We start from the raw sequence: 115,343 nt of genomic DNA on the forward strand, positions 1-115,343 counted from the left end.
TAGACCGTGTGATTGAATATTATAACTGTCAACGGTATCAATGGGGATTAAAGAAAATGACCCCGGTACAATACCGGGATCATTTATTAGCAGCATAGGCACTTTTTATTAAAGTGTCCGAAATATGGGGCCTAGTTCACTTTTGGGACACCCTCTTTTTACATGAATCTTCTTCTTATTTAGCGGCTGTCCGCTTAACCTTAGGTAGAATTTTTTGAAGCGGAACTTTCTTTTCTCTAGCCCACGTAGCAGGTTCTTCAGGGTTGTATTGCTCAAGGAATGAAATAACTTCTTTTGTAATGGGCGTCGGGGTAGATGCTCCCGCTGTAACAGCTACTGTTTCTGCTCCATTAAGCCAGCTGATATCCAGTTCGGATACATCAGCAATTCTGTACGCTGTAGTACCAGCGATTTCCTCAGAAACCTGTGCAAGTCTGTTCGAGTTATTGCTCTTCGGGTCTCCAACCACAATCAGCACATCGGCTTTTCCAGCCTGTTCAGCAACAGCCTCTTGCCGTACCTGAGTAGCCATGCAAATTTCTTTATGAACTTCAGCGTGTGGAAACTTTTTGTTTACTTCTTCCATAATGTCAACAACGTCCCATTGGCTCATCGTAGTTTGATTCGTGACAATTAACTTATCAGCTTCGATTTGCAGTGCTTCTACATCTGCTGCTGTCTCAACTAAGTGGACAACATTAGGAGCAACACCCACAGCCCCTTCTGGTTCGGGATGTCCCTTTTTACCGATATAGATAACCTGGTAACCCTGTCGTTCTTTCTCCAAAATTAAATCATGGGTTTTAGTAACGTCAGGACAGGTTGCATCCAATGTGACCAGTCCCTTTTTACTGGCAAGTTCGCGGACCTCCGGGGAAATCCCGTGTGCAGTAAAAATGACTGTTCCTCCATTGACCTTATCAAGAATCTCTTTTCTGTTTTCACCGTCAAGAGTAATTATACCTTCTTCTTCAAACGCATCTGTAACATGCTTATTGTGGACAATCATTCCCAGAATATAAATTGGTCTCGGCAAGCTTTTGTCCAATGCCGCATTTCTGGCAATGACCATTGCATCAACAACACCATAGCAATAGCCGCGTGGGGATATTTTAATTACATTCATATTTTAATCCTCCTGCATGTACCTGAGTATCTATAATTTCATTATATAAGACTTATAAACAGAATACAAAAATAGTTGCTGGAAGCAAGAAGATCATCCATATTAAATGAAAAGCTTTGGAACAGATTTACCCTGCTCTGCACTTTTCTTTGTCCCTTTTTTAATTGGCTGCTGCTCAGGAGAAACTGTTGCTTTACTCGGTTGTACTTTCTTTTTTTCACCTTTTGGCTCGGCAGTTTGTATTTCTTTGAGCTTTGAGCTGCTGTCCGAACTGACTTCACTGTCTGGCGTATCTTGTACCCCCTTGTATAGCTTCCACATTGCTGGAAGGTTCCGTACCAACGGTGCATACTGCTGAAACTGCTGTACCATTGGCCCCATTGACTGTACTGAGTTAAGAACCTGCTGTGTATTAGCGAGAAACCCGTTAATTCCTTCAGGCTTAGCAAGAGTTTTTAAAAAAGACCCTCCGCTGCCACTGGCCGCAGCATTTCCAACGGCTGGAAGGGCTGCTGCATTTGCGATGTTACTACCACCACTGCGTCCAAATAGCCTTGAGAGCAGCCCTCCGCCTCCTTTAGGTACCTGTGGTGCCTGAGGGCCTCTCATCATTCCCGGCCTAAATGAACCCTGTCCAGGCGGCATAAAGCCCGGTCCTATTCCGCGGCCAAATGGCTGACCTCCACGTGGCATGTTAGGGCCTAATCCTCTTTGAAAAGGTATTCTCGGTCCTGGTCCCATAAACATCCTCCTTTCTAAAATCTTCTCTAATTAGAATATGCAGTGATAAAGAAATGGTTTTGATAAACAGTGGCCTAATAACGTGGAGGATGTTGTGAAAAGGGTACTTTTGGATAATATAAAAAGAACGGCGACAGATTGGCGATTTTTATGAATGTTTATTATAATAGCAGGATGGATAAAAGCTCGCCATCTTTCAAAGTAAACGAGCAGAAGGAGCGGTAATATGGAACAAACAAAATTTGAACGCTATGAGTTTAAGCCTTTTATTATAAAAGCAGTAAAAGACCTGGGCTTTTATGAGCCTACAGAAATACAGGAAAGGCTTATACCATCACTCCTGAAAGGGGACAGCGCTATTGGGCAGTCCCAGACAGGAACAGGGAAGACGCATGCCTATGTCCTGCCAATTTTACAAAAGATAGATCCCTCCCGTTCCGAGGTTCAGGCAGTTATTACAGCCCCAACACGTGAACTTGCTAATCAGATCTATCATGAAATCTTAAAAGTAGCCGAGCACAGTGAAGAGGAGATTACTGCCCGTTGCTTTATTGGCGGTACGGATAAACAAAGGGCAATAGATAAATTGAAAAAACAGCCGCATATCGTGGTTGGAACTCCAGGCAGGATAAATGACCTCGTTTCAGCACAAGCGCTTTTTGTCCATTCTGCCAGTATTCTAGTCATTGATGAAGCGGACTTAATGCTTGATATGGGTTTTATTGCGGATGTTGACCAATTTGCAGCAAAAATGCCGGCAAAGCTGCAAATGCTTGTATTTTCAGCAACCATCCCTGAAAAGCTTAAACCATTCTTGAATAAATATATGGAAAACCCAAAGTTCGTTCAGGTAGCTCCCGAACAGGCTACAGCAGCAAAAATCGAACATTGGATGCTTCCATCGCGGCATCGCAATAAGATCAACCTGACTGAAACAGCTCTTTTAGCCTTTAATCCTTATCTGGCAATTATTTTTACGAATACAAAGAAAAAGGCAGATGAAGTTGCGGATGGGTTAATTGAGAAGGGCTTGAAGGTGGGGAGGCTGCACGGAGATTTAAGTCCGCGTGAGCGAAAAAGAATCATGAAGCAGGTAAAAGACCTTGAATTCCAGTATATTGTTGCGACAGACCTTGCCGCTCGCGGAATTGATATTCAGGGGATCAGCCATATCATTAACTATGAACTACCGACAGACCTGGATTTTTATATTCACCGCGTTGGCCGGACGGCAAGAGCAGGCAATTCGGGTATTGCTTTAACGATCTTTGAACCTTCAGATGAAGATGCGTTAAATCGCCTTGAAAAAATGGGCATCGATTTCAAACATGTGGATTTATCCAAGGGAGATTGGGTTGACCTTGAGCATCGAAACAAACGCCAAAAACGAATCAAGCAAGCTGATGCTACTGACAAGAAAGCAAAAACCATGGTCCGTAAGCCAGCCAAAGTGAAACCGGGCTATAAAAAGAAAATGCAGTCAGAAGTAGATAAAATTAAAAAACGCCAAAAACGTATACAAAGAAAAAATAAATAAAATACAGGGAGAGTATTAAATGCTTAAGATTGGTTCACATGTATCTATGAGCGGAAAACATATGCTTCTTGCTGCAAGTACAGAAGCAGTATCTTATGGGGCTAATACATTCATGATCTATACGGGTGCACCACAGAATACCCGAAGAAAGAAAATAGAGGATCTAAATATTGATGAGGGACAAAAGCATATGGAGTTGAACGGTATAGACAATATTATTGTTCATGCACCATACATCATTAATATTGCAAATACCACAAATCCTGATACATTTGACCTCGCTGTCCGGTTTTTGCGATCTGAAATCGACCGGACAGAGGCATTAGGCGCCAAACAAATTGTCCTTCACCCAGGTGCTCATGTAGGAGCAGGCACGGAAGTTGGAATTGCCAGAATCATTGAGGGGTTAAATGAGGTTTTAACCAGTAGTGATCAGGTGCAAATTGCTCTAGAAACCATGGCAGGTAAAGGTTCTGAATGCGGTAAATCCTTCGAAGAACTGGCGATGATTATGGACGGTGTCACTTATAGTGATAAGCTTTCAGTATGCTTTGATACATGCCATACTCATGATGCAGGCTACGATATTGTCGAAGATTTTGATGGGGTACTAGAAGAATTTGATAAAATTATCGGTATTGACCGATTAAAGGTTCTTCATATAAATGATAGCAAAAATGCCCGCGGAATGAGAAAAGACCGCCACGAGAACATCGGTTTTGGGCATATTGGGTTTAAGGCCTTAAGCTATATTGTTCATCACCCTCAATTAAAGGATGTTCCAAAAATCCTTGAAACTCCGTTTGTAGGAGAAGATAAAAATAGTAAGAAACCTCCATACAAGCATGAGATCAATATGCTAAAAAACAAAGAATTCAATGAAAATTTACTTGATAATATTATGGAAGGGTAACTTACCCAAAATGAGAAAAAAAGCTGTGGCTGCTACAGCTTTCTTTTTTTTGCTCGTTATGAAATTATAAACTCCATTTATCAGAAATGTACCTTGCTTGCCTATGGCTCCATCGCAAGCTGTTTCCAAAAAAGTCTCTGTTTGCTCCGAAGAGCTAGAAAAGCTTTTAGTGAAGCAACCCATACTCCCCCCACGGCTTGAGCCGTATTTTTTTGCAGAACATGACAATAATTACTGAAGTTCGAATTCGGACTCGCTTTGGTCGATTCTTGCTCGAGCTGTCCGAATCAGCCTTGTATTACTAGCCCTGGCAGTGCGGAAACTAAACAGTTGGCATCACATAAGGTTTCTGGGCTGTTCAAGGCTTCTGAACTTTTCTTCTTCATTGTTTGGTGAATTGGATGAAGAGTTTATTTACTTCCTTGGCTGTCTCTGGTCCAGCAGCCCGAGCGATTTCCTTAATTAGTGCTGCACGTTCGGCGTCCTTAAATATGTTTACTTTCTTCCCTCTTAAGTATTCTGCTATTTTTCCAGCCTGTTTTCTATTTATAGAAATCTTGAATTGGTCGGCATACTTTAATAGTTCATCTGCAGTGATGGTACTTACTTTATGGTTTATAATGTTTTCAAATATCTTCAATGCTCATCACTCCCTAATATGTCCTCCGTAGTAAGTTATGAGCAGCCTTAGGATTATGTGTCAACTATCCCTATATTCAATGAATTTTTTAACAAGTAGTAAAACCAAAACAGCGTCTGCTTTGTGATTTACAATTAAGTTAAGATGGGTTATACTACTTGATGTTAAATCGGAATGATTCTTAATTTAAAAGGTGATTACATGAATATAAATGAATCAGTAGTTCAAATCAGCAGCCTTTCTTACCGTTACGATAAGGAAAACGTTCTTGAAGATATTAATCTAACTATCCCCCGCGGCGCTTTTCTTGGTCTTGTAGGGCCGAATGGATCCGGAAAATCGACGTTATTAAAACTTGTGTTAGGTTTGCTTCAGCCTCAAAAAGGTGACATTAAGCTTTTTGGAATTGAGGCTGAAAACTTCAAGGAAAAACATAAAATTGGGTTTGTATCCCAAAAGGCCAATTCTTTCAATACTGGTTTTCCGGCTACTGTTTTTGAAGTAGTTGCCAGCGGACTTACAAAAAAGCTGGGAATGTTTCGCTTTTTACAAAAACAGGAACAGATTAAGGTGCGAAAGGCCGTTCAATCTGTAGGAATGGAAGCTTTCCTTGAGCGCAACATTGGTGATTTATCAGGGGGGCAGCAGCAAAGGATCTTTATTGCAAGAGCTCTTGTCAGTGATCCAGCGTTATTAATACTTGACGAGCCTACTGTAGGAGTAGATGCAAAGAATGTTTACTCTTTTTATGAGATGCTTGAGAACCTTAATAAGGAACAGGGAATTACTCTTGTTCTTGTAACTCATGATATCGGTACGATTACAGATAAAGTATCGCATGTAGCATGCCTCAACAAGCATTTGCATTTTCACGGTGAAACAAGCGAATTTGAGAAACTGAACCTAGCAGAGATGTCAGATATATATGGTCATGATGTCCATGTTCTTAACCATGACCACCATCACCATCATAATCATACTGGAGGGAATTAGAATGATCTCGGCTATTTTCCAGTATGAGTTTTTACAGAATGCCTTTTTGGCAGGGATGATTATCGGGGTTATAGCACCTCTTTTAGGAGTATTTATAGTTGTCCGCAGGCTTTCGCTGATTGCAGATGCACTGAGCCATGTTACGCTAGCCGGGATTGCTGCGAGTTTGTTGCTGTCTAAAAACTCTGCCTTGTTTGTAGGAGTCAACCCAATTTATATGGGAATGGCGTTTTCTGTTGCAGGTTCACTGTTCATTGAAAAATTACGTACAGTTTACAAACATTACCAGGAACTGGCAATCCCGATTATCCTGTCCGGGGGTATTGGTCTTGGGGTTATTTTTATTTCTTTGGCTGATGGATTTAATACTGATTTATTCAGTTATCTGTTTGGAAGCGTCAGTGCTGTTACCCGTTTAGACTTATGGACGATCCTTCTGATAAGTATCGGAGTAATTATTGTAATCATCCTATTGTACAAAGAGTTGTTCCTGTTATCGTTCGATGAGGAATACGCAAAAGCAACTGGTATTGCAGTGAAGAGCCTGCACTTTGTCTTTATTATCATGGTTGCACTTGTTATTGCTGCATCGATGCGGATTGTTGGAATTCTGCTTGTATCTTCATTAATGACTCTTCCAGTTGCAGCAAGTATTCGAATTTCGCGAGGATTTAAGCAAACCATTTTTCTTTCTATGCTATTTGGGGAAATTTCTGTACTTGGCGGCTTAACACTTTCTTATTATTTGAATCTTGCTCCAGGGGGTACAATTGTCATGCTGGCAGTTTTGATTTTAATTGTGACAATGGTAAGCAAAAAGCTTTCAAGCCAATTTGGTGGGGTGAGAGTATGAATGTAAATGAAGCTTTGGAGTTATTAAAAGAAAAGGGATATAAGCATACAGGAAAAAGGGAGGAAATGCTCCAGCTCTTTTCTGTGAGCAATAAATATTTAACGGCTAAGGATGTATTGGAGAGAATGAAAGAAGATTATCCTGGTCTTAGTTTTGATACGATATACAGGAATTTATCCTTGTTCGTTGAAACAGGTATCTTCGAAATGACAGAGCTGTATGGGGAAAAGCACTTTCGGTTTACCTGTTCACATAAGCAGCATCATCACCATTTTATCTGCCTTGATTGCGGGAAAACGAAAGAGATTGAGACCTGTCCGATGAACATTCTCAGTGAAGATTTAAAAGCGTATGACATCTCTGGACATAAGTTTGAGATATATGGACGCTGCCCAGAGTGTCTAGTCTAAAAAAACGGCCATATGGCCGTTTTTTACGTTTGGAAAGTATAAAAGGTGCTAGCCTAGTTGTTGATCATCGTAGGCAGTTGTCTGCCAAATACTAAAACTCCAGCGGTACCGTATTTCAACTACTTAAACACGGGACGATCTTCATGCTGGACATAAGTCCAGAAATCTCTAACGGGTGCTTCTGCTTCCGTTATCATAATTTTTAAGCCAGTTTTCAACCCATTTATGAGCTTCATCCCAGTTTCTTACCCGAATTACCCCATCAGGAATTGGTTCTTGATTATACGGAGTATCGAATAAAAGAACAGGGATATTGCATTCTTGGTGAAGAATAACAGCATTGTCATGCTTGTCTTCAAAAAAGATATCGACATTGTACTTTTTTGCGGCTGCTACTTTATTATGAGCACCTATCAGTTCAATATGATCAAATCCAAGAGCATGCTCTATGAACCATTCTTTTGTTACATCATAAAGGTGGGATCCCCTGGCACTAATGAAAAATAATTCATGCTCTTCCTCCCACTGCTCTAATGTTTTTTTTGCACCTTCAGCTAACGGTGATTGAGAATATATAAGCGGTTCCTGACTTATGAACCACTTAGCGAATTCCTTTTCTGTTACTGGTACGAGAGGCATTAAATCATATTGCTTAATATCCTCAAGGGTGATGTTTAAGTCAAACGCTTTATTTAAAAAAGGGATTAAAGAGGTGGGACAGGTTACCGTGCCATCAATATCGATTCCAAATCGTTTCTTCATCTTAAAAAACTCCTTTTACCAATATAACTTCTTCTATCTTACCAGAAGAAAAATACAGCCAAAAGCCCAAAAACAATCGGCTTGGTTAATATTTCTTTTAAAGCCTGGAAGTATGTTAAAGATTGTCATAGTTAACGGATCAATTTTAGCAAACAATAATAAATGCTCCACTAAGAAAGCGAGGGGATTATTATGGCAGACCAAGGACGTAATCAGGATGCTAGCCCGTACCTTTCAGAAGAAAACGAAACAGGTACAGGATCCTTTGAGACTGGAACAAACACCAACTTACTCAATGGAACAGGTGCCGTTGGAACAAGTGCAGGAACAAACATTACCGGTACAGGTTTTAATACAACCAGCCCAATTTATGATGATACAGGCTTAGAAGGAACAACTGCAGCTAATGGAGGAGACTTTGATGGCGAGCGGTCATTCAGAGAGGAGACAGCAGGAGAATTAGCTGTCCCATTACCAGCCTCCAGAAGAGAAGAAATGAATCAAGACACTGAAGATCAGACACAGGGAGGGACAGGGATAGGATATGCGGCTTTAGCAGCTTCTATTTTATCGTTGTTTTTCTTACCAGTACTGCTTGGTGCAGTCGGAATTGTGTTAGGTTTTGTTGCAAGAAGGAGAGGCGCTGGGGCGATTGGAAGTTGGGCGATTGGCTTAGGTGCTGTTACAATAATAGTTGGCATTTTTGTCCTGCCGTTTTTTTAAAAGTTATTGGAGCCAGAAAAGGCCCGGCATATCCGCCGGGCCTTTCTGTATTTTAAAGTTTTGCAGCTTCTTTTTGTTTTTCAAAGTATTCTTCGGCAATTTTATCAATTTCAATTTTCAGCTCTTCTACCATGGTAGCCTCTGGAACCTTCCGAACAGTCTTTCCTTTACGGAAAAGGAGGCCCTCTCCTCTGGCACCGGCAATCCCAATGTCTGCTTCTCTTGCTTCTCCAGGTCCATTTACAGCACATCCCAGCACTGCTACCTTAATAGGTGCCTTAATTGTTGAAATATACTCTTCGACTTCATTGGCGATGCTAATGAGGTCGATTTCAATTCGGCCGCAAGTAGGACATGAAATAAGTGTTGCTGCATTGGCTGCTAACCCAAATGACTTAAGAAGCTCCCTGGCAACCTTAACTTCCTCGACCGGATCTGCGCTTAACGAAATTCGAACTGTGTTCCCGATCCCTTTGCTCAGGATAGCTCCAAGACCTGCTGCGCTTTTCACTGTACCGGAAAAAAGAGTACCTGACTCAGTGATGCCCAAATGAAGAGGGTAGTCAAATGCTTTAGCAGCTTTTTCATATGCTTCTATTGCAAGGTTAACATCCGATGCTTTCATAGATACGATAATGTCATGGAAATCCAGATCCTCCAAGATTTTAATATGATGGAGAGCACTTTCAACCATTCCGTCAGCAGTTGGAAAGCCATATTTCTCAATTAATCGTCTTTCAAGAGAACCAGCATTAACTCCGATACGAATTGGAATTCCCTTTTCCTTAGCTGCTTTAACAACAGCTTCAACTTTTTCGCGTCTTCCAATGTTGCCTGGATTTATCCGGATTTTGTCAGCTCCGCCTTCAATCGCCTTAAGAGCGAGCTTATAATCAAAATGAATATCAACAACAAGAGGGATATTAATTCTCTTTTTAATCTCAGAAATAGCATTAGCGGCTCTTTCATCTGGGCATGCAACTCGGACAACTTGGCAGCCTGCTTCTTCTAGCCGAAGAATTTCCGCAACAGTAGCTTCAACATCATGCGTTTTGGTTGTAGTCATACTTTGAATAACCACTTCATTATTTCCGCCAATTGTTAAGTTACCCACACGAATTGGGCGGGTTTTAGTACGATGTATGATTTCACTCAACAGTGATTCGCTCCTTTTAAAAAAAGAATTCATTAATAGTATGGTTTACATGAATTCATTGTATCAATGATTGGCTGACATTGACAAGAAAGATTGATTGCCAATAAATAACCTATTCACTAGTGGAGTATTCGGGAAACTTATAAACGGATCCTATTTGTATGTCTTCAGGGTTTATCCCACTGTTTAATTTTTTGAAATCAAGAACAGCGGTTGAGATGGAGACTGGCATTTGACCGTCAAGCTGCCGTTCTAATACAGACAATACAGTATCTCCTGCTTTAGCCTTATATGTAAAATAGCCTTGCGATGGTTCGTCTGATATTTTAGCTGAGATTTTTTCGCCGCTGGCAGAAGGGAGGGTTCCCTGGCTTAAATCTATATAGATTACATAAGCAATTAATAAAAATAGAAGTGTGAAGGCAAACTTTTTCATAAACATCCTCCTCAAAACGGGGTTGTCCATACAATATGAAAATGTTCGGCTTTCTAGAACCTTAAAGGAAAAAAAACAGTAAACAAACTGACTTTCTTTGAGTTTGCCTACTGTTTAATTTAAAATTCTATTCTTTTTTTGAAGCTGGAACTTCTTTAATTGCTAAATATAATACACTTAGGCTAACGAGCCAGTAAAGCCAAAATCCACCTGGAACTGAAGTTTGCAGAAAAGCCATAATGGCAAAAAAGAGCGTGGGTAGTGTGATGCTGTATACAGCCATTCTCCAAAGGTGCCTGTATTGGAGTTTGCGGCTAGAAACGTTTTTAAATAATACACCTAGAAGTGCTAATACTGATACTTCAATAAACCTAACAGCACTTGAAAATAAAAAGATGACTAAAATTAAAATTGGAATGAGGATAAAGAGAGCAGAATCTGCATTGTTGAGCAAATTTACAGCATCCTCTTTAGTCAAATCAGCACCTTCTATCATTGTGTACGGATAAGACGTCAATTCTCCTCCTGCGATAAAAACAAACTCATTTGATAAAAGGGCTAAACCGTTATTAGTGGTTAAGTCATTAAGTTCTAAGCTGCCGGTGGAATCAAAATATAAAGTAAATCCATTAATAGTGGACTCAACGGGAGCAGAACTTTCTGAATCTAAGGCTCCGTCTTTTATAGTAAAGTCAGGAAATTCCTCAGCTAAGGATTGTTGTGCTGCATTTACACCTTCAATGATGGCTGTGCTTAAATAAAAACTGGTTGGTACTATAGATAGAAATGATAACAGGAAAACATAAAGAATACTTTTGCCAATTCCCTGAAATCGGAATAAAGCAATATCTTTGGGGGAATATAAACTCTTATAAAACTGTTTAAAAATATTCATAAACTTGCACCTCCTAGCAGTGAATCACCTGTTCATTTTATCGTTAAGGCCTGGGATAAACAAGAGATATAAACATCATAAGGAATACTTTGTAACAATTCTGTAACATAAGGGTCGGTTTGTTAAGGAATTGTAAATTTAAGCTTAATTTTCTTTACTTTTTAATCATACTTCGCTAATAATTGTAAAGGGTTTGTAGACAATTGTCGAATATACTTTATAGGGGTTGAAGTAGTTGGAAATAAACGTGCAGGAAATGATCTTTCAATTTTTAGGCGGTCTGGGTATTTTCTTATTTGGAATTAAATACATGGGGGACGGCCTGCAGAAATCAGCTGGGGATAAGCTAAGAGATATTCTCGATCGATTTACTACCAATCCCATCATGGGAATCATTGCAGGTATTCTGGTTACAGTTCTTATCCAGAGCAGTTCAGGAACAACAGTAATTACCGTGGGTCTTGTGAGTGCCGGGTTCATGACGCTTCGGCAAGCTATTGGTGTTATCATGGGTGCGAATATTGGTACCACAGTTACCGCTTTTATTATCGGATTCGATATTGGAGCATACGCTCTTCCGATCATCGCTGCAGGTTCAATTCTATTGTTTTTCTTTAAAAATAAAAAAGTACATAATTTTGGCCAAATCGTATTTGGGTTTGGAGCATTATTCTACGGCTTAGAACTAATGAGCGGCGGAATGAAGCCGTTGCGCAGTCTTGAAGCATTTACTGACTTAACGTTAAGCATGAGTAATAGTCCTATTCTTGGAGTGGTAATCGGGACTGTTTTCACTGTAATTGTACAAAGTTCAAGTGCGACGATAGGTATTTTACAGGGTCTTTTTGCAGAAGACTTAATTACATTGAAAGCGGCATTGCCTGTGTTGTTCGGGGATAACATTGGTACGACTATTACAGCTATTTTAGCCTCCATTGGTGCTTCTGTAGCGGCACGCCGCGCAGCAGCAACACACGTTTTATTTAATTTAATTGGTACAACCATTTTCTTGATATTATTAAGGCCTTTTAACGCCCTTATCACATATATTCAAGGAGCGATGAATTTAAATCCCGAAATGACGATTGCTTTCGCCCATGGGATTTTTAACACAAGCAATACGTTGATTCAGCTTCCGTTTATTGCTTTGCTGGCAATTATAGTAACTAAACTGATACCTGGGGAAGATTCTCTCTTTGAATATAAAGCGAAACACTTGGATCCTGTTTTTATCGAACAGTCGCCAAGCATTGCTCTTGGACAGGCCAAAGAAGAAGTGCTGAGAATGGGACAATTTGCACTAAAAGGGCTTGAAGAAACAAACCAGTTCTTAAAGACCAAAAACATTAAGCATTCTGAAAATGCTTACCAGATTGAATCTGCAATTAACAATCTTGACCGTAAAATCACAGACTATCTTGTTAGCCTTTCGACCAGTTCATTATCCGAACATGAATCAGAAGAACACTCGGTGTTAATGGATACAGTTCGAGATATTGAACGAATAGGGGATCATTTTGAAAATATTGTTGAATTAGTCGAATATCAGCAGGCTAACAAAGTAAAAATGACTAACACAGCGATGGATGATTTGGATACAATGATCACTTTAACTCTGACAACAGTAAGTGAAGCACTGCAAGCGCTCGATCAAAAAGACAAAGACATAGCTTTAGGAGTTGTTAAAAAAGAAGAAGAAATAGATAAAATGGAACGCAGTCTTCGCAAACAGCATATTCTCCGTATAAATGAAGGTGCTTGTACTGGACAGGCTGGTATCGTATTTGTTGATATCGTCAGCAATCTTGAACGGATTGGCGACCATGCAGTAAATATTGCTGAAGCAGTTATTGGGGAATAGTATTACAGCAGGGGAAATATCCCCTGCTATTTTTATTTGGCTGGATAGAGCATCCTTGCAGGCCAAATCGTATATAGCAGAGCATGCTAACCCGGCTTCCAGTATCTTTCGAGGCTGTTAAGGTCTTGCCCGTTTGTTTAAAGATTAGAAAGTATATAATTTTGAAAATTGACTACTGTCTTGCACCATCGCATAGCCCTTCGAGTCGCATATGGATCACAAAAGGGAACACTCCCGGGAAAGTCCTGCTCCCATGGGTAAGCCGCGTCGCAAGGCTGCAAAGAAGCCATTTCAGGTAGATGCAGAGCTGGTGAAGTCAAAGAACGACTTCACCTTCTGGCCCTCCAACGCTTGTTGAAGCTAAACAGTCGGCTTCACATTAAGGCTTGTCGGGTCTGTTCAAGGCGCTTGCGCTTTTCTTATGTACCTGTTACTCTTTGTTGAAAAACCTGCTTAACTGCAATATTTTTAAAAAAAGGAATGGTTTTCATGGAAGTTATTTATTGGGGATTGATTATTGGTTGTTTTATTGTAGCGTTTGTAGGTCTAATTTATCCTATTATCCCTAGCGTTCTTTTTTTACTCGGAGGATTTGGTTTGTATGGGCTGCTGTTCTCCTTTGAGCCTTTTAATTGGCTTTTTTGGCTTGTACAGGGACTGTTTGTAGTGCTTTTATTTGGTGCAGATTATATCGCGAATCTAATTGGGGTAAAAAAATATGGAGGAACAAAGGCAGGAGTCTGGGGAAGCACAATCGGATTACTTGTGGGTCCTTTTATTATTCCAGTTTTCGGGATATTAATAGGGCCGTTTGTAGGTGCTATTTTAGCTGAGCTGGCTGTAAACAGAAAGAGTTTATCAGAGGCAGTTAAAGTTGGATTGGGTTCGGTTGTTGGGTTTATTAGCAGTGCTATTACAAAAGGCTTCATTCAAATAATCATGCTTATTTACTTTGTTATTTTAATAAACTAAAAAGGACGCTGGTAAAGCGTCCTTTTTTCGTCCTGCTCAGCGTTAGTTAATTCCGCAAATTTCATATGAACAATTCTGACAGTCTACCTCCTGTTTAAGATAACTTAAGTCTTTAACAGTAAACTTAAGTTGGTCATAGCTAATGATGTTTTGTTCCCGCAATTCCTTTAGCATCCTTTGAATGACCTCACGAGTTCCATAAGTAAGGTTTGCAAGTTCCTGATGCGTTAGAGGCAGGTCAATCAATATTCCGTCTTCTGTCATGACTCCGTAATTATTACAAAGCCTAATTAAAATAGAATAAAGGCCGCCCTTCTTACCGTTCATTATTAAATCCTGGCATTTCATCTGGGCTTTTAAATAACGGGTGCTAAGCCATTTTGCAAGAGCTCTTAAGGCAATTGGATTGGTTAAAATGTAGTCTTCAAACTGTTCTTTTTTGATCATGAGCAATTCGCAATCCGTCAAAGCTTTGGCACTGTAGTAATAGCGGGGCGCGTGTTTGAAAATATCATATTCGACCAGCATATCTTCTTCTTTTAAAATCTTGAAAATAAACTCCTTTCCTTTCATATGGATTCGCCCGATCGAAAGGCTCCCTTTTAGCAGCAAGTACACATGTTCAACCTTGTCATATTCCTGAAATAAAATAGTCTCTGGCTTAACTTTTTGTATGCTTTCTTCAATAAAATTTTGTAGAAGTAAACTGTACAAAGAAATATTCTTTTCCATAGGACCGACTCCTTATCAAGTCTTCACCTTGATTTAAAAGAATAGTAGTAACCATGTCAATAGTGGTTTGGATAAAATTGTAAAGTGGAAACACGCAAATATGACATATATCGTTGACAACGTTACGATTGTGAAATATTTGACAGTTTTTCGAATCTTAGGCAGCCTTCTTTCTCTTAAAACATGATGTATGAAAAATAACTGGATCGGGTATTGTAATGATGTTAACAAAGCATTTTATTTGAAACGATTACCGTTCTTTGGTAATCTTAACCTGAAAGCTTTTGAACGGCCTTTATGTCTGAATAATTTGACTAGAGGAGTTCAGGCGATTAAATCATCTACATAGGAGGAATTAATTATGGCATTTGAATTACCACAATTACCATACGGCTATGATGCATTAGAGCCTAACATCGACAAAGAAACGATGAATATCCACCACACAAAACACCACAACACTTATGTGACAAACTTAAACAACGCATTAGAAGGCAATCAGGAACTTCTTTCTAAAACAGTTGAAGAGGTCATTGCGAACCTGGATGCAGTTCCAGAAGCAGCGCGTACAGCTGTAAGAAACAACGGCGGCGGCCATGCTAATCACTCTCTATTCTGGCAAATCCTTTCACCAAACGGTGGCGGAGAGCCAACAGGGGAGCTAGCAGATGCTATTGCTAAAAAATTCGGAAGCTATGAGGGCTTCAAAGAAGAGTTTGCTAAAGCAGCAACAACTCGTTTCGGTTCAGGCTGGGCATGGCTTTCAGTGAACAATGGTGAACTTGAGGTATCAAGCACTCCTAACCAGGACTCACCAATTATGGAAGGCAAAACTCCGCTTCTTGGCTTAGACGTTTGGGAGCATGCTTATTACTTGAATTATCAAAACAGAAGACCAGAATACATCAATTCTTTCTGGAATGTTGTAAACTGGGATGAAGTTAACAACCGTTACAATTCAGCAAAATAATATTCATGAAAATAGGTGTTGACGAGGAAAATTGTCTTCGCAATTTGCTATAAAGGCAACACTTGATCGAACATAAAAAAAGCCGTTGATTCGTATGGATCACGGCTTTTTTTGTTGTGAGTTGGTTAACTGGAGGGTGCCCTATCAATGTCCAGCGGGAAAAGCAACAGCTAAAGATCCCGCAGGAAGCGGGTTTCTATCGAGGAAGCTGAAGTGTTGCCCGCGGAAAGCGATTGCCTGAAGCGGAGATCAACGCTGCTATAGCGTCGCAGCTTAAGGAATTGGGATTGATTCGTAAAAATATGCAGTAAAGTTACGTTATTAAGACACCTAAGAAATGAGGTAGCATTTCATATTTCATTGATTACACTTAAAATACTGATATTTGATATTTTAATTACGCCGCTACTAATCACGTTACGTATTTTTTCTCAAAACCGAAGCCATTAACGCTGCGCCTGCCTTTTTCTTTTTAATAAACATCATGTTTCGGCTTGAGCTTGTTTGCTTCGATTTAGATTTGGACTAAATTAGAAAAGTTGAATAAGTCCTTACTATTTGTAAGAAACTACCCCTGAGGTTAAAAGGGGAGTTTTTTTATGTTGAAACTGCAAAAATTGATTGGTGATGTTGAACTTACAAAGGATTTGAGTTTACTGCTTTTTATAGGGGGGCTATACTCCTTAAGCGTGGCACTTTCAAATACTTTCGTAAACATCTATTTATGGAAACAATCAGGTGATTATACGCATTTGGGGTTATATAATCTCTCGATTGTTGTCATGCAGCCCATTACCTTTATCCTTGCCGGAAGATGGGCGAAAAAAATTGACCGGGTGATCGTTTTAAGAATTGGTGTGAGCTTTTTAGCGTTATTTTACATGGCAGTACTTTTTTTCGGTACAAATGCTTCAAAGTACCTGCTGTTGTTAGGAGGGGTGCTTGGGGTAGGGTATGGATTTTATTGGCTTGCTTTTAACGTCCTTACCTTCGAGATTACGGAGCCGGAAACTAGGGATTTTTTTAATGGCTTTCTAGGAATTCTTAGCTCGGTTGGCGGAATGATCGGTCCAATGGCAGCTGGCTTTATTATTTCTAGAATGCAAAACTTCACCGGTTATACGATTGTGTTTGGTATTTCGCTAGCACTATTTTCTGCAGCTGTTTTCCTGAGCTTTTTCTTAAAGAGAAGACCTGCTAAGGGAAGGTACATGTTTACCCGTATACTTGCAGAAAGAAAGAACAATGAAAATTGGCGTTTGATCACTAACGCTCACTTCTTTCAAGGATTACGTGAAGGTACGTTTATTTTTATCATTTCCGTGTTTGTCTTCATTTCAACAGGAAGTGAAATGGCTCTAGGGACGTTTGGCCTGATTAATTCCGGAATTGCATTTGTTGGATATTATTTTGTGTCCAGAATGATCAAAAAAGAACAAAGAAAAAAGTCTATCCTAATTGGAGGCCTTCTCCTTTATGCCGCAATCTTTTTGATTGTTTTTGAAATAACCTACTTTAAGATGCTTATATATGCAGCTGTAATCGCTGTAGCCTACCCACTTTTACTTGTGCCTTATGTTTCACTGACTTATGATATAATCGGCCGGGGCTGGAAAGCAGCGGAGATGAGAATTGAGTATATTGTTGTGAGGGAGATCTATCTAAATGTTGGCCGAATAATCTCTATTTTATCTTTTCTAGCTACGATCCATTTTTTTAAGGAAGAGACAAGTATTCCTGTTCTGTTACTAGTACTAGGAGCAGGGCATACAATCATTTACCTGTTTGTCCGGAGAATTCATCTTCAGGGCCATGACAAAGAGGTACGTACATAATTTATCCCTGAGCTGTATGAAAACTAGAGTGCACAATAAACTGGGATTCTGTTCCCGGTTTATTTGGCTTATCCGAAGGAAAAAAATGCCATATAACAATTTGAGACTATAATAGAAAAAATAGAATAAATACTATAAAATAGGAAATAGTGTTTCGAATCAATAATGCTTTAAAGAGGAAGTGTGGGGAAGTTTGACTAAAAAGAAAAAAAAGAAAACGCATGTGCCTTTCCGGCTAAATATGCTGTTCTTTATTGTATTTTTGTTATTTTCAGCCCTTATTTTAAGATTGGGGATTGTACAAATTGTTTATGGAGATGATTTTAAGCGGGAGATTGAACGAACCGAAGATATAACAGTAAACAATCCTGTCCCCCGAGGAAAGATGTTTGACCGTAACGGGAAAGTTATTGTCGACAATATTCCTGAAAAAGCCATAACGTATACGAAATATCAAGGAACTAGTCAGCAGGATATGATTGAGGTTGCTACGCTTCTTGCAAAATATATTGATAAAGATGACGAAGAAGTCAGAGAAAGAGATATGAAGGATTATTGGATCCTAACTGATGAGGAACGAGCCAAAGAAAAAATCACCGAAGCGGAATGGGATCAGTATAGAGAGAAGGAACTGACTGATAAAGAAATTTATAATCTTCAGCTTAAACGGATCACCGAAGAAGATCTTTTAGAGGTGGAAGAAGATAAAGAAATCTTGGCCATATTCCGTGAGTTTAATAAAGGGTATGCACTTACTCCACAGATTGTGAAAAAAGGTGTAACTGATAAAGAATTTGCTTTCGTGAGTGAAAATCTTGAGCAGCTGCCTGGAGTGGATACCACTACAGACTGGAAAAGAGACTATGTTTTTAAAAATACACTTAGAACGATTATAGGCAACATTTCAGAAGAGGGCCTCCCAAGCGAGCAGCTGGATTATTACCTATCTAGAGGCTACAGCCGAAATGACCGGGTGGGCAGCAGTTATATTGAACAGCAATACGAAGATGTACTGCATGGCAAAAAGGCTAAAATAAAAAACATTACTGATAAAGCCGGGAACGTCCTTGATACAGAAGTGATTTCTGAAGGTGAACGTGGCAAGGACCTTGTTCTAACCATTGACATGGACCTCCAGCTTGCAGTGGAAAAAATCATTGAAGAAGAAATGTTGGCTGCAAAGAAAGATCCGCGAACAGCTCTTTTAGACCGAGCCTTTGTAGTACTAATGGATCCTTATACAGGTGAAATCCTTACAATGGCAGGTAAACAAATTGGAAAAGACGAAGACGGAAAACAGGTAATGAATGACTATTCTCGCGGAACGTTTACATCGTCATATAATGTTGGTTCTGCGATAAAAGGAGCCACCGTGCTAGCAGGCTTTAACACTGGAGCCATCACGCCTGGGACGAGAATACACGATACTCCTGTAGTAATTGCAAACTCTAACCCAAAGGGCTCTTGGAAACAGGGGCTTGGTACGCTTAATGACATCGATGCCTTGAAGGTGTCTTCAAACGTTTATATGTTCCATACAGCAATCCGGATGGCCAATGGCATATACCGGCCTGGCCAACCTTTGCCATTCGATTCATCAGCGTTTGATACGATGAGGAATTATTTTGGCCAGTTCGGCCTTGGAGTCAGAACAGGCATTGACTTACCGAATGAAATGGTTGGGTTCAAGGGGATGGACCGAAGCATACCAGGACTCTTAATGGACCTTTCGATTGGCCAGTATGATACGTATACGCCAATGCAGCTTGTCCAGTATGTTTCAGCCATCGCTAACGGAGGTTATCGGATCCAGCCCAGGATGGTTAAGGAAATCCGAGAGCCTGTCATGAAAAATGATGAAATTGGACCAGTGATTCAGGAAATTGAACCAAATGTTCTTAATAAAATTGATGCAGAACCAGGGTGGCTTGAGCGTGTTCAGGAAGGTTTCCGCCGGGTAATGCAGGAGCCAAATGGCACAGCCGCAGGGAAATTCCGTGGCAAACCATATAGTCCTGCCGGGAAAACAGGAACAGCCCAAGCTCAGTATGACGGACCTGTTAAATTCACAGGTGAAAAGCCTGGTGTTATGAACCTGAGTCTTGTTGGCTATGCACCGCATGACAACCCGGAAATTGCAATGGCTGTAATGGTTCCATGGGCGTACTATAATGAGGGCCCTAGCATAAATAACAATATCGGCAGCCGAGTTTTTGATACGTATTTCGAGTTGAAGAAAAAGCGTAACGAGGAACAAGCCGATCCTCAAGGACCTGAGCATGAAGTTGAAAACATTGATGAGGCTCAGGAAGGTCAAGAAGACCGGATAACCGAGGAAGCATTGAGTTCTGAATAATATATGAAGAAAACCGTTCCTTTAATAGGGAGCGGTTTTTTTTCGGGGAAACGGGTAACAAATTAAAAAGCGTATAAAAGATATAGAAGATATACAAGATATAGAAGATTGTAAGGATGAATGGGATTTTGTGGATCAATATAGCAAATTTCTCAATAACCAGAGTTTTACATGCTAATAAACCAAATTTACAAAACCTTTACATTCTATTAAAACAGGCTTAACAGTTATCCTTTAATCTTAAGCATGTAGGAGAAAACAACAGACACTATAGGGGGAATTCAGTAATGAAAAGATTCAAAAATCTTAGCCTATTAATGCTCGTTGCAGCAACTATGGTATTCACTTCCGCATGCGGCGGCAATGAAGGTGGCGGCAATGGCAGTGAATTAGAAGGCAGTGTAGTTATTGATGGTTCCGGAACTGTTTACCCGTTCATGGCAAAAATGGCTGAAAACTATATGACTAACGCTGAAGAAAACGTATCGGTGGAAGTCAGCCGAGCAGGGACATCCGCAGGATTCAAAAAGTTTCTATCTGAGGATGGAACGGACTTCAACAATGCTTCCCGTCATATTAAAGATGAAGAAAAAGCTACAGCAGAAGAGCTAGGTATTGAAATCCAAGAAATGAAAGTTGCCCTTGACGGACTAACATTTGTTATAAATAAAGAAAATGATTGGGCTGCTGAACTGACGCAACAAGAAATTATTGACATCTTCCTAGCAAGCGAGGGAAAGCAGAAATGGTCTGATGTTCGCGCAGATTTTCCTGATGAAGAAATACAAACCTATGGTCCAAACGAAAACCATGGTACCTATGAATTTATGTTTGAAAGTATCCTTGACGAACAGGATTTAATAGAAGGAATCAGTTTACAGCAGGAGTATTCAACTCTAGTCGATATGGTATCTAAAGATAAAAATGCAATTGCATTCTTTGGTTATGGGTACTATGCAAGCAACACTGATAAGTTAAAGGCAGTAAATGTGGACTTTGGCAATGGACCTATAGAGCCAGCATTGGACACTATAGCTGAAGACGGAGAGTATGCTCCATTTACCCGCCCGGTATTTACCTATTTGAACAAGGAACATGCAAAAGAAAAGCCTCAGGTTTTGGACTATGCGGTCTATACAATGGAAAACGCTCAGGAAGTAGCAACTGATACAGGGTTTGCTCCTTTGTCTGATGAAGATGTCCAAGCTGTTGTTGATCAATTAAATGAGCTAAAAGAAAACTAAAAGGCATAAGGCAGCATAATAATGTTGAAGGATGAGAAGTCTAATCTTCTCATCTTCTTATATGTTTTGGAAACTCTCTAGTGGTTTTTCTTCTTGGATGGAACAGGATGGAAGGGGTCTTAAAATTGCAAAATACCAAAACGAATTTGAACATAAGAGATTTGATAGAAGAAAAAAAGAAATCCAAAAGTGTCGGCAACCTTACAGAAAAATTCATTCCAGGTTTCCTGTTTACAATTGCAGTTATCTCTATCTTGACGACAATAGGCATCATGCTGACTTTATTAACTGAAACAATTATGTTTTTCAAAGAAGTTCCAATCCTTGATTTCTTTACAGGTACTAACCTAAAACCCCTTGGGGCCGAAGCGACCTTCGGAATATTACCGTTACTTACTGGCACCATTATTTCGACGATTATCGCAATGTTTGTAGCAATTCCGATTGGTTTAATGACAGCTATTTTCTTAAGTGAATATGCCTCGGAAAAATTGAGGAAAACGTTAAAACCTTTACTCGAAATATTGGCAGGTATTCCAACTATCGTTTACGGTTTTTTTGCCTTTACGTTTGTAACGCCTTTATTAAGAAACTTTATACCAGGATTGGAACCTACCAATATTCTCAGTCCGGGATTGGTCATGGGAATTATGATCATTCCAATGGTTGCATCACTATCAGAAGACGCTATGAGTTCAGTGCCAAATTCCATGCGAGAGGGAGCCATGGCACTTGGGGCAACAAAGCTAGAAGTAACTTGGAAAGTAGTAGTTCCTGCGGCTATTTCCGGAATTCTTGCTTCTTTTGTTCTTGGTATTTCTCGTGCTATCGGGGAAACAATGATTGTTACTATTGCAAGCGGCAGCTCGAAAAACTTCACGTTTGATATTACTCAATCCATGCAGACAATGACAGCCTACATTGTCGAAGTTACTGGGGGAGAGGCTCCTGCAGGCTCTACTTTATACTATAGCTTATACGCAGTAGCGATGACATTATTTGTATTTACCTTAGTGATGAACCTGATTGCGCAGTATATTTCTCGCAAAGTCCGGGAGGAATATTAATTATGAAATACGTGGATGTAACACAAGTCCAAAAGAATATGGGAAAACGCTTATTTACCAATACGTTAGCTAAAGCATTATTTCTTATGGCTACTCTTTTTGGACTATTAGTTTTAGTTATTCTGATCTACCGTGTGGTTTCACAGAGCATGGGATGGGTAGATTTAAACTTTATCACCAATAAGCTATCTACGGACCCTGAGAGAGCTGGAATTATGGGAGCGATAATGGGTACTTTATGGCTGATGGTGGTTGTGGCTCCAGTAACCATGTTCCTGGGAGTGGGAACTGCGATCTATCTTGAGGAATATGCAAAGAAAGGTCGTATTCAGTCACTGATACAAACGAATATTGCCAACTTGGCCGGTGTTCCGTCAGTGGTTTTTGGTATTTTGGGATTGACAGTTTTTGTGAGAACGATGGATTTGGGATCCGTTGTTTTAGCTGGCGGTTTAACTATGTCACTTCTTGTCCTCCCCGTGGTGGTGGTGGCAAGCCAAGAGGCCATTCGTGCTGTACCCCGATTTTTGAGAGAAGCTTCTTATGGGATGGGAGCTACTAAGTGGCAGACTACTAAGAATGTTGTGCTTCCAACTGCGATTCCTGGGATTTTAACTGGGGTTATTTTAGCCCTGTCCCGAGCGATAGGTGAGACGGCACCGTTAATTGTGATTGGTATTCCAGCATTGCTCATTCCTCTTCCAGACGGGGTGTTAGATAAGTTTACAATACTACCGGTACAAATTTATTATTGGACTATTGATTCTTCACTTGTTGCGGAATATGCTAATTTGGCAGCTGCTACAATTGTAATCCTTTTATTAGTCTTGTTTGTGATGAACTCAATTGCTATCGTCATTAGGAATAAGTTTCAAAAAAGATTTTAACACTGGGAGGACATGCAGCTATGGAAGTTTTTACTGAGAAGAAAAATGTTAAAGGTATTCAGTCTGATGGAGAAAGTAAGAAAGATGCGTCAAAAAAATCAATTGTTTATGATACAAAGGATCTTAATCTCTGGTATGGAGAGGACCAAGCATTAAAAAACATTAACCTTTCTGTATATGAAAATGAAGTTACCGCAATCATAGGTCCCTCGGGATGTGGTAAATCAACGTATATAAAGACGTTAAATCGAATGGTCGAGATGGTTCCAATTGTTCGTATTTCTGGAGAAATCCTATATAGAGAGAAAAATATTCTTAATAAATCATACAAAGTGGAAGATTTAAGAACTCGAGTTGGGATGGTGTTTCAAAAGCCTAATCCTTTTCCTAAATCTATATACGAAAATATTGCTTATGGGCCTAAGATTCATGGGATTAGAAGTAAGAAAGTCCTCGATGAAATTGTCGAGGAAAGTCTCAAAGGAGCGGCAATTTGGGATGAAGTGAAAGACCGTTTAAATGAAAATGCATACGGCCTTTCAGGAGGGCAGCAGCAGCGTCTTTGCATTGCTCGTTGTTTGGCAATCGAGCCAGATGTTATTTTAATGGATGAGCCTACATCTGCGCTTGATCCAATCTCGACATCCAAGATTGAATCGTTAATTCAGGAATTAAAGAAAAACTATAGTATTATCATAGTTACACATAACATGCAGCAGGCTGCGCGTATATCTGATAAAACAGCGTTTTTCTTAAATGGTGAAGTAATTGAGTACGAGAATACGAATAAAATCTTTTCAAATCCCTCTGACAAACGTACAGAGGATTATATTACAGGAAGATTTGGTTAATCACTTACTCCTAAGTAGGTAAATAAACAGTCTCTTTGCAAGGTAAATTAATTTTATCCGATAATAGGAGTTGAAACCATGAACACAAGATCTGTTTTTGATGAAAACTTAAAACAATTAAAAGAAAATCTTCTAGATATGGCTGAACAAGCTGAGAAAGCGATTAAGGCGTCCCTGGAGGCTCTAATCGCTCAAGATCTTGATAAAGCTCAAAGCATTATACTGAGAGATAAACTAATCAATGAGCAAGAAGAAAAAATTATTGATCATGCTACAATGCTTATTGCAACAGAAGCACCGGTGGCAACTGATTTACGAAAAATTATTGTTGCACTGCGCGTTTCGTCTGAAATTGAGAGAATTGGTGATCTTGCTGTCAACATTGCAAAATCCACGCTTCATATTGGAAATGAAAAACATATTAAGGAAATTATAGAGATTCCTCAAATGATGGATATGGCACTTGAAATGATGAGGGATGCCATAACGTCCTTTTATACAGAAGATGCTGGATTAGCAAGAAAATGTGCTGAAAAAGATGATCAAGTAGATGAAACATACGGCCGGTTAATAAAAGAATTAATGGGATATATTCCTGAAAACCCTGCTGCGACCAACCAGATTACACAATTAGCGTTTGTTTGCCGCTATATTGAACGTGTGGCTGACCATACAACTAACATAGCAGAAAATGTAATCTTTCTCGTAACGGGTAAAAGATACGATTTAAACGCTTAATATTTTGAACCGCAGAAAAAGTGAAGGCTCCCCTCAAAACTTAGAATCTCTATATTCCGAAACAAGGAAAAAGCTAAAAGAGCAGGCCAAAGGCCTGCTCTTTTAGCTTTTTGTAAGTACTTTTGCAAGTTGTTCAAAGGACATTTGATCTGTTAATTCAAATGTGCCAAGCTGAATTTTTGTATGAAAGCCAGTGTCAATTAAATACCTCTCAAATTCTCCCTGGTCATCAATAATATTATATTGATGAAGGATTCCTGCTATTTCAGATGGGGACATTCCGCTTTCTATAGTGATATTAATAACCGATACAGCTGGCTGCACTTGTTTTTCCTGCTGGGCTGTTTCGACACTTTTCTCTTCTGGCTGCGTATCTGGTTTGTCTTTAGTTTCCTGTACGGCTAATTCTTCAGGTTCAGCTTTTTCAATAAGAGTTTTATGTTCCGATTCAGTTAGGACTGTATAGCCTTCTTCCGATAACATTTTTTCTGCATAGCCGACATCAATTGTTTTAGGGATAATGCCAGTAAAATAGTAGATACCGCTAACAGCACAAGCTGAGAACAGTATGCCCAGCGCAAATGCCCTGATTGTCCGCCTATTCATTATACGATCCCTCTTTTACTGAATTCTTGAATGATCGAATCTACTTCTTCCACAGTTAAACTTGACTGTAAGGCAATTTGGTCGACCGATTTCCCTTGTTGCACAAGAGACCAAACCTGGTTTTTTATTATCTCATGGATATCATTTTTTGGATAATCTCTCGGCAGGGAGTCATTTGTAATGAGCAGCTCTTCTTCTAACACCCTTAGTTTCTTTTTAATCTGATAAAGTTCTTGAACTTGTTGAATGGTTAGCTGATCCAGCTCTTCTCTAATATCCTGATTGGTATCTCTTAAAAAAAATGAGACTAAAAGCAATATAATTGCAATGGCAAATAAACTGGCCACAACATATTCCATCGTATACACCCCGGCACTTTCCTATTTTTAAGCTCTTTACAGAGAATATTTTAACATAATTAAACCGACAATTTTCGATTTTATTTTTAAGATTCATCTTTTACAAGGAAGTTAGTAAAAAAGAAGTGCCTGCTAGATGTCGAGATATAGTGAAAATGGGCTATTTTTAAACCTCTTTAAAAAAGTTTGTCCATCTATGTGCCTCCGCATCTATACAGGCAATTTCCGACAAATTGCGTTCATTGTGAAGGGGGGAGATCGGTGCTAACATTAGTATGAAGGAAATGGTCTATCCATAAAAGAAGCACATATGCTAATAGGTTAATAGCAGTACAGCAGCCAAGTTAAGAAAATACAGGGGTGAACATGATGATAAATGCATTTCGTGAAGAAAATAATATTATTGATACCTTCCGGGTGAGGGCTTCTCTAATAAAAACAATTGGAATTTGGGAAAATGGGAGATTGAATTGGCTGCGTGAAAGTGGTGAGCAGCTGTTAACCGAGCAAGGATTATTTATTAAAATTTCACAGCCATTTATCCATTCAAAGCTTCTTTTAACTAAGATTGCTATTAGCAATCATTTAAGTTACACACGGAAAATTAAGTTAATCATTATGCACCAGCATCCTAAAGTGAGGAAAGAACATTTATCATTTATTTCTCCAGCAGAAGATGTTATCCTGCACCTTGCCAGTGACCGGGCTTATTTGGTAAATGGGTATGGCGGGGAAGGGATACAGCAGCGGACAATTCAGCCAAATTGGAAAGTTAGATCTGAACAAATTTGGAGTTCGGCAGAGAAAGGAATTCTCCTTTATCAGCCAATGGTAAAAGGAGCAGCGACAAGCATATATACTGCAGATCATACTCTTGCAGGGAGGACAACCTCCCATAGCAGCCACTGGATTATTGAAAGCAGTAAAGAAGAAGAATTAATTCATCTTAATCAAGTACTTTTGGAAAAACAGACTAGCATTTCAATTTGAAAAGTGGTATTATAGAAAAGTCGTATGAACGAATGAGCATTTTGAGTTTGGAGGGAAACAACATGCGTGTTAATATTACGCTAGCTTGCACAGAGTGTGGAGAACGTAACTATATTTCTAAAAAAAATAAACGTAATAACCCTGATCGTCTTGAGCTGAAAAAGTATTGCCCAAGAGACAAACGTGCTACTGCGCACCGTGAAACGAAATAAGCAGCGGGAATTTTCCTGCTGTTTTTTTTATTGTTTAAGAAACTATAAAAGGTTTCAAGTTAAGGATAATCTTGTGCATTGTCTGCATCAGCTCCAGCGACTAGTGTAGCCTACATACCTCCTACATAACTAACCATCGAATCGCCTCTACTCATTGATTGGGCTTCACCCCAAACGTTGCTTCCGGGCGGCTTGGGCTTTTGTTTATCATCCAGCTCCAGCGCCCAGCGACTAGTGTACTTCGCCCACCTCCTTAAGATAAGTCAACATCGAATCGCGTTCGCCTCTTCGTGTTTTCCTTTATCTCCGTCGATGTGCTCCAGTCCATACGTCGCTTAACGGGCGCCTGCGCTTTTGTTTTAAATTACATGTTCAACTTTAATTGGAGTAATGATACAGTTAAAATATGTTATCAATTCTCACTGGAGGAAAGTCTATGAATAAAAAACAGCTGATTCGCCAGGAAATGAAACAGCAGCTAGCTCAGTTAGCCCGTCCCGAGTATGAAGATAAATCCTATCAGATAGCGACCTCTCTTTATCAGGACGTTCTCTGGAAAAAAGCAAAAACGATCGGGATTACCATATCTCGTCCTCCAGAAGTTGATACTATGCAGATAATCAGAAAAGGCTGGGAAGAAGGGAAACGAGTGGTGGTCCCAAAATGCTTTCCAAAAGACAAAAAAATGACATTTAGAACATTATCAAGGTTTTCTGAGCTAGAGTCGGTATACTATGGTCTATTTGAACCAATAGAGACACAAACCGAAGAAGTTGTTCCCGAACAAATAGACTTAATTGTTGTGCCTGGCCTTGCTTTTACAATGGAAGGATTCCGCCTTGGTTTCGGAGGAGGCTATTATGACAGATACTTAAGTCATTTTAAGGGGGATACCATAGCTTTAGCTTTTTTGGAACAAATCAGACCAGACCTCCCAATTGAACCTCATGATATTCCAGTTGCAAAAATAATTTCCGAATGGGGTAATACCACTTGGGATTAAGTGAAACTCTTTTATTAATTTTTATTTTGTTCTCTGCAACGCTAGGATTTTTCGTGAAATTTTTGAATTTTTCTGGAATGGTGGCATCTATTGCAGTCGGGACTGGGGTTGCATTGGGCTTTGGAATAAAGGGCCTTATTTTGCTTGGAATATTTTTTGTTTCATCAAGCCTTTTAAGCAAATTTAAACAAAAGAAGAAGGCCTACTTAAAGGAAATTCATGCTAAAGGATCAGAGCGTGATTGGACTCAGGTTGTCGCTAATGGTGGGGCGGCTGCAGGTGTAGGCTTCTTAGCTTTCTTTTACCCAGATCAAGTTTGGGTGCCTGTCATTGCTGTCCTTATTTCAAGTGTTAATGCCGATACATGGGCTTCTGAAATTGGCACGATGGTTGGAAAAGCTCCAATTTCGGTTCGGAATTTTAAAAAAGTTGAAGCAGGTACGTCTGGAGCAGTAACAGTGGAGGGCACTTTGGCTGCTGCTGCCGGTTCTTTAGCAGTTACCGTGGCAGCTGGTGTTCTTTTTGTTTTAGCTCCTACACATCTTCTGATCATATTTTTCTTGGGGTTCACGGGGTGTTTCATTGATACGTGGCTTGGAGCATTTGTTCAAGGTTCCTTCAAATGCAGAGTCTGCTCTCTAAACACCGAGCGTGCCATTCACTGCAGCCAGCCAACTCGTTTAATAAGCGGGAGGAAATGGATAAACAATGACATGGTTAATTTTTTGTCAAGTGTGATTCCTGCAGCAATAGCGCATTTTATCTTTCTGAATGTTTTGTAACAAATCGTCCATAAAGATGGCGTTTACATGGGTGGAAATCATATTTCTTATTTTGTGGATAATTGTACAATGTTAATTGAGAGCCTTTTTTGCAGCTGCTTTTAATACTTAATAAATCATTCATTAAACCGCCCGCTTTATGAATGTAGTTTAACCTTTGTTTAGCATGGATCTATTGATTTGCTTGAAACATGAACAGAATGAACATCAATAAATTGGGGAATCTGTTAAAGACAGAAACTTTGGGGAGGAAAATATGATGAAAAGCCGGGTTAATAGAGTCATTCTAATTGGCACTGGTGCTGTCGGATCAAGCTATGCCTTTGCGATGCTAAACCAGGGTGTTGCTGAAGAACTGGTTCTCATTGATCTAAACAAAGAGAAATCAGAAGGTGACGCGATGGATTTGAATCATGGAATGCCCTTTGCTCCATCACCAACAAAAATTTGGTTTGGCGACTATTCTGACTGTGAGCATGCAGACCTTGTTGTTCTTTGTGCGGGGGCAAATCAGAAGCCTGGTGAAACAAGGCTAGACCTTGTAGAAAAAAACACAAAAATTTTTAAGGCGATCGTTGAGGATGTTATGGCTAGTGGCTTCGATGGTATCTTTCTTGTTGCAACGAACCCTGTTGATATATTGACATACGCTGTGTGGAAATTCTCCGGCCTTCCTAAAGAACGGGTGATAGGGTCAGGAACCATACTGGATACAGCTAGATTCAGATTTCTGCTCGGGGATTACTTTAATGTAGATACACGAAATGTTCATGCCTATATTATTGGGGAGCACGGGGATACTGAATTGCCTGTTTGGAGTCATGCTGACATTGGCGGGAAACTTATTTCTAAAATGATTAAAGAGAAGGAACAATACAGCCAGAAAGATTTAGATAATATATTTTTAAACGTACGGGATGCAGCTTATCATATAATTGAGCGAAAAGGTGCGACTTATTACGGGATTGCCATGGGACTCGTTCGGCTAACAAAAGCGATTCTGCAGAATCAAAATTCAATTTTAACGGTTTCGACTTATTTATCCGGTGAGTATGGGCATAGGGACCTATTTATTGGGGTTCCGGCCATTGTAAACCGTTATGGGATTCGGGAGATTATCGAACTGGAATTAAGTGAAGATGAGCAGTCAAGGTTTTCTCATTCTGTTGATGTTTTAAAGGACATAATGACTCCGGTTTTCAATCAGAAAAGTTAGTTATAACAAATGAAGCCAGGCCTAGGGGACTTGGCTTTTTAGCACATGGGATTTAAAATCCCGAGCCTGCATATTGTCCGCGAAAAGTGGCTGCATTGAATTATCAACCTTAAGCATTAATAAAAGCCTTACAATAAAATAAAAGGTTAGAAAAGGAAAAATAATATACGGATAAAGTCTCAGTCTGAATAGAAACATAAGATTGTAGGAGGGATGCAGATGTTAAGAAGAATGACTTCCTACTTTCTAGTAGGCGCTGCAGGTTATTACGCTTATCAAAACCGCTACAGATTAATGAATGGAGTGCTTGGGAATACATGGGTGCGCCAGAGGTTTGTTGGTTCCTTAATGGGAATTCCAGGATTAAGGAATAAAATGATGCAGTCTGTGTTCTCCGGACCTCAGGATATTCGATAAAAAGACCTTTCAGGGTCTTTTTATTTTTGCTCAACTAGAGGGCAGGTTTTATTTTGGGGAGGACAGACCCAGCGAACACATTATTATCGAACAAAACACTATTTCGTTTATAATGGATTTGACAGGAAAGAATACCGAACATACACACTATAAAATGACCTGCCTACTGATATGCGTTACGGGGTTGTTTGAATAGCCCATATACAGAAAGAAGGGAATCGGTTGAGTTTTACAGAGGATTATACATTTTGGCGGTTGGCTGATTTTTTTATAAAAACTAAACAGTATCGAATTTTGCAAGTATCAAAAGACCAGAAGGAATTATGGCTTGAAAAAACAGAAGATAAATCTGCCCAAATCATTAGGCTTTTTCAATATAACTTAGATTGGAGCAATTGGCTGCAAAGAGACATTGAGCTGACAGCTGCTAATGGGGATAGAATCAGAAAGAAGCTGCTTAAAAGGCAGTTGAAGGTTATGAACATATATGTGACGCCTTTTCCCCCTGTTGACGATTATGAACCAATAATTGCTAAACCTTATCAGGGTCCTAAGGGGAAAGTTGAGGTTTCTTCCCTCATAATAGCTCAAAGTAACATTGTTGCTGAGCACGAAAAAATTGCCCGCTTATTTAACGAAACTGTTTCTTTTACTATACAAGATGAATATACGAGTGAAGATGTGGACAGGATGAAAAATTCTGCCTTGACCTATGCCTTGAATAAAGCAAAAGAGGAAAAATCGATTTTTGAGTTTGGTAAACCCTTTTTAACATATGTATTTATTTTTATCCAGATTGCTATGTTCCTATGGCTTGAAATGAACGGTGGAAGCACTAATACATCGACACTAATTAAGTATGGTGCCAAATTTAATCCACTAATTCTGGAAGGAGAATGGTGGCGATTTTTTACTCCGATCGTTCTTCATATCGGATTACTGCATCTCTTGATGAATACAATAGCCTTATTTTACCTTGGGCCATTGGTTGAAAGGCTGTATGGAAGCGGTCGTTTTTTACTGATCTATTTGTTCGCTGGGTTTTCGGGTTCACTTGCAAGCTTTATATTCAGCCCTCACCTGTCAGCAGGAGCCAGCGGAGCCATTTTCGGATGTTTTGGTGCATTGTTATATTTCGGGGTTATCCATCCGAGGCTCTTTTTCAGGACAATGGGTATGAACATATTGATTGTAATAGGCATTAACCTGGTGTTTGGCTTTACTATACCGGGGATTGATAATGCGGGACACATTGGAGGTCTGGCAGGAGGATTTGCTGCTGCTGGGGTTGTCCATTTTCCTAGGAAAAGGAGATTGCTAATCCAGCTATTATTTACGCTGGGGGTAGCAGCTATAGTAAGTTGGTCTCTATCCTATGGATATGGAGACACTACCAAAATGGTCGATAGGCAGTCGATTTTAGTTTTGGCTCAGCAGCACATCCAAGAGGAGCGGTACGATGATGCTTACCGTCTGCTTACTAGTTACTTGGAAGAAGAGAATGAATCTGAAGAAGTTCTGTTTCTCCTCTCCTTTACAGAGATAAAGCTTGGCAATCTGGACGAGGCCCGGAGTCATCTTCATAAAGTTATTGAGCTGGATCCGGAGTTTCATGAAGCACAATACAATTTAGCGCTTGTTTATTTGGAACAAAGTAATCCTGACCAAGCACTTATATATAGCAAAAATGCTATTCAATTAGAGCCCGATAATAAAGAATATCAGGATCTGCTAAACAGAATTAACGGTTTTTTGGGAGAAGCTGACGGAGCATAATCGATTCTCCATCTTTTGTTTCTGTGAAAATCAGCAGTTCAGGCTTCTTCTTTGAAATCATAATTAGCGGAATGGTACTGTAATCAGGAGCGATTACCGTGCCATCCGTCTTTTTAATTCCCTGGAAATAATTTTTATACAAGCCCTCCCATAGATTGCCAATTATGATATCGGAATTTTTGCGGTTATAGCCAGGAATGGGTTTTTGTTCATATTGAGGCAGTTCAGTCAATAACAATGGTACATAGTTATTCCTATCAACTCCATGTACTTTAAGTGCCTTTAGCAGATTTTGCTCGTTTCGGGATTTAAAAACTCTGTCTAATACAGTTTTCCATTCCAATTCCACCTTTGTGTGAGCCGTTCGGAAGGAGGCAAGCGGGCTGAACGAAGAATCTATTATATACAATCGGTCGGATGACATTTTTTGTGAACTGAAGATGTCTTCCTCTTTATTATGGATTTCTGAATAATGAAAAGAGATCGCATCATACACTCCACTCTCTTTGCTTTTTATTATCTGTTCTTGGCTTATCTCTTTTGTTTCTTGTTTCCACGGTCCTAACTTTCCCGCTAAACGTCCATTTTTAAACAAAAATCCAATATCCTGACGAAGGTAGGCCTCCTGTTCTAGATTGGAAGAGATCTTCCAGTTCACTGAATGTGAATTGTCTTCTGTATGATCAAGCAAAGTGAGTTCAGTGATTGCTTTGGTGTATGAGATGCTTGGATGAATAGGGAAAAAGATAATACTTTCTTTACTTTCAAGATTGAATTCTTTCATTAAAATTGGTGAAATGGAAATTCCGAGTGCTATCACAAAAACTAACATGTACTTTCTCATAAAAACCCTCTTTTTAAAATAATTTAAATCAACAGGCTGTCCTTTATTGATAGTTATGCCAGGTAGTCTGAGTAAATGCCGCTAAAAAGTATGTTTTTACCAATGAATGGCTATGATGTGGATAGTCGAAATTCGAGACGGAATAAAGCAGCTTTAAGAGGTGTAAAATGGAACAGCCTAAAAATCTAGTAAAATCATCATTAAAAGATAATATAAGTTATTTACGGACAGAGCTTGGAGTCGAGAAAAGCTTTGATGTAATTCAGCTCGACGCAGAACATGCGGGCAGAGAAATGGCTTTTTATTTTGTTGATGGCTTTGTAAAAGATGATATTCTTCTGCATCTCATGAAGATTTTCATCAAGCTGAAGGAAGAGGATATTCACTCTGATACATTAAAAAAACTTGTCAAATCATTTATTCCTTATGTCGAGGTGGAAACAACCAATGACCTTGATAAAGTTGTAGATGCAGTGCTGGCCGGACCTACTGCCCTTGTTGTCGATGGGGTAGATGAGGTTATTCTGATTGATGCGAGAACATATCCAGCTCGGGGACCAGAGGAGCCTGATACAGAGAGAGTAGTCAGAGGCTCCAGGGATGGATTTGTCGAGACTCTTGTATTCAATACTGCACTGACGAGAAGAAGGATTCGAGACCGGACATTTCGGATCGAGTATATGCAAGTTGGCCGACGTTCGAAAACCGATATAGCGGTTTGTTATATTGAGGATATCGCTGACCCAGCTATGGTACAAGAAATGAAGGATTCACTCGCAAAGATTGATACCGACGGCATTCCGATGGCTGAAAAAACGATTGAAGAATTTATTGGCGGCCAGCATTGGAACCCATTTCCAGTTGTCCGTTATACGGAGCGTCCCGATACAGCAGCCACACACCTTTATGAAGGACATATTTGTATAATTGTAGATGGCTCCCCGAGCGTTCTGATCACTCCCACCACATTTTGGCATCATCTTCAGCATGCGGAAGAGTACCGAAATAAACCTGTGGTGGGTGCATACTTAAGATTTGTTCGCTATATTGCTGTTTGGGCATCGATTTTCCTGCTGCCGTTATGGTACCTGTTTGCGGTTGAACCAAATCTCTTGCCCGAACAGTTTGCATATATCGGCCCGAACGAAGATGGTAAAGTACCGCTATTGCTGCAATTTCTTATCGTTGAGATAGGAATTGATATGTTAAGGATGGCGGCGATCCATACGCCTACAGCTTTAGCAACAGCACTTGGGCTTATTGCTGCATTAATGATTGGACAGGTTGCAGTGGAAGTAGGGCTCTTAACAAATGAAGTTATTTTATATTTGGCAATGGCTGCCATAGGTACCTTTGCAACTCCAAGCTATGAGCTAAGCTTAGCCAACCGTATTGTAAGGATCCTTTTGCTTGTTGCAACAGCCTTATTTAATGTTTATGGATTTGTAATCGGCATTGTTGTAATGATCATCCTGCTTTCAAGAATGAAGTCATTTGGAGTTCCATATATGTGGCCTTTTATACCGTTCAGCCCAAGAGGGTTTGCTGATGTTTTAATACGTGCCCCTATCCCTTTGAAAAATAAGCGCCCTAAAGTACTTAATCCACAGGATCCTGATAGATAAGTAATCTTTAGAAAAAGCGGAAGGATAGCTTCATGTTTACTTGAGGAGAATCGCCTTGTACACTATACTAAGTGAAGGCAACATAGCTTGCTTTTATTTACTAGTAGTGAGGGAAGGTTAATTTGAAAAGCATATATGATATACAGAAACTTTTAATAAAATATGGAACGATTGTTTATATCGGTGACAGAGTTTCTGACTTAGAGATGATGGAGTCAGAAATAAAGGATCTTCACGAGGCTAGATTAATTGAGACAATAGAATTCCAAACAGCCTTAATGGTACTGCGACGTGAAATTCGAATCGAAAAAGAGAAGAGACAAAGAAACAGACGGGAAAGGTGAAATGAAGTATGACGGAAAAATGGTTGGTTGGTGTCGACCTTGGGGGGACAACGACAAAGCTGGCTTTTATCAATTTATATGGGGAAATTATCGAAAAATGGGAAATAACAACCGATACTTCTAAAGAAGGAAAAAACATCGTAACGAACATTGCTAAATCGATTGATGAACAACTCGAATTTCTTGGACACCCGAAAGGTGGAGTACTCGGAGTAGGTATGGGGGCTCCAGGGCCAGTTAATCTTGAAACAGGTATTATTTATGGAGCGGTAAATCTTGGCTGGAAAGAAGAATACCCACTCCAAAATATAATGGAGGCTGAGACATCTCTCCCAGTAATTATTGATAATGATGCGAACTGTGCAGCCCTTGGCGAAATGTGGAAGGGTGCAGGGAACGAAGCAAAGGATCTCGTCTGTGTAACTCTAGGAACCGGAGTTGGCGGCGGCATTATTACAAATGGAAGTATAGTACATGGTAAAAGCGGTGCAGCTGGAGAAATCGGGCATATTACTTCTGTGCCAAATGGAGGATTTAAATGCAATTGCGGCAAAACAGGCTGTTTGGAAACGGTGGCTTCTGCCACTGGGATTGTCCGCATAGCGGCACAGGCCATCCAGTCCAGTAACCGTGAAACAGAGCTCGCTGCAATATTTAAACGAAACAACAAGGTGTCAGCAAAAGATATCTTTGACTTGGCTCGAAAACATGATCAGGATGCATTGCGTGTTATAGAAGAAGTTGCCTTCCATCTTGGACTGGCCCTCGCTAATTTAGCCAATACACTAAATCCGAATAGCATTATTATTGGTGGTGGTGTATCTAAAGCGGGAAACCTTTTGCTGGACCGTGTACGGATGAACTTTTTAAAATTCGCTTTTCCAAGAGTAGCGAAATCGACTGAACTAGGTCTAGCTACTCTTGGAAACGATGCAGGTGTAATTGGTGCTGCATGGCTTGTGAAAAATAAACTCAGCCTTTAATGGGTGGAGTAGACAGGAAGTCTCAGCTAGCTAAGGGGGGTTCCTGTCTTTTTTTGGCTGCTTTAATTATATTGCTGAATCTATTTGAATTTAACAATAATAACGCTTTTTAAATAGACTTACTTTTCTGAATATGGGTAAACTTGAAACTTTTATATGGGTCAATCGTCTAATACATAGGATCATTAAAACGGATATATTTACCAGTGTTTATGGGGAGAATTTGAATTTGAAATAATCACAAGATTACTCTAAAAACTTTTTACATTATTTTCAGGTAAAATCCCCGTTACGTAAATTAGGGAGGGAACATGATGGATAAGTCTGGCTGGTCAAAAATACCACTGATTGCCTTTGCAACAGTTTTGCTATGGCTTAAAACATATATTGTCTATAAAACTAGTTTTGATATAAAAATTGAAAATTGGAAACAGGAGCTTATTCTGTTTATTAATCCGCTCAGCTTTTTAATGCTCATTTTTGGAATCAGCCTTTTTATGAAAAAGAAAAACCAAACTAGGCTTATACTGATCAGCAGTTTTATCATATCAGCTGTTCTTTATGCAAATGTTGTTTTCTACCGGTTCTTTAATGATTTTCTGACAGTCCCAGTTCTTTTTCAAACGAGCAATATGAGTGATTTAGGCAGCAGTGTTAATGAACTTGTTAATCTTGTGGATTTATTTTACTTTGCAGATTTTATCGCTTTAGCAGCCATCATTAAATTTATGCCACAGCATATAGGATACCGACAATATTCCAAAGTAAACCGGCGGACATATTTCTTGATAGCCCTGGCACTTGCTTTCTTTAACCTTGGGCTGGTAGAGACTGAACGCCCACAGTTACTAACACGTACTTTTGACAGAGAAATGCTTGTTAAAAATATTGGCACATATAACTATCACATTTATGATATATTTCTACAATCCAAATCATCGGCCCAGCGCGCATTGGCAGACGGAAGTGAGCTGGCTGATATAGATAACTATATACGTGCTAATCATCAGCAGCCTAATCCAGACTTGTTCGGCATAGCAAAGAATAAGAACGTAATTCTTATATCGTTAGAATCAACGCAAAGCTTCGTAATAAATGAAACAGTAAATGGGCAGGAGATTACCCCTTTTTTAAACGACTTTATCAAAGAAAGCTACTATTTTAATAACTTTTACCATCAAACGGGGCAAGGGAAAACTTCGGATTCTGAATTTGTTGTAGAAAACTCTCTTTACCCTTTAAGCAGGGGAGCCGTCTTTTTTACACACTCTGGAAATGAATACAATGCCACACCGGATATACTAAATAAAATTGGTTATTTTACAGCTTCACTCCATGCAAACAACAAAAGTTTCTGGAACCGTGATATCATGTATAAATCATTAGGGTATGAGCGATTTTATTCTATGCCTGATTATAAGATTAGCGAAGAAAACTCGATTGGCTGGGGGATGAAAGATATTGACTTTTTTGACCAGTCAGTTCAGCACTTAAAAGAAATGCCTGAGCCTTTCTATGCGAAATTCATTACCCTAACTAACCACTTTCCATTTGAACTTGGAGAAGAAGACAGTCTTATAGAACCGTATACTTCTGATAATAAAACAGTCAATAATTACTTCCCAACTGTGCGGTACACAGACGAAGCGATAAAGCTTTTTATTGAAAAATTAAAAGATGAGGGTCTCTATGAAGATTCAATTATTATCATTTATGGTGACCATTATGGTATTTCTGAAAATCATAATAAGGCAATGGGAGAGTTCCTTGGTACTGAGGTTACCCCGTTCGTAAGCACTCAACTTCAGCGGGTACCGTTAATTATTCATATACCGGGGCAACAGGGCAAAGTGATCCCCACGGTATCTGGACAAATTGACTTAAAACCAACAATACTTCATTTACTTGGGGTTGATACTAAGGAAGATTTTGAGTTTGGTGCTGACCTTCTGGCCGATGATCGATTGGAATTTACAGTTCTGCGTGACGGAAGTTTCATAACCAAAGATTATCTATATACGAGAGACACCTGTTACGAAAAAGCGACCGGAGAACCAGCAGATGTTTCCGCTTGTGATCCTTATATGGAAAAGGCAAAAACCGAGCTTGAGTACTCTGATAAAATTATTTATGGAGATTTGCTTCGGTTTTATGAGCAAGATGAGCTTCAGGAAATAAATGAAGAATGATAAATGAAGCTTGTGTATTCTTTTAGTAGGTTGGTTAAGGGAAAAAAAAGAACATTATTATTGGCGATGTAATTTAACCTATGAATTACATCGCTTTTTTGTACTTTTAGTGGTTTAATGGCTCGAAATTGCATGTGAATTAATGCCTAATTCTTAGGTGTCATAAATTATATCTAAATGCTAATAGGTGACTAAAAGGTTTACAAGGTAATTATTTTTTAAAACTTTAGAGAAGTTATAACTTTCAACCTAGTTTTGAAAAATAATATGACAGAACAGAGCAGCGTTGACCTCGCTTCAGGCAATCGCTTTCCGCGGGCAACAAGAAACTGCTTCCTGCAGGGTCTTCAGCTGTTGCTTTCCTGCAGGATATTGATAAGGCATCCTCGAGTTAACCCGCACGAAAAAAATGCGAAGGCATTTTTGAGGAGTCGACTGCCCTTCGCTTCAATCATGATTCCTATTCATTTATAGGTGCAACACTAGCGTAGTGTATTTCCAGAGCGGCAGTTATGTAGCAGTATACGGCCTTTGTTCCATCGTATTTTTAACATAAGGTTATCTTTTCCGAAATTTATCATAATGATAATGATGAAGTGAGAGGAGGAGGGAAATGAGAGTAAAAATACGCCGAGGCGACTCATTTGAGTTATACAGCCAGTTATTTACGGTGTCAGCCGAGCTAATAGCTGACGCTAATGAAAAATTAAATTCTTCAGATCTTAAGGAAAGCCAGGAGGTTGTAATACCTGGATATGAATCAGAAACTTATAAAGTAAGACAGACGGATACTTTGTGGAAATTAGCAAAGTATAAAAGTCTCCCAGTTGACGCTTTAATTTTATTAAATCAGGAAAAGGCGGAGTCGGGTCTTAATGCCGGTGAAAGCATTAATCTGCCTCGAAGGATTAACTCCTTTACAATTAACGGAAAACAAAAGTATAAATCAGATGTACTAACCCGGCATATAAGCAGGCTGCAGGAGATTTTTCCGTTTATAAAAGTTCGCCAAATCGGTGAAAGTGTACTTGGAAAACCGATTCAGGAAATCAAGGTGGGAAAGGGAAAGCTGAAGGTTCATATTAATGCTTCTTTCCATGCCAATGAATGGATTACAACTGCTATTCTTATGAGACTTCTAAACCATTACTTATTATTACTTGCAAATGGCCAAAGTATAATGGGGATTCCCGCATCCCAGCTTTATAGTAAGGCTGAACTAACGATTGTACCAATGGTTAATCCAGATGGTGTCGACCTCGTTTTAAGCGGACCTCCTGACAATCTGTCACAAGAATTGATTGAACTAAATGGAGGAAAGACAGATTTTACAGATTGGAAAGCTAATATAAGGGGAATAGACTTAAATAATCAATTTCCAGCAAATTGGGAAATTGAAAAAGAGAGAAAGATTCCGAAAAAACCAGCTTCCCGTGACTATCCAGGTAATAGACCTTTAAGTGAGCCTGAGGCAATAGCGATGGCTGAACTGGCTAATAGCACCCACATTGACAGGCTGCTGTGCTTTCACACGCAGGGAGAAGAGTTTTACTGGGGGTATGAGGGCAAAGAACCTAGTGAGGCTGAACAACTAGCCCAGGAATTTACTGAGCTGAGCGGATATGAATCGATCCGCTATATTGATAGTCATGCTGGCTATAAGGATTGGTTTATCCAGCAATTTGAAAAGCCAGGGTTTACTATTGAACTTGGGAACGGAGTTAACCCGCTGCCCATATCCCAGTTCGACTCTATCTATAAAAAGGTAAAAGGCATCTTTTTTTCGTCATTATATCTTTAAGCGCACTTTTTTAATCTGGATTCTTGTTTTCTTTCCGGTCACGATTTAAAATGAATTATCAATATAATTGACAGTCCGATTTAACAGAGCGAGTAATTCCTGCTTGCTCTTCTTTTATGGGTGTTTTTCAGATGCTGAAGAAATAATGGGAATGTTGAAACGTTTGGAGGGTCCTTTTCGTACATAAGTATAAGGGCGATTTACAAGTGGCTGATTTTCTTTAAATATTGACTTTGCGTATATGGCATCTGAGGATTGTTTAAAGGAGCAAGGGGAGGGAAACATGGTGTGCATTTTAAAAAAATAGGCAAAAGACAAATAAAAATATTTCTAATTATGTTTCTCATCCTTGCTTCAGCTGCGCTTGTACTAGGATGCTCCAAAGAAACGCTTCCTTCCTTACATAGTAAAAAACAGTTTCACTCCGCCCCTAGGGAGAATCCAGGTCTGTTTCTAGCAAAAACCATTGCACCCTTCAATAGCTTTAAGGGGGATTTTTACCAGGCAAGTGGATGGGTGGATAACGAAACCCTTCTGTTTATAACGAATCAAAGTCAATCTTCATATATATACTCCCATCATATTATTACCGGTGAAAGTATGCTTATATTTGAAAGTGAGACTCCTATCGTTGCTGCAGAAATTAGTCCTTCCAAAAGTCACTTGCTTGTTCACTCTGCCCCTTCAACCTATCTAGGAAAGCTGACAGTAACTGACATTAAGGGAAATGAAAGCTTTTCTACTACGATGGATTCCTATGAACTATCATATACATGGAATCCATATAAAGAAGAGGAAATATTAATTTCAGCCTTTGGTGAGGATTGGCAATTTAGAAGTTACATTCTTAATCATAAAAAGGAAACAGTCAGTGAGGTATTCGTTCCCGAACCCTTTCCAAAATGGCAGTCAAAAGATGAATTGGTTTATTTAGACTGGGGGGAAAATGATCCGACACTTTTTGCACCGCTCGTCCTCCAATCGGTAAGCGAGCAGCAAGGAGCGCAGATTAAGAGTGACATATTTGGGTTTGACCGTTTTAAAGATATCCTTTTAACAATTACTATCAAAGATGATAAGCAAGAGGAAGCACAGTATACACTTTTTAATCAGGATCTAAACCAAGTCTCCTCTTTTAAGGCTCCCCATTTATCAAGGTTTTCTGGCTGGCTTATCCCTTATTATGACTATATACCGGTAAACAGCCGTTTTATTTATTTAGAGCCCAAACACAGTGCAGATGCCGATGTATATAATGATGGTTTCACTTTGGTTTCATTCGATATAAGTGCTGGAGAGAAGGAAGAAGTAATGAGCGGGCTTGAAAACGAACCATTAAATTGTTCGCCTGATGGAAGTTTATGCCTTTATGGATTTCAGTTTGAACGGCTGTTAGATTTGCAGCAAAAAGAGTGGTATAACTTAATTGAATAAGTCACAACTGGAAGGAGAACAGATATGGCAATAGCAGACGTAACCGTTATTCCAATCGGAACGGGCACCCCGAGTGTAAGTGCATATGTTGCAGAGATCCAAAAGGTTTTAAAAAAGTATGAGGAAGATGGTCAAGTTCGTTTTCAGCTAACACCGATGAGCACTATAGTAGAGGGGGAGCTTGCAATTTTATTTGAAGTGATCCAAGCTATGCATGAAGTACCTTTTGACCACGGAATTAAAAGAGTTGCTACTAATATCCGGATTGATGACCGGAGAGACATTTCAAGGCAGATGGAGGAAAAGGTATCTAGAGTAAAGAATCTGCTTGAATAAAACATTCTAATGTTTAAACCAAAATAAAAAGGATTCGGAATAAAACATGCCGAATCCTTTTTATTGTCAAACTGGACTGCTATAAATGTAAGATAGCCACTTTTTCCAATAGAAATGGTTTTAGTGAGCTGCTGGGTATCCGCTGTGCAGAATAGTCATAACAGTAAACCAGCCAAATACTAAAAGTGTTCCGCCTCCAAAAACGAGTCCAAGAACATTTTTATTTTTAAGCGCTGAGAAAGTGCCGAAGCCGGCGAGGATCGTTACTAAAGCAAAAATAATAACCAGTCCCATTATAAAGCCCCCTTTTGTTATTATCAGCAGGCATAGCCTGTTAGTTAATCAAGCTCAGGTATGAAAACCCGCTATGTAAATAAAATGTGAAGATCCTATATTATTTTATAGGTTTTTTTCGCATTTGTCGAGATCTAAAAACTTGCACTTTACATTATAGGCTGCATTGATACGAGAAATCAATTCATCATCGTAGCGCCCGGCAAAATAAATTAAAGAGCCAGCCTGTAATAAAGTGAACACTAGGTGCTCTTCCAGTTGAAATTGAGCCATTTTCAACGCTTGTCTATCGTTTCCTGTAAGTTCAAAGGCAACGATCATTACCTTAAATAATAGAAACAAACCATTGATGTCCAGGCCATAGTCAGAGAAATTATCCCCTGGCTTACCTCCACTGCATAGTAATAAATCATGCTGTTCCTCAAAAAAACCAACTTCCTGCAAGAAGTCTTGGGCCTGCTGTGCTTTCTCAAAATCAGCATAAATATAGATTGAACCATGTTTATATGAGTAAGGGTTTTCTGTTTCGAAAATTTGTTTGAAGTCTGTAATCTCTTCGATTAGAGATTTTGCTTCAATTCCGTATACCGTTTGCACTATTACCTCCTAAAAAGCGGATTTCTTAATTATGTATTGATAATAGTGTAAAATAAAAACGGAAGCATGACAAATAGTATCAGGAGGTGTCGATTGTGGAATGGTATCAATTACCTTTAGGGCCGCTTCAGACAAATTGTTATATTGTTTCAAAGTCAGATGGAAAGTGTTTAATATTTGACCCAGGTGGTGAAGCTGAAAAGGCCATTCAGTACATAACAGAAAAAAACTTAAAGCCTGCTGCTGTCATATTGACCCATGCTCATTTCGACCACATAGGGGCAGTTGACGACCTGCGGGAACATTACACTATTCCTGTCTATGTTCACGAGAAAGAAGCAAAGTGGCTGTTGGACCCTGCACTAAATGGATCACAGTTTTTTAGAGTCGGTGAATTGATAAGAATTAAACCAGCCGATCACATTTTGGCTATAGAAGAAAGACTGGCTGTTGGCGGAATGGAAATGGAAATATACGAAACACCGGGCCATTCCCCTGGGAGTTTATCCTTTTACTTTCCTGAATCTGGATTTGTTGTCGCAGGAGACGCGCTGTTTCAGGGAAGCATAGGACGGACTGATCTGCCAGGTGGAGACCATGCTCTGCTGCTTCAAAGCATCCACGACAAGCTGTTAAGCCTGCCAGAAGAAACGGTTGTCCTGCCTGGACACGGTCCTGTAACTTCTATTCAACATGAGATGGATGCAAATCCTTTTTTGAACGGATTTTAAATGAATGGTCCGCTCCCTCTATTATAGAGGGAGCGATGTTTAAACCTAAGAGCAGAAAGTTAACAAAAGGGTAAGGAGTCCGTATGAAGAAGCTGATTCAGGAAAAAATCAAGAATTCTCCTAATAGTGTGATTACCTACGCAGACTATATGGAGGCAGCCTTATATGATTCTCAAAAGGGTTATTATATGAGAGACCTTGAAAAAATAGGTCGGAAAGGCGATTTTATTACGAGCAGCAATATATCTGACGTGTTCGGAAAGGCCTTTTCAAAGTGGTTTTTAAACATAGTAATAAGTGAAGGTATTCCTGCGGTCTTTTGTGAAATTGGGGCAGGGAACGGTAGATTTGCTAAAGCTTTTTTAGATGAGTGGAATAAGCAGCAGGAGATTCAGCTGACGTATTATCTGGTTGAAGCCAGTCCCTATCACAGGGAGCTGCAAAAGAAGCTCTTAGCTGGCTATAGCGGCTGTGTATGGTATTCGATGCTGAAAGACCTGCAGGAGTTGAAGGGTATGGTCTTTTCTAATGAACTTTTTGATGCTTTACCTGTACATGTCATTGAACAGGTTGATTCGGAATTAAAGGAAGTTATGGTTACAGATAACAACGGGGAACTAGCAGAAGAAATGGTCCCTTTACAGAATGATAAAATACTTCGCTTTATTGAGGAACATAAGATCAGCCTAGAAAAGGGACAGCGTATAGAGATTCCTTTAGCAATGCAGCAAATGATTAAGGACATATCAGATTGCCTTAAGGAAGGTCTAGTTTTAACAGTGGATTATGGATATTCAAAAGAAGAGTGGAAAGAACCTGCGCGGAAAGCAGGCAGTCTGCGGGGGTATTATAGACATAAGATGATTGAAAATGTACTAGATTATCCTGGAGAAATGGATATTACCTCTCATGTGCATTTCGATGTTATCGCAACTGAAGGGGAAAAGTATCAACTGGATTTTCTTACGAGATTAAGGCAGAATGAGTTTTTGGTGAAGATTGGTGTACTGGATGAACTGGCTGAAAATTATGATCCGAATCCATTTTCTGACGTTAGTAAAAGAAATCGGGCTATTAGAGACTTGGTAATGCCGGGAGGAATAAGCTCAGCCTTTCATGTGATCATTCAAAAGAAAAATTTAAAAGTTCCTCTAGAAAACCTATGGGTGAAAATATAAAAAAGCGATGGGGTTCCATCGCTTTTTTTAGATTGGCGTAGTTTTAGTGTCCGCCTGCACCAGGCACCATCATAAAAGTCGTCCAGTAAGTAAATCCTGCAAAGAAAACCGTTAAGTATGCACCAAAAACATAAATATACATTCTTTCGGACAACTTTAAGTAGCTTAGCAGCAAGAAAAATCCTGTCTGACCAAAGAAAAGTAAGGACGTGGTAAACATATCACCTACGAAAAACATAACGGCAAAGATACCTGTCCAGAAGCCTAAAACTCTGTACATTCGTTCCAAAGCTATCCCTCCTTTTACCCTGCAAATCCATCATTACATATTATAAGGTAAAGGACATTAGGTTGTAAACTATCATTGTAATTATTGGGCAATAACTGCCTGATAGGAACAAGAGTCACAGCCTGCAAGCAAGTTTTGTTTTTCAATTAGTTCAATGGAATCAAACACAGCCTCGAACATGCCTTTTAAAAATTCATAGTGCATGCTGCAAACAGCCTCGGAGTGATCGATAGCCACTTCTTTAAAGGGGCAGTTAAAGATTTGAAAATATATTTTTGTTTTGTCGTCACTAACTTCAAATTCGGGGTAAAACCCAGCCATCGTTGAAGCACTCTTAATAATATTGAGCTTCTGATCAAATGTAAATGCTCCATCAGTGTGATGGTGTCTTGAAATCTGTTGCTCAATCAGCTCACTGCCCAGACGTTTGCCAGTCAAATAGAGGGCCTTTTTCCCTTGTTCTCCTAGCTCGAGCATGGTTAAAATAGCAATTTTAGAGAGCAGCTGATAGTCCCTGAACGGGAAGTTCAGCTGAATTACATCTTCTGATAATCGATATAGCCTACTGGGTCTGCCTCCTTTGCCTGTTTTCTTAGTTTCTGAAACAAGCATGTTCACATCTTCCAGCTTAGATAGATGCAGTCTTGCAACGTTTGGGTGAATTTCAAAGTTGTCAGCAATCTCTTGAACCGTAACATCCTTATGCCTTTTTGTGATGTATTGATAAATATGATAACGAGTCGGGTCAGACAAAACACTTGTAACCTTTAATGTTTGTTCCACCTTACTTCACCTCAGAGAGCTTTAATTTTCCTTTATTATAATATAGCTGTAGTTATCTGGGAATGAGGTTAACACTGTATCCACTATTGTTTATAAAATGTTCACAACTAAATGGCGAAATCATGAACAAAAACCCTATTAGCATTCACTAGCTATAACCAAAAAAGCCTCGTTCGGCCCTATCTTATGATAGTCGGGGCTGAACGAGGCGCTTCCGCTTTTCTGTTTGTCTAGCTGCAGCGCCAAGCCCCTCGAGTCATAAGCTGTGCCCTTAATGAAGGCAAAAAGCGCCTTCATTCAGGCCCCATCTTATGCTGGTCGGGGCTGAACGAGGCACTTCCGCTTTTCTGACTGGGCTAGCTGGATTCGAACCAGCGAATCACGGAGTCAAAGTCCGATGCCTTACCGCTTGGCTATAGCCCATCGTTGCTGCTACATCAATTAGTATGAGACAGCTGCCATAAAATATACACAATTTTTTAAAAAAATGACAGGGATTAAACAGGATAGAAAAGAAAGATATAGCATAATTAAAAAGGTGGTGTTTTAAAATTGTACAGTCAATTGAACATTTAGCAGATTCCATCATTAGAGGTGCTTTAAGGATCGGGGCTACGGACATACATATTATCCCCCGTGAAAAGGACACTATAGTAAAGTTTCGGCTTGGAAACAAATTAGTGCCAAGATTTACTCTTTCCAAAGAGGAATGCGAAAGGCTTATTTCTCACTTCAAGTTTACCGCCTCTATGGATATTGGTGAAAAAAGGCGTCCACAGAGCGGTGCCTATTCCTTCAGCCACAAAGGTCATTCCATAGGCCTTCGCTTCTCCACTCTACCCTCAAGCAAAAATGAAAGTATGGTTATTCGAATTCTTCCGCAAGAAAACCAGATTCCCTACTACCAAATCTCCATTTTCCCTGAACTTACAAGGAAATTAATAGCTCTCTTGAAGCATGCTCATGGGCTTATAATCCTTACCGGACCAACTGGGAGTGGGAAAACAACAACACTTTACTCGCTTTTAGCCTTAACTGCTGAAATGGTCACCCGTAATGTTATTACACTTGAGGATCCAATTGAAAAGCAAAGTGATACTGTTCTGCAGGTGCAAGTGAATGAAAAAGCCGGGGTTTCTTATGCTTCTGGTCTTAAAGCGATTTTGCGCCATGATCCGGATATTATAATGGTGGGTGAAATCAGGGATAAAGAAACGGCTGAGATTGCGGTTAGAGCAGCTCTAACCGGGCATCTTGTATTGACAACCATGCACACCAGAGATGCAAAGGGAGCGATTTACCGACTAAATGAATTTGGAGTGAATTGGCTTGAAATTGAGCAAACATTAATCGCAGTGACTGCCCAGAGGCTAGTTGAGTTAACCTGTCCTTATTGCAAAGGAGAGTGTTCTCCATATTGCTATTCATCTACTCGTGGCAAGAGAGGAAGCGTTTTTGAAATTCTGACTGGAGGTGCCCTTACATCTGCGATGAGAGAGGCTAGGGGAGAGAAAGAGTTTTATCCATATAAAACAATTAGGGACATGATTATCAAAGGGATTGCTCTAGGCTATATAAAAGAGGGAGAATATGAAAGGTGGGTATACCAGGATGAGAACTAGGTGGGCTTTAAAGGAACAAGCCCGGTTCTTAAAAAGGCTAGGAGAGCTCTTAGCAAGAGGGTACCCGTTATCTGACGCAATTGAATCCATTGCCCTTTATTTGGATTTAGATAAAAAGCAGGAAATTATCGGATGTCTTTCAGAGTTAAAAGAAGGTCATCCGCTGCATCGCGTGCTGGCAAATCTTCATTTTGACCGTGAGCTCATTAATTATGTTTATTTTGCTGAACAGCATGGAGGCTTGTCGCAGGCCTTCATTGCTGGCAGTAATATGATGCTGAAACGAGATGAAGATATTAGAAGAATCATTAAATTGGTTTCCTACCCCGGCTTGCTCGCAGTTATAACGAGTATTTTGTTTTTCTTTGTTGATCGTGTGCTGCTTCCTAAGTTTTCTTCTTTATTTATTAGCATGCAGTTAGAGCAAAATACGTTTTCGAAGATCCTCTATCTAATTGGAGATATATTTCCGGTTATTTTCATCGCTACTTTAGTTAGCTGCCCTCTCTTTTTATCCTACTATTTTTTTATTTTTAGACGTAGTTCACCGCTTGTCCAAAGAGCAAAGCTAGTTAAGATACCGGTTGCAGGGAAACTGCTTAGGTTATTGTACACCCATTCCTTTTCCATCCAGCTTAGCTACCTTTTTGCAGGTGGAATATCGGTGCTTGATGCATTGAATCTTTTTGAGAAGAATGAACGAGAACCTTTTTCAAAGCAATTAGGAAAAGAAATTAAACGGAAACTATTAACCGGGCAAGATTTTGAGACCATTGTTGAAGGCTTTTCATTTTTTGAAGAAGAATTGGCTAAAATTATTAAACATGGCCAGGAAAACGGAAAAATCGGACAAGAGCTTGATTTTTACAGCAAATATTGTCTCTCTCAGCTCGAAGACCGGACAGAACGGCTTTTAAGAACGCTGCAGCCTCTTCTATATAGTTTTATTGGCATATTGGTCGTCATGCTTTATTTAGCCATTTTATTGCCTATGTTTCGTCTCATGGAAGGTTTTTAATATTGCAAATAAGAAGGAGATTTTGTATGAAGAAAAATCAAAAGGGTTTTACCTTAATCGAAATGATGATTGTTTTGTTAGTTATTTCTGTCCTCCTGATTGTTACAGTTCCAAATATCGCCAAACATAGTTCGAACATAAATGATAAGGGCTGCAAGGCTTATGTGAAAATGGTCCAGGCTCAAGTTCAAGCCTATGAGATTGACAAAAAGGCAATTCCAACTATTACACAACTTGAAACCGAGGGCTATTTAAATGGAGGAGATACTCCCTGTCCTGACGGAACAGTAATTACGATCGGGTTAGACGGTGTTGTATATGCGGGACCGGTTCAATAGCTGCGAAAAGGGGTTTACTCTGACAGAAACTCTCGTAGTTCTTTCAGTTTTCCTAGTTATTTCTTCTATCACACTGCTTTTAGTCAAACCTCAGTCCAACATTATCGACAAACAGTCTTTTTTTACCCAATTCAAGGCTGATCTATTCTTAGCCCAGCAATACGCAATTTCCCACCAGCAGAATGTCTACGTAAATATCAGCCCGATAACACATTCCTACTATATAAGATCCCAATCAGGAGGACCAATTATTGTTGATCGTAAATATTCAAGGGCAATAACCATTGAACCGAGGTCCTTGCCTTTATATTTTCAGTTTACCCCTTCTGGAAATATAACTAAATTTGGCAGCCTATATATTGCCATTGGTGGTGATTCCTACTTAATGACATTTCAGATTGGAAAGGGGCGTTTTTATATTGTTAAGGAGTAATGGGTTTTTTCTTGCCGAACTGCTCCTGTCATTAACAGCCTTCTTTCTAGCTGTAAGCTTCCTGCTTCCACTTGTCCTGCATGTTAAAACACAATCGTTAACAGTAAGACAGGAGGCTGCGGCTGTCCATTTATTGTATGAGCAGTTACAAGCAGCTCGTTTAGATAATTCTTTAGAAGGCAGGTGGGAAACAACTAGGGAAGGGATCCAGTATACGGTTTTGGTATCGTCAATCGACGGAGGAATTGCCCAGGAGGTGTGCGTTCAATTTGATGGATTCAATAACAAGCAAATCCAAAAATGCAGGAAAGTTGAATGAAAAAGGCTTTACTATACTGGAGATGCTGTTTTCCTTCACTCTTTTTCTACTGATCGTCGGTTTTTTACCGCTTGGCTTAAGAACTGTAGTGGAATTCAACCAGTTTGAAAAAAGAATGCAGCGGCTCGAATGGGAGGTGTTTATCAGCCAAGTAAAAAAAGAGATGAGGATGGCTGAACAAATAACTGTTCAAAATGATCGGATCTTTGTTTATCGAAACAATGAAAAAATCCTTTATGAAAAATATGGTTCTAGTTTACGCCGAAGGGTAGATCTTAAGGGACACGAAATCCTTATTCAAAATATTAAGTCGGTCGGTTTTAGCTACCAAGCGGGACAACTGGCAATAACCATCATAGATTTGTTTGGACAAGAATATATAACCCAGTTCACTCCACTCATTAGAGGGAATGTTTCATGAAACGAGAAAAAGGTTTTACCTTTCCGCTGTCAGCCTGCTTTTTACTTTTGTTCAGTTCATTTTTCCTGATCCACGTGGAAATTTATTTAAACGAAAAGAAATTCTATAATGAAACAGAAGAAATTTTAAGGCAGGAATTCTATATGCTCTGTGCGGTTCAAGACATAGAGAAAATGCTGTTACTGGAAACTACGATTCCTGCGTCCGGTGTGCTGCATTATGAAAGTGGCAGTGTTTATTATGTTCAAACAAAGTTGTCAGACACTGTCGATCAGTTTATTTTTACCATGCCGGTGAATGCAACCGAACAAATAACAGGAACTGGAATCTATGACAAGACATTGAAAAAGATGGTAAAATGGACTGAAAAGAACTGACAGGGGAATATAAGATGAAGCCAATCTATTTAATCGGTTTTATGGGTGCAGGTAAAACGACAGTTGGTCTGCAGCTAAGTGACAAGAATGGAATAGCCTTTTTTGATACAGACACTGAAGTCGTCAAAGGAGAAGAGACAAGCATTAACCACCTCTTCTCTGAAAGAGGCGAGGAATATTTTCGTCAATGTGAGACAAAGGTCCTTAAGGGTTTACCGGTAACTGATGCTGTTATTTCTACAGGGGGCGGGATAATACTTGCTGCCGAGAATAAGAAGTATATGAAGCAAACAGGAACGGTTGTGTACTTAAAGACAACCTTGGAAGAGACTCTGATAAGGCTGGAAGGCGATACTTCAAGGCCGTTACTATCAGGAGCCAAACAAGAAGAGGCGGCTGCCTTGTTTTTGCGGAGACAGCCTATATACACAGAGGCATCGGATATGATTGTTAATACAACAGGAAGAACCATTAACGATATCGTAAGTGAAATAGAAGCTGGTTTGAAACTTTGATGGATGGACATACTTGTTAACGAAAGAAGGCAGGTGTGTTTATGAAAACGAATGATTATGTAAAATATATAACCCAGACTGTGGTCAAGTATATCGATCAGCCAAAAGATGAAAGAAAACAGACTAAGCTCGCGAAAAAGGAAACAAAGCCCCCTTTTCTGTTTCGCTGGTTTGGAGTTGTTCCTTACGCTATCATGGCAATTTTTAAAAAAACAAAATAAAGCAGGCAGCCCGCCTGCTTTATTCATTATACAGCTTCTGATGTCAAATAAAACACTCCGCCATTTACCACGGAAATATTAATCTTTGGCTCATATTGTTCTTGAAGGGCTCTTCTTTCTACCTCATAATTCTCATTTTCATTGTCTTCTTCATAAAAGTGATTTAGAAGGTCGAGATCCTTCTTCCAGCGCTCTTTTGCAGCATCTGCCCACGAATGATCCTCACTTTTAAGCTCTGTCTTTAAATATGCTTCCACTCTGGAAATCCCGCTAACAGGCATAATCAATGGTGATAGGGTAAAGGTGTGATCGGGTATTTTGGGTGTCAGCTGAATATTTACCAATTTTTCGTGAAAACCTTCAATAAGCTGACCACTTATAAGCTGTATGCCGATCGATTTGAAAATATCCTTTTTTCGGTCACATTGATAAGAAATCTTTAAGTTCATACAAAGCCATGGCATCAGCGCAGCTTGTGTGCCAGCTGGAGGCTTATGCTCTTCGTACAGTCTGATATGTCCAGCGAGGTTTTTCGCTGAACCAAAGATCTGATGAAGCCTTGGTGAGCCAAAATGAATCGTTTCTCCTATAATATCATCAGGTGCCAGTTGATTGTTGGTTATCAATGTAAGCTTCATAGGGTTTGGAACCCCGCCTGTTTTCTCGAGGTAATGCCAATAAAAGGGTCTATTCATCAATTCCTTGTCCATTTCGATGGTCAGTTGGACGGTTAAATAGCCAGGGTGATTCTCTATAATCTCACAGCCGTTTGACTCGAAATACCTTTCCAAAAATTTATGAATTTTCTGTTGCTGCACGTGCTAGTCCCTCCTTCATTTCCTCGGCAAATTGAATCATGCTAGTCAAGTTCTCCATCTTGATTTTCATTTCCCCTTCTGTTGCCGATTGTCCAAAGATATCAACAAGATGATCTTCGATACTTCCAAACTCCAATCTCGTTAATATATCATCCAGATCACCAATTACCTTTTCGAATAACTGGATTTTTTCATATAATAGTTTTAGTATGTGTTCTTCAACTGTGTTTTTCGTCGCAAAGTTATAGATTCTCACATCATTTTCCTGACCAAGACGGTGGATTCTCCCGATTCGCTGTTCGAGCTTCATTGGATTCCAGGGTAAATCAAAATTTATAATATTGCTGCAGAACTGCAAGTTAATTCCTTCTCCGCCTGCTTCGGTTGCGATCAGCACTTGAGCGTGCTTCTGGAAGAGCTCTCTCATCCAATCCTTTTTCCCCCGTTTAAATCCGCCGCGAAACGGAACCGAAGTAATTCCATGCTGCTTCAGGAACCATTGTAAATAAAGCTGCGTTGCCCTGTATTCTGTGAAAATAATGACCTTGTCATCGATCTGGCGGATCAATTCAAGGGCTTTTTCCGCTTTGGAGTTCTTAGTTACAGACTCTACTTTTTTGATTAAAAACTGAATGGTGTCCTCGTATTCTTTTGTGGGAACTTCTTGCCTTTTAAGCATGTTTCTAAGTGTGTAGTAGACTGCTTCCCGGCTGCTGCAAGCCTCCCTGTGCAAAGTCATCAGGGAAAATTGGCTAGACATGAGGCCGTCCGCCTGGTTTCTTAATAATGTGATTGAATCATACAGAGCTTGCTCTTCGGGAGAAAACTCAATGGCGATTGTCTCAACATGACGGTTGGTCCATTCTATTCCTGTATCAGCACGCCTGTTTCGAACCATAACTTTATTTACTAGCTCTTTTAAATGGACATCTTCATTTACTGATCGTTTGTTTCTGCTGCTATATTTATCATTAAACGTTGTTTCGTTTCCAAGATGTCCAGGCTTGAGGAGCGTTACCAGATTGAAAATTTCCTCTATCCGGTTCTGGATGGGGGTTGCTGTCAGTAACAGACAAAATTTCTTTTTAAGATTTTGGACAAACTCATAATTTTTTGTTTTATTATTTTTCAACTTGTGAGCCTCATCAATAATAATGAGGTCATAGTCCAGCTTATTGATAATATCTTTATGGGGACTTCTCTTAGCAGTATCAATCGAAGATACAACTACATCATACTGCTCCCACATATAGCTTTTTTTCTGGGCTATAGCTGGAATGAAAAACTTTGTTGTTAACTCTGAGGCCCACTGTGAAACAAGGGAAGCTGGAACGAGTACCAGGACTTTTTTAACTAGCCCCCTAATCATGTATTCTTTTAAAATCAAACCAGCTTCAATTGTTTTCCCAAGGCCAACCTCATCAGCAAGAATCGCTTTGCCGTTCATATTTTCGATGACCTGCTTTGCGACTTCAAGCTGATGAGGCAAAGGAGTGAGATGAGGAAGATGACCTGGCGCAATCAACCCCTCAAACTCGGGTATGACCGTCTGTTGTTCTACCTCAACGGCCAGCTTGAATAAATCCCAGTTTCCCCAAGGTCCGTCGGCTCTCATTCTTTCTAAAAATGCATCCTGCCAGGAAGAATCAAAGTTTATTTGCAGTGACATTTTATACACCCCATTCAAAAGCATAAATATATTGCCCAATCAGGCCCCTTAGTGGTAGGATAAAAATAGCTTTAATGTTTAGAATATTAGCATTTAAAAAGTTTTTTATTAAAATTTGATTAGCTTAGTCAATATGGTTTAGCATGCCCAATCTGGAAAAAATTATAGATGCGGATGACAGCAAGGGGAGAGACCACATAAGTGGCGCCGAAGGAGCAAGCAATTCAAATTGTGAATCTCTCAGGCAAAAGTACTCTTGTTTGACGCAGCTCTGGAGAGTGTTGCCGGCACGCCGGTAACCACCAAAGGGGAAAGCCTAGTACAGGTAAACTTTCAGGTGAAAAGGACAGAGACCTTCTCTTTTTTGAGGGGGTGTTCTGTCCTTTTTTGTGCAAAAAAACTATAAACAACTAAGAAGCTCTTATAAGGGGGATTAGTATGTCTGATTTAAAACGCACTCCGCTCTATGAGTCATATAAAAAGCACGGAGCGAAAACGATCGATTTTGGCGGATGGGACCTGCCTGTCCAATTCTCAAGCATCAAGGAGGAACATGAAGCAGTAAGGACTAGATCTGGCTTGTTTGATGTTTCTCACATGGGAGAAATCGAAGTAAAAGGCCCTGGCAGCTTCTCTTTTTTACAAAAAGTAATGACTAATGATCTATCAAAGCTAAAAATCGGAGGAGCCCAATATACCGCTATGTGTTACGAAGATGGCGGAACAGTTGATGACCTCCTCGTTTATAAATTGGCAGAAAATGAATATCTCCTCGTTGTTAATGCAGCAAATATTGAAAAGGACTACAACTGGATTATTGAAAATGTGGAGGGTCAAACAGAAATTCGCAACATCTCCGAAGAAACAGCTCAGTTGGCCATTCAAGGCCCATTAGCAGAAAAAATCCTTCAGAAGCTTGCCACGGAGGCAGATCTAAGTGAAATCGGCTTTTTTAAGTTTAGCCCATCGGTTGATCTCAATGGAAAAAAAGCCTTAGTATCTAGAACTGGATATACAGGCGAAGATGGATTTGAAATATATTGCTGTTCAGAAGATGCAGCTGGCCTTTGGGACGATATCCTTGCGGCAGGCAAGGATGAAGCCATTCTCCCTTGTGGACTGGGTGCCAGAGACACACTCCGTTTCGAAGCTTGCCTCGCTCTTTACGGACAGGAATTAACGCCTGATATATCTCCGCTTGAATCAGGCATCGGCTTTGCTGTCAAGCTTAATAAAGAAGAGGATTTTATCGGGAAAGCAGCTTTGAAACAGCAAAAAGAAAACGGATTGCCAAGAAAGCTTGCTGGTATTGAGATGATAGACAGAGGAATTCCACGCCATGGTTACCCGGTTTACAAAAATGGCCAGAAGATTGGGCAAATCACATCGGGAACCCAATCACCAACTTTAAAGAAAAACATTGGATTAGCGTTGCTTGAATCAGGAGAAACAGAGCTAGGCAACGAAATCCAAATTGAAATCCGCGGCAAACGCCTAAAAGCAATAGTGATTCCTACACCGTTTTATAAAAGAGAAAAGAAGTAATAGCAGGAGAGGGGAATAACCATGAAGCATCGCTATTTACCACTGACAGAACAAGATAAAAAATCTATGCTGTCAACCATTGGAATTTCATCAGTGGATGAGCTGTTTAATGATATACCTGAGAAGGTTCGATTTAAAGGAGAATACAACATTAAATCCGCAAAGCCGGAAACTGCACTAATGAAGGAATTAGCTTTAATGGCAGGGAAGAATGCGGATTTGAAAATGAATATATCCTTCCTGGGAGCCGGGGTTTATGACCATTATATGCCGGTTATTGTCGACCATGTAATATCCAGATCTGAGTTTTATACAGCATATACTCCCTATCAGCCGGAAATATCTCAAGGGGAACTCCAGGCGATCTTTGAATTCCAAACTATGATTTGCGAACTGACTGGTATGGATGTAGCAAACTCCTCTATGTATGATGGCGGAACCGCTTTGGCTGAGGCTGCTATGTTAAGTGCTGGCCAGACAAAGCGAAAAAAAGTCCTTATATCAAGCGCCGTACATCCAGAATCAAGAGATGTTGTGAAATCATATGCCAAAGGCCAATATATTGAAGTAATCGAAATCCCTCAAAAAGATGGTGTTACCAATCTTGATGCTTTAAAAGAGCTGATGAATGATGAGATTGCTGCTGTGATTGTACAGTATCCGAATTTCTTTGGCAGAATGGAACCGATGAAAGAGCTGGAAGAAGTTATCCATTCGCATAAATCAATGTTTGTAGTATCCAGTAACCCCCTGTCTTTAGGTGTATTAACACCACCAGGCAAGTTTGGGGCAGATATTGTTGTTGGCGATGCGCAGCCGTTTGGGATACCAGCTGCATTCGGTGGACCGCATTGTGGCTACTTTGCAGTAACTAGCAAGCTTATGAGAAAAGTGCCGGGAAGGTTAGTCGGCCAAACAGTGGATGAGGAAGGCCGCCGCGGTTTCGTTCTTACTCTCCAGGCTAGAGAACAGCATATTCGCAGAGATAAGGCGACTTCCAATATATGTTCAAACCAAGCATTAAATGCCCTCGCTGCCTCAGTCGCAATGACAGCCATTGGAAAAAAAGGGGTTAGGGAGATGGCTCTGGCAAATATTCAAAAAGCTCATTATGCTAAAAAAGTTTTTAAAGAGAATGGTTTTGAATTAGTGTTTGAAGGTCCTTCTTTTAATGAGTTTGTTGTTAAATTATCTAAACCAGTAAAAGAAGTAAACCAAAATCTGATCAAAAAAGGTATAATTGGCGGTTATGACTTGGGACGTGATTATCAGGAGTTGGAACAGCATATGCTTGTAGCTGTAACAGAGCTAAGAACAAAAGAAGAGATTGATACATTTGTTAATGAATTGGGGGATTACCATGCATAGTCAAGACCAACAGCTGATTTTTGAAATGAGCCAGCCAGGCCGCATCGGTTACAGCCTCCCGGAATTGGATGTTCCGGAAACAGATCTAAGTGAACTTTTGCCGGATGAATATATCCGTAAAGAAGAGCCAGAGCTTCCGGAAGTTTCTGAGCTTGATATTATGCGTCATTATACTGCATTGTCCAAACGCAACCATGGTGTAGACTCAGGTTTTTACCCGCTTGGGTCTTGCACAATGAAATACAATCCAAAAATGAACGAGAACGTTGCCCGCTTTAACGGCTTTGCTCATATTCATCCATTGCAGGATGAGAGCACTGTTCAAGGTGCAATGGAGCTTATGTATGACTTGCAGCAACACTTGATAGAGATTACTGGCATGGATGAGGTTACTTTGCAGCCTGCTGCAGGAGCTCACGGTGAATGGACCGGTTTAATGATGATCCGTGCCTTTCATGAAGCAAACGGGGATAATAACCGGGTCAAAGTTATTGTGCCTGATTCGGCTCATGGTACAAATCCCGCGTCAGCAACAGTTGCAGGTTTCGAAACAGTAACTGTTAAATCAAATGAAAGTGGGCTAGTGGATCTTGAAGATTTAAGAAGAGTTGTTGGTGAAGATACGGCTGCATTGATGCTGACAAACCCAAATACATTGGGTCTTTTCGAGGAAAACATCTTAGAAATGGCCGAAATAGTTCATAATGCTGGAGGAAAGCTGTACTATGATGGAGCAAATCTAAATGCAGTTCTTTCCAAGGCACGGCCTGGCGATATGGGATTTGATGTGGTTCACTTAAACCTGCACAAAACCTTTACAGGCCCGCATGGAGGCGGAGGTCCAGGATCAGGCCCAGTTGGGGTCAAATCTGACTTAATACCGTATTTGCCAAAACCAATTGTTGCAAAACGAGATGGAGAATTTGTATTTGATTACGACCGTCCTCAGTCGATTGGCAGGGTCAAACCGTTTTACGGCAACTTTGGAATCAATGTCAGAGCATATACCTATATCCGTACAATGGGTCCTGACGGGCTAAAAGCGGTTACAGAGTATGCGGTCTTAAATGCTAATTACATGATGAGAAGATTGTCTGAATTCTACGATCTGCCGTTTGACAGGCACTGTAAGCATGAATTCGTATTAAGCGGAAAACGTCAAAAGAAGCTCGGTGTCAGGACTCTTGATATCGCAAAACGCTTACTGGACTTTGGATATCATCCGCCAACGATCTATTTTCCGTTAAATGTTGAAGAATGCATTATGATAGAGCCGACAGAAACCGAATCTAAGGAAACGTTAGATGATTTTATTGATGCCATGATTCAGATTGCGAAAGAAGCAGAAGAAAACCCAGAGGTGGTACAAGAGGCGCCGCACACAACAGTAGTAAGCCGCCTTGATGAAACACTGGCAGCCAGAAAACCAGTTCTACGCTATCAAAAGATATAATTACAAGAAACGCCCCGCTCAACGTTCGGGGCGTTTCTTGAGCAGTTAATTTTAACGGAAAGCTAAAAAACCCATTGCATCGCAATGGGTTAATTGATATTCAGCAGACAAACTGTTTATAGGCAAGGTAGCTTCCAACACAAATGTGCTGGATATCTAGTTCTTAGACTTCACTTTTCCGCCCCATTTTTTAAACCCGCCTTTAAGTTGGTTAAGGTTTTTGTATCCTTTGCGATGAAGCATTTGGGCTGCACGGCCGGTTCTTGTTCCGCCTTGACAGTATAAGTAAACTGGCTGATCATTGCGTATTTCCTTCATGCGAGATTTGATTTGAGAGAGCGGGATATTTCTGGCACCAAGTATGTGGCCTGCATTATATTCGTTTGGTTCCCGTACATCAATAAGCTGGGCTTTACGATAGCCGGCTTTAAATTCCTCTTCACTCAGCGTTGTTAAAATTCTGCGCTGGTAGAAATACATTATGACTGAGTACGTTACAATAGCTCCTGCCATGATGAGTATAAAATAAAGTGCATCCAATGTCTCTTTCCCCTTTCAAGCTTGACTAAGCCAATTATTATTATATAAGCCATTTGGCTTCAGGGCAAAGGAATTTACAAATTTCTTAATATATTATACAGAAAAAGGGTATTTAACTCGATTTTTGACACAATCAGAAATTTGGTCATAATCAAGGCGCTTTGATTTCAGGTGAATTTTTGATAGACTAAAAAACGCGATAAGCAATTTATCATGCAAATGAGGTTTATTTATGAATAAAGAAGTTTGGAGATTTTTAGATACTGGGGACCAGCCCCCATCATTTAATATGGCACTAGATGAAGCCCTTCTTGACTGGCATAGTGAAGGGAAGATCCCGCCTGTTATCCGTTTCTATGGCTGGAGCCCTGCTACTTTATCTGTCGGCTACTTCCAGAAGATCGAAAAGGAAATTAACATGGAAGCTGTAAAAAATCATAGATTGGGCTTTGTTCGCAGACCTACTGGCGGAAGGGGAGTTCTGCACGAGCATGAGCTTACATACAGTGTGATCGTCACCGAGGATTATCCTGATATGCCCCGGACTGTTACAGAGGCCTACAGGGTAATTTCAGAAGGTATTTTGAAGGGGTTTCATAATCTTGGATTGGATGCCTATTTTTCAGTGCCAAAAACAGCTGAAGAGAGAGATTCATTAAAAAACCCCCGGTCTGCTGTGTGTTTTGATGCACCGAGCTGGTACGAGCTAGTTGTTGAAGGCAGGAAGGTTGCTGGCAGTGCTCAAACCCGTCAAAAGGGTGTTATTCTTCAGCACGGCTCCATTCTCCTTGATTTGGATGAAGATAAGCTTTTCAGCCTTTTCAAGTATCCCAATGACCGTGTGAAGGAGCGTATGCAAAAAGCATTTAAGTCCAAAGCTGTTGCGATCAACGAAATAAGCCCCACTAAAATTTCTATTGAAGCTGCAAAAAAGGCCTTTGAAAAGGGATTTGCGGAAGGCTTGAATATCGAGCTGGAGCGATATACGCTAAGCGACAAAGAACATGAATATGTAACAAAACTAGCAAAGGAAAAATATGAAAACCCAGAATGGAATTTTAAAAGATAGCTGTGCAGATCTTCCTGCAAATCGACTTAACCATCTGGAGTTTTTAAAAAAATTAAAAGCGACAAGTTCGCTTTTTTTATTTTTTCCTATTCTAAAGCGATTTGTGAGAGTTAAAGAAAGTGCAACTTGCGAAATTTGCCGAAATAAATCATTTAATGACAAATATCGTCCTTTCTCTCGTAATCTCTCTTTTTTTAATAATTTTTGCGTGTTTGACAAAATTGGGAGTATTTGACCTTAACACAATATGTAGTATTGTCGAAAATAAACTATACACTATATATTGATTTTTGTAGTTTCGGTATGATACCTTAAGGGTACTCAAATTACATCTAGATATTACCTGCCTTGTATTTTTACTAGAGAAAAATTGCTAGAGTGCTTTATATTAGTTGAAGGAGTTGTGATCATGTCTGTTACACTAGGACAAAATACGAAAATCAATGTGGAAAGCTTGAACAAAGACATCAGGTTATTCCCTCAAGTACACCCCATTACCCCTGATATGAAAATTACCCACAAAGGGGTGTCCAGACTAGTAATGCTGGACCGCTATACTTTTAAAGACACCGAGAAAGTCACTTTGACAAAGGGAGACTTTGTTGTTCTAACCATAAAAGAAGATCCTAAGTTTCCGGCCAGGGGCCTAGGCTACATTGTGGATATCGATTGGGAAGACAAATCAGCTACAATCCTTGTGGATGAAGAATTCCGAGGAGTTCTAGATGAGCCAGAGGAAGCAAGAACTGGGATTATAAAAAAATCATTGGACGTCATTGAGAAGCCGCTTGAAGTCTTTTATGAGCAAGTTGCCAAACGTAACGCCACGGGACTTGCATCAGTAGAAACAACAGAAGAGAAACGGCAAGAGTGGTTTCAAAAATTTTATCAAGAATTAGTTAATCTTAATTTTATTCCAGCGGGACGAGTTCTTTATGGTGCTGGTGCAGATACAGACGTAACTTACTTTAACTGTTATGTAATGCCATTTGTCCAGGACTCCCGAGAAGGGATTTCAGAGCACCGTAAACAAGTCATGGAAATCATGAGCCGAGGCGGAGGAGTTGGAACGAATGGTTCCACACTAAGACCGCGCAATACGCTCGCTAAAGGGGTAAATGGAAAGTCCTCTGGATCCGTTTCCTGGCTGGATGATATCGCAAAGCTGACTCATTTGGTAGAGCAGGGCGGATCACGGCGCGGAGCCCAAATGATAATGCTAACGGACTGGCATCCTGATATAGTTGAATTCATCATTTCTAAAATGCAAAACCCTCGCATCTTAAGATTTTTAATTGAAAATACAGAAGATGAAACAATCAAAAAGCATGCGAAAGACAAGCTGAAATTCACTCCGCTAACGCTGCAGGAAGAAGCCATGTACCAAGGGATTGTTAACTACAAAGGGATTCCTGGATACGGAGGATTCAGCAAGGATATTATAAAATCAGCTGAAGAAAAGCTTGTTACCGGAGGGAATTACACAGTTCATAATTCCGAATTCTTAACTGGAGCGAATATTTCTATCTGTCTGACAAAAGAATTTATGGACGCTGTCGAAAAAGACGGAGAATATGAACTTCGCTTCCCTGACGTTGAAAGCTATGACTCCAAAACAATGAAAGAATACAATGAAGAATGGCACAAAGTTGGCGATGTTCGTGAATGGGAAAAGCTCGGATATAAAGTGCGCACCTATAAAAAGATCAAAGCAAAAGAGCTTTGGAATTTAATTAATATCTGTGCAACCTACTCAGCGGAACCTGGAATTTTCTTTATTGATAATGCGAATGACATGACCAATGCTCAGGCATATGGACAAAAAGTAGTCGCAACAAACCCATGCGGGGAACAACCGCTTGCACCTTACAGTGTGTGTAACTTGGCTGCTGTCAACCTTGCAGAAATGGCAGACAAGGACACAAAGACTGTTAACTATGAAAGATTAAAGCGTACTGTAGAAGTAGGAGTCCGCATGCAGGATAACGTCATTGATGCGACGCCTTACTTCCTTGAAGATAATAAAACACAAGCTCTTGGTGAACGCCGTGTTGGCCTTGGTGTCATGGGACTTCATGATCTTCTGATCTACTGTGAGACGGAATATGGTTCCGAAAAAGGTAATCAGCTGGTTGATAAAGTATTTGAAACCATTGCTACTACTGCTTACCGTGCATCTGTAGAACTTGCTAAAGAAAAAGGCAGCTTCCCGTTCTTGACTGGCGATACCGAAGAGAAGACAAACCGGTTGCGTCAAGCATTTACGGAAACAGGTTTTATGAAAAAAATGCCTCAAGATATTCGCGATTCTATACTTGAGAATGGAATAAGGAACTCACACTTGCTGACTGTGGCACCTACAGGCTCTACAGGAACGATGGTTGGTGTATCTACAGGATTAGAACCATATTTCTCATTCTCTTACTTCAGAAGCGGGCGCCTGGGTAAATTTATTGAAGTGAAGGCGGATATCGTTCAGGAATATTTGGATAGAAATCCTGACGCAGACTCGGAAAATCTTCCAAGCTGGTTCGTTGCTGCAATGGAATTGGCTCCGGAAGCCCATGCTGATACTCAATGCGTTATCCAGCGCTGGATTGACAGTTCCATCAGTAAAACGGTTAATGCTCCAAGGGGTTACAGCGTGGAACAGGTAGAAAAAGTATATGAGCGTCTTTACAAAGGCGGGGCAAAGGGTGGAACCGTTTATGTTGATGGCTCACGCGATACACAAGTTTTAACCTTAAAAGCAGAGGAAAACAGTTTTGAAGACGATCAGCCCGCACAGAAAGAGAAGCAAAAACAGCATGTTGTATTAGTGGATACGATCAGTCCGCTGCGTTCAACTGACGTTACAATTGGATCAGAAGTCGGTAATACATGCCCTGTTTGTCGCCAGGGAACAGTGAAAGAGATCGGCGGCTGTAATACATGCACAAATTGCAACGCACAGCTTAAGTGCGGTCTATAATAGCAATCAATTAGAGGTTGGGGAATATTTTCCCAGCCTCTTTTTTTTATATTTGTCTATACTACAAAAAAGACACCAAAGATCAGAAAAGAGGTACAGGAATGAAAGCTTTTGTCCCACAGTTAGTCTATATAGAACCACGAGCACTCGAATATCCGCTTGGCAAAGAGCTTAAAGAGAAATTCGAAAAGATGGGACTCGAAATACGTGAAACCACCTCTCATAACCAAGTGAGGGGAATCCCCGGTGATAACGAGCTGCAGCAATATCGCAATGCAAAATCAACGCTTGTTGTAGGCATCCGCAAGACACTCAAATTTGATACATCAAAGCCCTCGGCTGAGTATGCAATACCACTTGCAACAGGGTGCATGGGTCACTGTCATTATTGTTACCTGCAAACGACATTAGGAAGCAAACCTTATATCCGCACCTATGTGAATCTTGATGAAATATTTGAGCAGGCAGAAAAATATATGAAGGAAAGGGAGCCAGAGATAACCCGGTTTGAAGCCGCCTGCACATCGGATATTGTCGGAATTGACCATTTAACACATGCCCTAAAGAAAACGATTGAATTTATTGGTCAAACTGAATTTGGCAGACTTAGATTTGTAACAAAATATCATCATGTCGATCACTTGCTTGATGCAGAGCACAACGGAAAAACAAGCTTTCGCTTTAGCATAAATGCCCGGTATGTGATTAAGCACTTTGAACCGGGGACCTCTTCCTTCGATGAACGGCTTGAGGCCGCACGAAAGGTGGCAAAAGCCGGGTATAGGCTGGGGTTTATCGTAGCGCCAATTTATGTTCATGAGGGATGGGAAGAGGGCTATAAAGAACTTTTTCAGCGGTTAAGCGATTCGCTTCAAGGTATTGATTTAAGTCATTTAACCTTTGAACTGATTCAGCACCGATATACAAAACCAGCTAAAAACGTAATTTTAAAAAGGTATCCTAAAACAAAGCTTGAAATGAATGAAGAGGAACGAAAGTATAAATGGGGAAGATATGGAATAGGAAAATATGTGTATCAGAATGATCAGGCACAGGAATTAGAGAACACAATAAGAGGCTACATCCATTCATATTTCCCAGAGGCACAAATCCAGTATTTTACGTAAAACTGAATTTTTCTGCTTGTACTCCGTACTATTTTACATGCCAGCCGCTTAAAGTTTAACAAGTGGCTACTTCTTTGGAGGTGGAGGGTATGTATATAGACGGCGTTTTCTCTGGTGGAGGAATAAAAGGACTAGCATTGGTAGGGGCCTATGCAGGGATTGAAGATAGAGGCTTAAGATTTAAACGGGTAGCTGGCACAAGTGCTGGCGCGATTATAGCTGCACTAATTGCCGCGGGATATACAAGCAGAGAAATTATGGGTTTTATGGATGAACTTAAGCTATCTTCTTTTTTAGATGATCGAAAAATATTTTTGCCTAACCCGCTGACTAAATGGCTGCTGGTATACTGGCGGCTGGGACTGTATAAAGGATTAGAATTAGAAAAATGGATTTATGAAAAGCTGGCGGCTAAAGGTGTACGAACTTTTTCCGATCTTCCGCCGAATGCTCTTAGGGTAATTGCTTCGGATTTAACGACAGGCCGGTTAATTGTACTTCCTGACGATCTAAATCAATACCTCTGTTCACCAGTGAATTTTCCAATAGCAAGGGCGATAAGAATGAGCTGCAGTCTCCCTTTCTTTTTTGAACCAGTGAAACTCAAAACTCGGACGGGGAATCACTTAATAGTAGATGGTGGTGTACTAAGCAATTTTCCAATGTGGCTATTTGATCGGGAAAATGTTAAAAAGGTTCGTCCTGTTCTAGGAATCAAGCTCAGCCATAAGCTCGGAGAACGTCCAAAAAAAAATGTACGAAACGCCATTCAAATGTATGAGGCACTTTTTGAAACGATGAAGGATGCACATGACGCAAGGTACATATCAAGAAAGCATGAAAAAAATATTATTTTCATTCCAACTGATGGTGTGTTAACAACAGAATTTCAGCTGACCAAGGAGAAAAAAATTGAATTGATTCAATATGGGAGAGCGTGTGCCCTACAATTTTTAAAAGCATGGTCATTCTGAAAAAACACAAAAATCGGACCTCAAAATGTGGCCCGATTTTTTTTCTTACCTTTTTTCCCTTCAATTACCGTTAGGTGGGAAGGGTTTTTTTTCTTTTTTCTAATGGAAGTTAAAGAGCCCATAGCTGTGCCGCGTGTTGAAGGTTCCTTGTGCTGAAATCTCTTCTTTGATTTTTTAGCTGCCTTCATAAAAGCACGCTGCTCATGCTTCTTAGGGCCAGCTTTAGTAAAGCGGTTGACCAGGAAATATACGACTGCTCCGACCAAGATAACACCGGCAATTAATTTAAGAAAGCCTGAAGGATCTTTAATTAAACTAGTAACGATTCCCACAGCGGCGAGTATCAGTAATCCCGTAACAACATAAAATGAAGCCTTATTTCTCACGAAAGCCACCTCCCTAAGAGCATCTTGAGCATTTTTTCCATCTTTTAAACTAATTATTATACAATCTGCCCTGTTTTTAATTGATACTTGTTTCTTTTTCCTTAATTAACAGGTGATTAAACGAAAAAATGGCAGCTTCTGCCTATTTTTTATCCGGTTCTTTTTCGCGCATAGGCGGTGAGCTAGTGGTCTTGGCCACAAAATACTTGCTAACATTTGGGCTGGCTGCAATAAACTAAAACATGAACACTTGTCATTCATACACCAACCAACTGAACAGGAACGCTGTATGTACTTATATATAGTTTACTAAAAAAATACAAAAACCTCTATAGAGATAAACTGTTTTCCCATTTAACTGAAAAATTCTGTTTTAAACAACAGATTTGTGTAAGTAATCTATGCCCATGGACATAATAACGAATGGAGGTGGTTTATAATGGCAGATGAGAGCCAAAACCTAGAGCAAAATCAGCACGAAAAACCAATGTCTTTTATCACAATGGTGGTTATTACAGGGTTGTTTGGGGGTATTTTTTGGAGTACGTTGGGTTATTTTGCCTACGTTTTAAATTTCACCGATATTCGCCCCAACATAATTTTAGAACCATGGGCGCTCGGTGATTGGAAAAACGGGTGGCTGGGAACGGTTATTTCAATTGTAGCAATTGGTTTATTTTCAGTAGGAGCTGCCCTGTTGTATTATATAATGCTAAGAAGGATTAACAGCCTTTGGGCAGGTGTTGGCTATGGTATCGTTCTGTTTTTCCTCGTCTTCTTTGTTCTAAATCCGTTATTTCCTGGAATGGAGCCTTTCATGAAATTATCAAAACATACTTTGATAACCTCAGTTTGTTTCTATATTCTTTATGGAGTGTTTGTCGGATATTCAATTTCCTTTGAAGAAAATGAAGCAAAGTACCGTCAGAAAAAAAACAAAGAAGTCCCAACCTAACTGCGTTACAGTAGTTCATCCGAAAATAGGTATGTTAGAATGTTCTTACAGAACATTCTTTTTTAAAGAAATGGCCTAAATTCAACGTAATAGACAGGATTTCAATTGCAGAATTACATAAAAAACCTAATTTGTTTTTAGGCTCTGTTAAAGAACTTTGTTGATTTTTAGCAGTGTTGATTGGAATGAAGGCGATTGACCCTTTAAATGCTTAGGCATTTCCTTCGTGTGTGAGCTTACTCGAAGATGGTAAATTTAGTGTCCTGCGGGAGCAGCGGTACAGGGGATTTGCTTCAGCGCCGAGGAGGTAGTTAGTGGAAATAACCCTTCCCGACCGTCTCTTTGAAAGAGCGCCTGAAACGACGATCAACAGTCAAGCTTAACAGAGCCTATTTTTAAAAAAGAATGTCGACTGTATGTAGAATTGCTGTCAAAAGGTTGACGAAAATCAACGCTAAAAATCAGGGTCTTTAACTTGATATAAGCAAAAGGAGAGGGGATATATATGGAGAAAATTCAAAAGCTCCGTACTAAATTTGCTGATAATAATGTAGATGGCTTGCTCATAACTAGCAGCTATAACCGACGGTATATATCAGGTTTTACAGGTACAGCAGGTGCAGTTTTGATCAGCGGAGAAAAGGCGCTATTTATTACTGATTTCAGGTATATGGAGCAAGCAGCCAAACAATGCGAAGGGTTTGAAATTATCCAGCATAAAGGGGCTATTCAAGAAGAAGTTGCCAAACAGGTGCAGCAGCTGGGTATTCGAAAGCTTGGTTTTGAGGAAGATCATGTAACTTTTTCAACATTCAAGTCCTATGATAAAGCAGTTGAAGCCGAGTTAGTTCCTGTTTCGGGCGCCGTTGAAAAATTGCGCTTGATAAAGACAGATGGAGAGATTAAGATATTAAAGGAAGCAGCCGAAATTGCCGATGCTGCCTTTAAGCATATTACAGGCTTCATCAGGCCTGGTTTAACCGAGCTTGAAGTTTCCAATGAGTTAGAGTTCTTCATGAGAAGAGCTGGGGCGGATTCCTCGTCTTTTGATATCATTGTTGCTTCAGGTTATCGTTCTGCCCTTCCGCATGGAGTTGCCAGTGAAAAGGTTATTGAGTCAGGAGACTTCATCACACTGGATTTCGGAGCTTACTATAAAGGATATGTGTCTGACATTACCCGAACCCTTGCTGTTGGTAAACCTGAGGATAAGCTAAAAGAAATTTATAACATTGTTCTTGAGGCCCAGTTGCGTGGCATGGCAGGAATTAAGCCAGGCATGACCGGTAAGGAAGCCGATGCGCTTACCCGTAACTTAATTGTTGAAAAGGGATATGGTGAGTACTTTGGACATTCAACAGGTCATGGCATCGGCCTTGAGGTGCATGAAGGACCAGGCCTTTCCTTTAAGTCAGATGTTGTATTGGAGCCTGGAATGGTAGTAACGGTAGAGCCCGGGATATACATACCTGGTGTCGGTGGAGTGCGGATTGAAGATGACACTGTAATAACAATGAATCATAACACAAGTCTTACGCACTCCACAAAGGAACTCATAATTTTATAGAATGAAGAACTAATAGGAGGACATTTACATGATATCTGTAAACGATTTTCGTACAGGTTTAACAATTGAAGTTGATAACAGCATTTGGCGAGTTATTGACTTTCAACATGTTAAACCGGGTAAAGGAGCGGCATTTGTTCGCTCAAAGCTGCGCAATCTTCGCACTGGTGCGATCCAGGAAAAAACTTTCCGTGCCGGTGAAAAGGTTGGGAAGGCCCAGATTGACAATAAAAAAATGCAATATTTATATGCAAGTGCTGACCAGCATGTCTTTATGGATAATGAAACTTACGAGCAGATTGAGCTTTCTGCAGATTCCATTGAGTACGAACTAAAGTTTCTGAAAGAAAATATGGAAGTACACATCTTGATGTATGCGGAAGAAACTCTTGGTGTAGAGCTGCCGAACACAGTCGTGCTTGAAGTAACTGAAACAGAACCTGGTATCAAAGGTGATACAGCCTCAGGTGGTACAAAGCCTGCAATCCTTGAAACAGGACTAAGTGTCCAGGTTCCTTTCTTTATCAACCAAGGTGACAAGCTTATTGTTAATACAACTGATAGTTCTTACGTTTCCCGTGCTTAAATATTTAATTCTAAATACCTCTGATTCCGCCACGAGCGGGTCGGGGGTTTTTTAATGGCTGGGAATTTTAGCGGATGGGCACTCACTGTTGTTCTTTCACTCCTCGGCAACAATTTCTCCGAGCTTACTGCTCAATCTCTGCATTCTTTTTCTATATTAATAACAGTGCTCAATATAGTAGGGGTATTAACGCCTTGGATTGAGCAAGTGGTTTACTGGTGTAGGAACAGCTTCCAAATGATGAGAATCATTACTGCCATTTAACAGTAATTTGATAAAAGAATCTTCACCAAATAGTAATATTTATACCATTTGTCTGATTAGGTTTTTGTTAAAATTAATTCATACCTAATCACCACTAAATAGTAGGAAAAAAGAGGTGTCTGCTATGAAGCGAATCGCTTTAATCTTCTTAATAAGCATACTTACTGCAGGAGCTTTATCAGGGTGTGGATCAGAAGAAAAAACAGGTTTAACCCTTGACAAAAAGCATCATCCACTTCCTGAATATGTCTTAAGCTCCTCAGAGATTGTCCAAGAGACGTACGTGTTGGCAGCGGAATATCCTGAAGTGCTGGCTTCAGTTCCCTGTTACTGCAACTGTAACGAATCTGCTGGTCATATGAGCAACCTTGACTGTTTTATTAAAGGAATGGGAGAGGACAACAGGGTGTCTGAATGGGATCCTCATGGGATTGCTTGAGACATTTGTGTCAATATCGCCCGGGAGGCGGTAGAAATGCATGACGATGGCAAAAATCTAAATGACATTCATCATTTGATTAAGAAGGCATATGGACATTACGGGGAGCCTACTCCAACACCTGAACCGAAATAAGGGATGATCATGAGAAGAATAGTTATTGGTTTTGCAGCAGTTGTTCTAATAGGAGCAGCTGCAGCAGTGTTTTTCAGTAAAAACAATGCACAGTTAAGTGTAGAGGTTCAAGAGGGTGAGAAATTATACAGACAGCACTGTGTATCCTGCCACGGGCTGACAGGCCAGGGGGAAGGTGCACACTCTGGCACATCATTAAATAATCAGCAGTTTTTGAACTCTGTCTCAGATGAAGATTTGTTTAACTATGTCAAATATGGGAGAGTTAAAGCAATGATGCCTGAATATGAATCGATACTTGCTGATGAAGAAATAAAAAAAGTGGTTGTTTTCATGAGAGGGTGGCAAAGTGAACAGCTTGAATTAGAAGCCCCTGCAGTTTTAGACGGGAACCCAACAACTGGAGAGAGGCTCTATAATTTGTATTGCCTGACATGTCATGGGGAATCGGGACAGGGAATAAATAAAATGGGCACCGCTCTTGCAAACGGTGATTATCTTAAGTATACAACAGACAAGCAGATCTGGATTAGTACAGCTTATGGGCGGGAAAATACAAGGATGGGTCCATCTTTAAAAGGACAGGATGGAGTAAGGCAGTTATCTGAACAGGATATCACTGATATTGTAAGCTTTTTAAGATCTTTTGAAACGAATCAATAAGGTTTTAAAAAGCAGCGTTTTATTTTTTGTTAGAACAGTTCGATTAATTTACTCTGCAGCGTGTGGACGCTTCAGGTAAAAGATTCAAGCGCGGATTCTTCGTATGCAGTGGCCTTGCTGCCTCCTACCCTCTGGGGAAAGGAAGCTCTTTTAGCCATATAAAATTAACAATATATATTAAAAATACTAAAAGGCACCGAGAGCGCTCTCGATACCCCTTTGTCGACAATCTGAGCACTCCTTTAGTAAAGGGTGCTTCTTTACTTTTATAAGAAGAACTTAGAGGATACGTCGAACTTTCTCCATGCAAACTGTCTGATCCGCAGCTATCTTTCTAGTTCAAAATCCCAGGCGAGCATTCCGCCTGACATATTATATACCCATTTAATTCATTTCTAGAGAGAAGAGCACTTGCCTCAGCAGAGCGATTACCGCTCCTGCATACGATTATATAGGTTTTCTCTTTATCAAATTCAAATAACAGTTCATCAAAGTTTTGTAAGGGCATTAATTCTGCCTCTGGGATATGCCCAGAAGCAAATTCTTCCGGAGTCCGGACATCAATAATCTTCACTGAGCTATCCTTCAGCATCTCCTGTGTATCTTCTGCAGAAATACTTTTATAGGTATCACTCGCACATCCTGCCAAAAAAACTGCTGCAAATATGATTAATAAAATCCTCATTTCTTTTCCTTCTTCAACAGTTATTTACTGGTATATTACAAGAAAAACAATATGGTATGGATATAATGTGTTAAAAGTCTGTATGACCGGTAATCCAATAAATAATAAGGGTGGTAATATATTCCAATGGATAATTAGCTATTGTCGACCCCTTTGAATTATTTTCCATAAACAAATGTTCACAGAGTATGGCGCAGCTAAACATGTGGTGAAATTCGTGAGCAATATCTGGACCTCTTAAAAAAAAAGCCGAAGTTTTGCTTTTTTGTTTTAAAAATTAAGAGTATATCCTAATTTGGATATACGTATTTGTACCTTGCATCAACGAAAGCTTTTACCTCCATTTTTCCTGGCTCTAAAGGCGTCGTGGCATCACTTGATTTTTCTAACGAAGCAATAAAAGGGATAGGCGATGTTTGTTCGGAAGGTTTTTCGTTTACAGAAAGGGGGATTTGATAAAGGCTAACGCCCATAACTCTTGCAATTACTTCAGCTTTCTGCCGCGCATTGGAGACTGCTAGAGAGAGGGCCTGTAACTGTGCTGGTCTTGAGTCAGACAGGGTAAACTGTATGCTCGATATCTCATTTGCGCCTTGCTGGACAGCTGTGTCAACTGCCAGACCTGCTAGTTCAGGATTAATATTTATTCTCAAAAGGTGGATTACCCGGTAGCCTTTAAATAATTGCTCTCCATCTTCATACGAATAAATAGGATCAATTCGGTAATCGGCCGTTTGAATATTGCCCCGCTGAATTCCTACTTGTAATAATGCATTAATAACCAATTGCATAGCAGCTGCATTTTCTGCTTGGGCGGTCTGCACAATTTGATTATCGGTACGGACACCTAAAACGACATTTACTTTATCGGGAAGGATCGACACAGACCCTTCCCCAGTAACGGAAATAACGTATTGTTCAGTCATTCTTTTCTGAGCATTTTCTTGCATGTTTCCCCTCTCCCCTCCGCTGCTTCCTTTTAAACTATACGCTGAAGGAAGAAGGAAAGAACTGTCGAAACCATTAGAGATATGTTTGACAAGCCGGTCGTAATGACAGGTTTTTAGGAAGGGTCTCTTCCAGTTGCTCCTACTGACTTATCTGTATTCTCATTGGTATTGTATTCCGGGTCCGCTGTCGCCTCTTTACGGTTGTCTTTTGCACCGCCTAGATACTTATATTTAAGTCTTCTTTGGTTTTCCTGGAATTCGGGGTGATTTTCTCTTACCATCTTCAGCACTCCTTTCAAGTTTAGTATCTTCATAAATTCTTTTTTTATGGGTCATTAGAAAACCTAACTTTATATCCTTTTTTAGGATTTAGGCTAGCCAAATTCCCCCATAGAACACGTAGAGCACCTGCAGCCCGCAGTTGCTCTTTTTATTGCTCGGTATAAATGAAGTCATAATGTGTCCAAGCAGGCATACATTTTAATTAGTAAGAGCCTGTGAGGAGGGGACGATTTGGAAGGCATTCTTTCTTTTTTACCAAATAGGATTTCAGATATTCTTGAACAGATACCCTCTATTGAAAAAGAAAATATGGAAGAAATACGGGTCCGGATCAACAGGCCGTTAGAAGTCACGATTAGGGGTTTGCCGAAGTTTTTATCTTATATAGTTACACCGGAAGATGCAGTGCAACTATTGAACAAGCTCAGTAATTTTTCTATGTATACATTAGAAGAGGAGTTACAAAGAGGATATATTACTATAGCTGGAGGCCATAGAGTCGGGCTGGCAGGAAAAGTAATCCTTGAAGGAGGCAAAGTGAAAGCAATTCGGGAGATTGCATCTTTTAATATTAGAGTTGCCCGTGAGAAAGTCGGGATTTCTGAACAGCTGCTCCCATTTATTTATAATGGCAAGGCTTGGCGACATACAATGATTATCGGACCCCCACAGACTGGCAAAACGACTCTTCTCCGCGATATAGCCCGGCTTGTTTCTGGAGGAATAAACAATCAGAATATACCGCCTTTAAAAGCAGGGATTATTGATGAAAGATCCGAAATCGCTGGTTGTGTAAATGGAATACCGCAATTAACATTTGGACCTCGCGTAGATGTATTGGATTCCTGTCCGAAAGCTGAAGGAATGATGATGATGATACGCTCGATGAGCCCAGATGTATTGATTGTTGATGAAATTGGCCGGCAGGAAGATGCTGAAGCAATCATGGAGGCTGTAAATGCCGGTATAAAATTAATTATAACCACACATGGAAATACATTCAGCGATATCATGAAGCGTCCAATCCTAAAGCCTATCCTTGAATCAGAGATATTTGAGAGGTTTATTGAACTAAACAGGGATGAGGGTCCAGGTACAGTTGCTTCGATAAAAAATGAAATGGGAACAAAGATGGACCATAAAGTGAGAGTGACTTAGATGATGAAGTTATTTGGAGCCGTTTTCATAATTATTGCTGCTACATGGGCTGGTTTTGAAGCTTCTAAGCATTTGAGTGAACGTCCTAGGCAGTTAAGGCTGTTGAAGTCCGCTCTCCAGTCACTTGAGGCAGAAATTATGTACGGGCATACACCGCTTCACGAGGCTTCCAGAAAGCTGTCAGCACAGTTATCCAAGCCTCTTTCCTGGTTTTTTGAAAGTTTTGCCAAGAAACTGACTGATTCGGAAACAACGGTAAAAGCAGCTTGGGATGAAAGTCTAGAGGAGGTTTGGAAGCTTACCGCTCTGAAACAAGGTGAGTTTGAAATTATGAAGCAATTTGGAGAAACTCTAGGAAGACATGACAGATATACGCAGCAAAAACAAATTATGCTCACCATCACACACCTTGAACGAGAGGAAGCAGATGCCTACGAGAAACAGGCAAAATACGAAAAGATGGTGAAAAGCCTTGGGTTTTTATCAGGATTATTATTAATCATATTACTGATGTAGCAATTAGGAGGAGAACAGAATGGGTTTAGAGGTAGACGTAATTTTTAAAATTGCCGGTGTCGGAATCGTTGTAGCATTTTTACATACGATTCTAGACCAAGTTGGCAAAAAAGAATACGCCCAGTGGGTAACCTTATTTGGATTTATATATATCTTGTTTATGGTGGCCTCCATCGTTGATGAGTTGTTCCAAAAAATTAAATCAGTATTTTTATATCAAGGCTAAGGGAGGGCTAAGCCATTGAGATTTTCCAAATAGTCGGAATCGCCCTAACTTCTACCTTTCTGGCGCTGATTGTTAAGGAACAGAAACCAAACTTTGCGTTTTTATTAGTCGTCTTCGTGGGTTGCACAATTTTTTTATTCCTGGTTGATCAAATCTATCTAATTATACACATGATTGAAAAAATTGCTGTGAATGCAAAAGTGAATTTAATTTATGTGGAAACCATCCTGAAGATTATTGGAATTGCCTATATTGCTGAATTTGCTGCCCAAATTACAAAAGATGCTGGGCAAGGGGCGATAGCATCTAAAATAGAGCTAGGCGGGAAAATTTTAATCCTCGCCATGGCAATCCCAATCTTAACAGTCATGATTGAAACAATTATCCGTTTAATTCCTAATTAATTATAGCTCTGAACCTGTTATGAAGAGGTGAAACAATGATGCAGCGGCTGCAGTTTATTCCTGGCATTTGTTTATTTTTACTCTTTTTTTTCAGTTTAAATGTACAAGCTACAGAACATGATGAAACCACCGAACACTTAATTGATCCTAGGGAGGTGGCAAACTCACAGCTTGAAAATCTGAATATTGATGAACTGAAGTTCTTTTGGGAAGAGATTACTAATGAATATGATGGGTTCTTGCCTGAAAGCCAAAAAGGAAGCCTCTATGATTTTATTAAGGGAGAAAAGACATTTTCCCTTAAGGAATGGTCATCAGGTATTCTAAAATATCTCTTTCATGAATTTATCGTCAATGGAAAATTACTAGGATCGCTGGTTCTTCTAACAATTTTCAGTATGTTTTTACAGACGCTGCAAAATTCTTTTGAGAAAAGCACTGTTAGTAAAGTTGCTTATTCCATTGTCTTTATGGTGTTAATAATTATTGCTTTAAACAGCTTCCATGTAGCGATTCAATACACAAATGAAGCGATCAGTACAATGATCCACTTTATTCTCGCCTTGATTCCTTTGTTATTAGCTTTAATGGCAGCCTCTGGGGGGATTGTATCTGCTGCCTTCTTCCATCCGGTCATTTTATTTCTTATGAATACAAGCGGAATGTTTATTCAATACGTTATTTTACCCCTCCTTTTCCTTTCAACGCTGCTAAGTATTGTAAGTATTCTCACGGATCACTATAAGGTTACGCAGTTGGCCCAGCTTCTCCGCAATTGGAGTATAGGCCTGCTAGGTGCTCTTTTAACGATATTTTTAGGGGTTATATCTGTACAAGGTGCATCAGCAGCAGTAGCGGATGGTGTTACAATTAGAACCGCGAAATTTATTACTGGGAATTTTGTGCCGGTAATTGGCCGGGTTTTCACGGATGCCACAGATACAGTTATCACTGCTTCTGTACTGTTAAAAAACACTGTAGGATTGGCCGGCGTTGCCATTTTGCTGATAATAGCTGCATTCCCAGCAGTCAAAATTTTAATGATCGCATTTATTTATAAATTTGCCGCGGCCATCCTTCAGCCACTAGGCGGTGGACCGATTATTTCGTGCCTTGACATCATCAGTAAAAGCATCATTTATGTTTTTGCCGCTTTGGCCATTGTGTCGCTTATGTTTTTTTTGAGTATCACCGTAATTATTGCGGCTGGCAATCTAACGATGATGGTGAGATAGGAGGTGCCTGATGGAATTTATAAAAGAATGGATCACTAATATCATCATTTTTGTACTGCTTGCGACCGTTATTGATATGCTCCTGCCCAATTCGAGTTTTCAAAAATATACAAAAATTGTTACAGGGCTATTATTAATCGCAATTATTCTTAATCCGGTACTGAAGCTTCTTTCGAGCGATTTTGAAGAAACCCTGGCTTCGGTAACTGCTTTTAATGGAAATAATGAAAATAATATAGAAAATTTAATAGATTTGAATAAAAAAGAAATACAAGCCTCTAATGATGCATATATTTTAGAACAAATGGCTGTCCATCTGGAGGTGGATGCAGAGGAGGAGTTGATGGAAAAGCACGGATTGGAGATTGCAGCTATTAATCTAAGGGTTGATGAAAGTGATCAGCGTTCCTTTCCGGATAATCTGGAAAATATATTTGTAACCCTAAGTTATCCGTCCAAGGAAGATGAAGCAGTTGAAGCAGTAAAAAAAGTTGATATTAATACGGAGCAGCCTCTTCCATCAAAGCGCAATTCCAAAGATGCCGACATTGTAGCTTCTCTTCTTTCAGAAAAATGGAATGTTCCACTAGAGTCTATTCAAGTTGAGATTGAAGGGGGGCGTGAAACAAAGAATGAGCAGTGATAAAGGGCCAATAACATGGTTGAAAAATAAGTTTACCAACGAAAGCCCCGATGGGAAAAAGAATGGGAAGTATCAATATTTTTTAATCGTAATATTGTTTGGAGTGGCCATTATGTTTATAAGCAATATGTTTGGCCAGGATGAAAGGCCAGATAATGAGCTGCCAGTGTTCGATAGTGCATCGAGTCAGGATGAAGAAGTTCCTGCATTTGGGCAAAAAAAATCTACTGAGAACAATATGATCTCAGATTACGAGGATGCATATGAAGCTCAGCTTAAAGAAGCGCTGGAAGGGATCGTAGGAGTTAACGATGTAACTATTGTGGTTAATGTGGATGCGACTGAAAAAAGAGTCCTGGAAAAAAACACTTCAACTCAAACCCAATCTACTGATGAGATTGATCGGGAGGGCGGAAAACGCAAAGTGGATGATTCTTCCAAAGATGAACAGCTAGTCATAGTCAGGAACGGAGAAAAAGAAGTTCCAATTGTACTTGAAACAAAGAAGCCAGCTATTCGAGGAGTTCTAGTGGTAGCAAAGGGAGCGGACAATATCCAGGTGAAAAAATGGATTATTGAAGCCGTTACCCGTTCACTAGATGTACCTAGCCATAAAGTATCTGTTTTACCGAAAAAGACAAAGGGGGATTAATTAAATGTTATTGAAAAAACAAACTGTCTGGTTATTAACAATGCTAAGCCTTGTAGTGGTGCTATCAGTCTATTATATCACTTCGCCTGAACAACAAAATGGGAATCAGCTTGCCGGCGGCACTGAAGAACAGCAAGAAAATACTGCTGAAAATGCTGAGGGTCAGGAAACAGCAACAAACGAGACAGCTGATGGTGAAACAGTAATCTCTGAAATCAGCAGTGATGAGGTTTTTGAAGCACTCCGTATGCAGCTGGATGATCAGCGTAGCATGAGAAAAGGAGAACTTCAGGCAATCATCGCGTCAACAGATCTGCCAGCACCCGAACGGAGTAAAGCTTATGACGAAATGAAAGAACTGAACCAAATTGCTACTAAGGAAAACACATTAGAAATGCTGATTAAAGCAATGAACTATGAAGATGTCCTAGTAAGAGCAGACGGAGAGAAAGTCAGAATCACAATAAAGTCCAAAGAACATTCCGCGAAAGCTGCAAATGAAATCATCCAGCTAGTCAGAACTGAACTAGGCGACATGCAGCCAGTAGCAGTAGAATTCCAACCAGGGAAATAGAAAAGCGGAAGCGCCTTGTCCAGCTCCGACAAGCGCTGGAGGGCTTGAAGATGAAGTCGTTCTTTGACTTCAGCAGCAAGACCGAAGCGACTCGAGGAGCTAGACAAAGAAAAGCGTAGCCGACCGCATAGAAACGAGCAAACTGGAGGCTCCGACAAAGAAGCGCTCTTTGCTTCTGTAGGAGGAGTTGAAGTTTGCCGAGTTTCTGGGAGGCGAAGCTAGACAAAGAAAAGCGTAGCCGACTGTCCAGGGGCGACAGGCATAAGACGAGCGCTGACAGAAGACGCTCTATGCCTTCCGAAGCGATTGGCTTGTGACCCGAGCTCCTAGGAGGCGAAGCTGGACAAAGAAAGCGTAGCCGACCGCATAGAAACGAGCAAACTGGAGGCTCTAAAAGCTTCTGCAGCAGGAGCTCAGACTAATGAAATAAGGTAAAAAAACAAAGGGAAGGCCAGCAGGCTTTCCCTTATTTTTCTTGAAGTTTTAGAAGGTTATCTACAGACTCATGGGCAGTTTCAACAGCGTTAAATAATTGTTCATGATGGACCGTTTGAATTCCGACGGCCGAGGATATTTCCTGGAGGGACGCACTGGCCTGTTCAATTACCGAACTAAACTCTGCAATCGACCCTTCGATTGCCATCGAAGAGTGGAGGACATCTTTAGTAAGTGCGTCATATTCAATAATATCATTCTTTAATTGCTGGAATGTCGCATGAATTCTTGTAAATGCCTCCTGAGTATCATCTGAAAGTGCAAGGTTTTCTGTTAGTTTCAGTGCTGCCTCATCAATATCGTTTTTAGTCTTTTCCGTGTCTTTAATTACATTATTTAGGTTATCTGTAATCTGTGTGGCTGTTTTGCTTGAAATATCTGCAAGTTTTCTGACTTCCTCGGCTACCACAGCAAAGCCCCTGCCGCTGTCACCAGCTCTTGCTGCCTCGATAGAAGCATTTAGGGCAAGCAAATTAGTTTGGGAGGCAATATCTTGGATCGCTGCCGAAAAATGTGAAGTTTCTTTTACGAGCTGAACGAGAGAAACAATATGCTGTTTAACTCGGACTATATTACCCTGTGAAACTGCTAACTCATTTTGGAGTTTTGTAATTAATGCGTCCCCTGTATTCGCAACAGTCTCAGCTACTACTGCGTCATTCCTTAGCTTATCTACTAAATCAGAGGTTCTTGTAATGACTGCGTTAGTCGTCTCGAGTGATCTGGAGATATCGATAATGGAGTCTGATTGGGTTTGAATTCCCGCAGATATTTCAGATACAGAATCATTCATTTCCATAGCAGACTGGTAATTCTCTGAACTCTTTACCCGTACATGTTCAATTAGACCAGAAATTCCTATCGAGTTTTGTTCAATGGCTTTTTGGATTTCACGGTCTTTAAGTAAAAGCTCCTCTGTCTCCCTTTGTGCAGACGCTATGTTTTCAGAAAGCCTTTTAGATATTGACAGCTGAAAAGATAACAGCACTGTAACCAGTGAAAATAACAAATAAATCGTTACATAGTTTTTCAGTTCGAGCGGAAGCTCATTATGATGAAAAACAGTAAAGAGTGATATGATTGAAAATCCGAGCAGCGAACCCAGCCACAGCAAGTATTTATTCATATAAATTGCTGATAAAACGAGTACAAAATAAACAAGGAAGTAAGCTGTTGATGACACACTGTTCTCCATTATAATAAACATGACACCAGAAACCAGGATCACCGAAAGATAAGGAATAATTGCTGTAAACTTCCTAAAGTAATGCAATGCTGCAACAATAGCAACCCCTAGCCCTCCTGCCACTATAATGGACAGAATGACAGCTGCCTCCTTCTGCATTGCAATATCAACAACTGTTGCAAGAATAACAGAAACGAAGCTCGCTTTAACAACAAGAGAGTTTTTTCTTGTTAAATCTTCTTTTTTGATTTCTTCAATCGATTTCATGTCGTTTTTCTCCCCATCCCTTTACCATAACTAAAGATAGAAATTCGCCGTCGAATAGAAAATTCCTGTCGAATCAATTCACATTTTTTAGAAAAACTATTAAGATGTTCTTATAGGGAATTTAAATGCCCTGAAAATATGCCTTTAATATTCGCATATTGAATTTATACAAGGTATTATCGTATAGTATTAGTATCTAGTCATAACTATTTAGAATGGACAAGGGGTGCCAGCTAATGTTAAAAGTACAAGAAATCCGTGAGCTGATCAAACTAGTTGATCAATCAAGCATTGAAGAATTTGTTTATGAATATGATGGTTCTAAAATCAAAATGAAGAAAACTGCTTCAGGATCTCAGGTAGCCACACAAGCTGTAACGTCTGCCGCAGTTAAGGAGCAAAGCATTATTGAACAAGCGGAGCCGGCTAAGCCAGTACAGGCAGAAAAAACTGAAAGTGTTAAGCCTAGTCAGCCGGAAGAGGTCAAAGAAGATAGCGCAAACTTACATAAAATTACTTCTCCAATGGTCGGTACATTTTATAAATCACCATCACCTGACGCAGACGCTTATGTCAAGCCAGGGGCAAAGGTTACAAAGGACTCAATAGTCTGTATAGTAGAGGCAATGAAACTATTTAATGAGATCGAAGCCGAAATTAATGGGGAAATTGTGGAAGTACTGGCTGAGGATGGCCAGCTAGTGGAATATGGTCAGCCATTATTTTTAGTTAAGCCCGAATAGGAGCGAATTGAAATGATAAAAAAACTGTTAATTGCAAACAGAGGAGAAATAGCGGTTCGAATTATCCGAGCATGCCGGGAACTCGGGGTAGAATCTGTGGCAGTCTTTTCCGAAGCTGACAGAGAAGCGCTTCACGTGCAGCTTGCGGACGAAGCTTATTGCATTGGACCTACAGCATCGAAAGACAGTTATTTAAACTTTACCAATATTATCAGTGTTGCCAATCTTACTGGGTGTGATGCTATTCACCCCGGATACGGTTTCCTGGCGGAGAACGCTGATTTTGCAGAGTTATGCCGGGAATGCAATATTATATTTGTAGGACCTTCACCAGAAGCCATTCAGAAAATGGGCACTAAGGATGTTGCCAGGGAGACGATGCGGGAAGCAAATGTTCCCATCGTGCCAGGATCTAAGGGTATTGTGAAGACTGATGAAGAAGCTACAGGCTTAGCAGAGAAAATCGGTTATCCGGTTATCATTAAAGCTACAGCCGGGGGTGGAGGCAAAGGAATAAGGATTGCCCGGACTGAACAGGACTTAATTAAGGGAATGAATATTACCCAGCAGGAAGCGATGACAGCTTTCGGAAATCCAGGTGTTTATATTGAAAAGTATATCGAGGATTTCAGGCATGTAGAAATTCAAGTGCTAGCTGATAATTACGGAAATGTCATCCATCTGGGTGAAAGAGACTGTTCGATTCAGAGGAGACTTCAAAAACTGCTTGAGGAAACCCCTTCACCTGCCCTGGATGGTGAAGTTCGTGAAGAAATGGGGAACGCAGCTGTAAAAGCAGCGAAAGCAGTTGATTATACAGGTGCAGGCACGGTAGAATTTATATATGATTATCGCAATCGCAAATATTATTTTATGGAAATGAATACAAGAATCCAGGTCGAGCACCCTGTCACTGAGATGGTCACGGGGGTAGATTTGATAAAAGAGCAGATTAAAATCGCTTCAGGTGATAAGTTAAGTATTACTCAGGCAGAAGTCACGTTCACAGGATGGTCAATAGAATGCCGCATTAATGCTGAGAATCCTGCGAAAAACTTCATGCCGTCAGCCGGTAAAATTAACATGTACCTTCCTCCAGGAGGGTTCGGGGTCAGAGTTGACTCAGCCGCTTATCCAGGATATACAATTCCCCCATATTATGACTCGATGATTGCTAAGGTCATTACATACGGTAATAGCCGTGAAGAAGCGATCTCCAGGATGAAACGTGCCTTGAGTGAATTTGTAATTGAGGGTGTTCATACGACAATTCCGTTCCATATAAAACTGCTCAGCCATGAGAAGTTTATAGAGGGCGATTTTAACACCAAATTTTTAGAAATGTATGATGTCTTGAATTCAGAAGAATAACCAGGAGGTGCCAACAATGAGTGAAAACAACCATGTACTTGAAATGAACCAGGAAGACGGCGGGCTAGGCAAAGTTGAGATTGCTCCAGAAGTAATTGAGGTCATTGCCAGTATAGCTGCATCTGAAGTAGAGGGTGTTTCCCAGATGCGCGGAGGTTTTGCTGCAGGTGTTGTTGAAAGACTCGGCAAAAAAAACCATGGTAAAGGTGTAAAGGTAGAATTGTCTGAAGAGGGCATTAAGGTGGATGTCTATTGTGTTATGAAATTTGGCATTTCTATCCCAGTTGTCGCCCAAAAGATCCAGGATAACATTCGCCAGGCGCTTTTAAATATGACAGCTCTTGAAGCCGCTGAAGTAAACATTCATGTGGTGGGCATACAATTCGAAACCCCAAAACAAGAAAATGATTACGAACAGGAAGTCTAGGCTTTTCTTTAAAAGATAAGAAAGTATATTATTTTGAACATTGACTACTGTCTAGCTCCAGCGCCTAACCCCTCGAGTCGCTTCGGTCCAGCTGATGAAGTCAAGGTAGACTTCACCTTCTAACCCAACAGCGCTTGTCGGGCTGTTCAAGGCGCTTGCGCTTTTGTTCAGAAACCAAAGGCATTTTTTGTCTTTGGTTTTTTTATAGTTGAGTTTATTATAAAAACCTTAGGTGCAGATGATCACATGCGTTGTCTGCAAGTTCGCAGCTTTGTTCTTGCTGAAGGCAAAGAACGACTTAACTACAAGCCTTGCAGGGCAAATTGATATGCTGTTCAATGAACAGTACAGCATACTGATTGGCCAAGTTTTGATAAACTTGCCGAAATGAGGAAAAATAGTAGGGAAGCATGCATATAGGAAAAACTTGTGCTATGATTTTGATAACTGAAAAGCAGTGAAGATCCAAGCTTTTTGCTTTTCTTATCATTCAGAAGCCGAAAAGGAGTCATAGAATAGAATGAAACGAAGAACAGCTAGAGAAAAGGCATTACAGGCACTTTTTCAAATCGATTTAAGCAAGGCAGATACGAGTGAGGCAATCGAGCATGTTCTTGAAAATGAACCTGCAGATGATTATATGACAAGGCTGGTAGGCGGAGTTGTAGAGCATCTGGAAGAAATTGATGAAATGATTAAGGGAAAGCTTGAAAAATGGACCATGGACCGAATCGCAAACGTAGATAGAAATTTGTTGAGAATTGCTGTTTATGAATTAATATATTGCAGAGACGAAGTCCCGGCCAACGTAGTTCTGGATGAGGCAATAGAAATAGCGAAAATATATGGGGACGATCAATCCAGCCGGTTTATTAATGGAGTACTATCCAAAATTAAGCATGATTTAGCATAATTACAGTTACTAGGCAGGTTTGATTAGGTACTCCTTATTGTGAGGGGGAAGGCAAATGACAGCTGTTTTAATTGATGGGAAAGAAATTGCCAGAAAAAAAAGGGTCGAAATTGCGGATGAAGTAAAAGAATTAAACGAAAGAAATATCATCCCAGGTCTCGCAGTCATACTTGTTGGAGATAACCAGGCCTCAAAAACATATGTTAACAACAAGCAAAAAGCCTCCAAAGAGGTGGGGATGCATTCTAGCTTGATCACTCTTTCAGACTCAGTAACTGAACAGGAGTTATTGGAAAAAATTGAGGAACTAAATCTTGATTCCTCCATTCATGGCATACTTGTGCAGCTTCCTTTACCAGCTCATATTGATGAGATTAAGGTGATCGAAACCATTTCTCCTGAAAAAGATGTGGATGGTTTTCACCCTGTTAATATTGGCAGGCTAATGACGGGACAAGACGCCTTTTTTCCTTGTACACCCTATGGGATAATGGTTATGCTAAAGGAAACTGGTATTGATCCAGAAGGGAAAAATGTTGTTATTGTAGGGAGAAGCAACATTGTTGGGAAACCGTCTGGGCAATTATTCCTGAACGAAAATGCTACGGTTACATACTGTCACTCAAAAACGAAAGACCTAAAAGCACATACTAGGGCTGCAGATATACTCGTAGCTGCTGTTGGCAGGGCAGACCTAATTACAGCAGACCATATTAAAGAAGGTGCTGTGATCATAGACGTAGGGATGAACCGGAATAACTCTGGGAAATTATGTGGGGATGTCTCTTTTGATGAAGTGAAAGACAAGGCTGGCTATATCACTCCGGTTCCGGGCGGTGTAGGTCCTATGACAATTGCCATGCTTTTGTTGAATACATTAAAATCTGCCAAAAAGGCTCTTCACACTGTACCGAGTAAATAATTGCTAATCTGTCCTTATCTATGTAAGATTTTAAAAAGCCTAGGATCATTTGAACAATGAGGCTATTAAATCAACCTGGATATGGACAGTTTTATTTTTGCATTCTTGAATAGTATTTTTTAAGGCTTGTGAAAGGGTGCCTGCCAATAAGTCTTTATAAATATTGTATACAAAGGAGTACCTATGAAAGAACACCGTTATCTATCAGTTAGTGCTCTAACCAAATACATAAAAAGAAAATTTGATGCGGATCCACATTTACAGGACGTTTTTGTTAAGGGAGAAATATCTAACTTTAAGCAGCATTCCAGTGGCCATATGTATTTTACGCTGAAAGATGAAAAGGCAAGAGTGTTAGCTGTTATGTTTTCTAGGAATAATCGTGCCATGAAATTCAGGCCCGAAAATGGCATGAAAATCTTAATAAGGGGAGAAATCAGTGTTTACGAGCCAAGTGGACAGTATCAAGTATACATAAAAGAAATGCAGCCAGACGGTATCGGTGCGTTGTTTCTAGCATTTGAACAGCTCAAAGAGAAACTTGAATCTGAAGGGCTTTTTTCTCCCCGACATAAACAGCCCCTTCCAAAATATCCAAAAGTAATTGGTGTTGTTACCTCTCCGACAGGTGCTGCAGTCCGTGATATTATAACAACAATAAAAAGAAGATACCCAATTGCGAAAGTCCTGATTTTCCCTGCTTTAGTTCAAGGCGGGCAGGCAGCTCCCTCCATAGTTAAGGCGATTAAACAAGCGAATAGCAGAACGGATGTTGACGTCCTGATTATCGGACGTGGGGGAGGGTCAATTGAGGAGCTTTGGTCATTTAATGAAGAATCGGTTGCACGGGTTATCTTTGATTCCAGGATTCCGATAATTTCTGCAGTTGGCCATGAAACAGACTTTACGATAGCAGATTTTGTTGCTGATATGAGAGCTCCAACGCCAACAGGGGCCGCCGAAATCGCTGTACCTCATATTGACGAATTAATGGATAGAGTTCTAAACCGGCAGACAAGGCTGTTAAGATCGATGAAGGAAAAAGTCAATTTTCAGCAGGAACGGTACAGCCGATTAAAAAAGTCCTACGCATTTAGGTATCCTAAAAGGCTTTATGAACAAAAGCTTGAACAATTAGATAAGTGGACTGATTCTTTAATGAAGGGTGCCCACAGGCTTTATGAAACAAAATCGGAAACTTTATTGATATTCAAAAAGCGTCTGAGCAGGGTTCATCCAGAGCAGCTTAGAAAAGAATCAGAAGATGATCTTCGCCGTACGGTGCGTTCCCTCAATAGGGGAATGGAGGTCATTTTAAAAAATAAACAAAATGAGTTCACTAATATGGTCTCAACTTTGGAAGCTTTAAGCCCTTTGAAGATTATGGAGCGAGGTTACAGCCTTGTTTATACAAAGGAAGGAAGCCTCGTTAAGAAAACAGCTAATTTAAAGAAAAATGATGCTATAAAAGTCCAATTATCAGACGGTGTAATTCATTGTAAAATTTCTGGAATCGAAGGAGAGAAAAATAATGGCGAAAGAAAAAAAACTGACCTTTGAAGAGGCAATGGAAAAGTTAGAAGGAATTGTCGAGCAGCTTGAGGAAGGGGATATTCCTTTAGAAGAAGCCATTAGTTTTTATAAAGAAGGAATGGAGCTTTCGAAGCTTTGCCACGATAAACTTAAAAATGTTGAAGAACAGCTGGCTCAAATAGTTACGGAGGGCGGGCAGACTGAAGGCTTCTCGATAACAGAGGAGGAATAATGGTGGAAAATAGATTATTTAAGGAGTTCATTGCAGAATATAATCTTTTATTAGAAGTGAGAATGGCAGAGATTGTCAGCCAAATGTCAGCTTCAAGTCTTCTTAAAGATTCGATGTTATATTCTCTCAAAGCTGGAGGGAAAAGAATCAGGCCGCTACTCATGTTTTTAACGATAAAAGCGTTCGGTCAGGATCCAAAGAAAGGGCTGGATGTAGCTGCAGCAATTGAAATGATACATACTTATTCTTTAATTCACGATGATTTGCCAAGCATGGACGATGACGACCTTCGAAGAGGGAAGGCTACTAATCATAAAGTGTTTGGAGAAGCTGCTGCTATTTTGGCCGGTGATGCTCTTTTGACGTTAAGCTTCAAGTTGATTGCGGATATGTCCGGAGAAATTCCGGCAACAACCAAATTAGAATTAATTAGCGAACTGTCCAAAGCCGCTGGAGCAGAAGGAATGGTTGAGGGGCAATCTGCCGATATCCAGGGAGAGGGGAAAGAATTATCTCTGAATGAGCTTGAATACATCCACACTTATAAGACGGGGAAGCTCCTAATGTTTAGTGTTCTTTCAGGGGCTATTTTAGCAGGAGCAGATTTCCACGAAAAAGAGAAACTGGGGAAATTTGCTCATCACCTTGGGCTAGCATTTCAAATTCGAGATGACATTCTCGACCTTGAGGGAACTGAGGAATTAATCGGTAAGCCCGTCGGAAGTGATACGGTTAACAATAAAAGTACATACCCGGCGCTCCTGACTATGGATGGAGCAAAAAAAGCGCTTGAGGACCATATTCGATTGGCGAATGAGGCACTTTTGTCAACAGGACTTGAGACATCCATGCTTGAAGAAATGACCGAGCTAGTAGCCAGAAGATTACATTAAGCCCGGTGAATTGAGAAAAAATTAATTATATGATATAATATTTTGTGTTATAAGGATGGTGCAGTATTCTAGTCAGTCTACCGTTCCTGAAGGTGGGCCTAAAAATCCACTAAAGGGCACATCGATGAAGTTCCTTGCTTTGGCTTGAGGCGCCCAGCCTTGGGTCAATTCAGGGAGTAAGGTTTAAGGGCGATCTGCAATGGCATGTGGGCGATGACCCTTTAACCGCGGAGGCCCCGGTTATTTAGTTTTACGATCGTAAAGTTAGGTGCCGGGTTATGAACCTGCAGCGTGATCCATGGGGAATCATAAGCAGCGTAGCCTGCCTTGAGTGAAGCATGAGGGGATTGCGGTAACAGAGGAATACATTAGGTGGCCATTAATATATTCCTTTTTCGCCCGTATGAAATCTGCTTTGCAAAAGAGGATAGGGAGCAGGTTAAAGGCTGTAGAGGAAATCTCCTAGACTGTTCGACTTTGTGACATGTAAAGAGGATTATAGTGCGGACTAAGTGGTAATCCAGTCTAGCTGCTGGCGACACAGCTAAGGCAGATTTAAAGGGAAACCGCCGGTATGGCAACATTCGGTATTTGCTTGGGAAAACCTACTGGACCTAAGCCGTAATTTTAACTCTTTATATGGCCATCCATTTCTCTCATTTCTTGTTTAATACAGGGAGAACCTTAAATGGTTTCTCCATTTACATAGTACATGTTTTTAAAATATTTAGTTTTAAAACTCCCGCAAAGGCGTACGATAAAGTGAAGAAACTACTGTTAAGTACAATGAAGTGGAGTATAAGCATTGCCGTTATCACGTTTGTGTTAGCGGCTCTTTTTTCAATTACTTCCAATATGATTTTAAATGAAGTTGCCTGGGGAACAGGGCTTGGTGTTGTTTTTATTATCGTTCTGATTGGTATATTTTTTGATATGATTGGGATAGCAGCTACTGCCGCTGATGAAGTTCCATTCCATTCTATGGCCTCCCAAAAGGTTTATGGTGCCAAACAAGCAATTAAAGTTGTTCGCAATGCCGACCGGTTTGCAAGCTTTTGTAATGATGTCATTGGAGATATATCAGGAATCATAAGTGGAACAGCGGCTGCTATCGTCATTATGCAGCTGACCTTAGCCTTCCGTATGGGCCAAAGCTCACTGTTTGAATATGTTATTTCAGTGACCCTCACAAGTACAATAGCAGCTATAACCGTTGGAGGAAAGGCAATTGGGAAGTCCATTGCTATCCGGTACTCGAAAGATATTATCTTTCAGGTCGGAAAGGTCCTTCAGTTTATTGAAGAGAAATTTCATATAACCCTTATAAATGATAAAAAGCGGAAAAATCTAAGTCAGAAACGAAAGTGAGTGGTCCGATATGGATCTGTTATCAATCAAAGACCCGTCCTTCTTGAAAAAACTGTCCAATGAGGAATTGGAGGCACTTAGCCAGGATATTAGACAATTTTTGATAGAAAAGCTTTCCAACACCGGCGGCCATATCGGACCGAATTTAGGTGTAGTGGAATTAACTGTTGCACTTCATAAGTGCTTTGATAGCCCGAAGGATAAATTGATCTGGGATGTAGGACACCAATCCTATGTTCATAAAATTTTAACTGGGCGTGCCTGCCAGTTTGATACATTACGCCAATATAAAGGATTATGCGGTTTTCCAAAAATGATTGAGAGTGATCATGATGTATGGGAAACGGGGCATAGTTCTACTTCTCTTTCTGCAGCTATGGGAATGGCCATTGCGAGGGATATTAAAGGGGAGGATTCACATATCATTCCAATTATCGGGGATGGTGCCCTTACTGGGGGAATGGCCCTAGAAGCATTGAATCACATCGGCCATGAAAAGAAAAATATAATCGTTATCCTAAATGACAATGAAATGTCAATCGCTCCAAACGTCGGAGCCCTTCATAATGTGCTTGGCCGTTTACGTACGGCTGGAAAATATCATTGGGTGAAGGACGAATTGGAGGTTCTCCTAAAGAAAATCCCTGCAGTGGGCGGACGTGTTGCATCAACAGCAGAAAGAATAAAGGATAGTTTGAAGTATCTTTTTGTTTCTGGGATGTTTTTTGAGGAGATGGGCCTTACCTATCTAGGTCCAGTAGATGGACATGATTATGAGGCCTTATTTGAGAATCTGGCCTATGCAAAAAAACAAGAAGGTCCTGTATTGCTTCATGTGATAACGAAAAAAGGAAAAGGATTCGATCCTGCAGAAAGTGACAAGATAGGAACCTGGCATGGAACAGGGCCATACAAAATGGAAACAGGTGATTTTGTTGGACCAGTTAATGCAGCCCCAGGCTGGAGCAAATTAATCAGTGAAACTGTTCGGAGATTAGCCCGTGAGGATAACAGGATAGTAGCTATCACCCCAGCCATGCCGGTAGGATCCAAGCTTGAAGGGTTTGCAAGCGAATTTCCTGATCGAATGTTTGATGTAGGAATTGCTGAACAGCATGCTGCAACAGTTGCCGCAGGCTTGGCTACCCAAAAGATGAAACCATTTTTAGCTATTTACTCCACATTTCTGCAGCGTGCATATGACCAGGTTGTACATGATATATGCCGCCAGAATTTAAATGTCTTTATTGGAATAGACAGAGCAGGCCTCGTTGGGGCTGACGGGGAAACCCATCAGGGCGTTTTTGATATTGCCTTTTTAAGACATCTGCCGAACTTAGTCCTTATGATGCCTAAAGATGAAAACGAAGGACAGCATATGGTTAATACAGCAATAAATTATGATGATGGTCCTATTGCTCTGCGTTTTCCGCGCGGCAACGGATTAGGCGTTCCAATGGACAAGGAATTAAAGACAATTCCTATCGGTACCTGGGAAATCCTCCGAGAAGGCAGAGACGCCGCTATTCTTACCTTCGGAACAACGATTTCAATGGCCATGCAAGCTGCTGAACAGCTTGAAAAACTCGGTATTTCAGTTAGAGTAGTCAACGCCAGATTCATTAAGCCGCTTGATGAAAAAATGCTTACAGATATGCTAGAGGAAAATATACCGTTTATAACAATAGAAGAAGCTGTTTTGCAAGGTGGTTTTGGCAGTTTTGTGCTTGAATATGCACATGAGCAAGGATACCATCAAGCTAAAATAGAACGAATGGGCATTCCGGATAAATTTATTGAGCATGGCAGTGTGAAAGAACTTCTTCAAGAGATCGGGCTGACTGCCGAAGTGGTGGTTCAGAAATTGCAAAAACTTGTCAGACTCAAACAAAAAAGGGCGTAACAGATGAAAAGTAAAAAGGAACGTTTAGATATCCTCCTTGTTGAACGAGGCCTTGCCGAGACAAGGGAAAAAGCAAAGCGTGCTATTATGGCTGGAATTGTTTTTTCAAATGAAAACAGGCTGGACAAGCCGGGAGAGAAAATTAGCATCGATTTGCCGCTCACTGTAAAAGGGAATGTTCTTCCCTATGTGAGCAGAGGCGGGTTGAAGCTTGAAAAAGCACTTAAGGTCTTCAACCTTGATATTAAGGACAAAGTGCTTCTTGATATCGGTGCTTCCACAGGGGGGTTTACTGACTGTGCTCTCCAGCACGGAGCAAAAAAGTCTTACGCTTTGGATGTAGGCTATAATCAGCTTGCCTGGAAACTTAGGCAGGACGAGCGCGTAACGGTTATGGAACGAACTAATTTCAGATATGTAACGCCTCAAGATCTGGATGGGGAGATGCCTAATCTGGCTTCAATAGACGTATCGTTCATATCCTTAAAATTGATCCTCCCCGTACTTAAAACTCTCCTTGTACCTGAAAGTGATGTGGTGGCCTTGGTAAAACCGCAATTTGAGGCGGGGAGAGCCCAGGTTGGAAAAAAGGGCATTGTCAGAGATCCGAAAGTACATGAGCAAGTAATTGACAAGATCATTCAGTTTGCATCAGCCGAGGACTATCAAGTAAAAAACTTATCATTTTCCCCCATTACAGGAGGAGACGGCAATATCGAGTTTTTGCTTCATCTTAAGTGGGCTGGTGAAGGAAAAGGGAAGCAGATGTTGCCAGAATCGCCACTCGAGGTTGTACTTAAAGCCCATCAAGAATTTAAAGATAAAGTAAAGAAGACCGAAGAATAGGAAGCAGCCTATTTCCGGTCTTTTTTTATGGGAGTTCAATCTGGATGGTCAAGTAAGTGAACCAGCAGGAGACGATTATATAACGCAGCTATTCCCTTTTAGGCTCTAATTAAAGACCAAAATCTGTTGCTCATTATACATATATTGTTATATTTATGTATAATTTGCCCGAAAGATTGTACATTATGGAAAAATCGGCTAACATAAAAGGACAAAAAGATTTTATTGAATGTTCCAGTGTTTTATTGATGATTATAGAGGTGATTAAGATGAATAAAGGCCAGCGGCATATTAAAATTAGAGAAATCATAACAAACAATGATATTGAAACACAAGACGATCTTGTCGACCGATTAAAGAATGCTGGGTATAATGTGACACAGGCAACTGTGTCAAGAGATATTAAAGAACTGCATCTTGTAAAAGTTCCACTGATGGATGGGAGATATAAATACAGCCTTCCCGCCGACCAACGATTCAATCCTTTGCAGAAGTTAAAAAGATCTTTGATGGATGCGTTTGTTCGAATTGACCATGCAGGGCATATGCTTGTTATGAAAACACTTCCTGGTAATGCCAATGCCATTGGGGCTTTAATCGATAATCTTGATTGGGAGGAAATTCTTGGGACCATTTGCGGTGATGATACGATATTAATCATATGCAGGACACCAGAACACACGGAACTTATTTCCAATCGCTTTTTAGAAATGCTGTAAGGCGAGGTGTTAATCTTTGTTAAACGAATTATCAATAAGAAATTTTGCGATTATTGAAGGACTCTCGGTCTCTTTTAAAAAGGGCCTTACAGTTTTAACTGGTGAAACAGGGGCAGGAAAATCCATTATTATTGATGCTGTTCACCTGCTTGTTGGCGGCAGGGGTTCATCTGAATTTGTTCGCCACGGAGAAGACAAAGCTGAGATTGAAGGACTATTTTTCCTTGATACACTCCATCACCCCTGTTATAACAAGGCTAAGGAATTCGGAATTGAGATTGAAGATGGAATGATGGTGCTGCGTCGTGATATCGCAAGCAGCGGTAAAAGCGTCTGCAGGGTTAATGGGAAGCTTGTTACTATCGCTGTTTTAAGGGAAATCGGCTCCACCTTGATAGATATTCATGGCCAGCATGAACATCAGGAGTTAATGGATGAAACTAATCATTTTATGCTCCTGGATCAATTTGGATCAGATGAAATATTCCCCGCGGTTAAAGAATATCTTCAGGTTTACCGAACGTACGAGCAGACTGAGAAAAAGTTGAAAAGCCTTAGTGAAAACGAGCAGCAAATGGCTCATAGGCTTGATTTAATCCAATTTCAGCTTACTGAAATACAGTCCGCCCAATTAAAGCTTAATGAAGATACCGACCTTCTTGAAGAGAAAAGAAAGCTCGGCAATTTCGAAAAGATATATGAATCCATTCAAGGCAGCTATGGAGCGCTACAGGGCGATCAGAAGGGCCTTGATTGGATTGGCATGGTTATGGACAACCTCCAGGCTGCAGCTGATCTTGAGCCATCCTACAAAGAAATGTATGATGCCGTGGCGACTAGCTTTTATGCTCTTGAAGATACAGCTCACAATCTAAGAAACGAGCTCAATCAGCTGGAGTATGATCCGCAGCGCTTAAATGAAATAGAAGAACGCCTCAACGAGATTAATCAACTCAAACGTAAGTATGGAAAAACGATTGAAGAAATATTGGAGTATTCTGCAACAATTGAAGAAGAGATAGAAACAATTGAAAACAAAGAAGTCCATATTGGTCAAATCGAAAAGGAACTTATCTCACTTAGGAAAGACCTTGCAATTGAAGCCAATAATCTTAGCAGTTTAAGGAAAAAGTGGGCAAAAAAGCTGACGAAACTAATTCTAAAAGAACTAAAAGACTTGTATATGGAGAAGACAGTCTTTGAAGTGAAATTTCATGCTGCACCGGAGACCTATACGAAAAATGGGATGGATCGGATAGAATTTTATATCTCTACAAATCCTGGAGAACCATTAAAGCCGCTTTCAAAAGTTGCTTCAGGCGGAGAATTATCCCGTATTATGCTGGCGTTAAAAAGTATTTTTTCCAAACATCAGGGAGTTACGTCAATAATTTTTGATGAAGTTGATACCGGTGTCAGCGGAAGAGTGGCCCAGGCGATTGCAGAAAAGATTTATAAAGTATCAGTTGATTCACAGGTTCTTTGTATTTCTCACCTGCCGCAAGTTGCTGCTATGGCGGATACTCACCTCTATATTACCAAAACAATTAAGAGCGGACGTACACGGACATCGGTTCTTCCGTTAAATGAAGCAGAAAAAATTAGGGAAATAGGCCGGATGATTTCTGGGGTAGAAATAACAGATTTAACGAAGAAGCATGCGGAAGAGCTTTTACTCCTTGCGCATGACATGAAAACAGCAACTTGAAAAGCTATCCAAACTGGGTAGCTTTTTTATTTATTTAAAGGTTATAAATGCTCCCTGTGAAGGCAAAATTAAAGATGTAGCCATTAGTGTGTGTGTGTGGACTAGAAGCGAGGAGAGTGAAAAGGATTGAGTAAAGAATTTCTCAGAAGGCTAATTGGTGGAATTCTCCTTGTTTCATTAATTGCAATCGGCTTCTCACAGCCCATGCAAAACTATTTATCGATTCCAAATGAAATAACATTGTTTGAGGGGCAGGAACTGCAATATCCCAAATCAGTATCTGCCAACGCAACAGTTAGCATAGAAAATAACAGTGTAGCATTAAATCAGGACCGTCAAACTGTCTCGTTAGAAGCGAAGGAAAAAGGAAAGAATGAGATGGTTTTAGAGCTTGCCGGTTTCCCGATAAAAAAAGTTGATGTTAATGTATTAAAGAACTTCAAGGTTATACCCGGGGGACAGTCGATAGGTGTAAAACTTAATACAGTTGGAGTGCTTGTTGTGGGCCACCACCAAGTTGATTCTGCTGAAGGAAAGGTATCACCTGGCGAGAAGGCCGGTATAAAAATTGGGGATATAATCACTGAGATCAACGGAAACCCAATCGAAAATATGAGTGAAGTCGGACCGTTTGTCCAAGAATCTGGAAAAAAGGGAAAACCTTTAAAATTAGTGCTTAAACGTGAAAATGAAAAACTAGAAACGGAACTTCAGCCTGTACAAAATAAAGATGAAAGTTCCTATAAGCTTGGATTATATATCCGTGAATCTGCTGCAGGGATTGGAACGATGACGTTTTATCATCCGCAGTCTAAGAAATATGGTGCTTTAGGTCATGTGATATCAGACATGGATACAAAAAAGCCAATTGTTGTAGAAGACGGGCAAATTGTCCGATCAACGGTAACAGCTATTGAAAAGGGAAGTAATGGAGATCCTGGAGAAAAACTTGCCCGCTTTTCGTCTGATCGCGAAATAATTGGCAATATAACAAGAAACAGCCCCTATGGTATCTTTGGGAAATTAAACAAAAATATACAAAATAAAGTACTGGATAAGGCAATGCCAATATCATTGTCTCATCAAGTTAAAGAAGGACCAGCAAAAATATTGACTGTCGTCGACAATGATGAAGTAAACCTCTTCGACATTGAAATTGTCAGTACGATTCCGCAAAAGTTTCCTGCAACAAAAGGAATGGTTATCAAGGTAACCGATAAAAATCTCCTTCAAAAGACTGGGGGAATCGTCCAGGGAATGAGCGGCAGTCCTATCATACAGGATGGAAGGCTTGTCGGAGCTGTTACACATGTATTTGTTAACGATCCGACAAGCGGATACGGTGTCCATATCGAATGGATGCTGAATGAAGCTGGGATTGATATATATGAAAAACCACGGGAACAAGCAAGTTAAAAAGAAAAGCTGCTAATCATTAAACGTTCCGTTATGAGGAGATACAGTCAAATTTTTATTATAGAAAGCACCCTACAGTAGAACCAATAAAAGCCGTTGATTTCATATACTGAAATCAACGGCTTTTATTCTTTCGCCATTGTCGAACTGCGACATCACTGTCACTCTAATAAATACAATTTGTTATTCGGCTCGAGCTGTGCCTCCCGTTCGTCCCTGCCTTGGGGGTATCACCGTCTCACTATAAAGCGGGAAGCTGTTTCTTTTCCGAAAGCTGAAGAGTGTCCAGCGGAAAGCGAGCCATGTTTACGATTAGCATCAATCAAGCTAAAAAGAGAGCCTATTTTAAAGAATATTCGACAAAATCTAATGCTATTCCTTGTCAAATTGCGAAAATAGTCGAAAGCGAGAGAAATACAAAGCAATTAGAAGAAAAAGCGTCTTTTTTAAGAAAAATTAAAAAATAAAAGGAATTTGGGTTGCATTGTCGAATTAGTAATTTACAATAGAATTATTGAGAATAGAAAATAATTGAAGATAACAGGATTCGAGGAGGAACTATTCAGTGAATAAAATAAAGGTTTGTGTAGTGGATGACAACAGAGAATTGGTAGGGTTGCTGGAGGAGTATATCTCTTCTCAGGATGATATGGAAATTACAGGGGTGGCACACAACGGACAAGACTGCCTTGAAATGTTAGAAGATGCAGATCCTGATGTTCTGCTTTTAGATATAATCATGCCTCATTTGGATGGGTTAGCCGTTTTAGAAAAGCTGCGTGATATGAAGCAAGGGATGATTCCAAACGTCATTATGCTCACAGCATTTGGTCAGGAAGACGTAACAAAAAAGGCTGTAGAACTAGGGGCTTCCTATTTTATTCTTAAACCATTTGATATGGATAACCTTGGAGGCCATATCCGCCAAGTAAGTGGTAAAGGCAAGGTTGTTGCTAGAAAGTCCTCCTCCTCGTATCGATCAGCAGAACAGAAGCCGAGAAACCTTGATGCGAACATTACTAGCATTATTCATGAAATTGGTGTGCCAGCCCATATTAAGGGTTATCAATACTTAAGAGAAGCAATTTCGATGGTTTACAACGATATCGAGCTGCTTGGCTCTATTACTAAGGTTTTATATCCTGACATTGCCAAAAAGTTTAACACAACTGCCAGCAGGGTTGAACGTGCTATCCGTCATGCAATAGAAGTGGCCTGGAGCCGTGGCAATATTGATTCAATATCCTCGTTATTTGGCTATACAGTCAGCATGACAAAAGCAAAGCCCACTAACTCCGAATTTATTGCAATGGTGGCTGACAAGCTTCGATTAGAGCATAAAGCTTCTTGAAAGCAATAATTTAATAAACTTTTTGAACTTATACTTTATCTAGAGTCCAGTAAATCATTGGTTTATTGGGCTTTTTAACGTGAATGGTACCCAATAAGGAAACATATGTTAAAATAATCTCAAAAATAGTGATTACTTTATTATGAAAGGGAGTATCAGAGTGACGCTTATTTTTGCTCACCGCGGCTATGCCGCCGCCTTTCCTGAAAACACCATGAAAGCATTTAGGGAGGCAGAAAAAGCTAGTGCAGATGGTATTGAACTAGATGTTCAGCTGACAAAAGACGGTGAGGTCGTCGTCATCCATGATGCTAAAGTCGATAGAACGACGGATGGAAAGGGGTATGTAAAAAATTTCGAATACAAAGAACTAAAAAAGCTAAATGCCGCCTATAAAAATGAATCTATAGAGATGGAGCCGATTCCTTCCTTGCGAGACGTACTTGGCTGGCTGGCAGAAAATAACCTTATCTGTAACATTGAAATAAAAAGCGGATCTGCTGCTCCAGGTGAGTTAGAAGAAAAAGTCATTAAAATGGTAAGGGAGTTTAAATTGATTGACCGTATTATTATATCCTCTTTTAATCATTACAGCATTGTATACTGCTTTCGTTTGGCTCCTGATATAGAGATTGCTCCTCTTTTGGCTGAGGGATTATACATGCCATGGGTTTATGCTGAATCTATTCAGGCCAAAGGCTTTCACCCCCACTATGCCGCAGCTCCAAATGAGATTATTAAGGCGTCTTTGGAAAATAATATCTCGATCAGGCCTTATACTGTAAATAAAGAGTCTGATATGAGAAGACTTTTTGGTGAAGGCTGTACAGCACTTATCACGGATGACCCTGTGAAAGCATTCAAAATTCGAAAAGAAACGATTAGTAGCGCAAACAACAATAAAAGACCATGATCCTCAGATCATGGTCTTTTATTGTTTGGTTGGTTATCAGTTTTGAAGCGGGCTTGAACTTTGTTTTTTTTACGGTCGCGATGTAAAACAAAACCGGCAATAAAGCCGAGGCCAATAATGAATAAGAGCAAACCGATGACAAATTGAAGTGCTAAATTACCAAATGGAATTTGTTGAATACCAAAAACCATATCTCGCATTAGTTTAATCCCATATGCGGCTAAAAAGCCGGGAATCAATAAGATGATTAAGGCAATTATTCTAGACATATCTAAGTCCTCTCTAAGAAATGAGCCAATAATAAAATGATAAGACATTAGAGATATTTGTCAAGCTGTAAAAAAGACTTTAAAATAATAGTGAAATAAATTGCATACTTAAGATTAAAAATACGCAAAAAATTTCACGAAAGAGCAAAGGGTGTTAAGAATGCAAAATGTATTGATTGTTGGTGCTGGAAAAGGCGGTACAGCCGTTTTAAAAATATTAACAGAAACGGCTGTCTTAAAAGTAATAGGTGTTGTGGATCTGAAACCGGATGCACCAGGGTTGAAATTAGCAACTGCCGAGGGTATACAGACGGGGAATGACTGGCGGCCATTCTTAGCCCATGATATAGACATTATTATCGAAGTGACAGGTAAGGAAAACGTTTTTCGGGATCTAAGAGATTCCCGTGGAAAAAACACCGTTTTAATTCCGGGCAGTGTGGCCTTTATGATTGCAAAGCTTTTAGAAGAAAAGGAAGACTTAATTTCTAGGCTGCAAAATACTACTTATAAACATGATCTGATTTTTAATTCGACTGATGATGGAATGGTTGTTATTGATCCTCAAGGAATTGTCACCTTATTTAACCGAAGTGCTGAAAAAATTATTGGTATTAGCCAGGTTGAAGCAATTGGCCGCCATATTTTACAGAGCATCCCTTCCAGCCAGCTGCCTCGTATCCTTACTTCAAGGAGAATTGAAGCAAACCAGGAACTGGTCCTTGCAAATGGCTCCAAGATTATTACCACCAGAATCCCTATTATCGATGAGACGAATCAAGTGATAGGGGCTTTTTCGGTATTTAAGGATATAACTGAAGTTGTTAACCTTGCAAAAGAACTCACCAATTTGAAGGAAATACAAACCATGCTTCAAGCAATTATCAATTCAAGTGAAGAAGCAATTTCTGTTGTTGATGAAAATGGAAGAGGAATTTTAATTAACCCAGCCTATTCAAGAATCACGGGTCTAAGTGAAGATCAAATAATTGGCAAGCCTGCAACAGCTGATATTTCCGAAGGGGAAAGCATGCACATGAAGGTACTTCAGAACCGGAGGCCGATAAGAGGAACAGCTATGCGAGTAGGACCGAATAAACGCGAAGTTGTGGTAAACGTTGCACCTGTAATTGTGGATGGAAAGCTAAAGGGCAGTGTTGGGGTTATTCATGACATGTCAGAAATTAAAAGTTTAAATAGGGAGCTCAGCCGCGCTCGCCAAATCATTAGGACGCTAGAAGCAAAGTACTCCTTTCAGGATATCCTGGGGGACTCGGAAGAAATGACAATTGCAGTGGAACAGGCGAAGCTAGGAGCTAAGACCCCTGCTACAGTCCTGCTGAGGGGCGAGTCAGGAACAGGCAAAGAACTATTCGCCCATGCGATTCATAATGCCAGCGACAGGAAGTACAATAAATTTATACGGGTTAATTGTGCGGCCATTTCGGAAACGCTATTGGAGAGTGAGCTTTTTGGTTATGAAGAGGGAGCTTTTTCAGGAGCAAAAAGGGGCGGCAAAAGAGGATTTTTTGAAGAAGCTAATAATGGGAGTATCTTTCTCGATGAAATAGGTGAATTGCCAGCTAATACTCAAGCCAAGCTTCTAAGAGTTCTGCAAGAACAAGAGATTGTCCGAGTGGGAGGAACGAAGCCAGTTTCAATCAACGTCCGAGTTATTGCAGCTACCAATGTAAACCTTGAAAAAGGTATAGCTAATGGCACTTTTCGTGAAGATTTATATTATCGGCTCAGCAGAATGCCTATTCACATTCCTCCTCTTAGGAGACGCAAGAAGGATATCCCGCTGATTTCGGAAAGACTTATTATGAAAATTAATCAGGATTACGGGAGAAATGTAGATGGAGTTTCAGATTCGGGGCTGCAAAGACTGATGGATTATGATTGGCCGGGAAATGTACGGGAATTAGAAAATATTCTGGGAAGGGCCATTATATTTATGGGCTACAATGAGACTATCATAACTGACTCACATCTTCCGGAACTTAAAAGCATTCATCATAAAGATACAGAAATGAAGTTTGAACAAATGCCCCCGCATCAGGAATCTCTGGCCGTTTTAATGGACAAACATGAAAAAGCGATCCTAATCCAAGCATTAAGCCAACACAAAGATAATAAAACTTTAACAGCCAAGACTTTAGGAATTTCTGTCCGCAGTTTGTATTATAAACTCGAAAAGTTCGGTCTTGCAAAGAATAGCATGCAATAAGTTGCGCAATGTGCAAAATGTTGCATGGTTTTTCGTGCATTAATAAAGCGATTACACAGTTTACTGTTTTGGCATGCTTCTTGCATATTGTTACATCGAATGAAGATTTTATAAGTAATGAATTCAAAATCGAGGAAACTAGCTCGTGCTCATTCTTTTTTACGCAATTTGCGTTATAAAGCAGCCTATGGCAGGGACACCAGCGTTCGTTATAGAAAGGGTTGATGGAGAAGTGAAACTGGATTCCCTTCTAACAAGGGCAACCCAACTTGAAAAAAAGATTGTAGCTGTTGCTGCTGCTGAGGACGAAGAAGTTCTAGAAGCAGTTGTGTTAGCTGTTAAAAGAAACTTAGCGGATTTTCTTCTGTTTGGTGACAGTGAGAAGATAATGAGGATTTTAGCGAGGCTTTATCCAGAATATGCTTCAAATCCAAGCTTGATCATTTTACCGACCACAAGCCTGGAATCAGCTGCAGAAAAAGCAGTTAAGGCAGTAAATCAAAAGGAAGCAGATGTTTTAATGAAAGGCAATGTTACGACAGCTCTTCTGCTAAAAGCGGTCCTTAACAAGGATTACGGATTGAGAACAGGGAGGGTACTTTCTCATGTCGCTGTTTTCGAAGTCGAAGGTTTCGACCGTTTTACTATTATAACGGATGCCGCCATGAATATTGCTCCTGATCTTGAGACAAAAGTACAAATTGCTGAAAACTCTGTTGGAATTGCAAGGTCGATTGGCATTAGTGTTCCAAAGGTTGCTCCCATTGCTGCCGTAGAGATTGTTAACCCATCAATGCAAGCAACAACGGATGCAGCACTGCTCACTCAAATGAACAGGCGCGGACAAATAAAAAATTGTATTATAGATGGCCCGCTTGGATTGGACAATGCAGTTTCGTCACTTGCTGCGGAACATAAGGGGATTGTGAGCGACGTTGCAGGGCAGGCTGATATTCTTTTAGTACCTTCCATTGAAGTAGGAAACACTTTATATAAATCGTTAATCTATTTTGCTCATGCAAAAGTGGGGGCTGTGATTGCCGGGGCAAGAGCTCCAATCGTGTTAACATCCAGAGCTGATACTGCAGAAAGCAAGCTTTATTCACTTGCTCTTGCATTATGCTCTGTAACTAGATAAAACAAGTTTATTCATTTGGGGAGGAAAAGAAGTGGAAATTTTTAAGTATCTTGAACAATATGATTACGAGCAGGTTGTTTTCTGCCAAGATAAACAATCTGGTCTAAAAGCAATCATTGCTATTCACGACACGACACTGGGACCCGCTCTTGGCGGAACGAGGATGTGGACTTATGAATCTGAAGAGGCAGCTGTTGAAGATGCCCTTCGGCTCGCAAAGGGTATGACATATAAAAATGCAGCAGCAGGCCTAAATCTTGGCGGAGGGAAAACGGTTATTATTGGAGACCCTCGAAAAGATAAGAACGAAGAAATGTTCCGGGCTTTTGGCCGGTACATCCAAGGGTTGAACGGCCGTTACATTACAGCGGAAGATGTTGGAACAACTGTTGCAGACATGGATTTAATCCATGAAGAAACGGATTATGTTACAGGTATTTCGCCTGCATTTGGTTCTTCAGGGAACCCATCCCCAGTTACGGCTTACGGTGTTTACCGAGGTATGAAAGCAGCAGCAAAAGAAGCGTTTGGGACTGATTCTCTCGAAGGGAAAGTAATCGCTGTACAGGGAGTGGGAAATGTTGCATTTACACTATGCCGTCATCTTCATGATGAAGGTGCACAGTTAATCGTAACTGATATTAACAAAGAGGCTGTTCAGAGGGCTGTTGAGGAATTTGGTGCAACAGCTGTTGAACCAGATGAAATCTATGGAGTAGATTGTGATATTTATGCCCCATGCGCACTTGGAGCAGTCATTAATGATATAACGATTCCGCAGCTTAAAGCAAAGGTAATCGCGGGGGCGGCAAATAATCAGCTTAGAGATGTCCGTCACGGAGATATAATCCATGAACTTGGTATTGTCTACGCACCGGATTACGTAATAAATGCAGGAGGGGTCATTAACGTTTCTGATGAATTGTACGGTTATAATCGCGAGCGGGCCCTGAAAAAAGTAGAACTAATTTACAGCAATATTGAAAAAGTAATCGAGATTGCCAAGCGTGACGGCATTCCAACATATAAAGCGGCTGATCGAATGGCTGAAGAACGGATTGAAAGAATGAGAAACTCCCGCAGCCAGTTTTTGCAAAATGGCCATCATATACTAAGCCGCCGTTAAGGGAGACAGATTCTAAGCGCTGAATGGTCCATTCGGCGCCTCTGCTTTTAATAAAGGCATAAGCTGGGGTTAATAACGGTTCAACTTTAGGAATCGTTCTAATGAAACTGGAGGTTTAGACGTTGCAGCAGACAGAGTATCGGATTCTGGTCATAAATCCGGGATCAACATCCACCAAAATAGGGGTTTTCGATAATGGCATTTCTGTGGTGGAAAAAACAATTCGCCATGAGGCAGAAGTGATCAGTACCTATGAAAACATAATTGACCAATATGAATTTCGAAAAAACACGATCCTGGAAACCCTTGATAATGAGGGGATAAATATATCAAAGTTAAGTGCAGTTTGCGGTCGGGGCGGCCTGCTTCAGCCTATAGAGGGTGGAACTTATGCTGTAAATGAGGAGATGCTTGCTGATTTGAGGATTGGTTATTCAGGGCAGCACGCTTCTAATCTGGGGGGGATTCTTGCTTTTGAAATTGCCTCTGGTTTAAATATCCCATCGTATATTGTTGACCCTGTAGTGGTTGATGAGCTTTCCCCGATCGCCCGCATTTCCGGATTCTCACTTATCGAAAGAAAGAGTATATTCCATGCGTTAAATCAAAAAGCTGTAGCCCGCCGAGTAGCCAAGGAGTTAGGGAGAAGATATGAAGATCTAAATTTAATTGTTACACATTTAGGCGGAGGGATCACTGTTGGCGCCCATAAACAGGGCAGGGTAGTTGATGTTAACAATGGCTTGCATGGAGATGGGCCTTTTAGTCCCGAAAGAGCTGGAACTGTTCCGGCAGGCGATTTAGTATCCCTATGTTTTTCTGGTGATTATTTCCGTGATGAAATCATGAAGAAGCTAGTCGGCCAAGGGGGGCTCGTAGGGTATTTGGGTACTAATGACGCACTTAGAGTGGAAAAGATGATTGAAAAAGGGAATGACCAGGCTAAATTGATTTACTCAGCGATGGCTTATCAGGTAGCTAAAGAAATAGGATCAGCAAGTGCAGTGCTTTCCGGGAAGATTGACGCTATTGTTCTTACGGGCGGTTTAGCCTACGGCAAGGGATTTGTAAATGATATATCTGAACGAGTTAGCTGGATTGCAGATATCATTGTCCATCCTGGTGAAAATGAACTTCAAGCTCTAGCTGAAGGCGCGCTGCGTGTGCTTGGGGGTGAAGAAGAGGCAAAAACCTATCCGGTAAATGGCAGTTAAGGGTATTAAAGGAGGGAATCTTAGATGGCAGAAGAATATGACTTGGTAATTATTGGAGGAGGCACAGGCGGTTATGTGGCGGCAATCCGTGCTGCCCAGCTCGGACTAAAGACAGCTGTAGTCGAAAAAGGAAAAATGGGTGGTACTTGTTTACATAAAGGGTGTATACCGAGCAAGGCGCTCCTGCGCAGTGCGGAAGTTTTCGCCACGGCTAAAAAAAGTGAGGAGTACGGAGTTATTACCTCGGAGGTCAAGCTTAATTTTCTAAAGGTCCAGGAAAGAAAGCAAAAAATCGTTGACCAGCTTCATAAGGGAGTTCTCCACTTAATGAAGCAGGGGAAAATCGATGTGTTTGAAGGCACTGGAAGAATTCTGGGTCCCTCGATTTTTTCTCCGATGGCCGGGACTGTATCGGTTGAAATGAATAATGGCGAGGAAAATGAAATGCTCATACCTAAGAATGTAATCATCGCAAGCGGCTCCCGTCCCCGTTCCCTTCCTGGAATGGAAGTTGATGGTCATTACATTCTGACCTCCGACGAGGCACTTGCTTTGGAAGCTCTTCCGAAGTCAATGATAATTGTTGGCGGTGGAGTAATTGGGATTGAATGGGCTTCAATGCTTTCAGATTTCGGTACAGAAGTTACAGTCATTGAGTACGCAGATCGTATTATTCCAACAGAAGACAAGGAAATCTCTAAAGAGATGCAAAGGCTGATGAAAAAAAAGCGTGTTAAAGTAATCACCAGCGCCAAGGTTCTTCCTGAAACTCTTCAAAAAGGCGACGGTGTAACCATCAGTGCAGAAGTTAATGGTGAACAAAAAGAGTTTCATGCTGAAAAGCTGCTTTTATCTGTTGGTCGTCAGGCTAACGTGGAGGGGATGGGTCTGGAAAACACCGACCTTGAAGTAACAAAGGGGTATATTGCAGTTAATGAGTACTTTCAGACCAAAGAGTCTCATATTTATGCTATTGGCGATGTAATTGGCGGCCTCCAGCTAGCCCATGTTGCCTCCCATGAAGGCAAAATTGCCGTTGAGCATATTGCAGGCAGCAAACCGGAACCACTTGATTATAACCGAATTTCTAAATGTATTTACAGTTCACCAGAAGCTGCCAGTGTAGGTCTGACAGAAGATGAAGCAAAAGGCAAAGGATTCAATGTTAAAATCGGAAAATTTTCTTTTAAAGCAATTGGGAAAGCTTTAGTGTTTGGGGAAACAGACGGATTTGTGAAGATTGTAGCAGATAAAGATACAAATGATATTTTAGGTGTCCATATGATCGGTCCCCATGTGACAGATATGATCTCAGAAGCAGGGCTCGCTATGGTGCTAGATGCAACCCCGTGGGAAGTTGCGAATACTATTCATCCACATCCATCATTATCGGAGGCAATGGGTGAGGCAGCTCTTGCTGTTGACGGAAACGCAATCCACTCTTAATTTTTTTGAAAAAGCGAACACTGGGAGGTATAATGTATGGCTGAAAATCGTCATCAGGCACTTGGATTAAGTGATATCCAGGTTTTAGATATGTATGAAACAATGCTGTTAGCCCGCCGTATTGATGAGCGGATGTGGCTGTTAAATAGAGCTGGGAAAATCCCGTTTGTAATATCATGTCAGGGGCAGGAGGCTGCACAGGTTGGAGCAGCCTTTGGACTTGATCGCGAAAAGGATTACGTATTGCCTTATTATCGTGATATGGGGGTTGTCCTGACATTTGGAATGACGACTAAGGAATTAATGTTGTCAGGTTTTGCAAAAGCTGAAGACCCTAATTCCGGAGGAAGGCAAATGCCTGGGCACTTTGGTCAGAAACGGAACCGAATTGTAACAGGATCTTCACCTGTTACCACACAGGTTCCTCATGCAGTTGGGATCGCATTAGCAGGCCGTATGGAAGGCAAAGATCTGGTAACATTTGTAACGTTTGGTGAAGGGTCATCCAATCAGGGGGATTTCCATGAAGGTGCTAACTTTGCGGGCGTTCATAAACTGCCAGTTATATTCATGTGTGAAAATAATAAGTATGCCATTTCTGTCCCGATTGAAAAGCAGCTGGCTTGTGAAAATGTATCAGACCGGGCTATTGGTTACGGAATGCCTGGGTATACCATCGACGGAAACGATCCGCTGGAGGTCTACAAGGCTGTAAAAGAAGCCGCCGAGCGGGCAAGGCGCGGAGAAGGCCCTACCCTTATAGAAACAATATCCTATCGTTTAACACCCCACTCCTCCGATGATGATGACCGAACCTACCGTGAAGCGGACGAAGTAGCTGCTGCGAAAGCGAAGGATCCGATTATTACGTTTGGAGCTTATTTGAAAGAAGCCAATATTCTTGATGAGGCCAAAGCAAAGGAAATAAACGAACGAGTAATGAAGCTTGTTAACGAAGCCACTGACTATGCAGAAAGTGCACCATATGCTGATGCGGAAAGTGCGTTGAAATATGTTTATGCGGAAAAGTAAGGGGGATCAATCATGGCAGTAATTTCATATATAGATGCGGTGACAATGGCAATCCGTGAAGAAATGGAAAAGAACCCAAAGGTTTTTGTTCTAGGAGAGGACGTCGGTAGGAAAGGCGGCGTATTCAAAGCCACCCATGGGCTCTACGATAAATTTGGTGAAGATAGAGTCATCGACACTCCGCTGGCTGAATCGGCAATTGCCGGTGTAGGAATTGGAGCAGCAATGTATGGGATGAGGCCGATAGCTGAAATGCAATTTGCTGATTTTATCATGCCAGCTGTTAACCAAATTATCTCTGAGGCTGCAAAAATACGCTATCGTTCAAACAATGATTGGAGCTGCCCAATTGTCATAAGAGCTCCATATGGCGGTGGCGTACATGGTGCCCTCTATCATTCCCAATCTGTTGAGGCTGTTTTTGCAAACCAGCCAGGCTTAAAGATTGTGATGCCATCCACTCCCTATGATGTTAAAGGTTTATTGAAAGCTGCCATTAGGGATGAGGACCCTGTCTTATTTTTTGAACATAAACGTGCTTACCGGTTAATTAAAGGTGAGGTCCCAGACGATGATTATGTTCTGCCAATCGGCAAAGCAGATGTTAAACGTGAGGGTGAGGATATTACTGTAATTACCTACGGCCTATGTGTCCACTTTGCGCTACAAGCAGCGGAGAGATTAGCCAAGGATGGAGTCTCGGTTCATATACTCGACTTGAGAACGGTTTATCCACTCGATCAGGAGGCAATCATTGAGGCCGCGTCAAAGACGGGCAAAGTGCTCCTTCTTACCGAGGATAACAAGGAAGGGAGCATAATGAGTGAAGTTTCCGCCATCATTGCTGAGAACTGCTTATTTGAGCTAGATGCACCAATCAGGCGCTTAGCTGGTCCTGATGTACCTGCTATGCCTTATGCGCCTACAATGGAAAAATTCTTTATGGTCAATCCTGATAAAGTGGAAAAAGCAATGAGAGAACTGGCTGAATACTAATTTTATGCTAAACAGACGTTCAAGAGGAGGTTTATCCATTGGCATCAGAAGATATTAAAATGCCCCAGCTTGGTGAGAGTGTGACTGAAGGAACCATCAGTAAATGGCTTGTATCAGTTGGAGATAAAGTTAATAAATATGACCCTTTAGCTGAGGTTATGACAGATAAAGTGAACGCAGAAGTTCCATCTTCTTTTACAGGAGTTATTAAAGAGCTTATTGCGGAGGAAGGCCAGACTTTATTAGTTGGTGAAGTGATCTGTACGATTGAGATGGAAGGCGTTGCTGCAGAAGAAGGGAATACCGAACCCGCAAATGACATAACTGGGAGTAATAAGCTCAGTCAAAACGAAACGGCCTCCCAAACTCAAAATGATATAAATAAAGCGCGGTTTTCTCCTGCAGTACTTAAGTTATCACAGGAGCATGGAATTGACTTAACACAGGTTAATGGCAGCGGGGCGGGCGGTAGAATTACTCGTAAAGATCTGCTCAAGCTAATTGAGTCAGGAAATATACCTAATCCAAAGGACACTAGTAGAATTAACCAATCAGCTGCTGTTGAACCAGCCGCTGAAAAGACTGCTGCGCCTGCGGTCCAACCAGTCACCGAGCCACAGTCTAAATCTGCTTCTAAGGCAGCTGTCACGTCTGCACCTGGGGATATCGAAATACCTGTAACAGGAATACGTAAAGCAATTGCTGCCAATATGCTGCGGAGCAAACAAGAGGCGCCACATGCCTGGACTATGGTTGAGGTCGATGTTACTAGCCTAGTAGAGTACCGAAACGGGGTTAAGGATGAATTTAAGAAGAAAGAAGGATTTAATTTAACCTTCTTTGCCTTCTTTGTTAAAGCAGTTTCACAGGCGCTTAAAGAATTCCCTGAAGTAAATTCGATGTGGGCAGACGACAAAATTATCCAGAAGAGGGATATTAATATTTCTATCGCTGTTGCCACGGACGATGCACTTTATGTTCCAGTCATCAGGCAAGCGGACGAGAAAACAATAAAAGGGATTGCCCGCGAAATTTCAGAGCTTGCTGGGAAGGTCCGTTCTGGGAAACTCCGGTCTGAAGATATGCAGGGAGGAACTTTCACTGTCAATAACACGGGTTCTTTTGGCTCGGTCCAATCCATGGGAATTATTAATTACCCTCAGGCAGCTATTTTACAGGTAGAATCGATTGTAAAACGCCCTGTAGTTATGGCCAACAATATGATCGCCGTGAGAGACATGGTAAACCTTTGTCTGTCTCTTGACCACCGCGTACTTGACGGCCTTGTTTGTGGCAGATTCCTCCAGCGTGTGAAGGAAATTTTAGAATCGACGTCTAAGGAGCATACTTCTATTTATTAAAAGCTGTTATAGGGCATTTTAACTTAAATCCAATTATTTATGCTCGTTAAAGATCCGCTGCTGATACCTGCAGCGGATTTTCATTTAGTAAGCGGCGTTTAGATGAGGCAAAATAAATTGCCCGCAAATCCTGAAGTCGATCCGGCTAGGACTGTAATTGCGTGTTTACCGTATGTGTACTAAAATATAGAGGAATATATAATTTTGAATATTACTTCAATTAAACTTGGAAGGGAGGGAAGCTGTCGCTCCATAAGGCAGCTAAATATGAGCATTGAGCAAATAAAACAGGCTGATTTTAAGGAAAAATCTTTAAAAGCATGGGCGGAAAAAGCTGAGGAATCTCTAAAAGGAAAATCAATTGAGACATTATCGACTTATACATATGAAAGTATTAAGTTGAAACCGCTTTATACCAAGGAGGACGTTGACTCAAAAGAGCTGACCGAATTTCCTGGAGTTCCTGATTTTCGGCGGGGAATATCCAGCTTAGGACATACAGGAAAAGGCTGGGAAATAGCCCAGACTCTCTCTTTTAACAGTATAGAAGAGCTAAACACTAAGCTAGAAACTGCTATTCAACGGGGTCAAACAGCTGTTAGTTTCCCGGTGGGCGGGGAGTTGTTTTCTGATATATCCGGTCTTAAGGAACTAATAAAAACAATTGGCACAAATCACTTGTTTAGTCTTAATGCAGGAGAGTACCTTAAGCCGTTTTTGGCCGTATTAATTAGTGCCCTAAAGGAAAGCGAAATAGACGGATCTGCAACAGGCTTTATTGCTGCAGATCCGATTGCACAAGCTACAGAATCGGGATTTTTCCCAGCAGATGAGGAAACCTTTATGGGTGAATGGGAAGAAACAGTTAGAACCGCAGTAAGATCCTTTCCTGAACTTCGGACTGTTCTTATTAATGCCGCACCTTACCACAACTCGGGCGCAAGTGCTGATCAGGAACTGGGAATCGCTATTGCCTCCGGTGTACAATATTTACACTATTTGATCGAACAGGGCTGGGAAGTTGATAAAGCTTTAAATCTCTTTATTTTTCATTTTCCTGTCGGATCCCAGTTCTTTATGGAGACGGCAAAACTCAGAGCCGCCCGCCTCCTTTGGGATAAAGTTGGAGAATCTTATAACGGTAAGGAACAAGCAAGGAAAATGCATATTTCGGCAGAGACGTCTTTTTTTACTAAAACCGTTTATGACCCGTATGTAAATATGCTCAGGACTGGTAACGAAGCATTTGCGGCCGTTCTAGGCGGAGTTCAGTATTTAAAAACTTCCCCGTTTAACGAAGCCTATGAAGAACCAACCTTCTTTTCTGAGCGTGTTGCAAGAAACACACAGCTTCTCTTAAGAGAGGAGGCAGGTCTGAAACATGTCGCTGATCCGGCAGGGGGCTCCTGGTATGTGGAAACGCTTACGAGGGAACTAGCTCAGAAAGGCTGGGATTTCTTTCTTGAAATTGAGGAAGAGGGCGGACTTATTGCTGCATTAAAATCAGGCTGGCTTCAATCTCGAATTCAAACTGTTATGGATAAGAGAAAACAAGATATCTCAACAAGAAAACGGAGTATTATAGGCACCAACGTCTATGCAAACCTGGATGAAGAAATAAAGCAGGCAACAAGCAGTGAAAAAAAATCCCACTATTGCAGTGACAGCTTAACGACTTTAATTCAACTCTGCGGAAAGAACCAGAGTTTAGAGGATCGGCTTAGAACAACTGAGAGTGGAGATAAGATCGTTGCTCTGCAACAGGATAGGCTGGCGGCTCCTTATGAACGTTTGCGAGTTAAGGCAGGCAGGCTGTCAGATGTTGATGGAAGAAGGCCATCAATAGGTCTTATATGTATAGGGGAGCTAAAGCGCCATAAACCTAGAGCTGATTTCATTACTGGTTTTATGTCTGCAGGTGGAATAAAGACCATGAAAAGTACCTCGATTGTTACTAAGAAAGATGCTTTAGCGTTTATTGACGAGAATCCTTCAAAATACTTTTGTCTTTGCGGGGATAATGAACAATATGAAGAGCAAGGGATTGAGATTGTAAGAGAATTAAATAAAAAGCATCCTGAAATTCAAATTTATGTCGCCGGACTGCCACCGGAAAATGATCGCAGTAAATGGGCAAACACACAGGTAAGAAACTTTATTCATGTTAAAAGCAATTGTTTAGAAGTTCTTTCAGCATTATTAGATGAAATGGAGGTGAGCAGCCGTGAGGGAAAAGCCTGATTTTCGTAAAATTGAGCTGTTTGAACAGCGGGAACATCAAACAGAGGAAGAATGGGAACAGAAGGCTCAGGAAGCAGCCGGCCGCTCCATTGACAGTCTCTTATATGAAACAAATGAAACCATTAAATTAAAGCCAGTGTATACTAGGCGTGATCTAAAAGGAATGGACCATCTAGATGATAAACCAGGACTACCTCCATATACACGGGGGCCTTATCCAACGATGTATGTTAATCGCCCATGGACAGTTCGGCAATACGCTGGATTTTCAACTGCAGAAGAGAGTAATGCTTTTTATCGCCGTAATCTGGCAATGGGCCAAAAAGGGCTTTCAGTAGCTTTTGATTTAGCGACGCACCGAGGCTATGACTCAGATCACCCTCGCGTCATGGGTGATGTAGGAAAAGCGGGTGTGGCAATCGATTCAATCTTGGATATGAAGGTATTATTTGATGGCATACCTCTTGATCAGATGTCTGTTTCCATGACAATGAATGGGGCTGTTTTACCGATAATGGCTTTCTACATTGTGACTGCTGAAGAGCAGGGTGTCAGCCAGGAGAAATTAGCGGGGACTATTCAAAATGATATTTTAAAAGAGTATATGGTTCGAAATACATATATTTATCCCCCTGACATGTCAATGAAAATCATTGCTGATATTTTTGAGTATACGTCCACATATATGCCTAGATTTAACAGCATCAGTATTTCAGGTTATCATATGCAAGAGGCTGGTGCACCCGCGGATATCGAATTGGCTTATACTCTTGCTGATGGACTGGAATATGTCCGTACAGGGCTAAAGGCTGGAATCGACATTGACTCCTTTGCACCGAGGCTGTCTTTTTTCTGGGCTATAGGGATGAATTATTTTATGGAAGTTGCCAAAATGCGGGCGGCACGGCTGATTTGGGCAAAGATGATGAAGTCCTTCAATCCTGAGAATCCAAAGTCCATGGCGCTCCGTACCCATAGCCAAACCTCCGGCTGGAGTCTGACTGAGCAGGATCCCTATAACAATGTGACAAGAACTCTTATTGAGGCTCATGCAGCAGCTATGGGGCATACGCAGTCGCTTCATACAAATGCTTTGGACGAGGCGATTGCATTGCCGACAGACTTCTCAGCTCGAATTGCACGTAACACACAGCTTTTCCTTCAGGAAGAAACAGGGATTACCAATGTTATTGATCCTTGGGGGGGCAGCTATTATGTGGAATCACTAACCACCGAGCTTGTTAACCGAGCCTGGGAACATATTGAGGAAATTGAAAATCTTGGCGGCATGGCTAAAGCCATTGAAACTGGCCTTCCAAAAATGAAGATTGAGGAGGCAGCAGCTAAGAAACAGGCACAAATCGACTCAGGTAAAGAGGCGATTATTGGAGTAAATCAGTATAGGCTGGACCAAGAGGAACCACTTGATATATTAGATATTGATAATTCCGCTGTCCGAAAAAAGCAAATTGAACGGCTTGAACAGCTAAAATCAACTCGTGACTCTAAACAAGCGGAAGCAGCATTAGAAGCATTGACAGCTGCTGCAGAGTCAGGGAATGGTAACCTGCTGGAACTTGCTGTTCAGGCAGCTCGTGCAAGGGCGACTCTCGGAGAGATCTCTTTTGCTATTGAAAAAGTTGCAAACCGGCACAAAGCGGTTATCCGTTCTGTCAGTGGCGTTTATAGCAGTGCATTCTCTAATGAAGAAGAAATTAGCCGGGTTAAAAACATGGCTGAGGAGTTTTCAGAAAATGAGGGCCGGCGTCCACGAATTTTAATTGCGAAGATGGGACAGGATGGACATGACAGAGGAGCAAAAGTTATTTCTACAGCCTTTGCTGATCTAGGCTTTGACGTGGATATTGGCCCTTTATTCCAAACACCTGAAGAAACGGCGATACAGGCTGCCGAAAATGATGTTCACGTAATTGGGATGAGCTCACTAGCTGCAGGCCATAAAACGCTTCTTCCACAGCTTGCAGAAGAACTGAAAAAAATCAGGAGAGAGGATATTCTGATTGTGGTTGGCGGAGTTATTCCAGCTCAGGATTATTCCTTCTTGCTCGAAAATGGAGCCACGGCAATCTTTGGGCCTGGTACCGTCATACCCGTTGCTGCCCAGCGAGTTATAGAAGCTATTTATAAACAGCTCGGTTATGAGGAAGTGGTTGAGTAAATGACAGACGAAAAAAGGCCAGAATGGTTCGAAGAAGCAAGCTCTGACCAGTTTACAAGTTTCGTTAAGAAAGGCATAGAAAATCATCAAAATAAAAAAAATAATAACCCTGCACTTCGCTTTAAGAAGAAAAAAAATATAGAGCTAACTATTGAGGAACTGGCAGAAGGAGTTCAGTCTGGCAGCAGAACCATTTTAGCAAAGGCGATTACATTAATAGAAAGTAATGCTGAGCACCACTTTAAAAAAGCTCAAGAGCTCCTTCAGCTTCTTTTGCCAAAAAGCGGGGGGGCTCTTAGAATAGGTATTACGGGAGTACCGGGAGCCGGAAAAAGTACCTTTATAGAAGCGTTTGGAACTTTCCTATGTAAAGCCGGTCATAGGGTTGCAGTTTTGGCGGTTGATCCAAGCTCAAGTATTAGCGGAGGCAGTATCTTAGGCGATAAGACACGAATGGAACAGCTCGCTGGCAACCCTAAAGCTTTTATCCGGCCGTCCCCTTCCGGAGGTAAGTTAGGAGGGGTTCACCGTAAAACAAGGGAAACTATGCTTTTGTGTGAGGCAGCCGGGTTTGATGTGATCCTTGTTGAAACAGTCGGTGTCGGGCAAAGCGAAGTAATAGTCAGGGATATGGTTGATTTCTTTATGCTTCTCGTCCTCACCGGCGCTGGGGATGAGCTTCAAGGCATGAAAAAAGGGATCATGGAACTGGCTGATGCTGTAATCGTCAATAAGGCAGATGGCTTAAATAAAGATGCAGCTGAAAAAACTAGACATGAGTTAAACCGGATCCTCCATTTTTTACAGCCGGCAACTAGAGGATGGGCAACGCGAGCTTACACATGTTCTTCAATAAATTTTGATTCAATGCCTAAAATTTGGGGCCTGCTTTCAGACTTTAAAGAGGAAACAACTAAAACGGGTGTTTTTAAGGAACGGCGTCGAATGCAGTCTAAAGAATGGATCAATTCAATGATAACAGATCAGCTCCAAATGAGTTTTTTTCATAATCCTGAAGTTAAAAGGCTGCTCCCCATGATTGAAAATGAAGTTTTATCTGGGACCAGACCAGTTGCATCAGGAGTTGATGAGCTCTTTAATGTTTTCTTAAAATCAAACAAGTAGAGCTGGCATAAAGGAGCTTTAATTTGAGGCAGAAAAAAGGAGCAGCGGATATCCGCTGCTCATCATCTAGGGAGTTTAGGGGTATGGATCTAGCTGTGTTCATACTTTACCCACGCGTCAGAAAATTAAACTTTTTATTGAAAAAAATTTGTTTAATTGAAAAACACTGCGTTAACTTGGTATCATAGGGGTGTAGGATAGATTTAAACTCAGCAGAGGAGCGATTCGATGAATGTCGATTTTAATTTATTTATGAACGATGTAGTTAGTCAGGCTCGCCAGGAAATTGAGGCAGCAGGCTATAATCAACTAACTACTGCCGAAGATGTAGAGAAGACCTTGGAATCAGAAGGAACTACACTTGTTATGATTAACTCGGTATGCGGCTGTGCCGGAGGAATTGCCCGTCCAGCAGCGGCTCATGCACTTCACTACGATAAAAGGCCGGATAACCTTGTAACTGTTTTTGCCGGACAAGACAAAGAAGCAACTGAAAAAGCCCGCAGCTATTTTACAGGTTTCCCGCCATCTTCACCATCCTTTGCTTTATTAAAAGACGGAAAGCTTTGTACTATGGTTGAACGGCATGAAATTGAGGGCCATGATCCTATGGCGGTAGTATTAAAACTTCAAGATGCCTTTGATAAGTATTGTGAAGAAATATAATTGACTAAGAATCCCGGGAAACCGGGATTTTTTTGTTATTCAAATTTTACAATTAAAATAAACGTGTTTCGTTTTCTGATCAAGCTCACCGCCAGGGACTAATATGCCTAAAGCATCGATCATTTCCGCTTTTCATGTTGGCTTCAGCCCTTACGTTGCATATCGGACGCCTAACATCTTTGTTATTATAATCATTCACTAGTATGGATAATAAGAATCTTAGAACGGTTCAAATCTCATCAAGTCCTTTAAGCTAGCATTGCTTTACGGATAAGATCTTCGAAGCTGTGAACAAAACCGTTGGGATTATATAACTTAAAAAAATTATTGTATTTATATAAATATGTTATTGCATAAATATAAAAACGTGTTAAAATTCATTTTAGTGAATAATTATTAGTAGAAATTCCACTTGAAAAAATGTTGGATTTACCTAATAATATACTTTATATTCAATAAAATAATAATTTTCTAAAATTATAGGAGGAAAACAAATGAAAAAGTTATTTTCTTTTATGTTAACGGGGGTTCTGCTTGCCGGAATACTAGCAGCTTGCGGATCTAGTGAAAATTCTTCTGAAGGAACGGGTGAACAAGCAGGAGACGCGACAGAAACTAAGGTACTTACAATGGGAACGTCTGCAGATTATCCTCCATTTGAATTCGTAGATACAACCAAGGGTGATGAAATTATCGGTTTTGATATCGACCTGGCCAACGCCATTGCTGATGAGTTAGGTTATGAAATTGAAATTAAGGACATGGACTTTAACGGACTGATCCCTGCCATCCAGGCTGATCAGGTTGATTTTGTTCTTGCTGGAATGACCCCAACAGCTGAACGTAAGGAAAGCGTTGATTTTAGTGATATCTATTACACTGCAAACCACATGATTGTTTCAAAGAAGGATAGCGGTATTGAAACGGTTGAAGATCTGGAGGGGAAGACAGTTGGTGTTCAGCTGACTTCTATCCAGGAAGAAAAGGCAAATGAATTTGCGGAAGAAATGGATATCAAAATTGAAACTCGCAATCGTATCTCTGAGCTAGTTCAGGAGCTAAAAACAGGGCGTATTGACGCAGCGATCATTGAAGATATCGTAGCAGAAGGATATTTTGATAATAATCCTGACTTAGGAGGCTTTACTCTTCCTGACGAAGAAGAAGCTGGTTCGGCAATTGCTTTTCCTAAAGACAGTGAGCTGACAGAGGAATTCAATACTGTTTTAAATGGATTGCTAGAAAGCGGCAAGGTTGATGAATTGATTCTTAAGTGGTTTGGCGGAGAAGAATAAGCAGAGGAATACATCTATGCTGCGTTCAGGAGGTAATACCTTCTGAACGTTTTTTTCCTTATTGATTTTCATAGAAAGGTTGGGCTTGAAATGAATTTGGATTTTACATCAATCCTTCCCTCCCTGCCGTATATTTTGAAGGGAATAGGAATTACCTTGCAGATCGTCCTGCTCGCAGGGCTGCTCGGTTTTGCACTGGGAATTATTATAGCTTTATTTAAAATTAGTTCTGTCAAGCTGTTAAAATGGTTTTCAGATGCTTATACATCAATATTTCGCGGCACCCCCCTTATCCTTCAGCTTGCGCTGATTTACTATGGATCGCCGCAAATTTTCGGGTTTCAAATTGAACCTTTTGCAGCTGCTGTTTTGTCTTTTTCCCTAAATTCTGGAGCGTACATTTCTGAAATCATCAGGGCGGGAATCCTTGCTGTAGATAAAGGGCAGCGCGAAGCCGCAATGGCACTGGGAATCCCGTACAAACGCATGATGTGGGATATTATTTTACCGCAGGCGATGAAAAATATTTTGCCAGCACTTATGAACGAATTTATTACCTTGACGAAAGAATCAGCAATAGTTTCAACTATTGCCATCACAGATATTATGAGGAGAGCCTACATTGTTGGGGGCCATCAATACCGGTTTTTTGAGCCGCTTATATTTGCCGGTTTAATTTACTATGTTCTCGTCATGACTCTAACCCTTATCGGTAAGGCAGTGGAAAGGAGAATGAGACGAAGTGATTAACGTAGAAGACTTGCATAAAAGCTTCGGTAAATTAGAAGTTTTAAAAGGAATCACAACCTCCATTGAGGAAGGGGAAGTTGTGGCTATTATTGGTCCTTCAGGTTCAGGGAAATCAACCTTTCTGCGTTGCCTTAACTTGCTTGAGATTCCCACGAGCGGTAAAATATGGATAAACAATCAAGAGGTAACTGACAAAAAGACTAATATAATGAAAATCCGTCAAGATGTAGGAATGGTTTTTCAACACTTTCATTTATTCCCCCACAAGACAGCTTTGGAAAACCTAACTTATGCTCCAATGAAGGTTAGAGGCATGTCCAAACAAGAAGCAGACAAATTGGGGCAGGAGCTTCTTGAAAAGGTAGGTCTTGCAAATAAAGCAAGTGAATATCCAACTAGACTATCAGGAGGGCAAAAGCAGCGTGTTGCAATCGCTCGAGCTCTTGCAATGAACCCAGAAGTGA

The 115,343-nt window shown here is 40.5% G+C and carries 118 protein-coding genes, 1 tRNA gene and 1 riboswitch (1 of these 120 running past the window's edge); of the genes, 94 read left to right on the forward strand and 25 right to left on the reverse strand.

Annotation, left to right across the window (positions count from 1 at the left end; all coding sequences use genetic code 11):
• On the forward strand, positions 1-98 hold a 98-nt coding region (locus tag HRJ06_RS16655), incomplete at its 5' end, for an IS3 family transposase (protein WP_174734097.1).
• Between the two features lie 77 nt (positions 99-175).
• On the opposite strand, the gene HRJ06_RS16660 is transcribed toward HRJ06_RS16655, so the two are convergent.
• A complete protein-coding gene (locus tag HRJ06_RS16660; RefSeq protein WP_174734098.1) occupies positions 176-1,126 on the reverse strand; it encodes a 4-hydroxy-3-methylbut-2-enyl diphosphate reductase in 951 nt (316 codons plus the stop codon).
• Between the two features lie 102 nt (positions 1,127-1,228).
• Positions 1,229-1,867 (reverse strand): VrrA/YqfQ family protein, encoded by a 639-nt coding sequence (gene vrrA / locus HRJ06_RS16665; protein ID WP_174734099.1) that lies wholly within the window; start codon positions 1,865-1,867, stop codon positions 1,229-1,231.
• Between the two features lie 226 nt (positions 1,868-2,093).
• On the opposite strand from vrrA, the gene HRJ06_RS16670 reads away from it, so the two are divergent.
• Together HRJ06_RS16670 and HRJ06_RS16675 are read left to right on the forward strand one after the other, a co-directional pair.
• On the forward strand, positions 2,094-3,404 hold the full coding sequence (locus tag HRJ06_RS16670; protein ID WP_174734100.1) for a DEAD/DEAH box helicase: 1,311 nt from the start codon (positions 2,094-2,096) through the stop codon (positions 3,402-3,404).
• Between the two features lie 19 nt (positions 3,405-3,423).
• Positions 3,424-4,317, forward strand: coding sequence for a deoxyribonuclease IV (locus HRJ06_RS16675; RefSeq protein ID WP_174734101.1), 894 nt, complete (start codon positions 3,424-3,426; stop codon positions 4,315-4,317).
• A gap of 382 nt (positions 4,318-4,699) precedes the next feature.
• Here HRJ06_RS16675 and HRJ06_RS16680 read toward each other — a convergent pair whose 3' ends face one another.
• Entirely contained in the window at positions 4,700-4,957 is a 258-nt protein-coding gene (locus tag HRJ06_RS16680; RefSeq protein WP_174734102.1) for a DUF2624 domain-containing protein, read from the reverse strand.
• A gap of 201 nt (positions 4,958-5,158) precedes the next feature.
• Between HRJ06_RS16680 and HRJ06_RS16685 the strand changes: the two genes are divergently transcribed.
• From HRJ06_RS16685 to zur, 3 genes are read left to right on the forward strand one after another with little or no spacing between them, the layout of a single operon-like run.
• Positions 5,159-5,950 carry a metal ABC transporter ATP-binding protein gene (locus HRJ06_RS16685; RefSeq protein ID WP_174734103.1) on the forward strand — a complete coding sequence of 264 codons (792 nt, stop codon included), beginning with the start codon at positions 5,159-5,161 and terminating at the stop codon, positions 5,948-5,950.
• A 1-nt stretch (position 5,951) separates the two neighbouring features.
• Positions 5,952-6,803 carry a metal ABC transporter permease gene (locus HRJ06_RS16690; protein WP_174734104.1) on the forward strand — a complete coding sequence of 284 codons (852 nt, stop codon included), beginning with the start codon at positions 5,952-5,954 and terminating at the stop codon, positions 6,801-6,803.
• Complete coding sequence (gene zur, locus HRJ06_RS16695) at positions 6,800-7,213, forward strand: zinc uptake transcriptional repressor Zur (protein ID WP_174734105.1); 414 nt, start codon at positions 6,800-6,802, stop codon at positions 7,211-7,213. The genes HRJ06_RS16690 and zur overlap by 4 nt, the downstream gene beginning before the upstream one ends.
• Positions 7,214-7,381: 168 nt before the next feature.
• On the opposite strand, the gene HRJ06_RS16700 is transcribed toward zur, so the two are convergent.
• Positions 7,382-7,975 carry a 5' nucleotidase, NT5C type gene (locus HRJ06_RS16700; protein ID WP_174734106.1) on the reverse strand — a complete coding sequence of 198 codons (594 nt, stop codon included), beginning with the start codon at positions 7,973-7,975 and terminating at the stop codon, positions 7,382-7,384.
• Between the two features lie 366 nt (positions 7,976-8,341).
• Here HRJ06_RS16700 and HRJ06_RS16705 point away from each other — a divergent pair, with 366 nt between their 5' ends.
• The gene (locus HRJ06_RS16705; RefSeq protein ID WP_174734235.1) at positions 8,342-8,698 is read left to right on the forward strand and encodes a hypothetical protein; all 357 of its coding nucleotides are present in this window, start codon (positions 8,342-8,344) and stop codon (positions 8,696-8,698) included.
• 52 nt (positions 8,699-8,750) lie between these two features.
• Here the strand turns inward: HRJ06_RS16705 and ispG are convergent, their stop codons facing one another.
• The 3 genes from ispG to HRJ06_RS16720 all read right to left on the reverse strand — a co-directional run bounded on the left by ispG (position 8,751) and on the right by HRJ06_RS16720 (position 11,185).
• Positions 8,751-9,845, reverse strand: coding sequence for a flavodoxin-dependent (E)-4-hydroxy-3-methylbut-2-enyl-diphosphate synthase (ispG, locus tag HRJ06_RS16710; protein ID WP_338421114.1), 1,095 nt, complete (start codon positions 9,843-9,845; stop codon positions 8,751-8,753).
• 121 nt (positions 9,846-9,966) lie between these two features.
• The gene (locus tag HRJ06_RS16715; RefSeq protein ID WP_174734108.1) at positions 9,967-10,290 is read right to left on the reverse strand and encodes a LysM peptidoglycan-binding domain-containing protein; all 324 of its coding nucleotides are present in this window, start codon (positions 10,288-10,290) and stop codon (positions 9,967-9,969) included.
• A gap of 127 nt (positions 10,291-10,417) precedes the next feature.
• Positions 10,418-11,185 carry a DUF1189 domain-containing protein gene (locus HRJ06_RS16720; RefSeq protein ID WP_174734109.1) on the reverse strand — a complete coding sequence of 256 codons (768 nt, stop codon included), beginning with the start codon at positions 11,183-11,185 and terminating at the stop codon, positions 10,418-10,420.
• 235 nt (positions 11,186-11,420) lie between these two features.
• On the opposite strand from HRJ06_RS16720, the gene HRJ06_RS16725 reads away from it, so the two are divergent.
• On the forward strand, positions 11,421-13,046 hold the full coding sequence (locus HRJ06_RS16725) for a Na/Pi cotransporter family protein (RefSeq protein ID WP_174734110.1): 1,626 nt from the start codon (positions 11,421-11,423) through the stop codon (positions 13,044-13,046).
• A gap of 489 nt (positions 13,047-13,535) precedes the next feature.
• Positions 13,536-14,018 (forward strand): DUF456 domain-containing protein, encoded by a 483-nt coding sequence (locus HRJ06_RS16730; RefSeq protein ID WP_174734111.1) that lies wholly within the window; start codon positions 13,536-13,538, stop codon positions 14,016-14,018.
• Between the two features lie 42 nt (positions 14,019-14,060).
• Here the strand turns inward: HRJ06_RS16730 and HRJ06_RS16735 are convergent, their stop codons facing one another.
• Positions 14,061-14,750, reverse strand: coding sequence for a Crp/Fnr family transcriptional regulator (locus tag HRJ06_RS16735; RefSeq protein WP_174734112.1), 690 nt, complete (start codon positions 14,748-14,750; stop codon positions 14,061-14,063).
• Between the two features lie 361 nt (positions 14,751-15,111).
• Between HRJ06_RS16735 and HRJ06_RS16740 the strand changes: the two genes are divergently transcribed.
• From HRJ06_RS16740 to phoU, 8 genes are all read left to right on the forward strand, one after another.
• A complete protein-coding gene (locus HRJ06_RS16740) occupies positions 15,112-15,720 on the forward strand; it encodes a superoxide dismutase (RefSeq protein WP_174734113.1) in 609 nt (202 codons plus the stop codon).
• A 599-nt stretch (positions 15,721-16,319) separates the two neighbouring features.
• Positions 16,320-17,555: an MFS transporter gene (locus HRJ06_RS16745; RefSeq protein WP_174734114.1), complete on the forward strand. Its 1,236-nt coding sequence runs from the start codon at positions 16,320-16,322 to the stop codon at positions 17,553-17,555.
• Between the two features lie 241 nt (positions 17,556-17,796).
• A complete protein-coding gene (locus HRJ06_RS16750) occupies positions 17,797-19,911 on the forward strand; it encodes a peptidoglycan D,D-transpeptidase FtsI family protein (protein ID WP_174734236.1) in 2,115 nt (704 codons plus the stop codon).
• A 287-nt stretch (positions 19,912-20,198) separates the two neighbouring features.
• A complete protein-coding gene (locus HRJ06_RS16755) occupies positions 20,199-21,155 on the forward strand; it encodes a PstS family phosphate ABC transporter substrate-binding protein (protein ID WP_174734115.1) in 957 nt (318 codons plus the stop codon).
• Between the two features lie 107 nt (positions 21,156-21,262).
• Entirely contained in the window at positions 21,263-22,222 is a 960-nt protein-coding gene (gene pstC / locus HRJ06_RS16760; RefSeq protein ID WP_174734116.1) for a phosphate ABC transporter permease subunit PstC, read from the forward strand.
• Between the two features lie 2 nt (positions 22,223-22,224).
• Entirely contained in the window at positions 22,225-23,109 is an 885-nt protein-coding gene (gene pstA / locus HRJ06_RS16765) for a phosphate ABC transporter permease PstA (protein WP_174734117.1), read from the forward strand.
• A gap of 20 nt (positions 23,110-23,129) precedes the next feature.
• On the forward strand, positions 23,130-23,960 hold the full coding sequence (gene pstB / locus HRJ06_RS16770; protein WP_174734118.1) for a phosphate ABC transporter ATP-binding protein PstB: 831 nt from the start codon (positions 23,130-23,132) through the stop codon (positions 23,958-23,960).
• 78 nt (positions 23,961-24,038) lie between these two features.
• Positions 24,039-24,698, forward strand: coding sequence for a phosphate signaling complex protein PhoU (phoU, locus tag HRJ06_RS16775; RefSeq protein WP_174734119.1), 660 nt, complete (start codon positions 24,039-24,041; stop codon positions 24,696-24,698).
• Between the two features lie 102 nt (positions 24,699-24,800).
• On the opposite strand, the gene HRJ06_RS16780 is transcribed toward phoU, so the two are convergent.
• On the reverse strand, positions 24,801-25,304 hold the full coding sequence (locus tag HRJ06_RS16780; protein ID WP_174734120.1) for a hypothetical protein: 504 nt from the start codon (positions 25,302-25,304) through the stop codon (positions 24,801-24,803).
• Complete coding sequence (locus tag HRJ06_RS16785; protein WP_174734121.1) at positions 25,304-25,663, reverse strand: hypothetical protein; 360 nt, start codon at positions 25,661-25,663, stop codon at positions 25,304-25,306. The genes HRJ06_RS16780 and HRJ06_RS16785 overlap by 1 nt, the downstream gene beginning before the upstream one ends.
• A 366-nt stretch (positions 25,664-26,029) precedes the next feature.
• On the opposite strand from HRJ06_RS16785, the gene HRJ06_RS16790 reads away from it, so the two are divergent.
• The 7 genes from HRJ06_RS16790 (at position 26,030) to HRJ06_RS16820 (ending at position 32,059) form a co-directional block, all read left to right on the forward strand.
• Positions 26,030-26,653 (forward strand): hypothetical protein, encoded by a 624-nt coding sequence (locus tag HRJ06_RS16790; RefSeq protein WP_174734122.1) that lies wholly within the window; start codon positions 26,030-26,032, stop codon positions 26,651-26,653.
• Between the two features lie 62 nt (positions 26,654-26,715).
• Complete coding sequence (gene rpmG / locus HRJ06_RS16795) at positions 26,716-26,865, forward strand: 50S ribosomal protein L33 (protein ID WP_174734123.1); 150 nt, start codon at positions 26,716-26,718, stop codon at positions 26,863-26,865.
• 436 nt (positions 26,866-27,301) lie between these two features.
• A complete protein-coding gene (locus HRJ06_RS16800) occupies positions 27,302-27,868 on the forward strand; it encodes a 5-formyltetrahydrofolate cyclo-ligase (RefSeq protein ID WP_174734124.1) in 567 nt (188 codons plus the stop codon).
• Positions 27,859-28,650 carry a DUF92 domain-containing protein gene (locus HRJ06_RS16805; protein WP_174734125.1) on the forward strand — a complete coding sequence of 264 codons (792 nt, stop codon included), beginning with the start codon at positions 27,859-27,861 and terminating at the stop codon, positions 28,648-28,650. Before HRJ06_RS16800 ends, HRJ06_RS16805 begins: the two co-directional genes overlap by 10 nt.
• 259 nt (positions 28,651-28,909) lie before the next feature.
• Positions 28,910-29,866 (forward strand): L-lactate dehydrogenase, encoded by a 957-nt coding sequence (locus tag HRJ06_RS16810; protein ID WP_174734237.1) that lies wholly within the window; start codon positions 28,910-28,912, stop codon positions 29,864-29,866.
• Positions 29,867-30,085: 219 nt separating this feature from the next.
• Complete coding sequence (locus tag HRJ06_RS16815; protein WP_174734126.1) at positions 30,086-30,283, forward strand: hypothetical protein; 198 nt, start codon at positions 30,086-30,088, stop codon at positions 30,281-30,283.
• A 222-nt stretch (positions 30,284-30,505) separates the two neighbouring features.
• Positions 30,506-32,059: a rhomboid family protein gene (locus HRJ06_RS16820; RefSeq protein ID WP_174734127.1), complete on the forward strand. Its 1,554-nt coding sequence runs from the start codon at positions 30,506-30,508 to the stop codon at positions 32,057-32,059.
• Here the strand turns inward: HRJ06_RS16820 and HRJ06_RS16825 are convergent.
• Complete coding sequence (locus tag HRJ06_RS16825) at positions 32,025-32,903, reverse strand: hypothetical protein (RefSeq protein ID WP_174734128.1); 879 nt, start codon at positions 32,901-32,903, stop codon at positions 32,025-32,027. The two genes, HRJ06_RS16820 and HRJ06_RS16825, sit on opposite strands and share 35 nt — an antisense overlap.
• Before the next feature lie 167 nt (positions 32,904-33,070).
• Between HRJ06_RS16825 and HRJ06_RS16830 the strand changes: the two genes are divergently transcribed.
• The 7 genes from HRJ06_RS16830 (at position 33,071) to HRJ06_RS16860 (ending at position 41,615) form a co-directional block, all read left to right on the forward strand.
• On the forward strand, positions 33,071-34,528 hold the full coding sequence (locus tag HRJ06_RS16830; protein ID WP_174734129.1) for a spore germination protein: 1,458 nt from the start codon (positions 33,071-33,073) through the stop codon (positions 34,526-34,528).
• Between the two features lie 122 nt (positions 34,529-34,650).
• Positions 34,651-34,872, forward strand: a complete 222-nt coding sequence (locus HRJ06_RS16835) for a YqgQ family protein (protein ID WP_174734130.1) — start codon at positions 34,651-34,653, stop codon at positions 34,870-34,872.
• A gap of 8 nt (positions 34,873-34,880) precedes the next feature.
• Positions 34,881-35,855 carry an ROK family glucokinase gene (locus tag HRJ06_RS16840; RefSeq protein ID WP_174734131.1) on the forward strand — a complete coding sequence of 325 codons (975 nt, stop codon included), beginning with the start codon at positions 34,881-34,883 and terminating at the stop codon, positions 35,853-35,855.
• Positions 35,856-36,169: 314 nt separating this feature from the next.
• The gene (locus tag HRJ06_RS16845; RefSeq protein ID WP_174734238.1) at positions 36,170-38,044 is read left to right on the forward strand and encodes an LTA synthase family protein; all 1,875 of its coding nucleotides are present in this window, start codon (positions 36,170-36,172) and stop codon (positions 38,042-38,044) included.
• A 613-nt stretch (positions 38,045-38,657) separates the two neighbouring features.
• Entirely contained in the window at positions 38,658-39,845 is a 1,188-nt protein-coding gene (locus tag HRJ06_RS16850; RefSeq protein WP_174734132.1) for a M14 family metallopeptidase, read from the forward strand.
• 288 nt (positions 39,846-40,133) lie between these two features.
• Entirely contained in the window at positions 40,134-41,279 is a 1,146-nt protein-coding gene (locus HRJ06_RS16855; RefSeq protein ID WP_174734133.1) for a YqgU-like beta propeller domain-containing protein, read from the forward strand.
• A 24-nt stretch (positions 41,280-41,303) separates the two neighbouring features.
• Entirely contained in the window at positions 41,304-41,615 is a 312-nt protein-coding gene (locus HRJ06_RS16860) for an MTH1187 family thiamine-binding protein (protein WP_174734134.1), read from the forward strand.
• Positions 41,616-41,735: 120 nt separating this feature from the next.
• Here the strand turns inward: HRJ06_RS16860 and HRJ06_RS16865 are convergent, their stop codons facing one another.
• A complete protein-coding gene (locus HRJ06_RS16865) occupies positions 41,736-41,909 on the reverse strand; it encodes a DUF2759 domain-containing protein (RefSeq protein WP_174734135.1) in 174 nt (57 codons plus the stop codon).
• 105 nt (positions 41,910-42,014) lie between these two features.
• Positions 42,015-42,506 carry a hypothetical protein gene (locus HRJ06_RS16870; protein ID WP_174734136.1) on the reverse strand — a complete coding sequence of 164 codons (492 nt, stop codon included), beginning with the start codon at positions 42,504-42,506 and terminating at the stop codon, positions 42,015-42,017.
• 95 nt (positions 42,507-42,601) lie between these two features.
• On the opposite strand from HRJ06_RS16870, the gene HRJ06_RS16875 reads away from it, so the two are divergent.
• Together HRJ06_RS16875 and HRJ06_RS16880 are read left to right on the forward strand one after the other, a co-directional pair.
• Positions 42,602-43,237 (forward strand): MBL fold metallo-hydrolase, encoded by a 636-nt coding sequence (locus HRJ06_RS16875; RefSeq protein WP_174734137.1) that lies wholly within the window; start codon positions 42,602-42,604, stop codon positions 43,235-43,237.
• Positions 43,238-43,320: 83 nt separating this feature from the next.
• Positions 43,321-44,415: a class I SAM-dependent methyltransferase gene (locus tag HRJ06_RS16880; RefSeq protein WP_174734138.1), complete on the forward strand. Its 1,095-nt coding sequence runs from the start codon at positions 43,321-43,323 to the stop codon at positions 44,413-44,415.
• A gap of 43 nt (positions 44,416-44,458) precedes the next feature.
• Here the strand turns inward: HRJ06_RS16880 and HRJ06_RS16885 are convergent, their stop codons facing one another.
• The 3 genes from HRJ06_RS16885 to HRJ06_RS16895 form a co-directional block, all read right to left on the reverse strand.
• Complete coding sequence (locus HRJ06_RS16885; RefSeq protein WP_174734139.1) at positions 44,459-44,704, reverse strand: DUF2626 domain-containing protein; 246 nt, start codon at positions 44,702-44,704, stop codon at positions 44,459-44,461.
• An 81-nt stretch (positions 44,705-44,785) separates the two neighbouring features.
• Positions 44,786-45,487 (reverse strand): helix-turn-helix domain-containing protein, encoded by a 702-nt coding sequence (locus HRJ06_RS16890; RefSeq protein ID WP_174734140.1) that lies wholly within the window; start codon positions 45,485-45,487, stop codon positions 44,786-44,788.
• A 351-nt stretch (positions 45,488-45,838) separates the two neighbouring features.
• Positions 45,839-45,910 (reverse strand) — tRNA-Gln (locus HRJ06_RS16895).
• Between the two features lie 128 nt (positions 45,911-46,038).
• Between HRJ06_RS16895 and comGA the strand changes: the two genes are divergently transcribed.
• From comGA to HRJ06_RS16940, 9 genes are read left to right on the forward strand one after another with little or no spacing between them, the layout of a single operon-like run.
• Positions 46,039-47,109: a competence type IV pilus ATPase ComGA gene (gene comGA, locus HRJ06_RS16900; RefSeq protein ID WP_174734239.1), complete on the forward strand. Its 1,071-nt coding sequence runs from the start codon at positions 46,039-46,041 to the stop codon at positions 47,107-47,109.
• Entirely contained in the window at positions 47,099-48,127 is a 1,029-nt protein-coding gene (gene comGB, locus HRJ06_RS16905; RefSeq protein WP_174734141.1) for a competence type IV pilus assembly protein ComGB, read from the forward strand. Before comGA ends, comGB begins: the two co-directional genes overlap by 11 nt.
• A 26-nt stretch (positions 48,128-48,153) precedes the next feature.
• A complete protein-coding gene (comGC, locus tag HRJ06_RS16910; RefSeq protein WP_174734142.1) occupies positions 48,154-48,465 on the forward strand; it encodes a competence type IV pilus major pilin ComGC in 312 nt (103 codons plus the stop codon).
• Complete coding sequence (comGD, locus tag HRJ06_RS16915) at positions 48,446-48,898, forward strand: competence type IV pilus minor pilin ComGD (protein WP_174734143.1); 453 nt, start codon at positions 48,446-48,448, stop codon at positions 48,896-48,898. The genes comGC and comGD overlap by 20 nt, the downstream gene beginning before the upstream one ends.
• Positions 48,885-49,217, forward strand: a complete 333-nt coding sequence (locus tag HRJ06_RS16920) for a hypothetical protein (protein ID WP_174734144.1) — start codon at positions 48,885-48,887, stop codon at positions 49,215-49,217. The genes comGD and HRJ06_RS16920 overlap by 14 nt, the downstream gene beginning before the upstream one ends.
• Positions 49,171-49,638: a competence type IV pilus minor pilin ComGF gene (gene comGF / locus HRJ06_RS16925; protein ID WP_242035279.1), complete on the forward strand. Its 468-nt coding sequence runs from the start codon at positions 49,171-49,173 to the stop codon at positions 49,636-49,638. The genes HRJ06_RS16920 and comGF overlap by 47 nt, the downstream gene beginning before the upstream one ends.
• Positions 49,635-50,015 carry a competence type IV pilus minor pilin ComGG gene (comGG, locus tag HRJ06_RS16930; protein WP_174734146.1) on the forward strand — a complete coding sequence of 127 codons (381 nt, stop codon included), beginning with the start codon at positions 49,635-49,637 and terminating at the stop codon, positions 50,013-50,015. Before comGF ends, comGG begins: the two co-directional genes overlap by 4 nt.
• Before the next feature lie 14 nt (positions 50,016-50,029).
• Positions 50,030-50,530, forward strand: coding sequence for a shikimate kinase (locus HRJ06_RS16935; RefSeq protein WP_174734147.1), 501 nt, complete (start codon positions 50,030-50,032; stop codon positions 50,528-50,530).
• Positions 50,531-50,571: 41 nt separating this feature from the next.
• Complete coding sequence (locus tag HRJ06_RS16940; protein ID WP_174734148.1) at positions 50,572-50,751, forward strand: YqzE family protein; 180 nt, start codon at positions 50,572-50,574, stop codon at positions 50,749-50,751.
• Between the two features lie 26 nt (positions 50,752-50,777).
• On the opposite strand, the gene HRJ06_RS16945 is transcribed toward HRJ06_RS16940, so the two are convergent.
• A complete protein-coding gene (locus HRJ06_RS16945; RefSeq protein WP_174734149.1) occupies positions 50,778-51,569 on the reverse strand; it encodes a YqhG family protein in 792 nt (263 codons plus the stop codon).
• Positions 51,547-53,238 carry a DEAD/DEAH box helicase gene (locus HRJ06_RS16950; RefSeq protein ID WP_174734150.1) on the reverse strand — a complete coding sequence of 564 codons (1,692 nt, stop codon included), beginning with the start codon at positions 53,236-53,238 and terminating at the stop codon, positions 51,547-51,549. Before HRJ06_RS16950 ends, HRJ06_RS16945 begins: the two co-directional genes overlap by 23 nt.
• Before the next feature lie 174 nt (positions 53,239-53,412).
• Positions 53,413-53,504, forward strand: a riboswitch (glycine riboswitch).
• 172 nt (positions 53,505-53,676) lie between these two features.
• On the opposite strand from HRJ06_RS16950, the gene gcvT reads away from it, so the two are divergent.
• Genes gcvT through gcvPB form a run of 3 tightly spaced genes read left to right on the forward strand, consistent with a single transcriptional unit; the run spans position 53,677 to position 57,604 of the window.
• Positions 53,677-54,783 carry a glycine cleavage system aminomethyltransferase GcvT gene (gene gcvT / locus HRJ06_RS16955; protein ID WP_174734151.1) on the forward strand — a complete coding sequence of 369 codons (1,107 nt, stop codon included), beginning with the start codon at positions 53,677-53,679 and terminating at the stop codon, positions 54,781-54,783.
• Between the two features lie 21 nt (positions 54,784-54,804).
• On the forward strand, positions 54,805-56,151 hold the full coding sequence (gene gcvPA, locus HRJ06_RS16960) for an aminomethyl-transferring glycine dehydrogenase subunit GcvPA (protein ID WP_174734152.1): 1,347 nt from the start codon (positions 54,805-54,807) through the stop codon (positions 56,149-56,151).
• Positions 56,144-57,604 carry an aminomethyl-transferring glycine dehydrogenase subunit GcvPB gene (gene gcvPB / locus HRJ06_RS16965; RefSeq protein WP_174734153.1) on the forward strand — a complete coding sequence of 487 codons (1,461 nt, stop codon included), beginning with the start codon at positions 56,144-56,146 and terminating at the stop codon, positions 57,602-57,604. Before gcvPA ends, gcvPB begins: the two co-directional genes overlap by 8 nt.
• Positions 57,605-57,760: 156 nt before the next feature.
• On the opposite strand, the gene HRJ06_RS16970 is transcribed toward gcvPB, so the two are convergent.
• The gene (locus tag HRJ06_RS16970; RefSeq protein ID WP_242035278.1) at positions 57,761-58,144 is read right to left on the reverse strand and encodes a rhodanese-like domain-containing protein; all 384 of its coding nucleotides are present in this window, start codon (positions 58,142-58,144) and stop codon (positions 57,761-57,763) included.
• 232 nt (positions 58,145-58,376) lie between these two features.
• Between HRJ06_RS16970 and HRJ06_RS16975 the strand changes: the two genes are divergently transcribed.
• The 4 genes from HRJ06_RS16975 (at position 58,377) to HRJ06_RS16990 (ending at position 64,285) form a co-directional block, all read left to right on the forward strand.
• Entirely contained in the window at positions 58,377-59,213 is an 837-nt protein-coding gene (locus tag HRJ06_RS16975) for a lipoate--protein ligase family protein (protein ID WP_174734154.1), read from the forward strand.
• A 409-nt stretch (positions 59,214-59,622) separates the two neighbouring features.
• Positions 59,623-62,184 (forward strand): vitamin B12-dependent ribonucleotide reductase, encoded by a 2,562-nt coding sequence (locus HRJ06_RS16980; RefSeq protein WP_174734155.1) that lies wholly within the window; start codon positions 59,623-59,625, stop codon positions 62,182-62,184.
• A 101-nt stretch (positions 62,185-62,285) separates the two neighbouring features.
• Positions 62,286-63,311 carry a spore photoproduct lyase gene (gene splB / locus HRJ06_RS16985; protein WP_174734156.1) on the forward strand — a complete coding sequence of 342 codons (1,026 nt, stop codon included), beginning with the start codon at positions 62,286-62,288 and terminating at the stop codon, positions 63,309-63,311.
• An 89-nt stretch (positions 63,312-63,400) separates the two neighbouring features.
• A complete protein-coding gene (locus tag HRJ06_RS16990) occupies positions 63,401-64,285 on the forward strand; it encodes a patatin-like phospholipase family protein (RefSeq protein ID WP_174734157.1) in 885 nt (294 codons plus the stop codon).
• 20 nt (positions 64,286-64,305) lie between these two features.
• Here the strand turns inward: HRJ06_RS16990 and HRJ06_RS16995 are convergent, their stop codons facing one another.
• The gene (locus tag HRJ06_RS16995) at positions 64,306-64,671 is read right to left on the reverse strand and encodes an SA1362 family protein (RefSeq protein ID WP_174734158.1); all 366 of its coding nucleotides are present in this window, start codon (positions 64,669-64,671) and stop codon (positions 64,306-64,308) included.
• A 439-nt stretch (positions 64,672-65,110) separates the two neighbouring features.
• Here HRJ06_RS16995 and HRJ06_RS17000 point away from each other — a divergent pair, with 439 nt between their 5' ends.
• The 6 genes from HRJ06_RS17000 (at position 65,111) to HRJ06_RS17030 (ending at position 69,280) form a co-directional block, all read left to right on the forward strand.
• Positions 65,111-65,626, forward strand: a complete 516-nt coding sequence (locus HRJ06_RS17000; RefSeq protein WP_174734159.1) for a YqhR family membrane protein — start codon at positions 65,111-65,113, stop codon at positions 65,624-65,626.
• A gap of 505 nt (positions 65,627-66,131) precedes the next feature.
• Positions 66,132-67,193, forward strand: a complete 1,062-nt coding sequence (locus HRJ06_RS17005) for a M24 family metallopeptidase (RefSeq protein WP_174734160.1) — start codon at positions 66,132-66,134, stop codon at positions 67,191-67,193.
• A 28-nt stretch (positions 67,194-67,221) separates the two neighbouring features.
• Complete coding sequence (efp, locus tag HRJ06_RS17010; RefSeq protein WP_174734161.1) at positions 67,222-67,779, forward strand: elongation factor P; 558 nt, start codon at positions 67,222-67,224, stop codon at positions 67,777-67,779.
• A gap of 54 nt (positions 67,780-67,833) precedes the next feature.
• Complete coding sequence (locus HRJ06_RS17015) at positions 67,834-68,043, forward strand: hypothetical protein (RefSeq protein WP_174734162.1); 210 nt, start codon at positions 67,834-67,836, stop codon at positions 68,041-68,043.
• 124 nt (positions 68,044-68,167) lie between these two features.
• Positions 68,168-68,617: a PCYCGC motif-containing (lipo)protein gene (locus HRJ06_RS17020; RefSeq protein ID WP_277874694.1), complete on the forward strand. Its 450-nt coding sequence runs from the start codon at positions 68,168-68,170 to the stop codon at positions 68,615-68,617.
• 9 nt (positions 68,618-68,626) lie between these two features.
• Positions 68,627-69,280, forward strand: coding sequence for a c-type cytochrome (locus HRJ06_RS17030; RefSeq protein ID WP_174734165.1), 654 nt, complete (start codon positions 68,627-68,629; stop codon positions 69,278-69,280).
• A gap of 334 nt (positions 69,281-69,614) precedes the next feature.
• Here HRJ06_RS17030 and HRJ06_RS17035 read toward each other — a convergent pair whose 3' ends face one another.
• The 3 genes from HRJ06_RS17035 to HRJ06_RS17045 form a co-directional block, all read right to left on the reverse strand.
• On the reverse strand, positions 69,615-69,965 hold the full coding sequence (locus HRJ06_RS17035) for a rhodanese-like domain-containing protein (protein ID WP_174734166.1): 351 nt from the start codon (positions 69,963-69,965) through the stop codon (positions 69,615-69,617).
• 290 nt (positions 69,966-70,255) lie between these two features.
• Positions 70,256-70,915, reverse strand: coding sequence for an SIMPL domain-containing protein (locus HRJ06_RS17040; protein WP_174734167.1), 660 nt, complete (start codon positions 70,913-70,915; stop codon positions 70,256-70,258).
• A gap of 113 nt (positions 70,916-71,028) precedes the next feature.
• Entirely contained in the window at positions 71,029-71,196 is a 168-nt protein-coding gene (locus tag HRJ06_RS17045) for a hypothetical protein (protein WP_174734168.1), read from the reverse strand.
• Positions 71,197-71,428: 232 nt separating this feature from the next.
• On the opposite strand from HRJ06_RS17045, the gene spoIIIAA reads away from it, so the two are divergent.
• Genes spoIIIAA through HRJ06_RS17085 form a run of 8 tightly spaced genes read left to right on the forward strand, consistent with a single transcriptional unit; the run spans position 71,429 to position 76,605 of the window.
• Positions 71,429-72,355 carry a stage III sporulation protein AA gene (gene spoIIIAA / locus HRJ06_RS17050; RefSeq protein ID WP_174734169.1) on the forward strand — a complete coding sequence of 309 codons (927 nt, stop codon included), beginning with the start codon at positions 71,429-71,431 and terminating at the stop codon, positions 72,353-72,355.
• Positions 72,356-72,871, forward strand: coding sequence for a stage III sporulation protein SpoIIIAB (gene spoIIIAB, locus HRJ06_RS17055; RefSeq protein WP_174734170.1), 516 nt, complete (start codon positions 72,356-72,358; stop codon positions 72,869-72,871).
• A gap of 19 nt (positions 72,872-72,890) precedes the next feature.
• On the forward strand, positions 72,891-73,097 hold the full coding sequence (gene spoIIIAC, locus HRJ06_RS17060; RefSeq protein WP_174734171.1) for a stage III sporulation protein AC: 207 nt from the start codon (positions 72,891-72,893) through the stop codon (positions 73,095-73,097).
• Positions 73,098-73,111: 14 nt separating this feature from the next.
• Complete coding sequence (spoIIIAD, locus tag HRJ06_RS17065; protein ID WP_174734241.1) at positions 73,112-73,501, forward strand: stage III sporulation protein AD; 390 nt, start codon at positions 73,112-73,114, stop codon at positions 73,499-73,501.
• A 38-nt stretch (positions 73,502-73,539) separates the two neighbouring features.
• Complete coding sequence (gene spoIIIAE / locus HRJ06_RS17070; RefSeq protein ID WP_422392741.1) at positions 73,540-74,736, forward strand: stage III sporulation protein AE; 1,197 nt, start codon at positions 73,540-73,542, stop codon at positions 74,734-74,736.
• Between the two features lie 10 nt (positions 74,737-74,746).
• Complete coding sequence (gene spoIIIAF, locus HRJ06_RS17075) at positions 74,747-75,379, forward strand: stage III sporulation protein AF (RefSeq protein WP_174734173.1); 633 nt, start codon at positions 74,747-74,749, stop codon at positions 75,377-75,379.
• The gene (gene spoIIIAG / locus HRJ06_RS17080) at positions 75,369-76,031 is read left to right on the forward strand and encodes a stage III sporulation protein AG (protein ID WP_174734174.1); all 663 of its coding nucleotides are present in this window, start codon (positions 75,369-75,371) and stop codon (positions 76,029-76,031) included. Before spoIIIAF ends, spoIIIAG begins: the two co-directional genes overlap by 11 nt.
• A 4-nt stretch (positions 76,032-76,035) precedes the next feature.
• Positions 76,036-76,605 (forward strand): SpoIIIAH-like family protein, encoded by a 570-nt coding sequence (locus HRJ06_RS17085; protein WP_174734175.1) that lies wholly within the window; start codon positions 76,036-76,038, stop codon positions 76,603-76,605.
• 466 nt (positions 76,606-77,071) lie between these two features.
• On the opposite strand, the gene HRJ06_RS17090 is transcribed toward HRJ06_RS17085, so the two are convergent.
• A complete protein-coding gene (locus HRJ06_RS17090) occupies positions 77,072-78,553 on the reverse strand; it encodes a methyl-accepting chemotaxis protein (RefSeq protein ID WP_174734176.1) in 1,482 nt (493 codons plus the stop codon).
• Positions 78,554-78,789: 236 nt separating this feature from the next.
• Between HRJ06_RS17090 and accB the strand changes: the two genes are divergently transcribed.
• The 16 genes from accB (at position 78,790) to HRJ06_RS17170 (ending at position 95,811) form a co-directional block, all read left to right on the forward strand.
• Complete coding sequence (gene accB, locus HRJ06_RS17095; protein ID WP_174734177.1) at positions 78,790-79,296, forward strand: acetyl-CoA carboxylase biotin carboxyl carrier protein; 507 nt, start codon at positions 78,790-78,792, stop codon at positions 79,294-79,296.
• Between the two features lie 12 nt (positions 79,297-79,308).
• The gene (gene accC / locus HRJ06_RS17100; protein ID WP_174734178.1) at positions 79,309-80,667 is read left to right on the forward strand and encodes an acetyl-CoA carboxylase biotin carboxylase subunit; all 1,359 of its coding nucleotides are present in this window, start codon (positions 79,309-79,311) and stop codon (positions 80,665-80,667) included.
• A gap of 16 nt (positions 80,668-80,683) precedes the next feature.
• Positions 80,684-81,094, forward strand: coding sequence for an Asp23/Gls24 family envelope stress response protein (locus HRJ06_RS17105; RefSeq protein WP_174734179.1), 411 nt, complete (start codon positions 80,684-80,686; stop codon positions 81,092-81,094).
• A 520-nt stretch (positions 81,095-81,614) separates the two neighbouring features.
• Positions 81,615-82,007, forward strand: a complete 393-nt coding sequence (gene nusB, locus HRJ06_RS17110; RefSeq protein WP_174734180.1) for a transcription antitermination factor NusB — start codon at positions 81,615-81,617, stop codon at positions 82,005-82,007.
• 55 nt (positions 82,008-82,062) lie between these two features.
• On the forward strand, positions 82,063-82,929 hold the full coding sequence (gene folD, locus HRJ06_RS17115) for a bifunctional methylenetetrahydrofolate dehydrogenase/methenyltetrahydrofolate cyclohydrolase FolD (protein WP_174734181.1): 867 nt from the start codon (positions 82,063-82,065) through the stop codon (positions 82,927-82,929).
• A 183-nt stretch (positions 82,930-83,112) separates the two neighbouring features.
• Positions 83,113-84,489 carry an exodeoxyribonuclease VII large subunit gene (xseA, locus tag HRJ06_RS17120; RefSeq protein WP_174734182.1) on the forward strand — a complete coding sequence of 459 codons (1,377 nt, stop codon included), beginning with the start codon at positions 83,113-83,115 and terminating at the stop codon, positions 84,487-84,489.
• Positions 84,461-84,694, forward strand: a complete 234-nt coding sequence (locus HRJ06_RS17125) for an exodeoxyribonuclease VII small subunit (RefSeq protein WP_174734183.1) — start codon at positions 84,461-84,463, stop codon at positions 84,692-84,694. The genes xseA and HRJ06_RS17125 overlap by 29 nt, the downstream gene beginning before the upstream one ends.
• Positions 84,694-85,587: a polyprenyl synthetase family protein gene (locus tag HRJ06_RS17130; protein ID WP_174734184.1), complete on the forward strand. Its 894-nt coding sequence runs from the start codon at positions 84,694-84,696 to the stop codon at positions 85,585-85,587. Before HRJ06_RS17125 ends, HRJ06_RS17130 begins: the two co-directional genes overlap by 1 nt.
• A gap of 762 nt (positions 85,588-86,349) precedes the next feature.
• A complete protein-coding gene (locus HRJ06_RS17135; RefSeq protein ID WP_174734185.1) occupies positions 86,350-86,955 on the forward strand; it encodes a hypothetical protein in 606 nt (201 codons plus the stop codon).
• Between the two features lie 10 nt (positions 86,956-86,965).
• A complete protein-coding gene (gene dxs, locus HRJ06_RS17140) occupies positions 86,966-88,858 on the forward strand; it encodes a 1-deoxy-D-xylulose-5-phosphate synthase (protein ID WP_174734186.1) in 1,893 nt (630 codons plus the stop codon).
• 3 nt (positions 88,859-88,861) lie between these two features.
• Entirely contained in the window at positions 88,862-89,704 is an 843-nt protein-coding gene (locus HRJ06_RS17145) for a TlyA family RNA methyltransferase (RefSeq protein ID WP_174734187.1), read from the forward strand.
• A 269-nt stretch (positions 89,705-89,973) separates the two neighbouring features.
• Positions 89,974-90,423 (forward strand): transcriptional regulator AhrC/ArgR, encoded by a 450-nt coding sequence (gene ahrC, locus HRJ06_RS17150; RefSeq protein ID WP_174734242.1) that lies wholly within the window; start codon positions 89,974-89,976, stop codon positions 90,421-90,423.
• A 16-nt stretch (positions 90,424-90,439) separates the two neighbouring features.
• A complete protein-coding gene (gene recN / locus HRJ06_RS17155) occupies positions 90,440-92,131 on the forward strand; it encodes a DNA repair protein RecN (protein ID WP_174734188.1) in 1,692 nt (563 codons plus the stop codon).
• A 126-nt stretch (positions 92,132-92,257) separates the two neighbouring features.
• Complete coding sequence (gene spoIVB / locus HRJ06_RS17160; protein ID WP_174734189.1) at positions 92,258-93,547, forward strand: SpoIVB peptidase; 1,290 nt, start codon at positions 92,258-92,260, stop codon at positions 93,545-93,547.
• Between the two features lie 565 nt (positions 93,548-94,112).
• Positions 94,113-94,898, forward strand: a complete 786-nt coding sequence (gene spo0A / locus HRJ06_RS17165; RefSeq protein ID WP_174734190.1) for a sporulation transcription factor Spo0A — start codon at positions 94,113-94,115, stop codon at positions 94,896-94,898.
• Positions 94,899-95,058: 160 nt separating this feature from the next.
• The gene (locus HRJ06_RS17170; RefSeq protein WP_174734191.1) at positions 95,059-95,811 is read left to right on the forward strand and encodes a glycerophosphodiester phosphodiesterase; all 753 of its coding nucleotides are present in this window, start codon (positions 95,059-95,061) and stop codon (positions 95,809-95,811) included.
• Positions 95,812-95,819: 8 nt separating this feature from the next.
• Here HRJ06_RS17170 and HRJ06_RS17175 read toward each other — a convergent pair whose 3' ends face one another.
• On the reverse strand, positions 95,820-96,080 hold the full coding sequence (locus tag HRJ06_RS17175) for a DUF2627 domain-containing protein (protein ID WP_174734192.1): 261 nt from the start codon (positions 96,078-96,080) through the stop codon (positions 95,820-95,822).
• A 160-nt stretch (positions 96,081-96,240) separates the two neighbouring features.
• On the opposite strand from HRJ06_RS17175, the gene HRJ06_RS17180 reads away from it, so the two are divergent.
• The 15 genes from HRJ06_RS17180 to HRJ06_RS17250 form a co-directional block, all read left to right on the forward strand.
• Positions 96,241-98,310, forward strand: coding sequence for a sigma-54 interaction domain-containing protein (locus HRJ06_RS17180; RefSeq protein ID WP_174734193.1), 2,070 nt, complete (start codon positions 96,241-96,243; stop codon positions 98,308-98,310).
• A gap of 232 nt (positions 98,311-98,542) precedes the next feature.
• Positions 98,543-99,448, forward strand: a complete 906-nt coding sequence (gene yqiS, locus HRJ06_RS17185; protein WP_174734243.1) for a phosphate butyryltransferase — start codon at positions 98,543-98,545, stop codon at positions 99,446-99,448.
• A 31-nt stretch (positions 99,449-99,479) separates the two neighbouring features.
• On the forward strand, positions 99,480-100,574 hold the full coding sequence (bcd, locus tag HRJ06_RS17190) for a branched-chain amino acid dehydrogenase (RefSeq protein ID WP_174734194.1): 1,095 nt from the start codon (positions 99,480-99,482) through the stop codon (positions 100,572-100,574).
• 122 nt (positions 100,575-100,696) lie between these two features.
• Positions 100,697-101,788, forward strand: a complete 1,092-nt coding sequence (gene buk, locus HRJ06_RS17195) for a butyrate kinase (protein ID WP_174734195.1) — start codon at positions 100,697-100,699, stop codon at positions 101,786-101,788.
• A gap of 24 nt (positions 101,789-101,812) precedes the next feature.
• Entirely contained in the window at positions 101,813-103,234 is a 1,422-nt protein-coding gene (gene lpdA, locus HRJ06_RS17200) for a dihydrolipoyl dehydrogenase (protein WP_174734196.1), read from the forward strand.
• A gap of 36 nt (positions 103,235-103,270) precedes the next feature.
• A complete protein-coding gene (locus tag HRJ06_RS17205) occupies positions 103,271-104,266 on the forward strand; it encodes a thiamine pyrophosphate-dependent dehydrogenase E1 component subunit alpha (RefSeq protein ID WP_174734197.1) in 996 nt (331 codons plus the stop codon).
• Positions 104,267-104,278: 12 nt separating this feature from the next.
• Positions 104,279-105,262 carry an alpha-ketoacid dehydrogenase subunit beta gene (locus tag HRJ06_RS17210; RefSeq protein ID WP_174734198.1) on the forward strand — a complete coding sequence of 328 codons (984 nt, stop codon included), beginning with the start codon at positions 104,279-104,281 and terminating at the stop codon, positions 105,260-105,262.
• Positions 105,263-105,300: 38 nt separating this feature from the next.
• The gene (locus HRJ06_RS17215) at positions 105,301-106,623 is read left to right on the forward strand and encodes a dihydrolipoamide acetyltransferase family protein (protein ID WP_174734199.1); all 1,323 of its coding nucleotides are present in this window, start codon (positions 105,301-105,303) and stop codon (positions 106,621-106,623) included.
• A gap of 267 nt (positions 106,624-106,890) precedes the next feature.
• The gene (locus tag HRJ06_RS17220) at positions 106,891-108,864 is read left to right on the forward strand and encodes a methylmalonyl-CoA mutase family protein (RefSeq protein ID WP_174734200.1); all 1,974 of its coding nucleotides are present in this window, start codon (positions 106,891-106,893) and stop codon (positions 108,862-108,864) included.
• Positions 108,848-111,043 (forward strand): methylmalonyl-CoA mutase, encoded by a 2,196-nt coding sequence (scpA, locus tag HRJ06_RS17225; protein WP_174734201.1) that lies wholly within the window; start codon positions 108,848-108,850, stop codon positions 111,041-111,043. Before HRJ06_RS17220 ends, scpA begins: the two co-directional genes overlap by 17 nt.
• On the forward strand, positions 111,044-112,168 hold the full coding sequence (meaB, locus tag HRJ06_RS17230; protein ID WP_174734202.1) for a methylmalonyl Co-A mutase-associated GTPase MeaB: 1,125 nt from the start codon (positions 111,044-111,046) through the stop codon (positions 112,166-112,168).
• A gap of 228 nt (positions 112,169-112,396) precedes the next feature.
• On the forward strand, positions 112,397-112,834 hold the full coding sequence (locus HRJ06_RS17235; RefSeq protein ID WP_174734203.1) for a BrxA/BrxB family bacilliredoxin: 438 nt from the start codon (positions 112,397-112,399) through the stop codon (positions 112,832-112,834).
• Positions 112,835-113,328: 494 nt separating this feature from the next.
• Positions 113,329-114,129, forward strand: coding sequence for a transporter substrate-binding domain-containing protein (locus tag HRJ06_RS17240; protein ID WP_174734204.1), 801 nt, complete (start codon positions 113,329-113,331; stop codon positions 114,127-114,129).
• A 90-nt stretch (positions 114,130-114,219) separates the two neighbouring features.
• Positions 114,220-114,879, forward strand: coding sequence for an amino acid ABC transporter permease (locus HRJ06_RS17245; RefSeq protein ID WP_174734205.1), 660 nt, complete (start codon positions 114,220-114,222; stop codon positions 114,877-114,879).
• Positions 114,872-115,343 carry the 5' portion of an ATP-binding cassette domain-containing protein gene (locus HRJ06_RS17250; protein ID WP_174734206.1) on the forward strand. 251 nt of this gene lie beyond the right edge of the window, so only the first 472 of its 723 coding nucleotides appear in the window; the start codon lies at positions 114,872-114,874; the stop codon falls past the right edge of the window. The genes HRJ06_RS17245 and HRJ06_RS17250 overlap by 8 nt, the downstream gene beginning before the upstream one ends.

Source organism: Mesobacillus harenae (assembly GCF_013343715.1).
GTDB lineage: Bacteria > Bacillota > Bacilli > Bacillales > Cytobacillaceae > Mesobacillus_A > Mesobacillus_A harenae.

Excerpts from the sequence above, each read along its gene's own strand:
- HRJ06_RS16660 (WP_174734098.1), bottom strand. The coding sequence starts at position 1,126 with ATGAATGTAATTAAAATATCCCCACGCGGCTATTGCTATGGTGTTGTT.
- vrrA (WP_174734099.1), bottom strand. The coding sequence starts at position 1,867 with ATGGGACCAGGACCGAGAATACCTTTTCAAAGAGGATTAGGCCCTAAC.
- HRJ06_RS16670 (WP_174734100.1), top strand. The coding sequence starts at position 2,094 with ATGGAACAAACAAAATTTGAACGCTATGAGTTTAAGCCTTTTATTATA.
- HRJ06_RS16675 (WP_174734101.1), top strand. The coding sequence starts at position 3,424 with ATGCTTAAGATTGGTTCACATGTATCTATGAGCGGAAAACATATGCTT.
- HRJ06_RS16685 (WP_174734103.1), top strand. The coding sequence starts at position 5,159 with ATGAATATAAATGAATCAGTAGTTCAAATCAGCAGCCTTTCTTACCGT.
- HRJ06_RS16690 (WP_174734104.1), top strand. The coding sequence starts at position 5,952 with ATGATCTCGGCTATTTTCCAGTATGAGTTTTTACAGAATGCCTTTTTG.
- zur (WP_174734105.1), top strand. The coding sequence starts at position 6,800 with ATGAATGTAAATGAAGCTTTGGAGTTATTAAAAGAAAAGGGATATAAG.
- HRJ06_RS16700 (WP_174734106.1), bottom strand. The coding sequence starts at position 7,975 with ATGAAGAAACGATTTGGAATCGATATTGATGGCACGGTAACCTGTCCC.
- HRJ06_RS16715 (WP_174734108.1), bottom strand. The coding sequence starts at position 10,290 with ATGAAAAAGTTTGCCTTCACACTTCTATTTTTATTAATTGCTTATGTA.
- HRJ06_RS16720 (WP_174734109.1), bottom strand. The coding sequence starts at position 11,185 with ATGAATATTTTTAAACAGTTTTATAAGAGTTTATATTCCCCCAAAGAT.
- HRJ06_RS16730 (WP_174734111.1), top strand. The coding sequence starts at position 13,536 with ATGGAAGTTATTTATTGGGGATTGATTATTGGTTGTTTTATTGTAGCG.
- HRJ06_RS16735 (WP_174734112.1), bottom strand. The coding sequence starts at position 14,750 with ATGGAAAAGAATATTTCTTTGTACAGTTTACTTCTACAAAATTTTATT.
- HRJ06_RS16740 (WP_174734113.1), top strand. The coding sequence starts at position 15,112 with ATGGCATTTGAATTACCACAATTACCATACGGCTATGATGCATTAGAG.
- HRJ06_RS16745 (WP_174734114.1), top strand. The coding sequence starts at position 16,320 with ATGTTGAAACTGCAAAAATTGATTGGTGATGTTGAACTTACAAAGGAT.
- HRJ06_RS16750 (WP_174734236.1), top strand. The coding sequence starts at position 17,797 with ATGCTGTTCTTTATTGTATTTTTGTTATTTTCAGCCCTTATTTTAAGA.
- HRJ06_RS16755 (WP_174734115.1), top strand. The coding sequence starts at position 20,199 with ATGAAAAGATTCAAAAATCTTAGCCTATTAATGCTCGTTGCAGCAACT.
- pstC (WP_174734116.1), top strand. The coding sequence starts at position 21,263 with ATGGAAGGGGTCTTAAAATTGCAAAATACCAAAACGAATTTGAACATA.
- pstA (WP_174734117.1), top strand. The coding sequence starts at position 22,225 with ATGAAATACGTGGATGTAACACAAGTCCAAAAGAATATGGGAAAACGC.
- pstB (WP_174734118.1), top strand. The coding sequence starts at position 23,130 with ATGGAAGTTTTTACTGAGAAGAAAAATGTTAAAGGTATTCAGTCTGAT.
- phoU (WP_174734119.1), top strand. The coding sequence starts at position 24,039 with ATGAACACAAGATCTGTTTTTGATGAAAACTTAAAACAATTAAAAGAA.
- HRJ06_RS16780 (WP_174734120.1), bottom strand. The coding sequence starts at position 25,304 with ATGAATAGGCGGACAATCAGGGCATTTGCGCTGGGCATACTGTTCTCA.
- HRJ06_RS16785 (WP_174734121.1), bottom strand. The coding sequence starts at position 25,663 with ATGGAATATGTTGTGGCCAGTTTATTTGCCATTGCAATTATATTGCTT.
- HRJ06_RS16790 (WP_174734122.1), top strand. The coding sequence starts at position 26,030 with ATGATGATAAATGCATTTCGTGAAGAAAATAATATTATTGATACCTTC.
- rpmG (WP_174734123.1), top strand. The coding sequence starts at position 26,716 with ATGCGTGTTAATATTACGCTAGCTTGCACAGAGTGTGGAGAACGTAAC.
- HRJ06_RS16800 (WP_174734124.1), top strand. The coding sequence starts at position 27,302 with ATGAATAAAAAACAGCTGATTCGCCAGGAAATGAAACAGCAGCTAGCT.
- HRJ06_RS16810 (WP_174734237.1), top strand. The coding sequence starts at position 28,910 with ATGAAAAGCCGGGTTAATAGAGTCATTCTAATTGGCACTGGTGCTGTC.
- HRJ06_RS16815 (WP_174734126.1), top strand. The coding sequence starts at position 30,086 with ATGTTAAGAAGAATGACTTCCTACTTTCTAGTAGGCGCTGCAGGTTAT.
- HRJ06_RS16825 (WP_174734128.1), bottom strand. The coding sequence starts at position 32,903 with ATGAGAAAGTACATGTTAGTTTTTGTGATAGCACTCGGAATTTCCATT.
- HRJ06_RS16830 (WP_174734129.1), top strand. The coding sequence starts at position 33,071 with ATGGAACAGCCTAAAAATCTAGTAAAATCATCATTAAAAGATAATATA.
- HRJ06_RS16840 (WP_174734131.1), top strand. The coding sequence starts at position 34,881 with ATGACGGAAAAATGGTTGGTTGGTGTCGACCTTGGGGGGACAACGACA.
- HRJ06_RS16845 (WP_174734238.1), top strand. The coding sequence starts at position 36,170 with ATGGATAAGTCTGGCTGGTCAAAAATACCACTGATTGCCTTTGCAACA.
- HRJ06_RS16850 (WP_174734132.1), top strand. The coding sequence starts at position 38,658 with ATGAGAGTAAAAATACGCCGAGGCGACTCATTTGAGTTATACAGCCAG.
- HRJ06_RS16860 (WP_174734134.1), top strand. The coding sequence starts at position 41,304 with ATGGCAATAGCAGACGTAACCGTTATTCCAATCGGAACGGGCACCCCG.
- HRJ06_RS16865 (WP_174734135.1), bottom strand. The coding sequence starts at position 41,909 with ATGGGACTGGTTATTATTTTTGCTTTAGTAACGATCCTCGCCGGCTTC.
- HRJ06_RS16880 (WP_174734138.1), top strand. The coding sequence starts at position 43,321 with ATGAAGAAGCTGATTCAGGAAAAAATCAAGAATTCTCCTAATAGTGTG.
- comGB (WP_174734141.1), top strand. The coding sequence starts at position 47,099 with ATGAGAACTAGGTGGGCTTTAAAGGAACAAGCCCGGTTCTTAAAAAGG.
- comGC (WP_174734142.1), top strand. The coding sequence starts at position 48,154 with ATGAAGAAAAATCAAAAGGGTTTTACCTTAATCGAAATGATGATTGTT.
- comGD (WP_174734143.1), top strand. The coding sequence starts at position 48,446 with ATGCGGGACCGGTTCAATAGCTGCGAAAAGGGGTTTACTCTGACAGAA.
- comGF (WP_242035279.1), top strand. The coding sequence starts at position 49,171 with ATGGATTCAATAACAAGCAAATCCAAAAATGCAGGAAAGTTGAATGAA.
- comGG (WP_174734146.1), top strand. The coding sequence starts at position 49,635 with ATGAAACGAGAAAAAGGTTTTACCTTTCCGCTGTCAGCCTGCTTTTTA.
- HRJ06_RS16935 (WP_174734147.1), top strand. The coding sequence starts at position 50,030 with ATGAAGCCAATCTATTTAATCGGTTTTATGGGTGCAGGTAAAACGACA.
- HRJ06_RS16940 (WP_174734148.1), top strand. The coding sequence starts at position 50,572 with ATGAAAACGAATGATTATGTAAAATATATAACCCAGACTGTGGTCAAG.
- HRJ06_RS16950 (WP_174734150.1), bottom strand. The coding sequence starts at position 53,238 with ATGTCACTGCAAATAAACTTTGATTCTTCCTGGCAGGATGCATTTTTA.
- gcvT (WP_174734151.1), top strand. The coding sequence starts at position 53,677 with ATGTCTGATTTAAAACGCACTCCGCTCTATGAGTCATATAAAAAGCAC.
- gcvPA (WP_174734152.1), top strand. The coding sequence starts at position 54,805 with ATGAAGCATCGCTATTTACCACTGACAGAACAAGATAAAAAATCTATG.
- gcvPB (WP_174734153.1), top strand. The coding sequence starts at position 56,144 with ATGCATAGTCAAGACCAACAGCTGATTTTTGAAATGAGCCAGCCAGGC.
- HRJ06_RS16975 (WP_174734154.1), top strand. The coding sequence starts at position 58,377 with ATGAATAAAGAAGTTTGGAGATTTTTAGATACTGGGGACCAGCCCCCA.
- HRJ06_RS16980 (WP_174734155.1), top strand. The coding sequence starts at position 59,623 with ATGTCTGTTACACTAGGACAAAATACGAAAATCAATGTGGAAAGCTTG.
- splB (WP_174734156.1), top strand. The coding sequence starts at position 62,286 with ATGAAAGCTTTTGTCCCACAGTTAGTCTATATAGAACCACGAGCACTC.
- HRJ06_RS16990 (WP_174734157.1), top strand. The coding sequence starts at position 63,401 with ATGTATATAGACGGCGTTTTCTCTGGTGGAGGAATAAAAGGACTAGCA.
- HRJ06_RS17000 (WP_174734159.1), top strand. The coding sequence starts at position 65,111 with ATGGCAGATGAGAGCCAAAACCTAGAGCAAAATCAGCACGAAAAACCA.
- HRJ06_RS17005 (WP_174734160.1), top strand. The coding sequence starts at position 66,132 with ATGGAGAAAATTCAAAAGCTCCGTACTAAATTTGCTGATAATAATGTA.
- efp (WP_174734161.1), top strand. The coding sequence starts at position 67,222 with ATGATATCTGTAAACGATTTTCGTACAGGTTTAACAATTGAAGTTGAT.
- HRJ06_RS17015 (WP_174734162.1), top strand. The coding sequence starts at position 67,834 with ATGGCTGGGAATTTTAGCGGATGGGCACTCACTGTTGTTCTTTCACTC.
- HRJ06_RS17030 (WP_174734165.1), top strand. The coding sequence starts at position 68,627 with ATGAGAAGAATAGTTATTGGTTTTGCAGCAGTTGTTCTAATAGGAGCA.
- HRJ06_RS17035 (WP_174734166.1), bottom strand. The coding sequence starts at position 69,965 with ATGAGGATTTTATTAATCATATTTGCAGCAGTTTTTTTGGCAGGATGT.
- HRJ06_RS17040 (WP_174734167.1), bottom strand. The coding sequence starts at position 70,915 with ATGCAAGAAAATGCTCAGAAAAGAATGACTGAACAATACGTTATTTCC.
- HRJ06_RS17045 (WP_174734168.1), bottom strand. The coding sequence starts at position 71,196 with ATGGTAAGAGAAAATCACCCCGAATTCCAGGAAAACCAAAGAAGACTT.
- spoIIIAB (WP_174734170.1), top strand. The coding sequence starts at position 72,356 with ATGATGAAGTTATTTGGAGCCGTTTTCATAATTATTGCTGCTACATGG.
- spoIIIAC (WP_174734171.1), top strand. The coding sequence starts at position 72,891 with ATGGGTTTAGAGGTAGACGTAATTTTTAAAATTGCCGGTGTCGGAATC.
- spoIIIAE (WP_422392741.1), top strand. The coding sequence starts at position 73,540 with ATGCAGCGGCTGCAGTTTATTCCTGGCATTTGTTTATTTTTACTCTTT.
- spoIIIAF (WP_174734173.1), top strand. The coding sequence starts at position 74,747 with ATGGAATTTATAAAAGAATGGATCACTAATATCATCATTTTTGTACTG.
- spoIIIAG (WP_174734174.1), top strand. The coding sequence starts at position 75,369 with ATGAGCAGTGATAAAGGGCCAATAACATGGTTGAAAAATAAGTTTACC.
- HRJ06_RS17085 (WP_174734175.1), top strand. The coding sequence starts at position 76,036 with ATGTTATTGAAAAAACAAACTGTCTGGTTATTAACAATGCTAAGCCTT.
- HRJ06_RS17090 (WP_174734176.1), bottom strand. The coding sequence starts at position 78,553 with ATGAAATCGATTGAAGAAATCAAAAAAGAAGATTTAACAAGAAAAAAC.
- accB (WP_174734177.1), top strand. The coding sequence starts at position 78,790 with ATGTTAAAAGTACAAGAAATCCGTGAGCTGATCAAACTAGTTGATCAA.
- accC (WP_174734178.1), top strand. The coding sequence starts at position 79,309 with ATGATAAAAAAACTGTTAATTGCAAACAGAGGAGAAATAGCGGTTCGA.
- HRJ06_RS17105 (WP_174734179.1), top strand. The coding sequence starts at position 80,684 with ATGAGTGAAAACAACCATGTACTTGAAATGAACCAGGAAGACGGCGGG.
- nusB (WP_174734180.1), top strand. The coding sequence starts at position 81,615 with ATGAAACGAAGAACAGCTAGAGAAAAGGCATTACAGGCACTTTTTCAA.
- folD (WP_174734181.1), top strand. The coding sequence starts at position 82,063 with ATGACAGCTGTTTTAATTGATGGGAAAGAAATTGCCAGAAAAAAAAGG.
- xseA (WP_174734182.1), top strand. The coding sequence starts at position 83,113 with ATGAAAGAACACCGTTATCTATCAGTTAGTGCTCTAACCAAATACATA.
- HRJ06_RS17125 (WP_174734183.1), top strand. The coding sequence starts at position 84,461 with ATGGCGAAAGAAAAAAAACTGACCTTTGAAGAGGCAATGGAAAAGTTA.
- HRJ06_RS17130 (WP_174734184.1), top strand. The coding sequence starts at position 84,694 with ATGGTGGAAAATAGATTATTTAAGGAGTTCATTGCAGAATATAATCTT.
- dxs (WP_174734186.1), top strand. The coding sequence starts at position 86,966 with ATGGATCTGTTATCAATCAAAGACCCGTCCTTCTTGAAAAAACTGTCC.
- HRJ06_RS17145 (WP_174734187.1), top strand. The coding sequence starts at position 88,862 with ATGAAAAGTAAAAAGGAACGTTTAGATATCCTCCTTGTTGAACGAGGC.
- ahrC (WP_174734242.1), top strand. The coding sequence starts at position 89,974 with ATGAATAAAGGCCAGCGGCATATTAAAATTAGAGAAATCATAACAAAC.
- HRJ06_RS17175 (WP_174734192.1), bottom strand. The coding sequence starts at position 96,080 with ATGTCTAGAATAATTGCCTTAATCATCTTATTGATTCCCGGCTTTTTA.
- HRJ06_RS17180 (WP_174734193.1), top strand. The coding sequence starts at position 96,241 with ATGCAAAATGTATTGATTGTTGGTGCTGGAAAAGGCGGTACAGCCGTT.
- lpdA (WP_174734196.1), top strand. The coding sequence starts at position 101,813 with ATGGCAGAAGAATATGACTTGGTAATTATTGGAGGAGGCACAGGCGGT.
- HRJ06_RS17205 (WP_174734197.1), top strand. The coding sequence starts at position 103,271 with ATGGCTGAAAATCGTCATCAGGCACTTGGATTAAGTGATATCCAGGTT.
- HRJ06_RS17210 (WP_174734198.1), top strand. The coding sequence starts at position 104,279 with ATGGCAGTAATTTCATATATAGATGCGGTGACAATGGCAATCCGTGAA.
- HRJ06_RS17220 (WP_174734200.1), top strand. The coding sequence starts at position 106,891 with ATGAGCATTGAGCAAATAAAACAGGCTGATTTTAAGGAAAAATCTTTA.
- meaB (WP_174734202.1), top strand. The coding sequence starts at position 111,044 with ATGACAGACGAAAAAAGGCCAGAATGGTTCGAAGAAGCAAGCTCTGAC.
- HRJ06_RS17235 (WP_174734203.1), top strand. The coding sequence starts at position 112,397 with ATGAATGTCGATTTTAATTTATTTATGAACGATGTAGTTAGTCAGGCT.
- HRJ06_RS17240 (WP_174734204.1), top strand. The coding sequence starts at position 113,329 with ATGAAAAAGTTATTTTCTTTTATGTTAACGGGGGTTCTGCTTGCCGGA.
- HRJ06_RS17245 (WP_174734205.1), top strand. The coding sequence starts at position 114,220 with ATGAATTTGGATTTTACATCAATCCTTCCCTCCCTGCCGTATATTTTG.